Genomic DNA, 111,003 nt, shown 5'->3' on the forward strand with positions numbered 1-111,003 from the left:
CGATCCGGCGATCAGCGGCAGGATGATCGTGCCGCCCTGAATGCGGAAGCGGGCGGCGGCATAGGTGCAGAGGCAGGTCAGCGCCATTGTTGCGGCAAAAGCCGGCCAGTCGATCGGCGGGAAGAAAATCAGCGGTGGCGGCTCAGTGCCTTCCGCACTTGCCCAGAGTGTCGAGACCACCGAGGCGGCGACGGCAACGAAGACGACGCGCAGATATTGCATGAAGGCGACGAGGCGGGCATCGGCGCCATAGGCTTCCGACATGATGGTCATCGCCGAGGCGGCACCGGGCGACGAGCCCCAAACGGCGGTCGTGCCTGGCAGGACCTGCCATTTTGTCAGGACATAGCCGAGCAAGCCCGCGGCAGCGATGATCGAGAAGATCATCGACAGGAAGAGCAGGGCGTCGTCGGCCATTGTCTGGATGATGTCGATGGTGATGGCGCGGGCCATCAGGAAGCCCACGAGTGCCTGGCCGAAGAGCAGCGGCCAGCGCGGGACGCGGAGCTGCGATTTCGAGGCGGTCAACGCGAGAACGATCGCTGCGACCATCGGTCCGATCAGCAGCGATGCCGGCAGGCCGAGCATTTCCAGCCCGAGAACCAGAAGCGTCGAAAACGCCAGCAGGATCGCCCAGCGGGGCAGGCTCGCTCTCGAAGGCAGGACGCTGGCAAGGGCTTTGAACGGCATCGATGCGATCTTGTTGGCCGATCGGGTTTACCGCGCGGGGCGATTGAGGGCAGGGATCGGCATGACTTCTCAGACCGGCGGGGGATGCCGGGGCGCAGTGCCGGTATATTTGCCAGCGCGCGTCAGGGTCAACTGCAAAATCTGGCATTGCGCGCCACCATCACCGGTGGCACGCGATGCGTGTGAGACGAGTGGCCGGTTCATTCACTTATGAACGCATTTCTTGCTGATGTTGTTGTTTCTTTTCGCTTTGGTGAACTTTGCGATCATCCCGGCGGGGCAGGTCTTGTCGTCGAATAGCACCGGCTCACCCGGCGTCATCGTCGCCGCGGTCGGCTTTGTCGTCACCGTCTTGGTCTCGGCACTTGCCGGCGATGTCAGCATCGCAAGGACCGCTCCTGTCGATGACAGAACGGTCATTCCTCTCATTTTCGGGTTGGTCTTGGCTTGCATCTCGGTGTCCCTCCGTTGCCGGGAAGAACACAACTATGCTTTGCGGCCTCTGCCAATTCGCCTTTTAGAGCTAGCTGTGTGGAGGCTCATAGCTTGGCGTGGGTAGCCAGAAAATCGAGGAGGGCGCGAACGCGGGCGGGAAGCGGGCCGCCCTGGCCGATATAGACGGCATAGAAATCCTCGATATCGCCGGGATTGAAGGCTTCCATGACGACGGTAAGTCTCCCAGCGGCAATGTCCTGCCGTAGCGTGAAGGCTGCGAGCCGGGCCATGCCTGCGCCGGCGAGCGCCATATGGCGCATCGCTTCGCCATCGCTGACCTGCACGCCGGGCGTCACCGGCACGTTGACCGTCTGGCCATCGCTGATGAGTGGCCAGCCCTGAATGGCGCGCGAATAGGAAAAGCCGACGCGGCAGTGCTTTTCGAGATCGGCGATGGATTTCGGCTCGCCATGCCGGGCGAGATAGTCCGGCGAGGCGACAATGAAATTGCGCGTGCTGCCAAGCTTGCGGGCGACGAGGCTGGAGCTCTTCATCGGACCGGCGCGGATCGCGACGTCGGCGCGTTCTTCCATCAGATCGACGATGCGGTCGGTCTGGGTGATGTCGAGGGTGATGCCGGGATGCAGTGCCATGAACTGCGGCACCAGCGGTGCGAGGATATGATTGCCGAAGGAGCCGCTGGTATTGATGCGGATCGGACCGGTGGCCTGCTCGCCTGCCGAGGCATAGCGTTCGGCCTCGGCGATATCGGCGAGGATGGTGACGCTGCGCTGGTAGAAGGCGGTTCCCTCGGGCGTCAGTTGCAGCTTGCGGGTCGAGCGGTTGATTAGGCGTGTGCCGAGCCGCGCTTCGAGGCGGGTCATCAGTTTGCTGACGGCGGACGGCGTCATGCGGCAGGCCGCGGCCGCCGCCGAGAATCCGCCAAGTTCGACGGCCCGGACGAAGACTTCCATTTCGCCCGAGCGGTTGATGTCCTGTCTGCTCATGATGAATTCAAGTCATAGATGAGTTTCTTTGCGGCAATCTATATCGCGGTATTCGCAGTGTCTATCTCTGTTGCAACAACAGGAGAAAGACCATGGAATACAGAAATCTCGGCAGATCCGGCCTGCGCGTTCCGGTGCTCAGTTTCGGTGCCGGCACCTTCGGCGGATCCGGGCCGCTGTTTGGCGCCTGGGGAAATACCGATGCCACCGAGGCAAGGCGGCTGGTGGATATCTGCCTCGAGGCCGGCGTCAATCTGTTTGACACCGCCGATGTCTATTCGGCTGGCGCTTCGGAAGAGGTGTTGGGGCAGGCGATCCGCGGCAAGCGTGATCAGGTGCTGATCTCGACCAAGACCGGGCTGCCCACCGGCGACGGACCGGCAGACTGGGGGACTTCGCGGTCGCGTCTGATCCGCTCTGTCGACGCCGCGCTCCGCCGTCTTGGCACCGACTATATCGATCTGCTGCAATTGCACGCCTTCGATGCTTCGACGCCGGTCGAGGAAGTTCTGGCCACCCTCGACGGTCTCGTCGCGGCCGGAAAGCTGCGCTACACCGGTGTCTCCAATTTCGCCGGCTGGGAGCTGATGAAATCGCTCGCCGCCGCCGATGCCAACGGCCGTCCGCGCTATGTCGCGCACCAGGTCTATTACTCGCTGGCAGGCCGCGACTATGAATGGGAACTGATGCCGCTCGGTGCTGACCAGGGCGTCGGCGCGCTGGTCTGGAGCCCGCTTGCCTGGGGCCGTCTGACCGGCAAGATCCACCGCGGCCAGCCGCTGCCCGAAGGCAGCCGCCTGCATCAGACGGCGGAATTCGGCCCGCCGGTTGACGACGAGAAGCTCTATGACATTGTCGATGTGCTCGAAGCGATCGCAGCGGAAACCGGCCGCACGGTGCCGCAGATCGCCATCAACTGGCTGACCAGCCGTCCGACCGTCTCAAGCGTCATCATCGGCGCCCGCAACGAAGCCCAGCTTCGCCAGAACCTCGACGCCGTCGGCTGGTCATTGACCAAGGAGCAGATCGGCAGGCTGGATAGCGTCAGCGCGCAGACGGCGCCTTATCCCTACTTTCCTTACCGTAGACAAGAAGGCTTTGCCCGGCTCAATCCGCCGATCGTCTGACCGCTGATAGCAGGGGCGGCTTCATGCAAACGGCCGCCCCTTCATCATCCTGATTACGGTTAATCTTGACTGGACATGTCTTCCCAGTTGTCTCATACCAGCCTGCCTGTCGATGGTGGAATGTATTGGAGATCAACGGGATGGCTCTCAAGGACGCGAAATCCGGATTGCGCAACGAGGCGGGGATCGCCGCGGTTCTCGGCATCCTCAAACAGAGCTTCGGCGAGCGCCTCCAGACCGGCGAATCCTTTCGTGCCCAGCACGCCCACACGACCACCTATATTCCGGCGCAGCTACCTGATGGCGTTCTCTTTGCCGAGACCGCCGATGATGTGAAAGCCGCCGTCAGGGTTTGCGCGGAGCACAAAGTACCTCTGATCGGCTTCGGCACCGGCTCGTCGCTGGAGGGGCAGGTGAACGCGCCGAATGGCGGCATCTCGATCGATTTCAGCCGGATGAACCGTGTTCTCGAAGTCAATGCCGAGGATTTGGACTGCACCGTCGAGCCCGGTATCACCCGCGAAGAACTCAACGTCTATCTGCGCGATACCGGTCTCTTCTTCCCGATCGATCCCGGCGCCAATGCCTCGATCGGCGGCATGGCCTCGACGCGCGCCTCAGGCACCAACGCCGTGCGCTACGGAACGATGAAGGACAACGTGCTGTCGGTGACTGTAGTCACCGCGAGTGGCGAGGAAGTCCGCACCGCGCGGCGGGCGCGCAAGTCTTCGGCGGGATACGACATGACGCGGCTCTTTGTCGGTTCCGAGGGCACGCTCGGCATCCTGACCTCGGTGACGCTCCGGCTGCAGGGCATTCCGCAGAAGATCGGCGGCGGCGTCTGCGCCTTCCCGACGATCAAGGCGGCCTGTGACGCTGTCATCATGACCATCCAGATGGGCATTCCGGTCGCCCGCATCGAGCTTCTCGATGCGCTGCAGATCAAGTGCTGCAACGCCTATTCGAACCTCGACTATGAGGAAACGCCGACGCTGTTTCTCGAATTTCACGGTACCGACGAGACCGTCGCGCTGCAATCGCAGCAGTTTGCCGAAATCGCTACCGAATGCGGCGGCGGCGAATTCCTGTGGACCGTTAATGCCGAAGAGCGCGCCAGACTCTGGAAGGCCCGCCATAACGCCTACTGGGCGTCGCGGGCGCTGGCGCCCGAGCTTGCCGCACTTTCGACGGATGTTTGTGTTCCTATTTCACGGCTGGCGGATTGCATCACCGAGACGCAGGCAGATATCGAAGCGAATGGATTGCTGGCGATGATCGTCGGGCATGCCGGCGACGGGAATTTTCATGTGCTTGTGCTTTTCGACGACAAGACCAGCGAGGGCGTTTCGGCCGTCGAGAATTTCGTGGCGCGATTGAATGCCCGGGCGCTCGAAATGGATGGAACATGCACCGGCGAACACGGGATCGGGCAGGGGAAGATGTCATTTCTGGAACAAGAGCTCGGCGGCACCGTCGATCTGATGCGGCAGGTCAAGCGCTCGCTCGATCCGGACAATATCTTCAACCCCGGCAAGATTTTCCATCTTGGCTGAAAACGGAACAATCTCATGATCTTCGGTCTTGCTACCGGCATGAATAACAGTAGTGTCGGCAACAGAATTCCGAATGGAGAATCCTTGATTTGATAGGCCGGTTCCTCGTCTTTCTAGGGGGAGTGATCGTCGTAGTGCTCGTTGTGGCGCTATTCGCACCGCTATTCATCGACTGGACCGATTTCCGCAAGAATTTCGAGGATCAGGCAAGCCGCATCATCGGCAAGAAAGTCACCGTGCATGGCACCGTCGATGCGCGGCTTCTGCCGTTTCCGTCAGTGACGCTGCATGACGTGCGTGTCGGCCAGGAGCCCGATGGACAGCCGATCGTGCAGGTCGAGCAGTTTTCGATGGATGCTGAGCTGGCGCCTTTCCTGTCGGGCGAAGCGCTGATTTTCGACATGCGGGTGGTCAATCCGAAGGTGCGCCTGCGGTTGCAGAAGGATGGAACGCTGGACTGGACGCGCGGCAGCCAGTCTGAGATCCCGGCCAAGACAGTCGTACTCGAAAATGTGCATGTCAGTGGCGGCGATGTGCAGTTCATCGACGATCAGTCCGGCCGCTCGCGCCATATTACCGGCCTCAATGCCGAGATGTCAGCGAAATCGCTTGCCGGTCCCTGGCGGATCGACGGTGATGCGACGCTCGATGGTGAGCATGGCAGTTTCGTGATCGCGAGTGGTCAGCCGGACGAAAACGGTGCGCTGAAGGTCCGCACCCGGCTGGTTCCGGATCAGCACCCCGTCAGCGTCGATCTTGATGGTGAGCTGAAGCTCGTCGATCGCAAGCCGAATTATCAGGGCACGATGTCGGCGGCGATCGAGAACCGCGGGCAGGCGAAGAGCGACAAGACCGCGCCGCCCCCTCGCGTCAAAGGTCGCTTCGAACTGACCAACGAGCGCATCCGCGTGCCTGATTACCGGCTGGAAATCGGCTCGACCGACGATCCCTATGTGATAACAGGCGAAGCGACACTCGATACCGGCAGCGCGCCGGAATTCCTGCTGATCGCCAATGGCCAGCAGATCGACGTCAACAGGATCGGCAATCAGGGCGCCGGCGGCAAGACGGCGCGCGATCCTGGGCTCTCGGCGCGGCAGCGTCTCAACTCGCTGATCAATATCGTCGCCCAGGTGCCGATCCCGCAGGTGCCCGGAAAGGCGAGCGTCCGGCTGCCGGCGATTGTTGCCGGCGATACGACGATCCGCGACGTGCAGCTCGATCTGCAACCGGCCGGCGACGGCTGGACGATCGACGATGCCGTCGGAACGCTTCCCGGCCGCACGCAGGTGGAAGGAACGGGGCGCCTTGCGCTGCGTGGTCAGCCGTCCTTCAACGGGCACGTGACGGTGGCATCCAACCAGCCGAGCGGGCTTGCATCATGGCTCGCCGGTTCCGTCGATCCGTCGATCCGTCAGCTGCGGCAGGCCGGCTTCTCGGCGGATGTCAGCCTGACCCACCATAGGCAGGCTTTCGACAATCTGGAGATCGCCGTTGGTCCGGCAACGCTGAAGGGCAGGCTGGAGCGGCTGGCACCGAAGGACCAGACGCCATCGCTGAACGTGGCGCTCGGCGGCGACGCGCTCGATCTCGATGCGCTGCGGGCGCTGACCGGGCTGTTCACCGGCCAGGACGCCGGTGACAACGTGCTCGATCACAAGATCACCGCGCAGCTGAAGGCCGACAAGTTTACTGCTTTCGGCGTCGAGGCTGCCAATGTTGAGACCAATTTCACGATTGCCGATGGCGCACTGGCGATCGAAAAACTGGCGGTGAAGAATTTTGCCGGTGCGGAATTGACTGCCACCGGCCGCGCCGAAGGCTCACTGCTCGACTACAAGGGCTCCGGCGAGATCACCTTCAAATCGGCTGACCCCGGCCCGTTCTTCACCATGCTGAAGGAGCATCTGCCTGGTCATCCCGTGATGGACCGGCTGGTGCGCAATGCCGCCTGGTACACCAACACGGCGCTTCGCGGAGCGCTGACGCTCGGTGGCGATCAGGGCGACGGGCTGACGCTGACGCTCGCCGGCGTTTCGAATGGCAGCCGGGTCAATCTCGATTACCGGATGTCCGATCTTCTGGCGCTGACAGGCAAGGGAACGACCAGCCTGGAAGGGACGCTTGAAAATGCGACCACGGCCGTGCTCTTCGGCCAGGCCGGGCTCGACCCGCTGCCTGTCGAAGCCGATGCCAATGGCAGGCTGTCGCTGAAGGTTCAAGTTACCGACTCGGATCCCGCCGATGCATCGCTGGCCTTTGCGACCGACCGGACGTCGTTCACTGCCAGCGGCAAGGTCGATGTCCGCCCGGAAAACTTCATGAACGGCCAGATCGGCATATCGCTTGAGAGCGCCGATCTCGACCCATACCTGATCATGAACGGCATCGCGCTGCCGCAGCTCGGAACCGGCCTGCCGTTCGGGCTGCAGACGACGGCGACCATCGATGGCGGTAAGATCGTCTTTGCCGATCTCAAAGGGCATGCCGCCGACAACAAGTTTTCCGGCGGGCTGACCGTTGACCGCAAGGCTGACAAGACCACGGCGACGGGTGACCTGGCGCTCGACCGCGCGGATGCGATCTGGCTTGGCGAGACCGTCTACGGGCCGATGACCGATGCTGCGACCGGCAATCTGACGACGCAGGGGCTCGGACAGCCGGTGTTCAAGGACACCGACGTCAATCTGAAGTTCTCGGCGAAACAGTTCTGGCCGGGCTGGTCCGGCGCGATCAACGATTTTTCGAGCACCATTGCCTACAAGGGCGACGAGTTGCAGCTGAACGGCATGCAGGGCAACTGGGACGGCGGCAAGCTTTCCGGCAATATGCTCTTCACCAATGCCGACGGAACCGGGTTCTTCCAGACCAAGCTGGCGCTCGCCGATGCCGATCTCGGCGGTGTGATCTGGGCGCGTGACGGAACGCCGGTTGCCAGCGGCAAGTTCGGCCTATCGATGAGCTCGGAAGCCTCGGGCAAGACGATGACGGAGCTTGCGAGTTCGCTGACCGGCTCTGGCGAACTTCGGCTAGGCGACACCAGCGTGCGCGGTCTGAACCTTGCGATCCTTGCGCCGCTGCTGTCGGCCACCGATCCGATGAAGGACCAACTGAACGCCGGCAAGGTGCATCCGATCGTCGAAACGCTGCTGAACAACGGCGAGGCCAAGCTGCCGCCGCTGGGTATTCCCTTCAACATTACCGACGGCGTGCTGCGCGTGCAGAACGTCACCGTCGCCAACGACCTTGCCAAGGTCACCGGCAATGCGCAGATCGATCTGCCGCAGGAGCGGGTGAACGCCTCGCTCGATATCGGCCTCAACCCCGGCAACGAGGCGCTGTCCGGTGCCGACCCGGCATTGCGGCTTGATTTCTCCGGCCTTCTGGCATCGCCCGGCCGGACGATGGATGTCACCGACATCACCGGTTACCTGTCGCTGCGCGCCTTCGAGCGCGAACGCCGCCGCGTCGAGCGGCTGCAGGCCAACGTACTGGAAAAGCAGCGGCTGCGCCGCGAAGTGGCCCTCTACAAGTTCAATGACGCCGAGCGCGCCAGGGCAGCGGCGATCGAGGCTGAGCGCAAGGCCGAGGAAGACCGCCTGAGAGCGCTTGCAGAGGAGGCTGCCCGGCAGAAGGCGGAAGCCGATGCGAGAGCCAAGGCAGAAGCTGACGCCAAGGCAAAGGCCGAGGCGGATGCGAAAGCCGCTGCAGACGCCAAGGCGGCCGCTGCCGCGGAAGCGCAGCGCCGTGCCGAAGGGCAACTTGTCGATCCAGTACCGCCCGCCAGCGGCAACAAGCTGAATTTCGACACGCTGCCGGGCGTGCCGGTGCAGCAGTAATCAGAATGGATCGGGATTGCCGTTCCACGCGGATGCCTAAATTCGCTCTCACCGGTCTTCACAGGATGCTGATAGGTTGATACGCACCGGGAAACTCGCGCGATGACTTATGGAGCAGGAATGACAGGCGTCTTGGATGGCAGCAATGGCGTGAAGCAGGTCATCTGCATCAGCTGGGGCACGATGTTTGGCCCGGCCTATATCAACCGTCTCTATGCGATGGTTGCGCGCAACATCACGCCGCCCTTTACCTTCACCTGCTTCACGGATAGCCGCGAGGGACTGCATCCCGAGATCCTCTGCGAGGATCTGCCGCCACTCAACATCCCGAGCCTGCCGGTCAATACGCCCGGGATCTGGAACAAGTCGCGCCTCTGGGGACCGACGCTTGGGAACTTGAAAGGCAGCGTCCTCTTCCTGGATCTCGATCTGGTGATTGTCGGCTCGCTCGATGCCTTCTTCGAAGTCGGAGGCCCAGATGACGTGGTCATGACCCGAAATCAGACGACTCCGTTCGAGAGACTTGGCCAGACGTCGCTTTTCCGGTTTCCGGTCGGCAAGCTGGTTTCTCTGCAGGACAAGTTTTTTGCCAATCCGCAAAAGATCGCCGACGAATATCGTTTCGAGCAGCGGTTCGTTACCAAGAACGTGCCGGGAGGTCCGAAGTTCTTCCCGCGCAGCTGGGTGCTGCATTTCCGGCAGGACTGCCGGTGGCCGACACCGCTCAATTATTTCTTCGGCCCCCGGCTGCCATCTGGAGCCAAAGTGGTGATCTTCCCGCGCGGGCTGCGGCCTGAACACGCGATAGCCGGGCAGTACCGGGACGGCGCTGCCGACAATGCGCGCGAGCATCTTTCACGGATCGTCAACAGAACGTCTCGTGGAGGCGAGAGCGTGTTTTCCCACCTCCGGCACTTCATACGCCCTACGCCGTGGGTGAAGACGCATTGGCGGGAGTAGCTTCTCCTTTTCAGCGATGCTGCTGGCTGGAAGGATGTGCCCTTCGCACAAACGGCCAAGTTTTATGTGCCTGCAGATTGCATAAGATGAACCTGGATGGTTACCGCTAACCTAGCCATCAAGGGGTCGTTGCCGGGCGCCCACGGGTGCGGCAACGACCTCGCCAAATCTACCGCGCCTTCAGCCATGCCAGGACATATAGCCGCAATGCCGAGGAGAGGTTGCTCTCGGAATCACGGCCGTCGTCAATTTCGGAGATCAGGGTGGCAAGCGGTATCGAGCGGGCCGCGGCGATCATTCTCAATTCAGACCAGAATTCGTCTTCCAGCGAGAAGCTGGTGCGGTGGCCATGAAGCGTTGCGGAATGCTTGCGGATCATCGTCCGGTTTCGGTGCTTGAGAGATTGATTCAGGAGACCAGCATAAATGGCTGGCGTGAGGCGGCTTTTCAGCGCTCTTCGCCGCCGTCCTTTTCGATCCGGCCATCGCTGTGCGTCTTTTCGGCCTTGTCATTCAGCGCCTTAGTCAGCTGCTTCTCGGCCTTGGTTCGGCCGAAGCTGATACGGTTCTGCTCGGCCTGCCTGTCCTTTTCGGAACGGGCCTGCGTTTTCTTGAACTGGCGGAGATTGACGATTTCGGCGCTCACGGCGTGCCTCCATCTGTAAAGGAAATGGGCCGGAATGAAAAAAGGGAAGCGATTGCTTCCCTTCGGATTACTGCTTCTTGCGGAATGCGTCGAGCGAGACGACGGAACCGGGCTTCTTTTCCTCGCCGCCTTCGGCAGGGGCCGCCGCCGGGGTTTCCTCGCTCTTTTCGGCTGCAACCGGATAGGCGGTGATCTCGGCTTCGGGCAGCTCTTCACCATCGGCCAGCGGCACATCGAATTCCAGCTCGAAATTCACCGAGGGATCGTAGAAGCCGCGGATGGCATTGAACGGGATAACCAGCTTTTCCGGAACGTCGGAGAAAGACAGGCCGATCTCGAACAGCGATTCGGTGATCTTCAGGTCCCAGAACTGGTGCTGGATGACGATGGTCATCTGTTCAGGATATTTGCTCTTCAGGTGCTGCGAAATGCGCACGCCGGGAGCGCCGGTCAGGAAGGTGATGAAAAAGTGATGGTCGCCGGGGAGGCGGCCCGTCGTTCCGACTTCAGACAGAACCTTACGGATGACGCCACGAAGCGCGTCCTGTGCCAGAATGTCGTAGCGGATGTGGTCCTGCCCCATGCTTTTCCTGTCTTTCGTTGGTTCGGGAGTCTTTTCTCAGGGATATATGCCATGTCTGGCCGCCCTGCGAAAGTCTCGCTCCGAGTCATGCTTGATGAGAAGCATACATGATTTCAATAGCAGGGAGAAGGTGAAGGCTTCTGTTGCCAGGTGCCTTCGGACCCCGCCTCAAGGGGCTAACCTAGAGGACTTGGAGCGGAATTCCCGCACCGCCGTTAGGCAGCGAGAGCGTATTCCTTAGCGTTGTTGTCGTTTGCAACTACACTTGTGACCCGATAACGGCGGTATCATGCCGAGCAAAAAGACGATCTTTACACCCTTGTCGATCCTATTTCGCCCCCATCAAAAGCAGTCGCCAACCGGCTGTTTTTGGTGGAGGCGCCGGGTACCGCCCCCGGGTCCAATAGGTTTATTACACCGCTCATTTATCGCCATATCCGGTCCGAAGACCGGCAAGGATTGATATAGTGTTTTCCTGGCAGCATGGGAAGAGGCTTCGTCACAGAACCATCGCAGACGGTGCGGAAATGGCTGGATAATTCAGCGGCGCCGGTTGGTTTCACGCCCGGAAGAGCTTAAATATTGGCGGAAAAGGAGTCGCCGGCGGCCATGAAGCAATATCTCGATCTTTTGACCCATGTGATGGACAAGGGCACCGACAGGGGCGACCGGACCGGTACCGGCACGCGCTCCGTTTTCGGATATCAGATGCGCTTCGATCTCGACGACGGCTTTCCTGTCCTGACCACGAAGAAACTGCACCTGCGCTCGATCATCCACGAGCTTCTGTGGTTCCTGAAAGGCGAAACGAATATCCGATACCTCAAGGAAAACGGCGTCTCGATCTGGGACGAATGGGCCGATGAGAACGGTGACCTCGGGCCTGTCTACGGCGCCCAGTGGCGCTCCTGGCCGGCGCCCGACGGCGGTCATATCGACCAGATCGTCAATCTGGTGAACGGCATCATCAAGAACCCGAATTCGCGCCGGCATATCGTCTCGGCCTGGAACCCGGCCGAGGTGGACAACATGGCGCTGCCGCCGTGCCACTGCCTGTTCCAGTTCTATGTCGCCGACGGCAAGCTGTCCTGCCAGCTCTACCAGCGCTCGGCGGACGTCTTCCTCGGCGTGCCATTCAACATCGCCTCCTACGCGCTGCTGACGATGATGGTGGCGCAGGTGACCGGGCTGAAATACGGCGAGTTCGTCCACACGCTCGGCGACACACACATTTATCACAACCATTTCGAGCAAGCGAAGCTGCAGCTGACGCGGGATCCGAAGCCGCTGCCGCGGATGCTGATCAAGCGCGATGTGAAGGATATCTTCGACTTCAGGTTCGAGGACTTTGAACTCGTCGGCTATGACGCCGACGCCAACATCAAGGCGCCGATCGCCGTTTGAGGCTTCGCAACTTCAGGCAAGAACAGGCCGCATCCGCGACGGAAAACGTCACTTTGCTGCAATGTCTGAAAATCGGCGGCATTCCATCAGTAAGATCTTAATAGATCTCGGTTATTTTCGCCCGCTTAGGTGAAGCTCCCGGGGCTTTTATGGACGATACTGACCTCCTTCCTCCAGACGTTCTTTCGTCGATGCTGATGCGCATGTTCGAGTTTGCGCCGATTGCCATGGCAATCACCACCAGCGACACGAGGACCTCGAGCTACGCGAAGGTCAATGATGCCTATCTGAAGTTGACTGGACTGAAGTGGGAAGAGATCAGCGGCAAGAAGCTGACCTCAGATGGGGCTGCGATCGACAACCCGGCACGCGACCGGCGCCACCGCATGCTGGCCGAAGAGGGCGCCTATGTTCTCGAAGAGGTCGATATCCGCCATTCCGACGGCACGATCATCCCGACGTTGATTTCCGCGCAGAGAACGATCGTCGACGGTGTCTCCTTCGATGTCGAGGTGATCATGGATGTCTCGGCCCGCGTGCGCCATCAGCGCGAGATCGAACTGGCGCTCCGGGCCTCGGCGCGCACCGATGCGCTTTCAGGGCTCCCGAACCGGGCCTGTTTCGACGAGACGCTTGCCGAGCAGATCGCAGCAGCGCGTGCCGCCGACAAGGCGATGGCGCTCGCCTTCATCGATCTCAACGGTTTCAAGGCGGTCAACGACCGGCTCGGACACGGCACTGGAGACGAGGTAATCCGCACGCTTGCCAGCCGCTTCCGCGACAGTTTCAGGGCCAACGACTTCATCGCCCGCATCGGCGGCGACGAGTTCGTGGTTCTGATCGAGGTCGATCCGGTCCTCATTCATGATGTGCGCCATACGGTCAACGACGCCGCGGAGCGTATCTTCAAGCCGATCGCCATCGACGGCGCCATTACCGAAGTCGGCGCGGCCGTCGGCGTCGCGCTGCTCGGGCCGTCGGATACGCCGGCTTCCTTCGTCAAGCGGGCCGACAACTACATGTATCTTGCCAAGCAGACGGGCGATCGCGTCGCCGTCATCTGGCTCGGCAATCCGCATCCGCAGCAGGCGATAGCCGGGCGGGCGGTCGGCTAGCTTTCCTTTTGAGAAGCGGTTAGGTGTCGCGCTCGGCAATCAGTGCAGAGGGGCGGCTATGTCTGGCATCGTGAAGACAATCGTTGTTGCGGTTTCCGAAAACGGTATCATCGGCCGGGACGGCGATATGCCATGGCGGCTGTCAACCGATCTGAAACGCTTCAAGGCGCTGACCTCGGGAAAGCCGTTGGTCATGGGCCGCAAGACCTATGAGTCTATTGGCGGCAAGCCGCTGCCGGGTCGTCCGCATGTGGTGATTTCCAGGCAGGCCCAGATCGACCACCCTGATGTCACCATGGCACACTCACTTGCTGAGGCTGTCACTCTTGCCGAGGGATTGGCGCGCGTCAGCGGTGGCAGCGAGATCATCATCGCCGGCGGTGGCGAGATCTATGCGCAGTCGATGGCGATTGCCGATCGCCTGTGCATCACGCATGTCGAGACCGAGGTCGAGGGCGACACGTCCTTTCCTGCGATCGATGCGTCATTGTGGAAGCCGGTCGAGACACTCGACGTGCCCGCCGGCGAAAAGGACAACTATCCGACGCGTTACGTCGTCTACGAGCGCTGTAACGGCTGATAACGAATTATTTTCCAAGAAAGAACACCAAGTCCTGCATGTCGCGTTGAAAGCAGGGGCGGCGATACCTATAACGGTCACAATCGCTTACCGTCTGCCGCCCCCGCGGGCATTATGCGATCGGGAGTTCAACGAACAAAGAGGTTTTGATGCCCTGGAGCAATCAGAATGGCGGCGGCGGCCCATGGGGCGGCGGCGGTAACAACAATAATCAGGGACCATGGGGGCAGGGCCCGAACCGTCCAAAAGGCGGTGGTGGGGGCAAGGGCGGTCCGCCCGATCTCGAAGACATCATCCGCCGCGGGCAGGATCAGCTCGGCAAGATCGTACCTGGCGGCTTTAACGGCGGCGTGGCACTGATCGTTGTTGCGATCCTTGTGGCGTTCTGGATTTTCCAGTGCATCTACATCGTCCAGCCGGACGAGCGTGGCGTGGAACTGCGTTTCGGTCAGCCGAAGCAGGAAGTTTCGATGCCGGGCCTGCACTTCCATTTCTGGCCGCTTGAAACGGTCGAAACGGTCAAGGTTACCGTGCAGCAGCAGAATATCGGGGCCACGTCCTCTGCATCCTCGAGCGGCCTGATGCTCTCGGGTGACCGCAGCGTCATCAACGTGCAGTTCGCTGTGTTCTTCACGGTCAGCGATCCGAAGGCCTATCTCTTCAACGTCGAGAACCCGGCAGAGACGCTGCAGCAGGTTTCCGACAGTGCGATGCGCGAAATCGTCGGACGCCGTCCGGCGCAGGACGCATTCCGCAGCAACCGTCAGCCGATCGAGACCGATGTTCTCAATATCGTGCAGGGAACGATGGACCGCTACAAGGCGGGTATCACCGTCACCGGCGTGACCATCCAGAACGTTGCTCCGCCGCGTGAAGTCTCCGATGCCTTCGAAGAAGTGCAGCGTGCAGGCCGCGACCGCGACAGCACGATCGAAGAGGCAAACCGCTACACCAACCAGCGGCTCGGCCAGGCGCGAGGCGAGGCGGCTCAGATCCGCGAAGACGCCGCCGCCTACAAGGACCGCGTCGTGAAGGAAGCCGAAGGTGAAGCGCAGCGCTTTACTTCGATCAACGACGAGTATGCGAAGGCCCCTGACGTGACGCGCAAGCGTCTGTTCCTGGAAACGATGGAACAGGTGCTGAAGAATTCGAAGAAGGTCATCATCGACGAGAAGCAGGGGGTCGTACCCTACCTGCCGCTCAACGAGATCGGCAAACCGGCACAGCAGGGAGGTTGAGCCATGACATCCAATAAACTTCCCGCGGTGCTGATCGCGCTCGCGGTCATCCTCTTCATCGTCTATTCGTCGGTCTTCGTGGTCAATGCACGCGAGCAGGCGATCGTCGTCCGCTTCGGTCAGATCCAGTCGGTCAAGACCGAGCCGGGCCTCTATTTCAAGCTGCCGTTCGCCTTCATGGATGCGGACCGCGTCCAGTATGTCGAGAAGCAGGCCCTTCGCCTCGACCTCGATAACATCCGCGTACAGGTGCAGGACGGCCAGACCTTCGATGTCGACGCCTTCGTCATCTACAACATCGCCGATGTCCGCCGCTTCCGCGAAACGGTTTCGGGTGACCGCGAGGCTGCCGAAGCACGCCTTCGCGCCCAGCTCGATTCGTCGCTGCGCCGCGTCTACGGTCTGCGTGACTACAATGCCGCTCTTTCCGAAGAGCGCGTTGCGATGATGCTGGAGATCCGTGACGATCTCCGGATCGATGCCGAAAACCTCGGCCTCAACATCGACGACGTTCGCATCCGCCGTACCGATCTTTCGCCGGAGGTTGCGCCGAACACCTACAACGCCATGCGCTCCGAGCGTCTGGCCGAAGCCGAGCGTATCCGCGCTTCGGGTAACGAAGAAGGTCAGCGCCGCCGCGCCGTCGCCGACCGTCAGGTTGTCGAGATCACTGCGGAAGCGCAGCGTGATTCCGAGATCCTGCGCGGTCAGGGCGATGCGGAACGCAACCGGATCTTCGCCGAATCCTTCGGCAAGGATCCGTCGTTCTTCGAGTTCTACCGCTCGATGTCGGCCTATTCCTCGGCACTCTCGTCGCAGGATACGACGCTGGTTCTGTCGCCGAATTCGGAGTTCTTCCGCTACTTCGACAGCTCGACCGGCGTGCCGTCGGTACCGCCGGCTGCTCCGGCTCCGGCAGCACCTGCCGCACCGGCAAACTGACAATAGAAGAATGCAGGATTTCCTGACGGGACTTGCATTCTTTCTCATCATCGAGGGGCTGGTCTATGCACTGGCCCCTCGTTTTCTTGTGCGGATGTCGAAGCTTCTGCCGTCGGTTCCGGAGCGTCAGATTCGTGCCTTCGGGCTGGCCGCGATTGGCCTCGGCGTCGCCTTTGTCTGGCTTCTCAGGGGCTAAGTTGAGATTGCGCGGGATTTCGCGAAAAGGTGATTTCACGCTCCATCATTCCGCCCTATGTTGGTGGTCAGACTGCCGCTTTGACCCGACATGAGGAAGCTTGATGGCCCCCACGACACGCCCGACCTTCAGACGATCGCTCGCTCTCCTGGCCGGCGCTGCCCTTCTTGCCAATATCGGTCTTGCTGGCTCCGCTACAGCCCAGGGAACGCCGCCGGTGAATGGCCCGGCTTCCGTCGCCGATCTTGCTGAAGGCCTTCTCGACGCCGTCGTGAACATTTCGACATCGCAGAACGTGAAGGACGACGAAGGGGCGGGCCCGGCGCCGCGTGCGCCCGATGGCTCGCCGTTTCAGGAATTCTTCAACGACTTCTTCAACAAGCAGCAGGGCGGCAAGGGCGGCGGCAACCACAATGTCAGCTCGCTCGGCTCCGGCTTCGTCATCGATCCGGCCGGCTATATCGTCACCAACAATCACGTCATCGAAGGCGCCGACGACATCGAAATCAACTTCGCCAACGGCACGAAGCTGAAGGCCAAGCTGATCGGTACGGATACCAAGACCGATCTTTCCGTCTTGAAGGTCGAGCCGAAGGCGCCGCTCAAATTCGTCAAATTCGGCGATTCCAGCGGCATGCGCATCGGCGACTGGGTGATGGCGATCGGCAATCCGTTCGGCTTCGGCGGCTCCGTCACCGTCGGTATCATTTCCGGCCGCGGCCGCAACATCAATGCCGGTCCCTATGACAACTTCATCCAGACGGATGCAGCGATCAACAAGGGCAATTCCGGTGGTCCGCTGTTCAACATGAAGGGCGAAGTCATCGGCATCAACACGGCGATCATTTCGCCAAGCGGCGGCTCGATCGGCATCGGCTTCTCGGTGCCGTCGGAGCTCGCTTCGGGTGTCGTGGCGCAGCTGCGCGAATATGGCGAGACGCGGCGCGGCTGGCTCGGCGTTCGCATCCAGCCGGTGACCGATGATGTCGCCGACAGCCTCGGCCTCGATGCCGCCAAGGGCGCGCTTGTCGCAGGCGTCATCAAGGGTGGACCAGTCGATAACGGCTCGATCAAGGCCGGCGACGTGATCCTCAAATTCGACGGCAAGGCGGTCAACGAGATGCGCGATCTGCCGCGCGTCGTTGCCGAAAGCCCTGTCGGCAAGGAAGTCGATGTCCTCGTGCTCCGCGACGGCAAGGAGCAGACCGTCAAGGTGACGCTCGGGCGTCTCGAGGATAGCGATCAGGCTGCCGCGGCGAGCGGCGATAGCGGCGGCTCTTCGGATGGCGGCGTGATCAACCCCGATCCCGGCGAGAACGACGATATGGACGAGCCGGATAGCGGTCAGGCTCAACCGTCGCCCGACAACAAGGGCACGGAGAACAAGGCACCGGATGCCAAGGGCAATCAGGGCCAGACCGACCAGCAGGGTCAGGTGGCGCCGGATGCGGCATTGCCGAAGAACGTGCTCGGTCTGTCGCTGTCACTGCTCAACCCGGATATCCGCAAGACCTTCAACATCGCCGAGAGCGTCGATGGCGTCGTGGTGACCGAAGTGACGCCCGGATCGGCTGCTGCCGAAAAGGGCCTGAAGCCCGGCGACGTGATCGTCGAGGTCGCCCAGGAATTCATGAAATCGCCGGATGCCGTCGCCGCCAAGGTTCAGTCGCTGAAGCAGGAAGGCCGCCGCAACGCCCAGATGATGATCGCCGCCGCCAACGGCGACCTGCGCTTTATCGCCGTACCGATGGAGTAGGCTTAGCGGGGCTTCGTGTTAGCGGCGATATATTCGCGAAGCGCGTTGTTGATGCCGGTCTGGTAGCCCCGGCCGGCGGAATGATCCTTGAACCAGGCGACAACATCGGCGTCGAGACGTATCGTCACCGGCTGTTTGATCGGCCGATAGAGGTGTCCCTTTCGCGCCAAACGCCACTGCTCTTCGCTGATTTCGGCAATGTCGCTGGTGTCGATTTCTGCGTCTGGGAGCTGTGCGAGTTTTCTCAACTCCTCAGTTTCCTGATCAGTCAAAGCTCGATTGCTCATAGCGCTTCCTCTCGTGTTTGGTTGCGCGGCGTGCACTGATGATCCGTATTGTTTCTACGCCTCTGGCATCCACGCTGGTGTGAACCGCAATCAGTACTGTCATTATCGTGACTGAACCGATGGCTATCCAGCGCTGCTCACCTTCATAAATAGCATCAGGGATAAGCAGGTAGTTCTCGTCATTCCAAATTTGTGTTGCGATCTCGAAAGATACGCCGTGTTTTGACTTGTTGAGGCGATTTTTCTCATCATCCCATTCAAAGCGGATCACGGGTCGCCTCAGCTATAATTGTACGTACAATTTTGTAGAATTCAATAATCGAACGAATGCGCGTGTTGAGCAGCAAAAGACAAGCGATTACCGCTGAGATTTACTCAGGCGGCAACCGTCAATTTTGGCAGAAAATCGCTTAGCCGCGCTCGGGCGCGCTGATGGCGTAGAGGACATGGCGGATGAATTGTGGCGCCGTGTCCGGGACCTTCGGGTGATCGAAATCGCGCTCGGGCCTGTGGATCATGCCGATGCGTTGCATGACGGCGCGGGAGCGGCGGTTTTGCGGGACGGTGAAGGCGACGATCTCGGTGAGGCCGTGGTTTTCGAAGCCGTGCCGGAGCAGCGCCGTTGCGGCCTCGCTAACATAGCCCGCGCCCCAATGGCGCTTTGCCAGCCGCCAGCCGATTTCGACGGTACCGTCAGGGATCGCCGGCTCATGCGAGGTCCGCACGATGCCGCAGAAACCGAGCGTTTCGCCTGTGGCCGTCAGTTCCAGGGCGTAAAAGCCGAGGCCGGTTTCGGCGATCATTCTTTGAGCATATTCGAAAAATTCGTCCGATTCCGCGCGGTTGCGCCGCTTCGGAAAGAATTCCATGACGTCAGGATCGGAGTTGATCTCGTGGAAGAGTTCGCGATCCTCCTCACGCCAGTTGCGGATGATCAGGCGCTCTGTCGTGAGGATGGTCTCGGTCATGGCGTGACGAAATCCGTCTTGCGGTATCCCTGGATGTAGAGCAGGGCGGTGAGGTCACTGTGGTTGATGCGCATCTTCGCCTCGGCGGCGACGGCCGGCTTGGCGTGCAAGGCAACGCCCGACCCTGCGAGATGGATCATGCCGAGATCGTTGGCGCCGTCTCCGACCGCCATCGACTCTTCGGGCGAAATGCCGAGCTTTTCCGCGATGTCGTTCAGCGCATCCACCTTCGCCTGCTTGCCGAGGATCGGCTCGGCGACGAAGCCTGACAGGGTGCCGTTCTCTTCGAGCAGCAGGTTGGCGCGGTTCTCATCGAAGCGGAGGGTAGCGGCGATGCGGCTGGTGAAGACGGTAAAGCCGCCGGAGACCAGGGCGGTGTAGAAGCCCTTGGCCTTCATCGTAGCGATCAGTTCCGGGCCGCCCGGAGTCAACGTGATGCGCTTGGCGATGACATCATCGACGACGGAAATTGGCAGGCCCTTCAGCAACGCCACGCGCTCGCGCAGTGCCGGTTCGAAGGCGATCTCGCCGTTCATGGCGCGGGCGGTGATGGCCGCGACCTTGTCCTTGAGGCCGACTTCGGCGGCGAGTTCGTCGATGCATTCCTGACCGATCATCGTCGAATCCATATCGGCGATCAGCAGTTTCTTGCGGCGGGTCTCGGCTTCCTGCACCACCACATCCACAGGCTCACTGCCGATGACAGCGCGGATCGCGGCCTCCGCCTCTCCTGCATTCGAGCCGTCGCGAAGGGCGATGTCGCAGGCAATTCCGTCTGCCAGCCAGTAGAGACCGGCGCCGCTGATGCTGTCATGCGCCTTCTCGGCAAGCGCCGGCGACAGAACGGGGTTTGACGGATTGGCAACAAGCGTGGCAACGAGAGCCATATGGAAAACCTTCTGAGCACAACGAGTGCGATCCTGATAACCGGGCCGACCGCCAGCGGCAAGTCCGCGCTTGCCGTGAAGCTGGCAAAGCAGCATGGCGGCGTCGTGATCAATGCCGACAGCATGCAGGTCTATGACACGCTGCGGGTGCTGACCGCCCGTCCGTCCGGCGAGGATATGGAGGGCGTGCCGCATCATCTCTACGGGCATGTGCCGGCGGGCGCGGCATATTCGACCGGTGCCTGGCTGCGCGACGTCACGGCGCTGCTTCCCGAGCTACAGAGCAGGGGGCAATTGCCAGTCTTCGTAGGAGGCACGGGGCTGTATTTCAAGGCGCTGACCGGCGGTCTGTCCGACATGCCCGAAATTCCGGATGCGATCCGGGCGCGGCTCAGGCAGCAATTGACCGAGGAGGGGCCAGCAGCACTCTACGCGGCCTTGCAATCCAGGGATCCGCCGATGGCCGAGAGCCTCAATCCGGTCGATGGCCAGAGGATTGTCCGGGCGCTCGAAGTGCTTGAGGCGACTGGACGGTCGATCGCTGAGTTACAGGCGAAGGCCGGACCTGTCATCGTCGATCCTGATGCCGCAAAGAAGATTATCGTGCAGCCGGATCGAGCGGTGCTGCATCAGCGTATCAATGGCCGTTTCGAAAAGATGCTGGAGCAGGGTGCAGAGGACGAGGTGAGGGCGCTGCTGGCATTAGCGCTTACGGCCGACATGCCCATCATGAAGGCGATCGGCGTTTCACAGATCGCCGCGATGTTCGAAGGCCAGATGACTCGCGCCGAGATGATCGAAAAGGGCTCGGCTGCGACGCGCCAATATGCGAAGCGCCAGATGACCTGGTTCCGCAATCAGATGGACGACAGCTGGGTGCGGCTTTCGGGTGCCGCCTAAGCAATCAGTCCTTCTTGTAGAGGCTGCTCAGCGGCTTCTTGAGAATGCTCTCGCGCAATGGCGATGTTCCGGGCTCCCGGCGGATCGACGGGGCCGGTTCCTGGTTGCCGAACACGCGGGGCTGGCTGGCCTCTTCGCGGCGTATCTCGCGCCGCAGCGCTTCAAGACGGCTGTCGATCGATCCGGCGGCTGCGGGCTGCTGATCCTGAGATGCGTAGGCTCGGGGCAGCATATCCGGCCGGTAAGGATCGGACGGCGACATCGGGGGTGCTGTGACCGGCTGCGGATAGGGCTGCCCTTCCGGCGGCTCCTCGTCGTCGAATAACATGTCGCTCTGCATCGCGGCGCTGAAGCTATTCTGGAATGATGAGATGTCAGGCCCTGCAGCGCCGCTGACGGCGCGCATACGGCTGACGATCTTGCGCAGGTCGACGGTATCCGGATCATCGTCCGAATGTTTGGCCGTGGCGCCATTGGCTTTTGGCAGCAGGTGTTCCGGCACGCGCGAGAAGCGCATGCGCATCGGAACGCTGATCGCCTCGCCGAAGGCGATGGCCTCGCCATTGCCGATCGAGGAAATGAAGCTTGTCGTCGAGATCGACGAGTTGGGGATCGCCGAGCGGATGATTTCCTGGTCGCGGTCGTTGGCAAGACGCATGGCAAACAGCGTCGAGCACTGCGATAGGATCGTCTGGTCGAGTTCGCCGGGGCGCTGGGTGATGATCCCGAGCGAAACGCCGTATTTGCGGCCTTCCTTGGCGATACGGGCAATGGCCTGGCGAGTCGGCACGAAGCCGAGCGTCGGGTCTGCCGGTATGTAGCGGTGTGCTTCTTCGCAGACGACCAGCATGTGGATCGCGCCTTCGCTCCAGAGGCCGACTTCGAAGGCCATGCGGCAGAGCACCGAGGCGACCGAGTTCACGACTTCGGAGGGAATGCCGGAAAGCTGGAAGGTGCAGATCGGGCGGCCTTCGCCCGGAATGCGGAAGATCTGTGCCACGGTCTCGGTGATCGTGTCGGAGATCGTGTTGTTGGAGAACATGAAGTGATAGCGCGGATCGTTGATCGCCGCGATGATGCGCATCTTCAAGGATCGCAGGAACGGCTTTTCGGCGCGGCCTTCCAGGCGGCCGATGCGTTCGTCGATCAGCGCCAGCAGATCGGCCATGCGGTAGGGAACCGGCGTATCGGCGGTAATCGAGCTCTTTTCCGTCGTGCGGCGCACCAGCGAGCTGTCGCTGCCGCGGAAGGCGCGCTTGGCGTCCGGCATGATGTCGCGCAGCATGTCCAGCTCTTCGGGTACCGGCGGACGGCCGCGGAAGACCACTTCGGCGAATTCCTCCAGCCGCATCAGCCAGAAGGGCAGGTCGAGCGTGTCGGTGTCGATGACCACGGAATGTTTGGGGAAGGCGGCTGCGAACTCGTTATGCGGGTCGAGGATCAGCACGCGCAGCTTCGGATCGGCTTCGATCGCCTTGTTGAGCAGCAGCGAAACGGCGGTCGACTTGCCGACGCCTGTCGAGCCGACGACGGCGAAATGCTTCGACAGCATCGAGGGCACGTGGATCGCCGCGTCGATGCTTTCGTCCTGGGTCAGATTGCCGATGACAGCAGTGGTACCTACGCCTGCATCGTAGATCCGCATCAGGTCGGCCGAGCGGATGCGGTGTGCTACGGCGCCAAGATACGGGTAGCGCGAGATGCCGGTGGAAAACTCCTCGCGTCCGTCTTCTTCGACGCGCACTTCGCCCAGCAGTTCGGCCTCGATGCTGAAGCCGTTATCCTCGCCTTCACCCCACATGTGGGAGCCGGTATTCATCTGATAGACGAGGGCGACGACGCGATTGCGTCCGACGCTGATCGAAATCAACCGTCCGACAGACCAGAGTTCGGTGAGATCAGTGCCGCCGGCTTCGGCAATGGCGGCAATTGTTGTGCGGGAACCGCTGCACGCGACGACACGGCCGAGAAAGCGGTTTCCCCGTTTTCCCATATCGCGGCGGTCATGCTCGCCGGCTTTACCTGACGTCTGCAAGTCGTTGTTGCGCAACGGCCTACTCCCTGCGTTAGCGGACAAAGATATGATTTATCTTTTAACAAATGGTTCCGGCCCTTAATTCTGGAGGGTGAGAACCTGTAGGAAAGGCTTTCCAGCAGGACGGTTTTTTATTTCGGCTGGCGTTGACGCTACGAAATTTTCTGTCTATCAATTGCGCCCATGAAAATAGCAGCAATTCTTATTGTGGTGGGAAAGCGCATGGGCAGGATGGTGTAACCATCCGGCGGTAGCCACCCATGCGCTAGATGACAGGCTCCCTAAGGGGCCTTTTTTTATGCCTGAAATTCAGGCTTGCCGACCACAAACTTCAATCCCAGCAGTCAAAACGGAACAGAAAAATGACGGGCACGGACAACCAGACGGCAGACAGCAATCGGATGACGGGAGCGGAGATCGTACTCCGGGCGCTGAAGGACAACGGCGTCGAGCATATCTTCGGATATCCGGGTGGCGCCGTGCTTCCGATCTATGACGAGATATTCCAGCAGGACGAGATCAAGCACATCCTGGTGCGCCACGAGCAGGGCGCCGGCCATGCGGCCGAAGGCTATGCGCGGTCCACCGGTAAGGTCGGCGTCATGCTGGTCACCTCGGGTCCGGGTGCGACGAACGCCGTTACGCCGCTGCAGGACGCGCTGATGGATTCGGTTCCGCTCGTTTGCCTCAGCGGCCAGGTTCCGACCTCGCTGATCGGCTCGGACGCCTTCCAGGAAGCTGATACCGTCGGCATCACCCGGCCTTGCACCAAGCACAACTGGCTGGTCAAGGACGTCAACCAGCTGGCGGCGATCATCCACGAGGCGTTCCGCATCGCGCAGTCGGGCCGTCCAGGTCCGGTTCTGGTCGATATTCCGAAGGACATCCAGTTTGCGACCGGCACCTACACGCCGCCGTCCGCGCATATCATTCAGAAGAGCTATCAGCCGAAGCTCGAAGGCGATCTGAACCAGATCCACGCCGCTATCGAGCTGATGGCGACGGCGCGCCGTCCGATCATCTATAGCGGCGGCGGCGTCATCAATTCCGGTCCGGAAGCCTCCAAGCTGCTGCGCGAATTGGTCGAGCTCACCGATTTCCCGATCACCTCGACGCTGATGGGTCTCGGCGCCTATCCGGCATCCGGCAAGAACTGGCTGAAGATGCTCGGCATGCATGGCTCCTACGAAGCCAACATGGCGATGCATGATTGCGACGTCATGGTCTGCATCGGCGCGCGTTTCGACGACCGCATCACCGGCCGCCTCAACGCCTTCTCGCCGAACTCTAAGAAGATCCATATCGACATCGATCCGTCGTCGATCAACAAGAACGTCCGCGCCGATGTCCCTGTTCGTGGCGACGTCGGCAGCATCCTCGAGGATATGGTTCGCCTGTGGCGGGCTCTGCCGAACAAGCCGGAAAAGAGCCAGACCGCCGATTGGTGGGCCGACATCAACCGCTGGCGCGCCCGCAACTCGTTTGCCTACACCAAGAGCAACGACGTGATCATGCCGCAATATGCGCTGGAGCGGCTCTATGAGCTGACCAAGGATCGCGACACCTACATCACCACCGAAGTCGGTCAGCACCAGATGTGGGCAGCGCAGTTCTACGGTTTCGAGAAGCCGAACCGCTGGATGACCTCGGGTGGCCTGGGCACGATGGGCTACGGCCTGCCGGCAGCGCTCGGCGTCCAGATCGCCCATCCGGAGAGCCTGGTCATCGACATCGCCGGCGATGCCTCGATCCAGATGTGCATCCAGGAAATGTCGGCGGCGATCCAGTATGAGGCGCCGATCAAGATCTTCATCATGAACAACCAGTATATGGGCATGGTCCGCCAGTGGCAGCAGTTGCTGCATGGCAACCGCCTGTCCAACTCCTATACCGAAGCGATGCCTGATTTCGTCAAGCTAGCGGAAGCCTACGGCGCCGTTGGCTTGCGTTGCGAAAAGCCTAGCGAGCTCGATGCGACGATCCAGGAAATGATCGACGTCAAGAAGCCTGTCATCTTCGATTGCCGCGTTGCCAATCTCGCCAACTGCTTCCCGATGATCCCATCGGGCAAGGCACATAACGAGATGCTGCTGCCGGACGAAGCGACAGACGAAGCCGTCGCCAATGCCATCGATGCCAAGGGCCGTGCGCTCGTTTGATCTGAAGTAGAGGAAGAAGACAATGAACGCACACCTACAGCCGACCGGTTCCGCCTACTTCATTTCGCCAGAAACCGCCGCAGCCGAGAGCCACACGCTCTCGGTCCTCGTCGACAACGAGCCCGGCGTTCTAGCCCGGGTCATCGGCCTCTTTTCCGGCCGTGGCTACAACATCGAAAGCCTGACGGTCTCCGAAACCGAGCATCAGGCGCATCTGTCGCGCATCACCGTCGTCACCCGTGGCACGCCGCAGGTTCTGGAACAGATCAAGGCTCAGCTGGAACGCATCGTTCCTGTTCACCGCGTCGTCGATCTGACGGTGCGGGCCCGCGAACTCGGCCAGGACCGGCCGATCGAGCGTGAAGTGGCGCTGATCAAGGTCGTCGGCTCCGGCGATGCACGCGCCGAGACGCTGCGCCTTGCCGATGCTTTCCATGCCAAGGTGGTCGATGCCACGGTCGATCACTTCATTCTCGAGATCACCGGCAAGTCCTCGAAGATCGACCAGTTCGTCTCGGTGATGAAGCCGCTCGGCCTCATCGAAGTCTGCCGTACCGGCATTGCGGCGATGAACCGTGGGGCGCAGGGCATGTAAGCCTGACGCTGATCGGCGGAAGTCTAGAGCGCCCGGATCTTTGGCCCGGGCGTTTTCATTTTTCCACGATCGGTCAGAGCATCTCCAGCGACGACTTGCGTCCGGGTGGCGGGAAGACCTTGTCGAGCGCTGCCCAGTCCTCATCGCTGAGATCGAGCGTGACGCTGTCGCGGTTCTCGGCAGCGCGCTCGGCGCTCGATGTCTTGGGGATGGCGATGACGCCGTCGCGTTCGAGCACGAAGGCGAGGGCGATCTGCGCCGGTGTCGCCTGATTGGCCTTGGCGATACGGATCAGCTCCGGATTGTGCAGGATGCGCCCCTGCTCGATCGGCGAATAGGCCATGACGGGGACGCCGTGCTTCTGGCACCAGGGCAGGAGGTCGTATTCAATGCCGCGGCGCGCCAGATTGAAGAGCACCTGATTGGCGGCGCATCTGCGGCCGCCCGGCACCGAGAAAAGCTCCTCCATATCGTCCGTGTCGAAGTTCGAAACGCCCCAGGCACCGATCTTTCCGGCGTCCATCAACTCTTCGAAGGCTTCCACGGTCTCCGTGAGTGCATATTCGCCGCGCCAGTGCAGCAGATAGAGGTCGATGCGGTCGATGCCGAGGCGCGAGAGGCTGCGGTTGCAGGCCTCGATCGTGCCGGTGCGGCTGGCATTGTGCGGATAGACCTTGCTCGTTACGAAGACCCTGTCGCTCTGGCCCTTGATGGCGCGGCCGACGATGCGCTCGGCGCCGCCCTCGCCATACATTTCGGCGGTGTCGATCAGTGCCATGCCGAGCTCGATGCCGGCCTTCAGACTTGCTATCTCGCGGTCGGCCTCGGAAGCGCGCTCGCCCATGTTCCAGGTGCCTTGGCCAAGGGCCGGGACTTCGGTGCCATCCGGGAACGCGATGGCCGGGATGATGTCTTCCTGCATGGCTCTGCCTTTCCTGATGTAGTTGAGGAGATTGCGCTGATAGTCCATCTTTCAAGCAATCCTGTCACGGTGACAATGATCTGGTGGAACAGGAAAATTAGGACAGTTATGCTGACCTAAATAAGGGGCCGCAAAAAGCCGGTCCTTCCGGGAGGACGTCGATGCCATTGGATACGTTCGCAGCGCTGGTGCTGTTTGCCTTCACGACGTCGATCACGCCGGGGCCGAACAACATGATGCTGTTCACCTCGGGGGTGAATTTCGGCTTCCGCCGGACGATCCCGCATATGCTGGGCATCGGCGCCGGCTTCCTGTCGCTGTTGCTCGCCGTCGGACTGGGGTTGGGTGCGGTCCTCCATACGGTTCCGGCGCTCTACACGGTGCTGAAGTTTGCCGGTGTCGCCTATCTGCTGTGGATTGCCTGGAAGATTGGTTCGTCGCGCTCGCTGAGCGAGGGCAAGACAAGTACTGCGCCGATGTCCTTTCTGTCGGCCGCGGCTTTCCAGTGGATCAATCCGAAGGCTTGGGTGATGGCCGTGACCGCGATGGCGACCTATACGAACCCGGATCTCTATGTCGTCAGCGTCCTGATCGTCGGCCTGGCTTTCGCGCTGGTCAATGTGCCCAGCGTTTCCACCTGGGCCGGCTTCGGCTCGGCGCTGCGCGACTGGCTGTCTGATCCGGCGAGGCTCAAATGGTTCAACATCACCATGGCCGTGCTTCTGGTGCTCAGCCTCTGGCCGATGCTGAAGTGAGTTTTGCCTGATGTGGCTTGGCGGCTGGATCGCAAAGGCCTAAACAGGGTTCGACATCGCGGAGGGCATCGTCTTGCACGATCATGATCACGACCATCACCATGACCACGATCATGGGCACGACCACCATCACGACAACCGCTATACCGACATGCAGGCGCGGGTCCGGGCGCTGGAAACGGTGCTGACCGAGAAAGGGTTGATCGATCCGGCAGCGATCGACGCCATCGTCGAGACCTACGAGACGAAGATCGGTCCCCGCAACGGGGCGCGGGTCGTGGCCAAGGCTTGGAGCGATCCAGAATTTTCCGAATGGCTGAAGCGCGATGCGACGGCGGCGATCGCCAGTCTCGGCTATACCGGCCGCCAGGGCGAGCATATGCGCGCCGTCTTCAATACGCCCGAGACGCATAACCTCGTCGTCTGCACGCTTTGCTCCTGCTATCCGTGGTCGGTGCTCGGCCTGCCGCCCGTCTGGTACAAGGCGCCGGCCTACCGTTCCCGCGCCGTCATCGATCCGCGCGGCGTGCTCGCCGAATTCGGCGTGTCACTGCCCGAAGACAAGAAGATCCGCGTCTGGGATTCGACAGCGGAACTCCGCTACCTCGTCATTCCCGAACGCCCCGATGGCACGGATGGTTTCGGCGAGGAGGCGCTGGCCGACCTCGTCAGCCGCGACGCGATGATCGGCACCGGTATTGCGGCCGCGCCGGGAGCCGGCGCATGAACGGCCCGCACGATCTCGGCGGACAGATGGGCTTCGGGCCGGTGGCGCCGGAGCCGAACGAGCCGTATTTTCATGCGGAATGGGAAAAGCGGGCACTTGGCGTCGTGCTTTCGTGTGGTGCCTTCGGCGCCTGGACGATCGATGAAAGCCGCCATGCACGCGAGCGCATCCCGCCTGCCGATTACCTGTCGGTCAGCTATTACGAGATCTGGACCCGGGCGCTCGAAGTGCTGCTGGAGCGCCACGGCTTCGTGGCACAGGACGAGATCGCCAAAGGCCACAAGCGTGACGACGGCGCGGTGCCGAAACGGGTGCTGAAAGCCGACATGGTCGCAGGTGTGCTGGCCAAGGGCGCACCCTGCGACCGGCCGGTCGATGCTCCCGCGAAATTCGCCGCCGGGCAACGGGTGCGGACGCGGAACTTCAATCCCGAGACCCATACGCGGCTGCCGCGCTATGCCCGGGCAAAGACCGGCATCGTCGAGGCGGTGCAGGGCTTTTTCGTCTTTCCTGATGATCATGCGCATGGAAGAGGCGAGAACCCGCAATGGATCTACACCGTTGTCTTCGATGGCGGCGAGATTTGGGGCGAGGGCGCAGACCCGTCGCTGACAGTCTCGATCGACGCCTGGGAGAGCTATCTTGAGCCAGTGTGATCACGTGTCACCGCTGCGGGACTCGCCGCAGCTGCCGAAATCGGACGAGGGCGATCCGGTCTTTCCGGAACCCTGGGCAGCCGAAGCCTTCGCGATGACGGTGCATCTGCACCAGCGCGGACTGTTCACCTGGAGCGAATGGGCGCAGACGCTCTCTGCCGAGCTGCACCAGCCCGGCCGCGCCATCGATGGCAGCGACTATTTCGACTGCTGGGTGGCGGCACTCTCGCAGATCCTCGCTAGCAAGGGCGTCGCCGACGGCGAGACGATCCTGTCGCTGCAGCGGAGCTGGCAGCGTGCCGCCGAGGCGACGCCGCACGGCAGGCCGATCGAGCTTGCCAACGATCCGCTGCGCTAGGACGGGAATTGCCGGTAGCATTCCTCGGCCACCTGGCGCAGCTGGTCGCGGGAAATCTCGCCGGTCACGGCATAGCCGAGCTCGCCATCGATCCAGTAAAAGGTCTCGAGATTATCCGCAGAGGCGAAGCGGAAGCTGGTGGTGTGGTTGCCGGCATTGCGGCCGACCAGAACCGTCAGACGTTCGCCGCCCTGATCTTCATACATGAACATCGCGCCCGGCTTGCCGTCGACAGGCAGCAGGCGGCCGCCGACCAAGTGGAACCCCAGCGTCTGCAGGTCGGGCACCTTCAGATTCTGGATTGCCAGCCGCTTGCCGAGCCAGGTGGCGAGATGCGCCTCCTCGTTGGCGAAGACTTCGACGGGATGGCGGACTTCGCTGGCATAGACGAGAAAGGCGTTCTGAGCCTGCTGCGGCAAGGTCTCGGAGGCGGTCAGCTGCAGTTGCGGCTTTTCGAACAGTGCGGGGCCATAGTGGCCGCTCACCGCGCCAGCGGCGAATACGGCGGCAATAGAGGCGGCGATCGCGGCGCGGCGCGGCCATGACGGGCGAGCGTTGCGCGGTGTGACGAGCAGGGCGTCATCGGGCTTCGCAACGGCATAAGGGCCGAACATTTTCTGGATGGCGGCGCTCTGTGATTTCCATTCGGCGACGGCTGCCGCTTCCTCGGGATTGTCCTTCAGCCATGCCTCGATACGGGCGTGCTCGGCTTCGGGCAGCTGGCCGTCGGCATAGGCATGCAGATCCGCTTCGGTCACGGTCGGGTTGGGTTCGGTCATTTCGGTCTCCGAAGCGTAATCACATTATCGGCTTTCATTCTCTCGGCGACCCGCTGGCGCGCGCGCGACAGGCGCGACATCACGGTGCCGATGGGGATATCGAGGGCAGTGGCGACCTCGCTGTAGGTGTAGCCTTCGACGACCACAAGCATCAGCACGGCGCGGTTTTCTTCCGAAAGCCCGTTCAGCGCATCCTCCAGCCTGGCGCGCTCCAGCGGATCGGAGGGCACAGCGGGCGACGGAAGGCTCTCGGCCGCGTCGAGCTCCACGGTCATATTGCGCGGGCCGTTGCGCCGGGCGTTGCGGTAGAGATTGGTCATGATCGTCAGCGCCCAGCCGCGCAGGTTCAGGCCGCGCCATTGCGAACGGCGCGCCAGGACCTTTTCGACGCAGTCCTGGAGCAGATCCTCGCCTTCGCTATCGGAGCGGGTCAGACTTCGTGAATAGCGCCTGAGCGAGGGCAGGAGGGCCAGGATCTGGCCCTCGAAGGTTTCGGGTGCGGGTGTTTTCACGCGCGGATACTCAGGGCTTGGCAAGGTCCCAGTTGCCGCCGACGCCATCGCCGGTGACATCGCCCTTTTTCTTGTCCTTGACCCAGAAATAGAGCGGCATGCCGTCCTTGGCCCACTGCTTCGTCCCGTCCTTGCGATCGATGACCGAGTATGCCCCATCTGCCTTTGCGTCGCCAGCGGCGGCGAGCGGCGGCCAGTTCTTGGCGCAATCGCCGTTGCAATTGGAGGTGCCCATGGCGTCCTTCTTGAAGGTATAGAGCGTCATGCCGTTTTCGCCGGCAAGAACCTTGCCCTTGGCGGATTCGACGGTCTGGACCGGGGCGGCTGCAAAGGCGGCGGTCGCAGCCATGGCGGCAACGGCAAATGCGGTTGCGAATGATACGATTTTCATGCGGTCTCTCCTCACGTTCGGCAGGCTTTGTTGCTTTGCCGGATATGAGACACGCGAGCCCGCCGTTTTATTCCATGCCGTTTTCAAGGGCGTTCCAGAGCGAGGTCCGGGCGAAGGTCCAATCGCGGACAAGGGGTGCGGTTCCGGGCTTGAAAGCCGAAAGCACTGCGATCAGCTCCTCGGCATCGCGGCGCTTCTGATTGACCGCGTTGTCGCCCACCCATTGCATCAGATCGCTGCAGCGCGCGGCGGGAAGTGCTGCGCCGTCGAGGATCGATCGCCAGGTTCGTTTCTTGAAGAAGATGGCGCGGGATGCGGCCAGGAGCGCCTGCTGCTCGGCCTCATCGATGACGCCGCGCGCCAGCATGTCGCCGAGCGTCGACATGATGTTGACCAGCGGTTCGCTGAGCGCCTTGTAGCCGAGTTCGCCCGGCGCATGCAGCTGGGCGACGGCATCGTCATCCTCTAGCGCGCCGCTCGCGTACATCGCATAGATCCTGCCGATGCCGGTCATGCCGAAGGCGGCGCATTCGGCAGCGCGCAGCGCGCCCATGCTGGCGGCGCCGAAGACCGGTATTCCTTTGGAGAGCGCAAAGAGGATTTCCTTGTGCCAGACGGGCGCGGCATATTCGAAATAGCCGTCGATCAGACCGATCGCCGTTGCGCCCTGTCTGACCGCTGTCAGGATATCGCCCTGGGCAGCCGGTGGCCGGATATCGAGGTGGCCGCCGGTCAGCGCTGCGGCATCGGGCAGGGTGGGGCCAACGAAGACGGTCTTCATAGGAACTCCATCGACCGCGAGAGCGCGCGCGGGCCGAAACGGTGCTTGCGGTCTCCCTCGGGATTTTCCAGCGTGGGGACGAAGACCTTGGAGACGGCGATCGCGAGGCCGGGTTCTTGCAGCTCGACGGCGATGGGGGGGCCGAGGCCGGTATGGCTGAGCTTGCCCACCACGCATGCCAGCAGCGCAGCAGCGCCATCCGGCAGATCGGGCCTCTCGACCCCCACGTCCCGAACGGGTGCGGCGAAGAGTGCGCGTGTTCCCGGCGGAAGCGGGCGCTCGAAAACCTCCGGCAGGATATCGTCGCGGGCGCCGCTGATGAAGGTCAGGCGGGACTGCGCGGCTTCGGTGATGGCGCGGATCGCGGCGCGGATGGGATTGGGATGGGCGCCGCATCCGTAGGTGACGTCGACATAGCGGGTATGTCTCGCAGCGGTGACATTGCCGGGGCCGAGCAGGGCGGCGATGCAGGGAATGCCGATGTCGCTGGTCACCTCGAAGAGCCGAAGGGCGAGACCGGCAGCGGCAATCTTCGCACAAAGCGCGCCGATGGCCGGATCGGCGAAGCTTTCCGGGGCGATCGCCTCGATACGCTCAGGCGGCGTCATCTGCCAGAGCGCGAAGGCGTCGCGCTCGATCCGTTCGAGCAGGGCGTGAAGGCGCGCTTCGTCGATGGTGTTTCCGGAGGCGAGGCCGTCGGAGGATTGCCAGAAGCGGCAATGGCCGATGGTCCGGTTGAGCAGGATTGCGTCCTTCGGGACGAAGATGGTCTTGCCGTCCTCGAGGCTTGTTCCGGCGACCCAGCTTATCGTCTCGTCCGGCTCGATATCGGTGGCGCCGGCGGCGATCAGTTCGTTGAGGGGATGCCAGGCGTGGCCGTCTGCGGTGAGCGCGCGGCCGCTGCAATGGCGCGTGGTCAATGCCGGATCGCTTGCAATCGCCCGCTCCAGCGCTTCCATGGCGGCGGAGACCTTGGCGTCGATATCGGTCAGGCCCTTGCCCTGATTGACGACGATCGACCGGGCATTGGGAACGATGGCGTTCCAGACCGGAATGCCGATGCAATCGAGGCCGGTGACGCGGGCGAGCCGGGTGATGCCGAAGCGGGGAAGCAGCGGGGCAATGCGGGCGAGCGTTTCCTCCGGCGCGCAGGCGCGGTCGGAATAGGTGCTTCGGGTCAGGAGCGTTGCGTCAGGTATCGTCACATCAGCTCCTTGCTTTCGAGGGTTAGGGGCCGTTCACCAGCTTCAGGATCAGGCCCTGAATATGGCCGCCGTCGCCCATCTCGACCTTGTCGAAATCGCGGCCCTGCTGGCGCTGGTAACCCGAAAGTTCGCCCAGCCGCTGCTGCAGGGTGACCCTGATCTTCCTGCATTGCGGATCGTCGGCAGCGCTGAGGCCGAGGCTGTAGCCCTCGATCTGCTTGACCATTTCCTTGATCGTGCCGCCATGCCAGCGCTCGTGGGTCTCGACGCCGGAGATGAAGCTTTCCCAGCTTGCCTGCACGGCGGGCGAAAGCGCCGAGGATGGCTTCGGTAGCGTGTAGATGATGATCAGCTTCGGGCGCGCGACGGTGATCTTGCAGGATTTGTCCGGCTGGACCTCGTATTTGCGCGTCCATGTCAGCTTGAATGTCGTATGGGCGATGACCTGACCGTTGCCTGCCGCCGGGCCGCGTTCGCCGATCGACTGGTAAAGCCCGGCGCCTGTTGTGCCGGAGATTGCATAGGTCTTGATCTGTTCGACGGGTTGCCAGTCGGCATGGGCGGCAACCGGCATCGATGCTGATACCGTCAGGAGAAACAACGTGGCCGTTTTCTTCACTCGAATCCCTTTCGCCGGACTGCTGCGAGACTAGAGGCGCGCGCTCCGGCTTTCAATCTGGTGATCGCGCAACTGAGAGGCGTTTTCGCCTTGCGTCCGGCGCACGAATCCTGCCAAGTCGCGCATCATGCAATTTGCTCCGCAACAGGATGAAGCCCTGAAAGCCGTTTCGAAATGGCTGAAGGAGGGACGGTCGCCGCTCTTCCGTCTTTTCGGCTATGCCGGAACCGGCAAGACGACGCTTGCGCGCCATTTCGCCGAGAATGTCGATGGCGACGTGCTGTTTGCGGCCTTTACCGGCAAGGCGGCACAGGTGCTGCGCTCGCGCGGCGCATCGAATGCCAAGACCATCCACTCGCTGATCTACCGCCCGCGCGGCGAAGAGGCGGTCGAGGACGAGGAAACCGGCAAGACCTCGATCGCGCCGATGTTCACCATCAACCGCCAGAGCCCGGTCGCCAAGGCGGCGCTGATCATCGTCGACGAATGCTCGATGGTGGACGAGGCGCTCGGCAGGGACCTGATGAGCTTCGGCACGCCGATCCTGGTGCTCGGCGATCCCGGTCAGCTGCCGCCGGTTTCGGGCGGAGGCTATTTCACCAATCAGGATCCGGATTACCTGCTGACGGATATTCACCGCCAGGCGCGTGACAATCCGATCATCAAGCTCGCGATGCAGGTACGCGAAGGCAACGAGATCATGTATGGCGATTATGGCGCCGCGCAGGTGATCTCGAAGAACGAGGTCAATCAGGACCTCGTCATGAAGGCCGATCAGGTGCTCGTCGGCACCAACCGGACGCGGCGGCGCTATAACCAGCGGCTGCGCGAGTTGAAGGGCTTCAATGCCGAATATCCCCAGACCGGTGATAAGCTGGTCTGCCTGCGCAACGATCCGGCCAAGGGACTGCTCAACGGCTCGCTGTGGCAGGTGATGACGTCTTCCAAGGAAACGACGAAGCCCGGTATCAACCTGTTGATCCGTCCGGAAGACGACGACATGGATCGTGGTGCTGCGAAGATCAAATTGCTGAAGCAGGCCTTCGAGGATGTCGAGGGTGAAATCCCCTGGAACACCCGCAAGCGCTACGACGAATTCGACTACGGCTATGCGCTGACGGTTCACAAGGCGCAGGGCTCGCAGTGGAACAATGTCGTGCTGTTCGATGAAAGCTGGGCCTTCCGCGATACGCGCGAGCGCTGGCTTTACACGGCAATCACCCGTGCAGCCGAGACTTTGACCATCGTTCGATAGGCCGGGACGATCGTGCGATCAGGCGTGGCGGACGCCGTTCCGGTGCGGTGGACAGTCTTCAGACCTGGACGATGCCGAGCAGAACAGCCTTGGCGATCGCCTGGAAGCGGTTATTGGCCCGGAACTTCAGGATGATTGCCGATTCCAGTGCCTTTGCCTCGTCATGGGAAAGGCTGAGCGCCCTGGCGATCCGCTGTGTCGAATAGCCCTCGGCCATCAGCGACAGGCAGCGCCGTTCCTTCTCCGAGAGCCCGTCGGGATCCTCGTTGTCGTTGAGCGGCGGCATTTCGCCGTGGGCGTCGAGATCGAGCAGGTCACCGACCTGCTGCAGCTGACGGTGCAGCGTCGACATCTCGGCCGTCAGTTCGCGCTTGCGCACCCCCAGCGCCTCGCGAAACATGATCTCTGCTTCCTCCTGCGATCGCGCGTGGCGAAGCTCATCCATCAGATCCTGGATGACGGCGATCGGCATGCCGGTCTCGCGGCAGACGTTGATGACGGCCATGCGCATCACGTCGTCCTGACCGTAGACTCGCATCAGGCCGATGCGATTGGCCGAAAGCAGGCCCTTCTCCTCGTAGAAATGCAAGGTCCTGTGTGTGACACCGAACGCATTCGCCATGTCGGCGATTGGCACCGGTCCATCAGGGAGATCCGGCGGCAGCGCGGCAGAAGGCAGGAACCGGTATTTCGACCGGGCCTCCGAAGCGTTGCCGGCGGCAGCAAACATGCGTTTGGAACCGTCTGGCATGAACCCTCCTAGGGCATACTGTTGCACCTCATGCGGTTGCCAGTTGCTTTCGACGGCGCTGCGGAGTGGGGTTTTCCTCGAGGCGTTCTTGTCGTTGGGGAAGGAAGCAGTACGCGGCGTACTAAACTCGATACATATTCTTCACGTTATGCGTGAACGGTCTTTTTTGTAAGTGCTAAAAATAATCGTTTTTAAATAGGATAGCAATGCGGGCGGAAAAGCTTGAAACGCCGCGAAAAGATAGCCGGATGCCGTTTGCGCGAGCGTCAGCGTTTCTTCCAGCGGAACGGGAAATACTCCTTGCGGTACGGATCGCGTCACGCAGCGTGAAGCATCACGAATTTGCATGCTGCCATCTGCGAATCTCGTTGGCCTTGGCGGCGCCATTGGCATAAAAGCGGAGCACGCATCTGCCATCGAATGGATCATCGTCATGCCGACCACGCTTTCCGTGAACCTCAACGCCGTCGCCATGCTGCGCAATCGCCGCGATCTGCCGTGGCCGAGCGTCGAAAGCCTTGGCCGCATCGCGCTGAAATCGGGGGCGAGCGGGCTGACGGTGCATCCGCGGCCGGACCAGCGGCATATCCGCTTCTCCGACCTGCCGGTGATCCGCAACCTGATCGACGACGAATTCCCCGAAGCCGAGTTCAACATCGAGGGATATCCGACCGAAGAATTTCTCGATCTCTGCCGCAGCGCTGCGCCTGAACAGGTGACGCTGGTGCCTGACGATCCGACCCAGGCGACATCGGATCACGGCTGGAATTTCCGCAAGGACGAGCGTTTCCTGACCGATGTGATCGCCAAGCTGAAGGCGATGGGAACCCGGGTGTCGCTGTTTGCCGATGGTGACGGCGATGCGGAAGCGGTGAAAATCGCCAAGGCTGTCGGCGCCGACCGTATCGAGCTTTATACCGGCCCCTATGGCGGCTGTTACGACGCGCCGGAGCGGGTCGGCCCCATTCTCGAAGCGCTTGGAAAGACGGCGGATGCGGCGCTGGCGATCGGCCTCGGCGTCAATGCCGGTCACGATCTGACGGTTGCCAATCTGCCGCCGTTGGTGAAGCGTATTCCGGCTCTCGCGGAAGTCTCGATCGGCCATGGGCTGACGGCGGATGCGCTGGAATACGGGATGGCCGAAACCGTGCGCCGCTTCTGCCGCGCCTGCGGCCAGAAGATCTGATCTGAAAAGCCCGCCGCGGTGGTGCACGGCGGGCTCTCAGGCTTCGCTCAGGCGGTGAGCGCTGCCTTGTTCTCCTCGATGAAGCTGCGAAGCGTCTGCGGCTCCCTGCCTGTCAGCGCCGTGAAGTCGCCGCTCAGGCTGTCGAAATTGCCGGCGCGGATATTGGCATCGGCAGACACCAGCATCTCGACCACGAAAGAGGGTAGGCCGGCACCTGTCATGCCGGCGGAGAGCTGTTCGTCGCTGACCTCGACGACATCGAGCGGGCGGCCGGTGATGGCGCTGACGGCGGAGGCGACATCGGCGATCGAATAGGAGGTCGAACCGGTCAGCGTGTAGGTCTTGTTTTCGGCCTTGCCGGAGGCGAGAGCGGCGGCAATCGCCAGCGCGCAGTCTTCGCGCGAGATATAAGGCACCTTGCCGCCCTTGGTGGCGGTGTACCACTTGCCGCCCTGGAGATTGTGCGGCAGCGAATGCATGAAATTGTCGAAATACCAGGCGTCGCGCAGGATCGTGTAGGAAATGCCGCTGGCCTTGATGGCGTTCTCGGTGCCGAGATGGTCGGGCGCGAAGGTGACGAGCGATTTGTCGGGCGAGGGCATCGAGGTGTAGGCGAGTTGCTTGACGCCGGCTTTTTTGGCGGCATCGACGGCAGCCGTATGCTGCTTCAGGCGCTGACCTGGGACGGCAAGCGCGTCGGTACTGATGATCAGGACCGTGCCTGCGCCGGCAAAGGCCGAGACGAGGCCCGCGGCATCGTCGAAATCCGCCTTGCGGGTGGCAACGCCCTTGGCGGCGAGACCGGCAAGCTTCGACGGATCGCGCGTTGCGGCGATGATCCGTGAAGCGGGTACCTTGTAGGTCTCAAGCAGGTGATGGAGAACGCGCTGGCCAAGCTGACCGGCGGCGCCGGTGACGAGAATTGTATCGCTCATGGATCTATCCTTTTTATGGTCTCTAAAAGAGACTAGCACTAAAATAGGAATTGACGTCCTTCTGTAAAGGAGGCAGTTTTTTAGCTCTACGTTACCAAAAGGGAACCACTCGCGATGAGCGGCACTGTCGTCAGCCTGAAGAGCAAGCCGGCCTCCGGCGTTCGCCGCGAGATCGATTTCGAGCAGCTCGATTTCGGCAATTGCCCGGTCAGGGACATGATGCAGCAGATCGGCGGAAAATGGTCGACGCTGATGCTAGAAGCGCTTGCAGCGCGGCCGTACCGCTTTGGCGAACTGAGACGCAAGATCCCCGATATTTCACAGCGCATGCTGACGCAGACGCTGCGGGACCTGCAGCGCGAAGGCTATATCGAGCGCGAGGTATTTGCGACGAAGCCGCCGAGCGTCGAGTACCGGATCACCGAGCTTGGCGTCTCGCTCTACGCGACGCTGGCGCTTTTGCTGAATTGGGCGGAAGCGAACCATGAAGCCGTTCGCGCCGCCCGAATTCGTTTCGATGCCTAGAGCGTTTCCTGGTTATATTGAAGCATTCTGCCGGAGCAGGTTTTCGACAGGGCAAAGGCGATTGGCGAAGGGCATACCTCGGTACGGTCGAGCCGATCGCCTTTGATCCTGGCGGAAAGATGCCCGGCCCCTGCGGGGTTGGCTGAAACGGGCCGCCTGATCGAGCGGCTGGCTTGGTCGTAGATCTGGGCTACGACGCGCGCCAGCCGGTCGATCATCCGACTCCGTTTGAGCCAACAGAATGCTTCAATATAACCAGGAAACGTTCTAGGAAGGCTGAGACGCGGCTTACTTGCCGCGTCCCTCGGTGAGGAAGAGCAGGAAGGCGAAGGCCGGGAAGCAGAAGCCGATCCAGGCCGTCATCGTCCATCCGCCCGTGGCGTAGGCCCAGCCGCCGATTGCCGAGCCCGCAGCACCACCCATGAAGAATGTTGCCATGAACAGGCCGTTGAGGCGGCTGCGATGTTCGGCGCTGATCGAGAAGATCGTGCGCTGGCTGCAGACGAGGTTGGTGGTGACGCCGAAGTCGAGCATGATGGCGGAAGCCGTCAGCAGGCCGATTGCCAGCGTCGATCCGTCGGTGGCGAAATGGCTGACGAGGAACGATATCATCGCAAGCACCATGGCAAGCGTCGATGCGACCTTCGTCAGGCCGCGGTCGGCGAGGCGTCCTGCGATCGGCGAAGCGATGGCGCCGGCAGCGCCTGCAAGGGCGAAGAGCGCAATGCCGTTCTGGCTGAAGCCGAAAGCTGGGCTCGAGAGCAGCAAGGGCGTCGTCGTCCAGAACAGGCTGAAGGCGCCGAACATGCCGGCCTGGTAGAGCGCACGGCGCTGCAGGACCCGGGAGGTCATGGCGAGATGGCCCATGGAGGCGAGGAGCGCACCATAGCTCAGCTTCGTATGCGGCGTGCGGACCGGCAGCGTGGCGCGCAGCAACAGGACCAGCAGCACCATGAAGACGGCGGTGACGTAATAGACCATGTGCCATGAGGAGGCTTCGGCGACGAAGCTGGCGAAGGGACGTGCCAGCATGATGCCGCAGAGCAGGCCGCTCATGACATTGCCGACGACACGGCCGCGGCTTGCATCCGGCGCCATATGGGCGGCGAAGGGCACGACCACCTGAACGGCGACGGAGGACAGGCCGATACAGAGCGAGGCCAGCAGGAAGAGCGCCGGGGTCGAGGCGAAGGATGCACCAATGAGGGCGATGGCGGAGACGCCGATCAGGAGCAGGATCAGCCGGCGGTTTTCGAGAAGATCGCCGAGCGGCACAATCAGCAGCAGGCCAAGGCCGTAGCCGATCTGGGTCAAGGTGACGATGAGGCCGGTGGCGGCAGGCGTGAAGCCGAGATCGGCGCTGATGAGGCCTGCCAGCGGCTGGCCATAATAGAGATTGGCGGCGACGAGGCCGCAGGTGGCTGCAAATAGAAATGTCATCAGGGATGAGATGGCCGGGGAGGCGGCCGTCTCATCCGTTGCTGAGGAAATGCTCATGGGAACTCCAGTATGCGGATCTGGGGGAGGATCGGTATAAAAGTCGGTTCAGGCCACCTGCTTTGGCGGGCGGGCGTCAGGTCAGTAATTTCATGGCGGTGTCGGCGACGGCATTCATTTCGGCCGCGGTGCTGCCGGTCTTGCCGACGACGCGCATGCCGTTCATCACACAGAGCAGGCTGATAGCCGCCGATGCAGCATCGATCGACGGCGCAACGGACCCGTCGGCCTGTCCGATCAGGATGAGGTCGAGAATGAATTCCTCGTTCGAGGTGAAGGCATCCTCGATGCGCTTGGCGGCTTCCGGATCGAAGGTGGCGATCTCATTGGCGCTGCCGACGACGAGGCAGCCGCGGCGGCCGGATTCGCCGTGCGACGAGACGGCGTAGAGGCCGAGCAGGGCGCGCAGTTTCTGCCGTCCGGTCTCGGCACCCGCCATGCTCTCGGTGATCTTGCCGCGCCGGATCTTGCGATAGCGGTCGAAGGCGGCGAGGAAGACGCCGCGCTTGTCCTTGAACGCCTTGTAGACGCTGCCCGAGGTCAGTCCCATCGCCTCGGTCAGTTCGCTGATCGATGTGGCGTGGTAGCCGCGTTCGGAAAAGACGGCGAGCGCCTTGTCGAGGGCGGCGTCCATGTCGAATTCGCGCGGGCGGCCGCGGCTGCGGCTTATATCTTCGGGGGCAAGCGTGCTCATGGCTCACTCAATTAGGAAATGATCGTTTCCAAATCAAGCGAAATATTCGTGACGGCTGATTTTAGAGATCGAGCACCCAGATCTGGCCGTTCTCTTCGGTGCCGAACATGCTGTGTCTCTCTTCGGAGACAAGCTGGAATCCCGCCTTGACGTAGATTGCCCGCGCCGAATGCAGGATGTCGTTGGTCCAGAGCGAGATCTGCCGGTAATTCTTTGTGCGGGCGAAGCGAATGCATTCGTTGACCAGCGTTCTGCCAAGGCCGAGGCCGCGCGCCGCCTTGTCGATATAGAGCAGCCGGAGCTTGGCGATGCCGTCGCCGCCATTGGTGATCAGTACCGAGCCGATGTTGACGCCGTTACGCTCGGCGATCCAGCAATATTCCATGGCGGGATCGAAATTCGCCAGGAACTTGCCGGCGACCTCGGCGACGAGGCCTTCGAAGCGCATGTTCCAGCCATATTCCTCGACATAGGCCTTGCCCTGGCTCTGGACGATCCAGCCCATGTCGCCGGGGCGGTGGGCACGGATGACGGGGGCGGTCAGTTTTGTCTTGGGATCGAGAAGCGAGCGGATCGTCTGCATTGCGGACACGACGCTCTGCGGCTCGCCATCTGCCAGACGGTCGAAACGCTCGGCCAGTTGGGCATTGGAGCGGCGGCCGAAATCCTCGAACTGCGCCTGTCCCTTGCTGGTGACGCGGATGGTCTGGCTGCGCCGGTCACTTTGATCGGCCTCAGTCTCGACCAGGCCTTCGGCTTTGAAGCGCTTGAGGATGCGGCTGAGATAGGCAGGGTCGAGATGAAGATCGGCGGCAAGTGCGGCGGCGCCGATGCCGTCATGCGAGCCGATTTCGAACAGCACCCGTGCATCTGTCAGCGTGAAGGGCGTATCGAGATAGGCCTTGTTCAGCACGCCGAGCAGGTTCGTGTAGAAGCGGTTGAAATCGCGGGCGGCTTCGATGAGCGCTGAATCGATCATGGACAAAATCTCCTGTTGGAGATCTTGTCCATTATTTAGTTGACCGAGTCAAATATTTATCAGGCGGCTTCCCGCTTGCGATCGGCACCCAGTGAAAATTCAATCGCAGCCTTCGCATGGATCGTCGTGGTGTCGAAGCCCGGCAGCGGTAGATTGTTCGGATCGAGGATCAGGCAGATTTCTGTGCAGCCGAGAATGATGCTGTCGGCACCCTTGGCCATCTCGCGTTCGATGATCCGCATCAGCTTTTCGCGCGAGGAATCCAGTACTTTACCGGCGCAGAGTTCGCTGAAGATGATGTCATGAACGATGGTGCGGTCTTCGGCTTCCGGCACGGCGATCTCGACGCCGAGGCTCTTCATGCGGTCGGCATAGAAGCCGTGTTCCATCGTGTAGCGGGTGGCGAGCAGCAGGGGGCGCTTGCGCCCGGCAGCCTTCAGCGCCGAAGCCGTTTCGTCGATGATATGGATCAGCGGCACCGAGATGCGCGCGGCGACCTGTTCGGCGATCAGGTGCATGGTGTTGGTGCAGATCAGCACGCAGTCGGCGCCGCCGACCTGGAGCTTCAGCGCAACGTCGCCGAGGCGGCGCGCCGCGCCATCCCAATCGCCGGCCTTCTGCATCGAGACGATCTCTTCGAAATTCACGGAATGCATCAGCACTTCGGCCGAGGCGAGGCCGCCGAGGCGCTCGCGCACCATCTCGTTGACCAGGCGATAGTAGACTGCCGAGCTTTCGAAGCTCATGCCGCCGATCAGGCCGATTGTCCGCATTTCCGTGTTCCCGTTTGTTTGATTTCGATAGGCAAATCATGCCGCAGGTGCGGCGCCGAATGTTTGCATTGTTCGGGCGATATTGCAGCAAGCGGCTTTGAGTTTGCGCCATTCTCCGGTAATGTGCAAAAAATCGGCGTCAATTTAAGGTTTGGCAATGCTGGATGATCGCGACCGGAAGATTCTCGACCTGCTACAGGCGGACGCAGGCATATCCGTCAGCGATCTTGCCGAGCGTGTTTCGCTGTCGGTCTCGGCCTGCTCGCGGCGCATCCAGCGGCTGGAGGAAAGCGGCTATATCGCCCGGCGGATCGTTGTCCTCGACCGCGAAAAGATGGGCGTGCCGACCACCGTCTTTGCACTGATCAAGACGGCGCATCATTCGGATGAATGGATCGAGAGCTTCCGCAGGGCGATCAGCAGCGTTCCTGAGATCGTCGAGGCGCACAGGCTGACCGGCAATCACGACTATATCCTGAAGATCGTTCTGCCGCGCGTCGAGCATTACGACGTGATCTACAAGCAGATCGTCCGCAAGATAGAGCTCTTCGACGTCTCGGCATCGATCTCGATGGAGATATTGAAGAGCGGCACCACCATTCCCGTCGGTTATGCCGGCTAAGCGCAAGGGAGCTATTCGCAAACACCCATTGAAAGCCCCGCGGAATTGACGACATTGGCGTTGGCTGAATGGCGCACAAGGGGGTTGTCATGAGCGAACATCGCGTCGTCGTTGTCGGCGGCGGTTTCGGCGGGCTGCAGCTCGTCAACGATCTGAAGGGCGCAGGCGCGGCAATTACGCTCGTCGACCGGCGCAACCATCATCTTTTCCAGCCGCTGCTCTATCAGGTCGCAACGACCATCCTTTCCACCTCCGAGATCGCCTGGCCGATCCGCCATCTCTATGGCAACCGTCCTGACGTAACGACACTGCTCGGCGAGGTCGCCGGTGTCGATACCGCGGCAAAGACCGTCACCTTGCGTAACGGGATGTCGTTACCTTACGACACGCTGGTGCTCGCGACCGGTGCGACGCATGCCTATTTCGGCCGCGACGAGTGGGAGCCGGTGGCGCCCGGGCTGAAAACGCTGGAGGACGCGACGACCATCCGCCGCCGCCTGCTGATCGCCTTCGAACGTGCCGAGGTCGAAACCGATCCCGTTGCCCGCGAGGCGCTCCTGACCTTCACCATCGTTGGTGCCGGTCCGACAGGCGTGGAACTGGCCGGCATCATCGCCGAGCTGGCGCACAAGACCTTGCCCGGCGAGTTTCGCAACATCGATACCCACAAGACGCGGGTGGTGCTGGTCGAGGCCGGGCCGCGCGTGCTGCCGGCCTTTGCCGAGGAGCTGTCGGCCTACGCGCAGCGCGAGCTCGAAAAGCTCGGCGTCGAGGTGCATCTTCGCGAACCCGTCACCAATTGCAGTGCCGAGGGTGTATCGATCGGCGAGAAATTCATTCCGAGCCGAACGATCGTCTGGGCTGCCGGCGTCCAGGCGTCGGCGGCGGCGAAATGGCTGGGTGTGGAGGCCGACCGGGCAGGGCGTGCCGTGGTCGAGAAGAACCTGACGGCGCCGGGCCTACCCGATGTCTTCGTCATCGGCGACACGGCGTCGGTGATCCAGGAGGGCGGCAAGCCAGTGCCGGGCATTGCGCCGGCCGCCAAGCAGCAGGGCGCCTATGCCGCGAAGGTCATTCGCGCCCGGATCGCGGGCAGGCAGCCGCCCGGCGATTTCCGCTATCGGCATCAGGGCAGCCTCGCTACGATCGGCCAGAGCGCGGCGATCATGGATTTCGGCAGGATCAAGCTGAAAGGGTGGCTCGCCTGGTGGGTCTGGGGCCTTGCCCACATCTACTTCCTGATCGGCACCCGCTCGCGCTTCGCCGTCGCCTGGAGCTGGCTGTGGATCTATCTCAGTGGCCAGCACAGCGCACGGCTGATTACCCAGAAGGAGACGATGCGGGAGGAGAATTAGGGGGGCCGGGCTTCCGCTTTTTGCAAGGCGGCGGTCCTCCTAGCGCCCCTCGTCTCTGTGACGAGCAAAGGAATGAGAGTGGTGCGTTTGGCACCACCCTCACAAAAATCAAGCTGCCAGCGAGGCGATGTCGATGACGAAGCGGTAGCGGACGTCACTCTTCAGGACGCGTTCGTAGGCTTCGTTGACCTGCTGGATGTTGATCTTCTCGATCTCCGAAACGATGTTGTGCTCGCCACAGAAATCCAGCATTTCCTGGGTTTCCTTGATCGAACCGATCATCGAGCCGGAGATGCTCTTGCGGCCCGGGATCAGCGAGAAGGCGTGAACCGGGATCGGGTTTTCGGGGGCGCCGACCACGACCATCGAGCCGTTGACCTTGAGCAGGCCGAGATAGGCATTCCAGTCGATTTCGGCGCTGACCGTGCAGATGATCAGGTCGAAGGTGCCGGCGAGCTTCGTGAAGGTCTCGGCATCGTTGGTGGCGTAATATTCCTTGGCGCCGAGCTTCAGGCCGTCTTCCTTCTTCGACAGCGACTGCGAGAGCACGGTGATGTCAGCGCCCATGGCGGCGCCGATCTTCACGCCCATATGGCCGAGACCGCCCATGCCGACGATTGCTACCTTCTTGCCGGGGCCGGCATTCCAGTGCTTCAGCGGCGAATAGAGGGTAATACCGGCGCAGAGCAACGGCGCGGAAGCGTCGAGCGGCAGGTTTTCCGGAATGGACAGGACGTAGCCTTCCTTGACGACGATCGAGTCGGAGTAACCGCCCTGGGTCGCCGTCTTGCCGTCGGCTTCGACGCTGTTGTAGGTGCCGACGAGGCCGGGCATGTACTGCTCGTTGTCGACATCGCGGCTGGCGCAGCCAACGCAGCTGTCGACGAAGCAGCCGACGCCGACGTGGTCGCCGACCTTGAATTTGGTGACGGCGGATCCGACGGCGGTGACGACGCCGGCGATTTCGTGGCCCGGAACGATCGGATAAACGGCGTTCTTCCACTCGTTGCGGACAGTGTGAATGTCCGAATGGCAAATGCCGGCAAACTTGATGTCGATGACGACGTCATCGGCATTGGGTTCGCGGCGTTCGAAGGTGAACGGCGTCAGCGGCTTGGATGCATCGGTAGCGGCGTAGCCTTTTGCGATGGGCATGGGTAGTTTCCTTCATTTCAGGGAGGGTGGAAGGGATGGCGGACTATGCCCCGGGTCGCATCAAAAGCGGTATAGCGATCCTGCAAGCTTTTTGTACGATCCTGCAAATCTCCTTGCGCAAGAGCACGATCCATCCCATCATTTGGGCAAGCGCCGCAGGCGTAATATCAAGAAAATAAACGGTAATGTTATGACGTTACATATTGGCCCCTTCGATGAGATGACATCGATCATTGCCCGTTATGCCAAGAAGGACGGGAATTCCGAAACGGCGATCGAGAACCTGCATGTGTTCAAGGGCAGCTGTCCGACACGGCTGCAGCACGTAGCCTACAAGCCGAGTTTCTCGCTGGTTCTCCAGGGCAGCAAGCGGCTGATGGTCGGCTCCGACGTGCATGTCTACGGCGCCGGTCAATATGTGCTGACGTCGCTCGATCTGCCTGTCGCCTCGCATGTGACGCAGGCGACGGCCGATGTTCCCTATCTCTGCTTCACGCTGTTCATCGACAGCGAGAAGCTGAGCGACCTGTTGCCGCGCACCAAGGTTTCGCGCGCCACGCCGTCGCCGGAGGATTCGCGCGGCCTGGTCGTGAAGACGGCGCCGCCGGAGCTGATCGATGCATCTGCCCGGCTGCTGCGGCTTCTCGACAATCCCGATGACATCGCCGCCATGGCGCCGCTGATCGAGCAGGAGATCTCCTACCGGCTACTGACGGGACCCGACGGTTCGCGGCTGCTCGATATGACGCTGGCGGAAAGCCAGAGCCACAAGGTTGCCCGCGCCGTCGCCTGGCTGCGGACGAATTTTGCCGAGGCGCTACGGATCGAGGCGCTGGCCGATCACGTCAGCATGAGCGTCTCGTCGCTGCATCACCATTTCAAGGCGGTGACGGCGATGACGCCGATGCAATATCAGAAGCAGCTGCGGCTGCACGAGGCGCGGCGCCTGCTTCTGACCGAGCGTGTGGACGTCGCTACCGCCGGCTACCGCGTCGGCTACCAGAGCCCGTCGCAATTCAGCCGCGAATATGGCCGCCTCTACGGTCTGCCGCCGCTGAAAGACATCGACGCCATGCGCGGGCAGATGGCCGCGGAATAGCCGCTGTTTTTTGATGCGTTGCAGCAACGAATTTCGCTTGACGGCGATTAGAGGCTCCGGCATAAGACGTCGCGAACCGTACGGTACGGTACGTATTTGGGAGCGCATATCGTGTCTGTCGAAACCTTGGAGCCCAGCGAATTTTCGCCGCGTCAGAACGCTGTTCTGGAGCAGGCGTTGCAGCTTCTCGTCGATGGCGGAGAAAAAGCGCTGACGACCTCGGGTGTGGCGCGCGCCGCCAACTGCTCGAAGGAAAGCCTCTACAAGTGGTTCGGCGACCGCGACGGCCTGCTGTCGGCGATGATCGCCTATCAGGCGAGCAAGGTACGCACTTTCGAGCGCAACGGTGAGCGCCTGACATCGGCCAGCCTGCATGATCACGTCGTCATCTTTGCGCGCGATCTGCTGGAGGTTCTGGCAGGCGACGTGTCGCTGGCGCTGAACCGGCTGGCGATCGGCCAGTCTCATCGCGACGGCTCCAAGCTCGGAAAGCTTTTGCTCGAACGCGGCCGCCGCCAGATCGATCGCCGCGCCATGGCGCTGATCGATGCCGGCAAGCGGGCAGGGCTCCTGCGCTTCCATGATGCCGATGAGGCATATCACACGCTTTACGGCCTGGTTGTCTCCGATCTGCATGTGCGCATGCTGCTCGGCGAGCCGGGCCTCAAGGATACCGCCCGTCAGGCGGAGAGGGCGGTTACCGCCTTCCTGCGTCTGTACGGAACGGAGAAGGTTCTCGCGGAAATGCCGGCACTCGCCTGATTTTCCGCTTCTATCAAACGATGCGACAAGCAAAAGGGAAGGAACTTTACAATGCGCGTCTATTACGATCGTGATGCCGATCTCAACCTGATCAAGTCCAAGAAGGTCGCCATCATCGGCTACGGTTCGCAGGGCCGCGCCCATGCGCTGAACCTGAAGGATTCAGGCGCACAGAACGTCGTCATCGGCCTGAAGGCCGGTTCGCCGACGATCAAGAAGGCCGAAGCTGACGGCTTCAAGGTCATGACCGTTGCCGAAGCTGCCGGCTGGGCCGATCTGATGATGATGGCGACCCCGGACGAGCTCCAGGCCGACATCTACAAGGCCGACATCGCTGCCAACATCCGTGACGGCGCTGCGATCGCTTTCGCCCACGGCCTCAACATCCATTTCGGCCTCATCGAGCCGAAGGCATCCGTCGACATCGTCATGATCGCGCCGAAGGGCCCGGGTCACACGGTTCGCGGCGAATACCAGAAGGGCGGCGGCGTTCCCTGCCTCGTTGCCGTTCACCAGAACGCTTCGGGCAACGCGCTTGAACTCGCTCTCTCCTACGCCTGCGGCGTCGGCGGCGGCCGTTCGGGCATCATCGAAACCAACTTCCGCGAAGAGTGCGAAACCGACCTCTTCGGCGAACAGGTCGTTCTCTGCGGCGGTCTCGTCGAGCTGATCCGCGCCGGTTTCGAAACCCTGACGGAAGCAGGCTATGCTCCTGAAATGGCTTATTTCGAATGCCTGCACGAAGTGAAGCTGATCGTCGACCTGATCTATGAAGGCGGTATCGCCAACATGAACTACTCGATCTCGAACACGGCAGAATGGGGCGAATACGTTACCGGCCCGCGCATCATCACGGCTGAAACCAAGGCTGAAATGAAGCGCGTTCTGCACGACATCCAGACCGGCAAGTTCACCTCGGATTGGATGCAGGAATACCGCGCAGGCGGCTCGCGCTTCAAGGGCATCCGCCGCATGAACGACAGCCACCAGATCGAAGAAGTCGGCGCCAAGCTGCGCGGCATGATGCCGTGGATCGGCAAGAACAAGCTGGTCGACAAGTCGGTCAACTAATCGCTTCCGCGACTGATTTTGCGAGAGGCCGGGCGCAAGCTCCGGCCTTTTTCATTTGCGAGCGGTTACAAAAAGCCAGCGGGTCGGCTTTCCGTCATAGCCGCCGCCATCGGCTTCCGAGAGCGCGATGTCGCGCCAGCTGCCTGAAGACAGGCATTCGGTCAGCCAATCGGCCGAAGGATAGTTGTAATAGCGGCCGAGGCTGTCATGGCCCTCGGATTCACCGCTCTTGAAGCTTGCATGCAGCGATGCGCCGGGCTTCAGCGCGCGGTGGATGCGGGTGAAGACATCGGGGAGTTCGGCGCGGGGAACATGCAGCAGGCTGGCTTCGGCCCAGACGCCATCGAACGTGCCCACCATCTCCAGGTCCTGAAAGCGCATCACCGTTACAGGCCTGCCGATCAGCTTTTCCGCCTGTTTGGCGAGTTCGGAGGAGCCATCGGTCGGCGTGACGTCGAAGCCTTTCTCCAGCATGTAGGCGCTGTCCTGCCCGCCGCCGCAGCCGAGCTCGAGGATTCTCGCGCCGGGTAGCAAGGCTGCGAGGAAAGCATCGAGCCGTGTCGCCGGAAGGCGGCGCTCGCGGGAGGCGTAGACCGCGGCGTTGCCGTCGTAGAAGGCTGAGGTTTCGTCCTTGGGCATTCTGTTCCTCTCCCTAAAGCAAGAAACCGGGCGTGAGGCCCGGTTTCCGTAGTGCGTGTCGTGTTTCGGCCAAATGCAGATCAGGCCGGAATGAGGCGGGTCCAGCCGCGCTCGTCATTGGTGGTGCCCTTCTGCAGGCCGACGAGCTGTTGGCGCAGGTCGGTGGTCAGCTTGCCGGTCTGGCCGTCGCCGACCAGGAATTCGCCGCCGGCATGGCGGACGAGGCCGATACCGGCGAGAACGGCGGCCGTTCCGCAGGCGAAGGCTTCGACGAGCTTGCCGCTCTTGGCATCGGCCTGCCATTCGGCGAAGGAATAGGGGCGCTGTTCAACGCGCAGGCCCTTTTCTTCGGCAAGCACGATGACGGAAGCGCGGGTGATGCCGGGCAGGATGGTGCCGCCGAGGGGCGGGGTGACGACGGATCCGTCATTCATGACGAAGAAGACGTTCATGCCGCCGAGCTCTTCCACCCAGCGGTGCTCGGCTGCGTCGAGGAAGACGACCTGGTCGCATTCCTTCTTTGAGGCTTCTGCCTGTGCCACGAGGCTGGCTGCATAGTTGCCGCCGCATTTTGCTGCACCGGTGCCGCCCGCGGCTGCGCGGGTATATTCGGTCTCGACCCAGAGGGAGACGGCCTTGGCGCCGCCCTTGAAATAGGCGCCGACCGGCGAGGCGATGACGCAGAAGATATATTCCTGCGCAGGGCGAACGCCGAGGAATGCCTCATTGGCGAACATGAAAGGGCGAAGGTAGAGGCTGGCATCACCCGTGGGGATCCAGTTCTTGTCGACACGGACGAGCTCCTCGACGGCCTTCAGGAACAGTTCTTCCGGCACTGCGGGCATTGCCATGCGGGCGGCAGACTGGGCAAAACGGCGGGCATTTTCTTCCGGCCGGAAAAGCAGTACGCGGCCATCATCGGCCTTATAGGCCTTCATGCCCTCGAAGATTTCCTGGGCGTAGTGCAGCACGGCGCTCGCCGGGTCGAGTTCCAGCGGGCGGCGGGCGGTAACCTTTGCGTCGTGCCAGCCCTTGTCGGCCGTCCATTTCGCCAGAACCATGTGATCGGTAAAGACTTTGCCGAAGCCGGGCGTTTCGATCGCCTTGGTGCGGTCTGCGTCGGAGACAGGAGATTTGTGGAATTCGATTGTGATTTCAGGAGAGGGCGACGTCGCGGTCATTGCTGGCACCTTGGTAGTCCATTGAATAATGGGCGGCACACTACTGCTGCCGCCCCCGTTTTGGAAAGGTCTGTTTCGCCGAGTTTCCGCATTTCGTGAGCGGAATCATGGCGGGATGCGGCGAATGTCCGGGGAATTCCGCCCGATTTCCGTATGAGCAGGCCTTCTGGATGCCAATCCGTACGAACTTGTCACCGCGACAAGAAAATAGGTCAGCATTGTTGACATAAATTCCGGACCGTGATGATCTGCTGATATTATAAAAAGAGTGCGAGGAAACCCCATGTTGAACTGGGATGAAATGTTTGCGACGCGTTCGTCGCGGATGCGTGCGTCTGAGATTCGCGAGCTGCTGAAACTGCTCGACCAGCCCGATATCATCTCCTTTGCCGGCGGCATTCCGGATCCGGCGCTGTTTCCGGACAAGGAATTCAAGGCTGCCTATGCCGCTATCTTCGACGGGGCAGCGGTCAATTCGGCGCTGCAATATTCCGTCAGCGAAGGCTACAAGCCGCTGCGCGAATGGCTGGTGACGCAGATGGCCGGGCTCGGCATTGCCTGCGAGACCGAAAATGTCTTCATCGTCTCGGGTTCGCAGCAGGGTCTCGATTATCTCGGCAAGCTGTTCCTGTCGCCCAAGGATACCGCGCTGGTCACCTGGCCGACCTATCTCGGTGCGCTGCAGGCGTTCAACGCCTATGAGCCGTCCTATGACCAGCTGACGCCGAATGGCAACCGGACGCCGGACAGCTATCGCGCGGCGGCCGAAAAGAATGACGGCAAGGTAAAGTTCGCCTATCTCTCCGCCGATTTCTCCAATCCGACCGGCGAGAGTGTCGATCGCGAGGGGCGCGAAAAGGTGCTGGCGCTGGCCGAAGAGCTGGATGTCGCGGTTATCGAAGACGCCGCCTATCAGAACCTGCGCTATGACGGCGAGGCGATCCCGCCGATCCTGGCGCTCGAGATCGCCAGGAAGGGTCATATCAACCTTACCCGCACGATCTATTGCGGCAGTTTCTCGAAGACGCTGGCGCCCGGTCTGCGCGTCGGCTTCATCGTTGCCAATTCGCAGGTCATCCGCAAGCTGGTGCTAATGAAACAGGCGGCTGACCTGCATTCCTCGACCATCAACCAGATGGCGATTGCCGAGGTTGCCGAACGTGGTTTCGATGCGCAGGTGGCGAAGATCAAGGCGGCCTACAGCCATCGCCGCGATGCGATGCTTGATGCCCTTGCGCGGCACATGCCTGCCGGCGTCAGCTGGACGAAGCCCGAGGGCGGGATGTTCATCTGGATCACCCTGCCTGAGGGCATGGATGGCGCGGCGCTGCTTACCAAATCGATCGAGACCACAAGGGTGGCCTTCGTGCCCGGCAAGGCCTTCTTCGCCGACGGCTCGGGCGCCAACACCATCCGCCTCAGTTTCTCCTGCGCCAACGATGCGATGATCGAGGAGGGCATCGGCCGCCTCGGCAGGCTGGTGGCCGGTGAGATTGGTGCGCTTTAGGGGGCATGGCGAGAGATCGCGCTCCCCTGCCGCTCACGCTGTTCGTTGCCTTAGTTTCCGCACGGATGCTTGGTTGCATCGACTCGCCTCGCGCTGCATCTTCCCGCCAATTTCGAAGTTTGAGGGAAGACGATGAGCGGGATCAAGATCAGGAGTGCTACTCCGCCGGATGTCGAGGAATTGGCAAAACTGATGGCCGAGCTGGGCTATCCGACAACGTCGGACAAAATGGCCGCCCGAATCGAGCGGCTGACCGACCGTGAGGACTACGCGATCTTCGTCGCCGCTGACGATGGTGCAGTGGCGGGAATGATCGCCTTGTCCATCATTCCTACTCTCTATCGAGACGATCTCGATGGCGCCATCACAGCGCTGGTCGTTTCCTCGAACTTCAGAGGCAAAGGTATCGCAGGACTGTTGGTCGCTCATGGCGAGCGCTGGCTTTATGACCGTGGCGCCCGTCTTGCGACAGTGAAACCCAGCTCCCGCCGCGAAGACGCGCACCGCCTCTACGAACGTTGCGGGTATCAACATACCGGGTTGAGATTTACGAAGACGCTTGAAGGGCTCGGCGAATAACTGTTCGCTGATCGCAAAGGAAATCGGCGCCCGAGGGCGCCGATCATGCTGTGATATTTACTGGTTGAGATGCGGGGCGAGCAGTTCGAGATCGGCCTCGCTCAACCTGTCGCTCGCCGTGTTGCGCTGGTGCCAGTAGGGATAGAGGAGCGGCGGGACGCTGACGTCGTCGAGGCGCTTGCGCTCTTCGGCGGTCAACGTCAGTTCGGCCGCGGCGAGATTATCCTTGAACTGCGCTTCGGTGCGTCCGCCGATGACGACTGAAGTCACCGCCCGGCGGCCGATCAGCCAGGCGAGGGCTACCTGGGCGGCCGAGACACCGCGGCTTTCGGCAACCGAGACCAGCACGTCGACGATATTCCAAAGGCGGTTCTCGTCGCGGATCGGCGGCTCCGGCCAGCCTGCGAACTGGCGCGTGCCCTCGGGCGTTGCCTGATTGCGGCGATGCTTGCCGGAGAGCAGGCCGGCGGCCAGCGGGCTCCAGACGAGAACGCCGAGGCCCTGGTCGATCGACACGGGCAGCAGCTCGTATTCGGCGTCGCGGGCTTCCAGCGTGTAGTGGATCTGCTGGCTGACGAAGCGCTGGTAATTGTGCTCGCGGGAAACGCCGAGCGCCTTCATGATGTGCCAGCCGGAAAAGTTCGAGCAGCCGATATAGCGGACCTTGCCTTGGCGCACGAGCGTATCGAGCGCTTCCATGGTTTCCTCGACCGGCGTCTGGCCGTCCCATTCATGCAGCTGATAGAGATCGATGACATCGGTCTTCATGCGGCGCAGGCTTGCCTCGCAGGCTTCAATAAGGTGCTGGCGCGAGGAGCCGACGTCGTTCGGTCCGTCGCCCATGCGGAAGCGGGCCTTGGTGGCGAGCATGACGCCGCTTTTGCGCTTGCCGCCGAGCACTTCACCGATGATTTCCTCCGAGGCGCCGGACGAATAGACGTCGGCGGTATCGATCAGGTTGACGCCGGCATCCAGGCACATGTCGACGAGGCGGCTTGCCTCAGCCACGTCCTGGCTGCCGGTTGCCTTGGCCCAGCCGACGCCGCCGAAGGTCATGGTGCCCATGGTGACTGTCGAGATTTTCAGGCCGGAACGGCCAAGCAGACGGTATTCCATAATTCTCTCTCCCAAAATTTGAACGGAAACACGCAATCCGCCGCAAGAAAATAGCGCCGGCGCGCTGCGGTCAAGCGCAGAGCCGATGTCACGCCTCCGGCATCTTTGGCCGGATGTCACAATCATGTTATTCGGCCTGTCTATGGAACGGCTAACATTCACGCTCAGGGATATCGCCATGAACAAGAAGCTCTCCGCACTGGCCGCGCTGATCGCGGCAGGTCTTGCCTCCGTTTCGGCCCATGCCGGCAATCTGGTTCTCTATACCAGCCAGCCGAACGAGGACGCGCAGGCGACCGTCGATGGCTTCATGGCCGCCAATCCCGACATCAAGGTCGATTGGGTCCGCGACGGCACGCCGAAGATCATGGCGAAGCTGCAGGCCGAGATCGAAGCCGGTAATCCGGTTGCCGACGTGCTGCTGATCGCCGACACCGTCACGCTCGAGCGCCTGAAGGAAGCGGGCAAGCTGCTCGCGTACAAGTCGCCTGAAGCCGTCAATTTCGACGCGGCGCTCTACGATGCCGACGGCTACTACTATTCGACCAAGCTGATCACGACAGGCATCATGTACAACACCTCGGCCGGCATGAAGCCGACGAGCTGGAAGGATTTGGCAAAGCCCGAGGCCAAGGGTCTCGTGACCATGCCGAGCCCGCTGACCTCCGGTGCGGCGCTGATCCATGCACAGACGCTGGCGGCCGTTCCGGGCCTCGGCTGGGATTACTACAAGGCGCTCGCCGGCAATGGTGCTACGGCTGCTGGTGGCAACGGCGCGATCCTGAAGTCGGTGGCTTCGGGCGAAAAAGCTTACGGCGTCGTCGTCGATTACATGCCGATCCGCGAAAAGGCCAAGGGCGCGCCCGTCGAATTCGTCTTTCCGGAAGAGGGCGTCTCGGCCGTGACCGAACCGGTCGGCATTCTCGCCGGTGCCAAGAATGCCGACGCGGCGAAGAAGTTCGTCGATTACGTTCTGTCGGAAAAAGGCCAGGAAGGCTTCCTGAAACTCGGCTATATTCCGGCCCGCAACGGCATGAAGGTTCCGGAAGGCTTTCCGGCACGCGACAGCATCAAGGTGCTGCCGATCAATGCCGCTGAAGCACTGAAGAACACGGATCAGGATCTGAAGACCTTCTCGGGCATCTACGGATCGAATTGATCGAACCGGATCGCCGATGCAAGGTTATGTTCGTCCGGGAAACAGCCAGCCAGTCTGGCTGTTTCCTTTTATCGTTCTGGTGGTGCTTATTCTCAGCGTTCTGCCGCTGGCGCGGCTTGCCGCCGCCGGGATTGAGGCATTCGCAGAGGGCGGCGCAGCAGCGGTACTCTCCGATCCGGCACTCTGGTCGGCGACCTATTACACGCTGGTGACCGCCATTCTCGGCACCGTCATTTCTCTGGTCATCGGCTGCATCTTCGCCTTCGTGCTGACGCTGACGGATATCCGCGGCAGGGGGCTCGTGTGCTTCCTTTTCGTGCTGCCGATGATGATCCCGCCGCAGGTGACGGCACTTGCCTGGGTGCAGATGTCCGGACCCTCCAGTCCGCTTCTGAAGGCGCTGCACATCGCGCCGCCGCTCGGTACACCTCAGCCGCTTTATTCGCTTGGCGGCATCGCGCTGCTCTACGGTGTGCAGCATGCGCCACTGGTTTACCTGGCGCTGCGGGCCAGTCTGATGAGCCTGCCGCGCGATGGCGTCGAGGCGGCGCGGCTATCGGGTGCGTCGAGCCTTCGCGTGTTCCGCGATATCATTCTGCCACTGTCACTGCCCGGCGTCATCGCGGGTGCGGCGATATCCTTCGTTTCATGCACCGGCAATTTCGGCATCCCCGCCATTCTCGGCATTCCGGCATCGATCTATACGCTGCCGACGCTGATCTTCTCGAAATTCTCGGCCTTCACCAGCCGGACGTTCGGCGATGTTGCGCTGCTCTCCGCCATCATCGCGCTGATCTCGGTCACCGGTCTGGCGATCCAGGACCGGGCGCTGCGCGGCCGCGATTACAGGGTGCTGGGCTTGTCGGGGGCAACCGCTGCCTTCGAGATCGGATCGTGGAAATTTTTCTTCACACCGCTTCTCTGGCTCATCCTGTTCTTGATGCTGGCTGCGCCGTTCTTTGCGCTCGTCGCCGGTGCGCTTGTGCCCGCCTATGGCGTGCCGCTGACATTCAAGACCATGACCTTCCATGCCTTCGACGAGATCCTGTTCCGGCAGGCGGTGACGCGGACGGCCTTCGTCAATTCGCTGTCGCTGGCCGCAGGTGCCGCGGTATGTCTCCTTCTGGTGACAGTCCTGACCGCTTACGCGCTGAGCCGCCGCCGCGATCTCCTGGCGCGTGCCGTCTCGAGCGTGATCGAAATTCCTTATTCGCTGCCGGGCATCGTCGTCGCCGTCTCGTTCATCCTCGTCTTTGCCGCGCCGCTGCCGGTGCTCAACATCACGCTCTACGGCACGGTCTGGATCATTCTGCTCGCCTATCTGTCGAGCTTCTTCGCCGTCAGCCTGAAGCCCGTCGTCAGCGCCTTCCATCAGCTGGATCCGGCGCTGGAAGAGGCGGCGCGTCTTGCGGGCGCCGGCTTTTTCCGTAGGTTGGCCGATATCATCGTGCCGCTGATTGCGCCGGCGGCCGGTGCCTCGGTCATTCTCGTCTTTCTGATCGCCTGCAATGAGCTCACGATTTCGGCGCTGCTCTGGTCGGCGGGGACGCAGACGCTCGGCGTGGCGATCTACAATCTCGACGACAGCGGCAGCTCGGACCTCGCTTCGGCGCTGTCGGTGCTTGTCGTTCTGATGGTCGTTTTCATGATGCTGCTTCTGGAATTGCTGGCAAAGCGGCTGCCCAAGGGAGTGGTGCCGTGGCGAAACTGACGCTCAATCATGTCAGCAAGGATTTCGGCACCGGGCGAGCGGCGGTCGACGGTCTGTCGCTCGGTGTGCGCGAGGGCGGGTTCCTGGCGCTGCTCGGTCCTTCCGGTTGCGGCAAGACGACGGTTCTGAGGATGATCGCCGGTTTCGAGACGCCGACGGACGGTTCGATCCATCTCGGCGAGCGGCTCCTTGCCGATGCATCGCAATCGCTGCCGCCCGAGAAGCGCAACATGGCGATGGTCTTCCAGTCCTACGCGCTGTGGCCGCATATGAGCGTCGCCGACAATGCCGGCTATCCGCTCAAGGTCAGGGGCATCTCCGGCGATGCCTATCGCCGCAAGGTGCAGGAGGCGCTGGCGACCGTTCGGCTTGGCGACTATGCAGATCGGCGTCCTGCCGACCTTTCGGGCGGCCAGCGGCAGCGCGTGGCGCTGGCACGCTGCCTGGTGACGTCGCCAGATGTCGTGCTGCTCGACGAGCCGCTCGCCAATCTCGACCGCCACCTGAAGCAGGAGATGGAAGAGACATTTCGCGAGTTTCACCAGCGTTCGGGCGCGACGATGATCTATGTGACGCATGACCAGAGCGAGGCGATGGCCCTGGCGACCGATGTCGCCGTGATGTCCGAAGGACGGCTGCTGCAGGTCGCGCCACCCGCCGAAATCTATGCCCGTCCGGAGGGGCGCATGGTCGGCGGATTGATCGGCCGCGGCGCGATCCTTCACCTGAAGTCTCCTGCCGGTGACGTCAGGCTTCTCGATTGGGAGGCGATGCGTGAGGCGCTCGGCGGCGCTGCTGCCGATGGCCCCGGCTGCGATATCCTCGTTCGCCCTGAAAATGTGACCGTTGGCGGCGAGGGTATCCCTGCGCTGGTCGAATCCGTGCTGTTCGAGGGCGAGCGCTACGCGCTGAAGCTGTCGCTGGCCGATGGGCAGATCCTGCGCGCTTTCAGCCGCGAGCCGGTTTCGGCGGGCGACCGGCTGGCTGTTACCGTGCGGTCGGCCTGGCGGCTCTGATCGCTTTGCGGCCTTCACGAAAGCGATTTTCGACTCTACTAATGGCTGCGATGCCAACCGGGAATGCCTGATGTCGCTTCGCCTTGCCACGTTCAATGTCGAAAACCTGATGACGCGTTTCGACTTCACCGGCTTTCGCAACCAGCTGCGCCAGGACCGGGTCATCCAGCTCTTCGAAGTGCGCAACGAGGGTGTCTACCAGCAGCTGGAGCAGGCGCGTGTGATTGCCTCCACCGATGACACGCGGCAGATGACGGCGCTCGCGATTGCCGATGCCGACGCCGATATCCTCTGCCTGCAGGAGATCGACAACATGGCGGCGCTGCAGGCCTTTGAATACGGCTATCTGTTCCGCATGGTCGGCAATGGCTACCGGCAGAAATATCTGGTCGAGGGCAATGACAGCCGCGGCATCGACGTCGCCGTGCTGATGCGCGAGGAGACGCGCGACGGCCAGAAGATCGAACTACGTGAGATCAAGAGCCATGCGATGGTGACCTATCGCGAGCTCGGCCTGTTCGACGACACGCTGGCGGCGCATGGACATATCGACGACAAGGTGTTCAAGCGCGATTGCCTGGAGCTCGACCTTCTGATCGGCGGCGTGCCTTTCACGCTCTATGTCGTGCATTTCAAATCGATGGGCAGCCCGCGCGATGGTCTCGACGGGCGGCAATCGACGATGCCGGTGCGGCGGGCCGAGGCGCGGGCGGTGCGGCGGATCATCGAGGATCGATTCGGCGCAGGCGCGACAGCCTCGAAGAATTTCGCCATCTGCGGCGACATGAATGATTATCAGGAGCGCGTCGACGTGATCGGAAGCCGGCGGACCGGCTACCGTTTCGAGCATCGCGACGAGACGGAAAGCGCGCTCGATGTTTTCAGCCATGACGGTTTTGCCGAAAATGTGATGCGCCGCCGCGACCCGATCGATCGCTGGACGCTCTACCACGCCCGCGGCCCGCAGGAGCAGTGGCTTTGCCAGCTCGACTATATCTGGCTCTCGCCGGCGCTTTCCGCCGCCAATAGCGGGCGCAAGCCCGAGATCATCCGCAACGGCCAGCCCTTCCGCACCGTGTTTCCGCCGGGCCAGGAGGTGGAGCGCTATCCGCGCACCGGCTGGGACCGGCCGAAAGCATCCGACCATTGCCCCGTAGTCATGACATTGGATTTAAAATGAATTCCATATTTTCTGAGGATTTTGCCGGCTGGCCGCCGGAGCAGACCGTATTTCCCGTCGCCGCGCTGAACCTTCGGGTGCTCGATGGCGAGCATCCCTACCGCGAATCGAGACGAGACGAGATCGCCGCGAACTGGAAGGCTGAAGTCGAGGCCAATCCGGCGCTGTTCGACGGGCGCATGGTGTTTCAGCACCAGTTGGCATTCGGGGAGGAGGGGCTGCAGGGGCAGGGATATATCATACCCTTCTCGACCTTCATGTACTGGCGCCGCCAGCAGGATCGCATGGGCGGCATGCATCTCTTCGCCTATCCTGTCATCGAAAGCTCCGACGGTGCGCTGGTGGCGATCCGTATGGGCGCGCATACCGCCAATCCCGGCCAGGTCTATTTCGCCGCCGGTTCGCTGGAGCCCGAGGATATCGTATCCGGTGTCTGCGACGTTGAATTCAACATGCGCCGCGAGGTGCTGGAGGAAACCGGCCTCGACCTTGCCGATTCGACGCCCGGCGAGCGCTACTATGCCAGCCGCTTCCGGCGTACGGTGACGGTCTTCCGGATGTTCCGTTTCGATCTGACCGCCGACGAGATCGTCGAGAGGATCGCGGCCCATATGCTTGTTGCCGAGGACAAGGAAATCGCCGGTGCGGTTGCTATCCGTTCGGCCGATCACGCAGCCTTTCCCTATAACGTCGCGATGTTCCCCGTCATCGATTGGTATTTCGGCAATCCAATCGAAACCTAATATCTTGCACTCGTTTCGCCGGTCGGGCAGGTTGAGCCTTCGATGACCGATTCAAGGAGGCCGATGTGGCGCGCAGCTACAGCGTCTATGACGTGTTCACCGACCGCAAGCTCGCCGGCAATCCGCTGGCCGTCATCTTCGACGGCGAGGACTTGAGCGATGAGGCGATGCAATCGATCGCCGGTGAGACCAATCTTTCCGAAACCGTCTTCGTCCAGAAGGCAACGAACCCGGCTTACAGCGCCAGGATCCGCATCTTCACGCCGGGGCGTGAGCTGCCGTTTGCCGGTCACCCGACCGTCGGCACGGCGATCGCGCTGGCCGAGCGGACACATGGCAAGGATGGAGCGCTCGATCTCGTCTGCGTGCTGGAGGAGAATGTTGGCCCGGTGCGCTGTGCCGTGAAGCTGCGCGAGGGCGAGGCGAGCTTCGCCGAGTTCGACCTGCCGCGCAAATCGCAACAGATCAGCATGCCGCTCGAAAAGCTCGGGATCGCCAACGCGCTGTCGCTGAAGGTGACCGAGATCGGCTTCGAGAATCATGTGCCCTGTATCTGGAGCGCCGGCGTGCCGTTCCTGCTGGTGCCGATCCACGATATCGGCGCGGCCAAGCGCATGGAGTTCGATCCGCAGCTTTGGGAAAAGACCGTGCCCTTCGTCGACGGGGCCTTGGCGTCCGCCTATATCTATTGCCGCGGCGGACCGAACCATTCGGCGAGGTTCCATGCCCGGATGTTTGCGAGCGGAATGGGGATCACCGAAGACCCGGCGACGGGCTCCGCGGTCGCCGCATTGTCGGGCGCGATCCATCATTTCGACCGGCTGCCCGATGGCCATCACCCGATCACCGTCGAGCAGGGTGTGGAAATGGGGCGGCCCTCGATGATCCATCTTCACATGGATGTGGAGGGCGGGGCGATCTCGAATGCCCGGATCGGCGGCCAGGCAGTGCGTCTGGCAACGGGTTCGCTCGACCTTTGATTTCATTGCATTTCAGCCATGCAGAAAAATCTCCGAATTAATCGAAGAATTTTTCCAGGGGCGCTAGACAAGGTCGAATATCCTGTTTATACGCCCCCTCACACCGCGCAGAGATGCACGGGACATCGGCGGAAACGCTAGGGAATGGGTGATTAGCTCAGTTGGTAGAGCAGCTGACTCTTAATCAGCGGGTCGTAGGTTCGAGCCCTACATCACCCACCATCTTCTCTTTGAAAAGATTAGATATATCGCTGATGACGCAGGCGGCCGAAAGGCCGCTTTTTCGTTTCTTCGGCCATGCGTCTGCGGCTGTCAGTGCGGGAATTTGTTGTAGAAAGATTCCGGATCGTAGACGCAGGCATAGTCGAGCACGCATTGCTTGCCCGTGGCGTCTCTGAGGCTCGTGGTTGCCCACTTGTCGCCCAGACGGCACTGCGACGGCGGGTGACGGAAACTGCGGCCACCGATGCCGATCCGGACGAAGACCGCCGGGTTCTGGCGGATGATCTTTGCCAGTTCCTCGCAGGAATGGTCGCGCGCCTTGACCTCGATCGCGTCGAGCGCAAGGGCTGCCGATGGCAACAGGGCGGCTGCGGCAAGCGCGGCAATCAGGATCTTCATTCTAGCCTCCAGTTCGGGCCACTGATCGCTCTCTTGCGGCCTCATCCCAATCAGATGGTTATGTTTTCGTCCCCGGCAAGGCCGCTGCCGTGCGGCCGCGCAGATAGCCGGCACACAGAGCCAGCAGGATGATTGCGAAGACACAGAAGACCATCCCGCCTGCCAGCTTGTAGCCAAGCACGCCAGCGACGCCGCCCAGCAGGAAGGAAAGGATCGTGGTGCCGTGCAGGCTCAGGCGGCGGACGGTCTGCGCCCGGTCGGATGCGGTGCTGTTGCCGATCAGAAGCGCAAGGCCGACACCGATATCGGTTGCGATGCCGGAGACATGGGTGGTGCGCACCCGGCTGCCTGATATGCGGGTCGAGGCGGCGTTCTGGATGCCCATGGTGAAGGCAAGGAGGCCGGCAATGGTGATTCCGCCGAAGGCCGATGAAGCGGTGTAGACGCCGACGCCCATCAGGAGGGCGGATTCGGCCAGCAGAGTCAGCGCATAGATATTCGAAAGCCGCCGTTGCCTGCCAATCTCGATAAACAGCGAGGCGCAGAAGGCGCCGAGGATGAACATCACGACGATGGTCGCAAAGGCGATGGCGGCACTAAGCTCCCGGATCGACAGATGATCGGAGATCATCGAGACGTTGCCGGTCATGTTCGCCGAGAAATAGTCGAAGGCCAGATATCCGGCACTGTTGACGCCGCCCGCGACGAAGGCGAGGGCGGTTGCAAGAAGCAGATCGATCTTCGATGTCCGGCTTTCGCCTTCATGGACCAGCATGTGCAGACGGCTCGCTGAAATGGCTTTGCGATTGCCACAGTCAGCCGTGAGTCTCGCTGTAGCGCAAGCTGCTAGAAATGGCCGGTAACGGCCTCAGGCGGAGAGGCGGTGGAGGGCTGCGGTTTCGCCGTCCTGGCGGTACTCCCAGCCATCAGCGGTGATCCGGCGCCATGTCGGCTGGCCGTCGCGCGTGAAGGCGCCGTCGATGGTGCTGCGCGGCGGGTAGGGTGGCGTGCATTCGTGCCAGATATAGCTGTTCGGCGGTGGCGGATTCAGGAACTTGGCCAATCTCTTGAACATGTCGGATCCCGAAGGTGGAGAGGCCCGCCGCTTTTGGGGTGAGGCGGGCCTACGAACAGGAGGCATAACGCAAAACAGACGCCTCGTTATTCTTGTAACATCCGCCGCTGAGGATTTCGCGTGACATGGCCGTGACACAGGCCTTTTCGCGGCCGCGTTGAATAAAGCGGCGCGTGCCTGCCGCGGCTATTGATTTCGGCGAGCTTGGTAACATCTTCATCCCATTGCCAGTTTTGACACAGGGGATATCGATGCCGAAATTTTCTCTCGCTTTCGTCTGCCTTTCCGCTCTCTTGCTTGCATCCTGCGGAAATACCGCCTGGGGCCTGAAGCGTGACGGCCAGGACGCGAGCCACGCGATGGACAATGCCACGCATCGCGTGCTGTCTGCAGGCGCGAAGAAATAGCGCCGTCCGCTGGCGAACGGCGCCTGATGCTGGTGCCGGATGCGGCTAGCGCAGCGGCTGCGGCGTCGGTGTGGCGACGCTGTCTTTCGGCGAAAAGATGACGAAAGCAAACAGCAGCACGCCGGCGAAGACGATCAGAGAGGAGACCGCCACCAGCGGCTCCATCGCCATGTTGCCTTCGAGCATCATGTAGAGCGCCGGGACCATCATCGCGACGCCCAGCGTATAGACATAATATTGAATCATCGCGATCCGCCGCTCTGCCTTCTTCGGATTGAGCGCATAGTAGCCGCCGAATAGCGCCATGCTGACCCAACCCAAGAGATTACAGTGCGCATGGGCGCCGATGACGGTGTGATCTTCCGATATCGCCATCTTCAGGCCAATCGATATACCGATGATGAAGAAGATAACGGCACTCTTGAAGTACAGTTCTGCTAAGCGCGGCATGACATTTTCCCTCTGTTAACCCACAGCAAGAATACCACCTGTTCCGGCATGGGAAAATCCATGCTTTGTTAGTGGTCTCGCCCTATTTTTTCTTCGAGGGAAAAGAAACCCCGCCGAAGCGGGGGAGCTGGGGAAGTGAGAGTAAAAGCGATCTCCATCGCAAGGAATGAGGTAGGGCACGGCCAGCGACAGGCCAGCCCTGGGGAGTGGAAATTTCTCGCCGGGTTATGGTTAATTTTTTAACTATATGGGCGTTAGGGTGGAACGGAAGCGAGCTGCTTGCCGTTAAGGCAGCGAACTGGAGGAAACGATGATCTTTAAAATTTTTGCCGCAAAATCGGAAGTCCAGAGCGACGATACCGGTACCTATGCGGATGGCCTTTTCGACAGCCAGCGCATCGATGTCAGCACCCGCCGCGACGGGCGCTACCGCTCTTCGCATGAGCGCGACTACGGTCCGGGCCGCAAGGTTGCAGAAATGCCGCTCGGGCTTGCCTGAGCGCTTTCTCCGGCGTCAGGCAGTCTTTTCCGTTAATGCCCGGAAGGGGAATTTCCGGGCGCATTCGCAGCGAATGATATAGGTCTCCTGGAAGTTGGAGGCCTTTTCCTCGAAGAACCCGCGCGGCATTTCATCGACCAGGAAAGCCGGGTGCTTGCGGGTCGGGTGATCGTCTTCCGAGACTTCCGCGATACCGCTGTTGCCGCATTGCGGGCAAGTGAGCTTCTTCGAAAAACGGTCGCGTGCGGCCATCTGCTATCCTCTTCAACTGAGCCGGTCATACAGACGAAATCGGCGCCGGGAAAGCCGTTCACGGCGCCGGGGCCTCGATATGCTGTGGTTTCGGCGTCGAGCCTGTGGTTGCCGGATCCGGCCACGGCGTAATTGCCACCGTTCCGGCGATGATGACCGCGACGATGGCGCCGGCGATTCCGAAGGTCCAGATCAGCCAGCTGCGGCGCTCCGCCGCGTAGATCCGCTGTTCTTCCTCTGCCGGGGAAAGCGAGGGTTGCCGGCCCTCGTCTGGTTTTGTGTCAGCCATGAAGCCTCCGTTGTTTTATGGGGAACAGGCCGCTGCCGGGATTGTTCCCCTTACGGAGCCTCAAATCGGATCAGTCGGTTGCCGCCGTGGTGACGGCGGGCGCCTGATTGTCGGTCGATACCACGGCAGTTGGCAGCGGAGTGCCGCGCTTGCGTTCGCGGATCAGCGTCAGCAGTCCGGAGCAGATAATCAGCGCGATGCCGCCTGCCATCGGCAGGTCTATGGCGTCGTCGAAGATCAGGTAGCCGAAGGCGATCGCCCAGATCATCTGGCTGTATTGCGGCGGGGCGACGAGGCTCGCCGGCGCCAGGCGAGCGGCGCTCATCAGCAGCACGTTGCCGATCGCCCCGAGTATGCCGTAGCTGGCAATGAAGAACCATTCCTGCGCGGTCGGCACAGCAATGTTGGAGATCATCAGCAGGCCGCTGACCGTCAATGTTCCGAGAAGACCGGCGCCATAGAGGGACAGCCGCTTTTCGGCCGGTCCCATGGCGCGCAGGATAACGATCGAGATCGCCGCGCTGAGGCCGCCGATCGCGGCCGCCAGATGGCCGACCGACAATTCGCGGAAGCCTGGGCGAAGGACGATCAGCACGCCGATGAAGCCGACGACGACAGCGGTCCAGCGCTGCCAGCGGACGTCTTCCTTGAGGAAGATGACCGACAGGATGGTGACGAAGGACGGAAGCAGGAAGAGCAGGCAGAAGGCCTCGGCCATCGGCAGTTTGGTAAAGGTGATGATCGAGGCGATGGCGCCGACGGCACCGCAGACGAAACGCAGCATCCAGAGCGTGCGGTTTGACGTCTTGACCATGTCGAACCAGCTGTCGTCCCTGGACTTGATGAACGGCATGACGACGAGACCGAAAGCGCAGCCGAGGAAGGCGATCTGATAGGCGGGGATGGCGCCGTGCAAGATCTTGATGGAAGCGTCGCTGAAGGCAAAAACGGCGTAAGCCGCGAACGCGACGAGAACGCCGCGGAGCGGCGAGGCAGAAGAGGGCATGATATAGAATCGCGTTTGAGAGGGATCGCACCCTCACATACGCAAGAAAAGCAGGCGCGGGCAGGGGTGACCGCGAATAGCTGCCATGCGGTACCCGGTCAGCTTGCCTCGCTGCGCAGCTGCGCTCCGTATTCGCGATAGATGCTCAGGCAATCCGTATAGCTGAGCGTGCCCTTGCCGCCATAGATGATGTGGACGCTGGGTGCATCGGTGGCCGCCTGCTCGACGACGAAGAGAATGGCGTCGCCAAGTGATTTGCCGGTGATCGGATTGTCTGTGCCGTCATCCTGGGTCATTCCTTCAACGACTGCTTCAATCTTACGGTTGCTGAAAACGGTGCGTCTGTCTTCCGGCGTCATGAAAATGTCCTCAATCGAAAAAAGTGGCGAATTGCCCTTACGATTGAAGAACGTGCGGCGAGGCGTTTTGTGCCAAGCGAACCGTCAGATGATGCAAGATTTGGCCTTTCCGGTATCCGATAACCGGCGTATGCACTGTCATCGCCCTGCCGGCTGGCCTTTTCGGCTGCTTCATGCCGGTGCTACGGAATTGCAATCGCATTGGCCACTCGATGACCCCGGCGGACATGACAGACACTAACGAAGCCGCCAGCGCACGCCAGGCGAAGATCGTGGCGCTCGTCGTCGCCGTATCCTTCTTCATGCAGATCCTCGACGGCACCATCGTCGCGACTTCGCTGCCGCAGATGGCGGCGAGTTTTGGCGTGCAGCCGGTCTCGATGAGCATCGGAATCACCGTCTACATGCTGACCATGTCGGCCTTCATTCCGCTGTCCGGCTGGCTCGGCGACCGCTTTGGCGCCCGGCGGGTGTTCCTGATCTCGATCGCCGTGTTCACTGCGGCGTCGCTGTTTTGCGGTCTTTCGAGCACCTTGGGCGAATTCATCGTTGCCCGGGCGATCCAGGGCGCAGGCAGTGCCTTGATGACGCCTGTCGGACGGATCATCGTCCTGAAGAACGCCCGGAAATCGGAGCTCGTCCAGGCGATCGCGTTGATCACCTGGCCGGCGCTGACGGCACCGGTCGTCGGCCCGGTGCTTGGCGGCTTCATCACCACCTATGCCAGCTGGCACTGGAATTTTCTCATCAATATTCCGATCGGCCTGATCGGTCTCGCGCTGGTGCTGCGCTTCGTTCCCGAACAGCGGGAAGAGGAGGCCGGGCGGCTCGATGTCCTGGGCTTCGTGCTGAGTGCTGCAGGGCTGACTTTGCTGCTGGCGGCACTTGAGTTGTCGGTGAAATGGAGCGGCGGGCTGCTGCCCGTCGCGGCGATGTTTGGCGGTGGCGTGCTGTTTTCCTATCTTGCGACGCGACATTTCCTGAAAGTGCCCAATCCGCTGCTCGACCTGTCGGCCTTCAAAGTGCAGACGTTTGCCCTCTCGACACTGTCGGCGGGTACGGCCTGCCGGGTCGCCATCAATGCGACGCCGTTCCTGCTGCCGCTGCTGTTTCAATTGGGCTTCGGCATGAGCTCGATTGCGGCTGGCGCCTATCTGCTCGTCTATTTCCTTGGCAATCTCGGCATGAAGACGGTGACGACGCCGTTGCTGGCGATCTTCGGGTTCCGTAACGTCCTTGTCGTCAACGGTCTCATCGCCTCGGGCTCGATCATCGCCTGCGGATTTTTCGGCGAGAATACATCGACGCTGCTGATCTACGCGGTTCTCTTCATTGCCGGGCTTTCGCGGTCGATGGAGTTTACGGCGCTCAACACGCTATCTTTCGCCGATATCCATGCAGCGCAGCGCAGTTCTGCGTCGACCCTGTCGAGCATGCTGCAGCAGGTGTCGATGCTGCTCGGCGTGGCGGTCGCTGCTGCCGCCCTCAACATCTCGGCTGCGAGCCGCGGCGCGTTGCGTCCGGAGCTTGCGGATTTCCGCTGGGCGTTTCTGACCATCGGCATCATCGGTGTGATCGCCTGTCTGCGTTTCATCAAGCTTCCCGATAATGCAGGGGCCGAGGTTTCGCGCCACCGGCGTTATGTGAAAAAACTGGAAAAGTGATGGAACCATTTCCGCGCGCAGGCGTTTTCAGCGCGGGTGAGTGTGTCTTCCTGAGTTTTGCCTTTCACATATTGCGCCTCTGCCGGGCTTTTCCGGGAGGCTGAGGTCTTATTGCCGGATGAGTTCGTTTGAAATCGGACAGTCGATTCAGTTGCCGGGAAGTGGAGGATTTGCCGCTGTTTACGCGCGATGATCGATGCAATACCACAATCGGGAGCAGACGATTCGGCCGACAGGCTGCCACGTTTCTGCGCGGCAGAGTCCGGAGGCGGAATGGGTGAGGTCAAAGGCGATACGGAGAAGACGATCCGTATCCTCTACATCGACGACGATGAAGCGCTGGCGATGCTCATGCGCCGGAATCTGTCGCGGCGCGGCTTCACCGTCGAATGGGCCGAAGATGGCGCGACCGGCCTGAAGCGGGTTGCCGAAGGTGCAATCGATGCCGTCATTCTGGACCATTTCCTGAAGGCCGAGACCGGGCTCGACATTTTGCCGAAGCTGATGGAGCTGCCGGATCATCCGCCGGTCATTTATGCAACGGCTTCAGGAGATACCAGCGTTGCCGTCGCGGCCCTGAAGGCCGGCGCCGACGACTATGTGCTGAAGGGAATCTCACACGACTATTTCGACCTTCTGGCGGCGGCCCTCGAGCAGGGGCTGGAGCGGGCGCGGTTCCGCCGCGACACGGCGCATGCGCAGGAGGTTATCCGCCAGCAGCGCGACCACGCGGAAATGCTGCTCGCCGAGGTGAACCACCGCATCGCTAACAGCCTTGGGCTCGTCGGCGCGCTGATCCGCATGCAGTCTTCGGTGACGACGGATCAGGTGGCGATCGACGCGCTGCAGGAAACGCAGATGCGCATCAACGCAATCGCCAGCGTACACCGCCGCCTCTATACCAACCGGCAGGTCGGCACTGTCCAGATCGATGAGTATCTCGGCAGCCTGCTCAGCGAACTCGAAGCGTCGATGCGTGACGACAAGCGGCCGCATCGCGTGGTGCTGACCGCCCAGGCGGTCAATCTCGCCACCGACAAGGTGATCACGCTCGGCTTGATCGTTAGCGAGCTGGTGACCAACGCCTTCAAGTATGCCTATGGCGACGGCGTCGAGGGCGAGGTTCGTGTCATCATCGACCATACGGATGGCCAGCTTTCCGTGATCGTCGAGGACGACGGGGCAGGGTTCGACGATGCAAGCCCGGCCAAGGGAACCGGTCTCGGCACGAAGATCCTGACGGCAATGGCCGCAAGTCTGAAATCCGAGCTCGGTTACGACCGCCAGCACCGCGGTACCCGGGCTACGCTCGTCTTTTCGATCAACTGAGCTGGAGGCCGTATTGGCAGCGATCTGTACGCCCGATGAGGTTTTGCGTTTCTGGCTGGAGGAATGCGGACGCGATCAATGGTTCCGCTCGTCCCCGGAGCTGGACTCGGAAATCACGGCGCGGTTTCGCGACACGCATCTGGCTCTGGCCGGAGGTGCGGTGGAAACATGGCGTGCGAGCCCGGAGCAGCGGCTGGCGGCAATCATCGTGCTCGACCAGTTTCCGCGGAATATCTATAGAGCGACGCCGCTCGCTTTTGCCACTGATCCTCTGGCACTGCGCGAAGCGAAGCTTGCCGTCGATGCGGGCGCCGACATGGCGATCGACGCGGCGCATCGCTGTTTCGTCTACATGCCGTTCGAGCATTCCGAGGTGCTGGCCGAGCAGGATCGTTCGGTGGCGCTGTTTGCGGCTCTCGGCGATGAGGAATATGCAGATTATGCCCGGCGTCACCGGGAGGTGATTGCTGCTTACGGACGCTTCCCGCATCGGAACGCCATTGTCGGGCGCGATTCCAGCGCGGCAGAACTTGCGTATCTGGCAAAGCCCGGCGCAGGCTTCTAACGGCGGATTTCGACTTCCGCCTTTCTGTCGCCTTTCTTTGCTATAAGAAGCGGCCTCATCGATAAAAGCGAATCCTGCGGGGATTATTTTGCGGCTCAATCATTTCCTGCTTCGACCCTTCGTACTCGTGGCGCTGACGCTGGCGACGCTCGTGCAGTCCGTGGGTGTGCCGCTGGCGCAGGTCACACAGCCCGCTGCTCCCGCCGTTTCCCAACCGCAGCCGGCACCCGCGCCTGCACCCGCCGCAACTCCGGCCCCGGCCGCAGATGCGCCGCTTGCCAATAGCGGCCTCGATCAGGCGCTGAAGGATATCGAGGCGGCGAAGAAGAAGCTTGCGGCCTATCAGGAGAGCGCCAAGGTCAATTCTGACAATGACGACGGGCTGGTGACGCTCTCCGGTCAGGTCGACGAGCTCGGCCGTGCCGTGATCGCTACATCCGTCGGCCTGCGTCCGCGCTTCGATCAGATCAAGAACCGCCTTGCCGAAATCGGCGAGCCACCGAAGGACGGGCAACCGCCCGAAGCCGAGATCGTCACCAACGAGCGCAACGCGCTGACCGCCGAACGGTCGCAGATCAACGCGGTGACTGGTGACGCCGAGAACCTCTCTATGGCCGTCAACAAGCTGATCAACGAGGTTGCCGAAACCCGCCGCCGTCTGTTTGCCGCAACGCTGCTGCGCCGCACCGATGTGTCTATGTCGGTCCTCGACGATGCCGGCAGCGCCTTCCTCACCGAGATCGGCAAGTTCAACGACGCCATGACCGGCTGGATGGTGTTCGTCTGGAAGTTCAAGCGGTTGCCGCTGTTCACCGCGCTCTTGCTATCGCTGGCGACCGCGCTGATCCTGTTATCAGGAGGCTACCGGATCTTCGGCGGCTACCTGAAGCGCGATGATGGCATCGAGCATCCGAGCTATATCAGCCGCCTGTCGATTGCCTTCTGGGCAACGGTGATCCGCACCTCGTCGCTGGCCGCGCTGCTCGTCACGTCCTATTTCTTCCTCGACAGTTTCAATGTGCTCCGGCCGGATATTGCCCCTGTGATTGCCGCGCTGTTCGGTGCGGTCGGGCTCATCTATTTCGTCCGGCGTTTCACCAATGCCGTGTTTGCACCGCGCGAACCGCATTGGCGGCTGGTCAGGCTTTCCAATCGCGGCGCGCAGTCGATCGGCGCCTGCCTGCTGGCCATGGCTGTCGTCAACGCGCTGGATTATCTGTTCGGCAGCGTCAGCGAGGCGATGGGATCGCCGCTGGTTCTGACGGTGGTGCGCAGCCTGATCGCCGCGATGATCATCGGCCTGATCCTGATTGCCGCTTCTTTCGGACGGCCGATGCTCGCCCGGGGCGGCGATCCGGATGCGCCGGGCCGCCATTGGCCGCGCGGCATGGCGATCATCCTGAGGGTGCTTGGCGTCGGCCTGATCGTCACCGCGCTGACGGGCTATGTTGGCCTGGCACGCTTCGTCGCAACCCAGCTGATCATCACGGGCGCGATCGTCGTCACCACTTATATCGGCCTGCTGTCGGGCAAGGCGATCTCGAAGACCGAGACGTTCGGCGATACGTTCATCGGCCGCTTCCTGAGCCAGCGTTTCAAGCTGGGGGCGGTTGCCATCGATCAGGCGGGTCTTGTGGCAGGTCTTGCGATCTATGCCGTGGCGTTGATGACCGGCATACCGCTCGTGCTCCTTCTCTGGGGCTTCCATATCCAGGATCTCCAGCAGATCGCCTACAGGCTTTTCACCGAGGTTCGCCTCGGCGGCATCAGCATTTCGCTTGTGGGGATCTTCACAGGCATCCTGCTGTTTGCCGGCGGCTATCTTGTGACGCGCTGGGTACAGCGCTGGCTTGACGGCAATGTCATGGCGCGCAGCCATGTCGACATCGGCGTGCGCAACTCGGTCAAGACCGGCATCGGCTATCTCGGTGTCGGCGTTGCGGCGATCGTCGGCGTCTCGGCTGCTGGCATCGACCTTTCGAGCCTGGCGCTCGTCGCCTCTGCCCTGTCAGTCGGTATCGGTTTTGGCCTGCAGAACATCGTCTCGAATTTCGTTTCCGGCCTGATCCTGCTGGTCGAGCGGCCGTTCAAGGTCGGCGACCACGTCGTCTCAGGCACGGCCGAGGGTATCGTCACGCGCATCTCGGTGCGCGCCACCGAGATCGAGACCTTCCGCAAGCAGTCGATCATCGTGCCGAATTCGGAGCTGATCAATGCCGCGGTTGGCAACTGGACGCATCGCAACAAGGTCGGCCGTTCGGAAATTCCGGTGTCCGTCAGCTACAAGGCGGATCCGCAGAAGGTGATGGATATCCTCTTGGAGCTGGTGAACGCCGTACCGCAGGTGCTGCGCAATCCGGAACCGCATGTGGAGTTCCTGCGCTTCGGCACCTATTCGCTGGATTTCGAACTGCGGTTCATGCTCGCCGATATGGGCGACGGCCTGAAGGTGCGCAACGGCTTGCGCATCGCCATCCTCAAGCGGTTCAGGGAAGAGGGCATCGAGATCCCGCTGCCGCAGAGCGACATCACCTATCATCGCGAGAATGCTTTGCCTCCGGCGCCTGCGGCAAAGCCGTTGGTGGAGGAAAATCTTCAGGATAAAACGTCGAAGGATGATGGTGGCTCCGTCCGCCAGTTGCGCGGCAAGGCCGCCGATGGCAGTCTCAAGGGGTAAGGGGTCTTATTCAGCGGCCATTCACGCGCCGCTGGCTATAAGATCCTGGCGATCGGGTTTTCGCTGCTGGGGGCAGCAGCGCCGATAAGCCCTTGGGGAGGGCGCCTATAGGCGCCGTTGTGAATGGCAAGACTTGCCGTTGGACTGCTTCTTTCCCTCTTTGCCGCCGCAAACGCGTGGGCGGCAACCGTCACCAATACCGATCCCGCCGCCGTCGTGGTTGTCATCACCGAGGGCGGGAACAAGGTCGAGATCGTCGTCGATAGCGGCGCTTCCGAGACGCTGTGTGCGTCCGGGTGCTTCATGACCGCACCTGATGGCGACCGGATCGGGCTTGATGGCGGAGAGACGATCGACATCGTCAAGGGCTCGGCCGTCATCAAGTAGCCGGTGACTCACATCTTGGCCGCGCAGAGCTGCGGTTTTTCGCAGCCTGACCGGTATGCTTGCGCACGATCTCTTAATCATAAGAATAAGAAAGCATTTGGCGCGATCTGCAAGAACTTCCGGGCGGGTTTTCCGGGTGCCTCGATTAATCATTATTCAAATGAATTGATATATCTGTCTCATCCAGGGACACATTTTCATTCAAAGGTTTTGCTATGTCGTTTTTAGGTATTTCGGGAATGCAATATTCCGGCGAAATGTTTGCGGGTGCGCGTATTATTCTCGCGGAAGATTCCAATGTCTTCACATCGATGATCAGCGCCCGGCTGAAGGAGCTTTTCGATATCAATGTTGAGGTCTGCCGCAATTTCGAAGACCTCCAGCTGGCCTATGACAAGTCCTCTGACCCGATCACGCTGGCAATCTCGAACATCAATCTTCCCGGCGCCGAAAAGGGTGAAGCGCTCGAATATCTGGTGGATCTCAGCATCCCGACGATCGTCTTTACCGGCACTTTCCACGAGGGCCTGCGCGACGAACTGATGGCCAAGGATATCGTCGACTACATCCTCAAGGACAATGTTTTCGCCGTCGATCTGCTGGCCGAATCCATTTGCCGCTTCCTCACCAACAAGCGCCATCACGTGCTGATCGTCGATGACAGCGCCACTGCGCGCGCGCTGCTCTCCAGCCGCCTGAAGCGCTATAATTTCCGCGTCAGCGTTGCAGAAAGCGGCGCCAAGGCGCTTGAGATCCTCAAGGCCAACCGCGATATCGGCCTGATGGTCACCGATTACAACATGCCTGACATCGACGGCTTTGAACTGACGCGCCGCATTCGCGCCAGCATCGGCTCCCACGAACTGCGCATCATCGGCGTCTCGTCGTCGTCGAACCGGTTGTTGTCGGCGCGCTTCCTGAAGGCCGGCGGGAACGATTTCATGCTGCGTCCGTTCATCGACGAGGAGTTCTATTGCCGCGTCAATCAGAACCTCGACACATTGCTGCAAATCAAGACGATGAAACGGGAACGGGCGGTTGCCTAAGACGAGTGATCCTGAGCCGCGGAGTACGAAAGGTCCCCGATCGACGCGGGGACCTGTCGCCGTTGTTAAGAGACTTCGAATTTCTGCAATTTCAGGTTATTTTGAGCCTGTTCTGCCTCTTCACCCAATTGGGTGTGTCCGCTATCGTCCAAGCTGTTATGGGGACAGCCGATTCGGCTGCTCCAGGCGCCGCGGGGAGTAAGGGACTGGATGGCTTTTCAGGCGGATTTCAATCGGGATAGTTCTGTGCCGCGTTTTGGCGGTCATAAAATACTTCTGGTTGAAGATTCCCGGATGTTTTCTGCCGTTTTGTGCCACCGCTTTCAGACCGAGCTCGGTCTCAACGTCAAGACGTGCCCTTCGCTCAAGGCGCTTCAAGAAGCGCTGGCCCAGGATCCGCATGGCTATACGATGGCCGTCGTCGATCTGAACCTGCCGGATTCGCCCTATGGCGAGGCGCTGGATTGCGCCATCGAGCACAAGATCCCGGCCATCGTCTTCACCGCCACCTTCGACATTGCGACGCGCAACCGGATCATGGAGCGCAACGTCATCGACTATGTGCTCAAGGACAACGAGTTTGCGCTCGACAACCTGGTTGGCACCGTGCGCAGGGCAATCCTGAACCGCAAGACCCGGGTTCTCGTCGTCGATGACGTCCAATCCGCCCGCCAGGTCCTGGTCGATCTGCTGACGGCGCAGCAATATATGGTGGTCGAGGCGAATTCCGGACTTGAGGCGCTGGCGGCGCTGGAGGCATACAGCGATATCGAGCTTGTGGTTACCGATCATCATATGCCCGATATGAGCGGCTATGAGCTGACGCGGCGCATCCGGCACCGGTTCGGCTCCGACAAGATCCGGGTGATCGGCGTGTCGTCATCGAATGACAGGATGCTGTCGGCGAGCTTCCTGAAAGCCGGCGCCAGCGACTTCGTCTACCGTCCCTTCGTTGCCGAAGAGCTGCAGTGCCGGATCGCCAATAATGTCGAGACGCTGACGCAGCTGAAGCAGTTGAGAGCTGCGGCGGCCTGCGATTATCTCACCGGCCTCTACAATCGCCGCTATTTCTACGATTCCGGCCCCAAGGTCGTGAACCAGTGTCTGCGCCAGAAGGCGGTAAGCTCGGTTGCCATCCTCGACATCGACCATTTCAAGCGGCTGAACGACACTTATGGCCATGAGATCGGCGACAAGGTTCTGATCGCGGTCGCGGCGCGCCTGGCAACGATCTTCGAAGGCAGCGACAATCTTCTCTCGCGGCTCGGCGGCGAGGAATTCGCGATCCTGTTTCCGATGATGGATTCGCATGCCGCCACGAAGCTGTGCGACGAAGTCCGATCCGATCTGTCGCGGCTGAAGGTATCGGCTGATGACGAGGAGCTGTCGGTCACCGTTTCGATCGGCGTTGCCGAGATTGCCGGCTACGAAAGCTTCGAGAACTATCTGAATGCTGCCGACCAGTTTCTCTACATGGCCAAGCACAAGGGCCGGAACATGGTCTATTCGGATGCCCGCATGACGCAAGAAGCGGCGCAATAGACGCCGCTTCGCATTTTCGATCTCAATCGTTGGGTTTTCAGGCTGCCAGCGCCTGACGCGCGGTCGCCATCGTCATCTTGCGCTCGGCGCGCTCCTGCTGGGGCGAGCGGTTGTAGAGTTCGCGATAACACTTGGAGAAGTGCGAGGCGGAGACGAAACCACAGGCGACGGCCACTTCGACGACCGGCATCGACGACTGCACCAGAAGATGGCGGGCGCGATCGAGGCGGATCTCGAGATAGTAGCGGGCAGGGGAGCGGCCCATTTCCTGACGGAACAGGCGCTCGATCTGGCGGCGCGAAAGACCGGCGCCATCGGCGATTTCCAGGAGCGACAGCGGCTCGGCAAGATTGCCTTCCATCAGTTCGATAATCGAGAGAACCTTGGCGTTCTGGACGCCGAGGCGAGCGCGCAGCGGCAGGCGCTGGCGGTCGTGCGGGCTGCGGACGCGGTCCGTCAGGTGCTGCTCACAGATGCGGTTGACGAGGCTCTCGCCGAAATCCTGGCCGACGAGGTTCAGCATCATGTCCAGCGAGGCGGTGCCGCCGGCACAGGTATAGAGATTGCTGTCCACTTCATAGAGGTCGGCATAGACCTCCGCCTGCGGGAAGGCTTCGGAGAAGCCCGGCAGGTTTTCCCAGTGGATCGCGCAGCGCTTGCCATTCAGGAGCCCGGCCTGAGCAAGCACATGCGCGCCCGTACAGAGACTGCCGACGGCGACGCCGCGGTTATAGCTTTCGCGAAGCCAGGCATTGACCGACTTGTTGTTGAAATCCTCGACATCGATGCCGGAACAGACCAGCACCATGCTCGGGCGGTTCTCGCCGCCGAGATGACGGCGCTCTTCGGCGAGCGATGAATTCGCCTCGACGCCGATGCCACAGGACGAATAGACCTTGTTGCCGTCAACCGAGGTGAGGCGCCACGTATAGGCCTGATAGCCGAGCATGCGGTTGGCAATACGCAGCGTGTCGATCGCCGCCGAAAAGGGCAGCATGGTGAACTGGGGAACCATAAAGAAGACGAGAGAGCGCTTCTTGGTCAGCATCTTGTTCATGAGCAAAATCCATGCTGGAGGGCGATGCGCTATTGGTGCGTGGAATGCGTCGCTTAGATGTTCTGAAAGCGACATTCGCATGGAAATCTGCGGCTGATAAGCGCTATTTTGCGACATGCCACGCTAAGCGGCCTGCCAAATGCGCGACGGCTTCGTCAAAAGTCGCAAGCTGAAACTGATTTCAAATATATGCGTCTGAAATTCAAGATTAAATTTCACCAGTCCGGAAACGATGAGGGCGGCGCTGCCATTGGCAGGGCGCCGCCCTCACGCTGGGAGGTATGTCGCATTCATTACATATCCTTGCGGTCATCCGCTGCTTCTGCCGACGGATAGCCCACGTCCTTGCGGATGTCGAACGGCATGGATTCGATTTCGCGTGCTGCCTGCCACTGGTGCCATGCGTGCGACGCCTTATGCAGAAGGGTGCCGACGTCGAAATGCAGGCCGGATGAGCTCTTGCTATCCCGATAGGTGATGGTGGTCATTTTCCTTGTCCTTTGATCGTTGAGCGTCTTGCGCCCGTTACCTGATATGGGCTTTTGGTATCCATCAATCAAACGAATAGATTTTATGGATACCATCAGTTTTGTTGAAGGTCTTTCGCATCATTTCGCGTTCGGCAGATGCGGAAGCGTATGTAGGGATCGACATCGGCGATCAGGTGGTGCGGCAAGGCCGTCATCTGACGCATGGTGTTGTCCCATGCGGCCCGCTGGATCTGCCGCGAACGGAACGCGAAGAAGGCGTCGATTGCAGAATGGACGGTGTCAGTCATCATGGCCTCCTCTTTGTCTATCAGCCATGAGTGAAATATAAGGTTCGATTGACTTTCAGCCAAACGAAATGATATGGTGCTTAAGATCAGAAAAATTGAAAGATGCGCCGATGACGATGCCCTTTCGCAGGCCAATCCCGCTTCTCGATAACGATGTTCTGCGCACCTTCGTGGCGATCGCGGAAACCGGCAATTTTTCGACGGCCGCCGAAGCGGTGTTCAGAACACCCTCTGCCGTCTCCATGCAGATCAAGAAGCTCGAAGAGCAGCTCGGCGCGACATTGTTCCTGCGCGACGCCCGCTCGGTGACGCTGACGCAGCATGGCGAGCTGTTGCTGACCTATGCGCGCAATATCCTGGCGCTCTCTAACGAAGCGGTTTCGCGCTTCATCATGCCTGAGCTCAGCGGCGTGGTGCGCCTCGGCGCGCCCGAAGATATCGGCGAACGGCTGCTGCCGAGCATTCTCAAGAGTTTCGCCGACAGCTATCCCGGCATCATGGTCGATGTGACCATCGACATGAGCATCGGGCTGAAGAAGCGGATGGAAGAGCAGCGCCTCGATCTGGCGCTCATCAATTTTGCGACCAGGCCGTTCCCGACCGGCGGCGAGATCGTCTATCGCGAGAGGCTGGTCTGGGCCGGCGCCAAATGCGGCACGGCGCACCGCAAGGAGCCGCTGCCGATCTCGATCTGGGAAGAGGGCTGCATCTGGCGCCACGAAGCGCTGTCGCAGCTTGAGCGCAACAAGCGGCCCTATCGCGTTGCCTATCTCAGCGGCCATACGATGGCGCAGAGGGCGGCTGTGGTTTCCGATCTGGCGATTGCGCCGCTACCGCGCTCCTATGTCAGCGACGATATGGTGATCCTCGGCGCGCAGGAGGGCCTGCCGGAGCTCGCCTCCTTCGAGATTCGCCTTCTGACGGCGTCGCAGCTCTCTGGTCCGATGCAGGCGGTTGCCGACAGCATCCGCTTTGCCTTTGCTGAAAAAGCGAAGGCTGCGGCTGCCTAAACCATTCTGGCGTGAACCTTTTTGGCTTTGATGCGTTTATCGGCCGGAGCGGCGTTCGCCGCTTCGGAGAGGTCATATTTTCAAAGGAATTCCAAGATGACGACCACAGCCAAAATCGGCGCTGCCCTCATGCTCCTGCTTGCTCTTTCGTCCTGCGGCAACACGATCCGCGGCGTCGGCCGCGATACGGCCAACGCCGTCAATGCGACACAGGATGCCGGCCGCTCTGTCGACCGGGCCGCACGCCGCTAATCAGATCTTGGCTGCCGGATAGGCCCTTTCAAGGCCGCCGGAGCGCACCAGTCCCGTGCGGAAGGCCTCATAGGCCGGATGCTGGCTGGACTTGGCGGCTTCCATCAGGCGGACTTGAAGGCGGTCCGGAGCGGCCGAGCCGATCCATTTCCCCGTCGTCTCAAGCTTCAGCGAATTGAGAAACCGGCTCTCGGCCGATTGATCGAGGTAGCGGTGCAGGCCATCGACCAGATTGTCGTCCTGTGCCGCATTCTCCATCAGGAGCTGGAGGTATGACTTGTCGGCATCGCTGCTACCGGCAAATTTCTGGGCAACGGTGTCGCGATCGGGAAAGGAAGCGGCGGGGGTCATTTCAAGCACCTGCAATATCAATGGGCGCAGCCTGGCTGCGTTTTCGTTGTCGAAGGCATATCATGACGGCGCTGGCCTTCGCGAAGCTTGCTAAAGCGCTCGTTTCACCCGGGCCGCCACTTCTTCGGGCACCCAGAGGGTCCAGAGCTCCGGGTAATTCTGCAAAAAATAGATGGCGGCGTTGCGGCTGCTTTCACCGTTTTCATCCTGCCATGCCAGCACGTCGTTGATCGTGCCGTTGTCCCATCTGCGCTTGCGAAGATAATCCATCGCCGGACCGGCGCGGTCTGCGAATAACCTTGTGGTGACGGTGAAGGCCTGGGATGTCGGATAAGCGTTGCGCTCGGGCTTGGCGCATCCGGGGACGGAGGTGCAGTTGTCCCACTCTGCCTGGTCGAAGGGGACACCCATCTCCAGCCGCACCATCTCGTATTTTCCGGCGACCGCAGTCGGCGCCCAGTAGTAACCGAGCCAGCCGCGCTTGTCGGCAAAGGCATCTGCAATCGATGCATCGAGCGCCCGCGGCGTTTCAGCTCCTATGAGGTCAAAGCCTTTCTCTTCTGCATGGAAGGCATTGTAGATGTTCTGCGTCGAGATCTTGCAGGCCCAGCCGGTTGGGCAATTGAATATCGCAGCCTTGTCCGTCGATCCGTCGCCCGGAAAGAGATCTGGACGGGCGAGGGCGTTTTCCAACGTCCTGATGGATGGGTTGGCGTCGGCGACGAATTTCGGGATCCACAGACCTTCGACCGCGCCTTCCGAGAGGATTTCGGCGCCTTCGACAAGGCGGCCGGCGGTGATGGCATCGTCCAGTTCGGTCTGGACGCCCTTTACCCAGAGTTCTGGCGCGACGTCCGGCGTCGATTTTCCGTTCATCGAGGCGAAGGTTGGCATGGTGTCGCCGGGGACGATCTTGACGTCACAGCCATAGCCGGCTTCGAGAATGATCCTGTCAAAATTCGCGGCGATGGCGGCCGAGCCCCACTTCATCTCGGCAATCGAGACGCTTCCACAACCGGATGCCGCGGCCGAGGTCGCGAACGCGCAGACAAGGGCGGCGAATAACAGCATTTTTCCTGCGGTCTTCATCTGCACATCCTTATTTCCACTCAGGATTTTTAAATTTACAGATGCTAGCGCAGAAAAGGTTGCGGTCAACTTTCCGCGGTTGAACTTTTTTGGCCTAAAACATTGATTTACAATAGCTAATATTAGCCAGCCCTGTTGCCTGTGATCGGCCGTTTCAATGATGCGGCGCACACGCCGCTGCCAACAAAAGTTCAAAAAAGGTCAAAATTCATGTTTGCTTAAGGCCTCAATAACTCTCCGGTAAGGATGTCGCGTTATCAGTGTAGCCACGGCGGGGGACAAACCGCCGGTTCTCCGGATCAGGTTTTGCGTCCCGGAGAAGACGAGTTTCGCCGTGTATGGGCGAATACGCCAGAGTTTACGGCAAACCGCGCGGCTTACTGCCTGCGCGGTTTTCGTGTTTTTGGCCCTGCCGTTGACTGCGCGAGGCAACGCGTTGTAGGCCTCGTTCCATGACCAGAGCCATCATGCTGCAGGGAACAGGATCGGATGTCGGCAAGACGGTGCTCGTCGCCGTGCTCTGCCGGCTGGCGGCCAATCGCGGACTGACGGTGCGGCCCTTCAAGCCGCAGAACATGTCCAACAACGCAGCCGTTGCCGACGATGGCGGCGAGATCGGCCGGGCGCAGTGGCTGCAGTCGCTGGCTGCGCGCACGCCGTCATCTGTTCATATGAACCCGGTGCTTTTGAAGCCGCAATCGGAGAACGGCAGCCAGATCATCGTCCAGGGCAAGGTCTGGGGGCAGGCGAAGGGGCGTGACTATCAGCGTCTGAAGCCGCAACTGCTGGAATTCGTGCTGTCGAGCTTCGCCACGGTTTCCGAGGGCGCCGATCTGGTGATCGTCGAAGGCGCGGGATCGCCGGCGGAGATCAACCTGCGCCCGGGCGATATCGCCAATATGGGCTTTGCGACAAGGGCCGGCGTGCCGGTCGTACTGGTCGGCGATATCGATCGCGGCGGCGTCATCGCCTCGCTTGTCGGGACACATGCGATCCTCGACGACACCGATCGGGCGATGATCTCCGGCTATATCATCAACAAGTTCCGCGGCGACGTCTCGCTTTTCGACGAGGGGATTGCCGCGATCGGCCGTTATACCGGCTGGCCGTGCTTCGGCGTCGTGCCCTGGCTGAAGGCGGCAGGCGGGCTGCCTGCGGAAGATTCAGTCGTTCTTGAAAAGCTGGCGCGGGGAAGCGGGGCCGCATTGAAGATCGCCGTCCCCGTTCTGCCGCGGATTGCCAATTTCGACGATCTCGACCCGCTGAGAGCCGAAGACGACGTCGAGCTGATGTTCGTGCGTGCCGGGGAGCGTCTGCCCGAAGACGCGGCGCTCGTCGTCTTGCCGGGCTCCAAATCGACAATCAGCGACCTTGCCGATTTTCGCGCCGAGGGATGGGATCGCGATCTGACCGCCCATGTCCGGCGCGGCGGCCGGGTGATCGGCATTTGCGGCGGTTACCAAATGCTCGGCCGCAAGGTGCACGACCCGCTCGGCATCGAGGGCGGAACGGCGGAGGTTGACGGGCTCGGCCTGCTCGACGTCGAAACCGTAATGGCGCCGGAGAAGACCGTTCGCAACAGCCATGCTGTTTCTGCCGAATACGGTACGCCGCTGTCAGGCTATCAGATCCATCTCGGCGTGACCGAGGGCCTGGATTGCAGCCGGCCGTCGGCCGTGGTGGACGGTGCCGCGGATGGTGCCGTATCTGCGGATGGACGTATCGTCGGGACCTATCTGCACGGCCTGTTTTCCGGCGATGCCTATCGCAGCCGGTTGCTGCAGAGTTTCGGCCTTCAGGGCGAAAGGCGCAACTACGCAGAGAGCGTCGACCGGGCGCTGGATGCCGTTGCGGCGGAGCTTGAGGCGCATCTCGACGGCGACTGGCTGAACCGGCTGCTTGGCTAGATTTCTCCGGAGATTTCGCGGCGCCGCCGGTCGAGCTCTTCGCTGTAGCGGCGCAGCGTGTGGCTTTCGCTGAGCTGTCCGACGACCTTGCGCTCGATCAGATTGTTCAGCACGGCGAGCGCTTCGCTCTCGCTCTTGTCGAAGATGGCAGCTGCCTGCTTGGCATTCATCTGCGGCTGCAGGAAATCGTTCTTGTAGCGAACGAAACTCTCCAGCCCCTTGCCCTCGTCGTCAGTGGCGATCGGATTCGCATGAATTTCCGGCACCAGCACCAGACCGGCATATTTGCCTGTGTCATCGACGAGGATGACGCGTTGCGTGGCGCCGGCGGGAAAGGCCTTCTTGAATTCCTCGACAGTGGTTGCGGCATTGGCGGTCTTGACGTCGGCGCGCATCAGCTTGTCGACCGTCAGATTGCGGATCCAGCCGACATCATGGGCGCTGCGGATGCTTTCGCCGCGCAGGTGAAAACGCCAGGTGGCAAAGGAGTAGCCGAAGGTGGTGCGCACGACGAGCGAGGACGTGATGACCGCGGCGAGCACCAATACGGTGATCGGGAAGTCGCCGGTGATTTCGAGCGCCAGAAAGGTCATCGTCAGCGGTCCGCCGATGATGGCGACGGCGAGTGAACTCATGCCGACGACGGCGTAGACTTCGGGTGTCAGCGAGGCATGCGCAAAGAACGGGGCGGAATAGGCAAAGAGCTTGCCGAGCAGCGCGCCCATGAACAGCGATGCAAAGAACAGGCCTCCCCTGAAGCCGGAGCCGATCGATACCGCGGATGCAAGGGACTTCAACAGCAGGATGCCGACAAGCGTCGGGATCGCCACCTGATGCGCCAGGTTGAGATGCAAGGCGCCATGCCCAGCCGACAGCACCTGTGGAGAGATTGTGGCCAGCAGGCCGACAACGATGCCGCCGAGCGCCGGGCGTACCGGCGTGGGTACGGAACTCTTGCGGGCCAGTTCCTCGACAAAGGAAACGCCCTGCATGATCAGGATGCCAGCACCGGCGCAGCAGGCGCCAAGCAGAATGGCCGGCACATAATCGGCCGGCACCACAGTGCCGAATCTGCCTACGTCGATGGTGAAATCGTTGCCTGCGAGCAGCCGTGCCACCAGCGTCGAGAGCAGGGCGGAGACGACGACAGGTGTCAGCGAGACGATGGTATAGGTGCCGATAATCAGCTCGAACGCGTAGAAGGCGCCGGTTAGCGGGGCATTGAAGGCGGCGGCGATGGCGCCTGCCGCACCGCAGCCGAGGAGGACGCGCAGATCGGCGCGGCGCAGCTGCAGCTTCAGGCCGAGCTTCGAGGCCAGGCCTGCCGCCAGCTGCGTATAGCCGGCCTCGAGCCCCACCGATGCGCCGAAGCCGTTGGAGATCAGGTTCTGGATGGCGACGATGATGCTGTCGGTTAGCGACAGGCGGCCGCCATGCAGCGCATTGGCCTCGATCGGGTCGACCATTGGCTTCTTGCGTGTCCTGCTGAGAATGAAGAGCAGCAGGCCGAGCAGCATGCCGCCGCAGACCGGTGCCAAAAGCAGCAGCAGCTTGTTGCTGATATCGGAGGAGCTGAGACGATCGACATCGCTGATGCCGAAGATGAGGCTGTGCATCTCGCGGGAGATCAGGCTCATGCCGGTGACCGCGCAGCCAGAGATGACGCCGACCGCGCCACCGGCGAAAACCATGCCCATTTCGTTCTGGCGCGCCAGCGCGCGCAGCCGCGCCAAATCGAATTTGAGATGGCGCCGCGTCAGGCGGCCGATATCCGTTTTCGTGAGCATGATGACAGAACTAGGCGACGGGAGGAAGGATCAAGGAAGCAGGCTTTTCGCGCCGCATGATTTCGCGAGCAATTGCAGCAAAAGCGAGGCGGCGGCAAGCGAAATATGCCCGTAAGTCAATGAATTTAATAGACTATCTGTTTGGTAGACTCAGTCGTGTTAAGATGCGGCATTTTCCATTGTGTCAGGCTCGATTGACTTCGCACTGCCGCACGCCTAACGATGAAATCAATAACGGATGGTTCCGGAGCGGTGATTGCCGCCCTGGATGAAAAGGGAATGTGACGGGGCGGACCCAAACCGGGCGTCTTCATCACAGCCGACCCCGCGACTGTAGAGCGGTCAGGGTCTTCCATCCGGTGCACCGGCACCATTGCCTGATCGCCGCATTCCGCGGCAGGGCGGTGGCTCAAGGACACCGGAAAAGCCACTGGAATGCATCGTGATCAGCAGGGGCTGGACGCCTCCATTTCTACGAATCGTCCGCCTTTTCACGAGAATGCAGCCGGGAAGGCGAGGAAGATCCGCTGGCACGATCAGGGATGGCCTTGCGCCATCCCTGTCGGGGCCTCGAACCGCGAGCCAGGAGACCTGCCAACCGTGCCGGGCGAAGAGCCCACCCAAGGGCAATCCTGTCCGCTGCCAGCACGGAGGTTGTCATGGCTGAAACACGAATTTGCATGCCGTTACGTGCGGCCCTGAGGATTTCCCTCATTCCTGTGCTTGTCACAGGAATCCAGCGTGCCCAAGTCCTTGGGCACAGAAGACTTATTTCCTTGCTGCTAGGTTTCATTCACGGCGCAGACGCGCCGTGGCTGGATTCCTGTGACAGGCACAGGAATGAGGGAGGTGGGTGTGGCGGACGCCAATACGCTGATGCCGGAGCCATCCTCACATGAACAGCACCACCTTCGTGCTCGGCGGCGCCCGTTCGGGAAAATCCCGTTTCGCAGAGCAGCTGATCGCCGATAGCGGCCTCGAGCGCCACTATATCGCCACTGGGCGTGCCTGGGATGACGAGATGCGGGCGCGGATTGCCGCCCACAGGAACGATCGCGGGCCATCCTGGACGACGCATGAGGAGCCGCTGCAGCTTGTCGAGTGCCTGTCGGCCATCGACGGCGAAGGGCGGGCGATCCTTGTCGATTGCCTGACGCTCTGGGTCACCAATCTGATGATGGGCGAGCGGGACATGGCGGCGGAATCTGCTGCCCTTGCCGCCTGGCTGCCGAAGGCCAAGGCTCGGATCGTGCTTGTTTCCAATGAAGTCGGCCTCGGGATCGTGCCCGAGAACCGGATGGCGCGGGATTTCCGTGATCATGCCGGGCGGCTGCACCAGATGATCGCGGCCGCTGCCGCGGACGTGTATTTTATCGCGGCAGGGCTGCCGCTGAAAATGAAGGGTTGAAGTTTATGAACCAGAAGATCCCCGCAACCGTGATCACCGGCTTTCTCGGTGCCGGCAAGACGACGATGATCCGCAACCTGCTTTCCAACACCGGCGGAAAGAAGATCGCGCTGATCATCAACGAATTCGGCGATCTCGGCGTCGATGGCGACGTGCTGAAGGGCTGCGGTGCTGAGAATTGCACCGAGGACGATATCATCGAACTGACGAATGGCTGCATCTGCTGCACCGTTGCCGACGATTTCATTCCGACGATGACCAAGCTGCTTGAGCGCGAACAGCGCCCCGATCATATCGTCATCGAGACCTCGGGCCTAGCGCTGCCGCAGCCGCTGGTCGCCGCCTTCAACTGGCCCGATATCCGCAGCGAAGTGACCGTCGATGGCGTGATCACCGTCGTCGATAGCGCCGCCGTTGCCGCCGGACGTTTCGCCGACGACCACGATGCCGTCGATGCGCGCCGCGCCGAAGACGAGTCGCTCGATCACGAGAGCCCGATCGAGGAGCTGTTCGAGGATCAGCTGACCTGCGCCGATCTGATCGTGCTCAACAAGACGGATCTGCTCGATGCCGCAGGCATTATCCGCGTCCGTGACGAAGTGGCGTCGCGCATTTCGCGCAAGCCTGCGCTGATCGAGGCGAAGAACGGCGAAGTTCCGGCCAGTGTCTTGCTCGGCCTCGGCGTCGGCACCGAGGAAGATATCGCCAATCGCAAGTCCCATCACGAGCTCGAGCATGAGGATGGCACGCCGCATGACCACGACGAGTTCGACAGCTTTGTTGTCGAGCTTGGCGCGATTGCCGATACGGCCGGTTTCATCGAGAAGCTGAAGGGCGTGATTGCAGAGCATGACGTGCTGCGCCTGAAGGGCTTTGCCGCTGTCGAGGGCAAGCCGATGCGTCTGCAGATCCAGGCTGTCGGCAGCCGTATCGACCAGTATTTCGACCGCGCCTGGGCGTCGGACGAGACCCGCGGCACGCGTCTCGTCGTTATCGGCCTTCATGACATGGATGAAGCGGCGGTGCGCACGGCCATCGAGGCGCTCGTCTGATCCATGCATCTGCTTCTCGCCCAGAAAGGAACGATCAGCGACGGTGACGAGGCCATCGATCTTGGCCAGTCGCCCGGCGATATCCTGTTTCTGTCTGCGGCGGATACGGAGCTTGCGGCCATCGCCGCCGCCCACGGACAGGGCGGCGGTTCACCGCTGACGCTTCGGCTTGCCAGCCTGATGAGCCTCAAGCATCCGATGTCGGTCGATGCCTATGTCGAGCGGACCGCGCTGCACGCCAAGCTCATCATTGTCCGCGCGCTGGGCGGCGCCAGCTATTTCCACTACGCGCTGGAGGCTCTTCATGCCTGCGCGGCGAGGCATGGCGCGCGGATTGCGGTTCTGCCCGGCGATTCCAAGCCGGATGCCGGGCTGACGCCTTTTTCCAATGTGGCGCTCGATGATCTCAATGCGCTGTGGTCGTATCTGATAGAGGGCGGCGACGAGAATTCGCGGCGGCTGCTGGATTATGCGGCGGCGATGCTGTCGGGTGGTGAAAAGCCCGGTGCGGCTGCGCCGTTGATGAAGGCCGGGATATGGTGGCCGGGGCGGGGAGTCGTTGGTGTCGGGGAGTGGCGGGTGCTGTCTGCGGCGATGCTGCGGAACGTGGCACCCCCCTCTACATCTAACGACGCCCCCATCGCCGCCATCAGCTTCTACCGAGCCCTCGTCCAGAGCGGCGAGACCGCACCGGTCGAGGCGATGATCGAGGCCCTGGCGGCGGAAGGTCTCCGGCCATTGCCGGTCTTTGCCTACAGCCTCAAAGACCCGGTCTCCAAGGGCATCATCGCCAGCATTTTCGATCAGGCCCCTCCCGATGTCGTGGTCAACACGACGGGCTTTGCCGTGTCCGCGCCGGGTGCGCAGCGTGAACCGACCGTGCTGGAAAAAAGCGGTTCCGTGGTGCTGCAGGCAATCCTGTCTGCATCATCATATGAGGCGTGGGCCGTGTCATCGCAGGGGCTGTCGGCGCGCGATCTCGGGATGAACGTGGCGCTGCCTGAAGTCGATGGACGGGTTTTGGCGCGGGCCGTCTCGTTCAAGTCGGCGGCGCGTTATGACGCGGCTGTCGAAGCGAATATCGTTACCAGCCAGCCTGATGAAGGGCGGATGCGCTACACGGCCAAGCTCGGAGCCGGCTGGGCGCGGCTGCGGCGCAAGCCGGCTGCGGCGCGGCGCGTGGCGCTGGTGCTCGCCAACTATCCGAACCGTGACGGGCGCCTCGGCAACGGCGTCGGCCTCGATACGCCTGCGGGTACCGTCGAGGTGCTGAAGGCGATGCGCGGGGCTGGCTATGGTGTCGCCGATTTCCCTGATGATGGCGATGCGCTGATCCGCCATCTCTCGGAGGGGCCGACGAATTCCGGACACGACGGAAAGGTGATCCGCGAAACGCTTTCCATGAGTCGATACAAGGCGTTCTTCGCGTCTCTTCCGAAAAAGATTCAAGACGAGATGACGGCGCGCTGGGGCGTGCCGGAGGGCGATCCCTACGTCGTGGATGATGTTTTTGCCCTGCCGTTTACGCGGTTCGGCAATGTACTGGCGGGTATCCAGCCGGCCCGCGGCTACAATATCGATCCGAAGGAAAGCTACCATTCGCCCGATCTCGTGCCGCCGCACGGGTATCTCGCCTTCTATGCTTTCCTGCGCCAGGAATTCGGCGCCGATGCGGTTGTTCACATGGGCAAGCATGGCAATCTCGAATGGCTGCCGGGCAAGGCGCTGGCGCTTTCGGAGGAGTGCTATCCGGAGGCGATCCTCGGGCCGCTGCCGCATCTCCATCCCTTCATCGTCAACGATCCCGGCGAGGGCACGCAGGCCAAACGCCGGACGGCCGCCGTCATCATCGATCACCTGACGCCGCCGCTGACGCGGGCTGAAAGCTATGGTCCGCTGAAGGATCTGGAAGCGCTGGTCGACGAATATTACGAGGCATCCGGCAGCGATCCGCGCCGTATCCGGCTTTTGTCGAAGCAGATCCTTGAGCTCGTCGCCGATATCGGCCTGGATAGTGATGCCGGGATTGCCAAGGGCGAGACCGAGGATGAGGCGCTGAAGAAGCTCGATGCCTATCTCTGCGATCTCAAGGAGATGCAGATCCGTGACGGGCTGCATGTGTTTGGTGTGTCGCCGCAGGGACGGCTGCTGACGGATCTGACAGTGGCGCTGGCGCGGGTGCCGCGCGGGCTTGGCGAGGGCGGGGATCAGAGTTTGCAGCGGGCGATTGCGCTTGATGCAGCGTTGGCGGGTGCGGTACCCCCCTCTGTCCTGCCGGACATCTCCCCCTCAAGGGGGGAGATCGACTCGTGGCGAGTGTCTCACCAGCCAAATGAAGTCGAAGCGAGCGGGTCCGCCCAGCCAATCTCCCCCCTTGAGGGGGAGATGCCTGGCAAGGCAGAGGGGGGTACCCCGCATACAAGCGCCAAATTCGATCCCCTTGACTGCGACATGGCCGCCAACTGGACAGGCCCACGTCCCGTTATACTGGCTGAAATCACTGACGCCCCCTGGCGCACCAATGGCGACACCGTCGAGCGCATCGAACTGCTCGCCGCAAAGTTCGTCTCCGGCGAAACCGAATGCCCGGCTGACTGGTCCCAAACCAGATCCGTCCTCACAGAGATCGAATCCCGCCTGAAGCCCTCGATCCTCGCCTGCGGCGCCGCCGAGATTTCGGCACTCCTCGCCGGCCTCGACGGCCGTTTCGTCGCTCCCGGTCCCTCCGGCGCTCCGACGCGCGGGCGGCCCGATGTGCTGCCGACAGGGCGGAACTTCTACTCCGTTGATAGCCGCGCGGTGCCGACGCCTGCCGCCTATGAACTCGGCAAGAAATCGGCGGAACTGCTGGTCCGCCGCTATGTGCAGGATCACGGCGAGTGGCCGGTGTCCTTCGGGCTGACGGCCTGGGGTACGTCCAACATGCGCACCGGTGGGGACGATATCGCCCAGGCGCTGGCGCTGATCGGTGTCAAGCCGGTATGGGACATGACCTCGCGCCGGGTCACCGGCTACGAAATCATCCCGCCTGCGATGCTGAGGCGTCCGCGGGTCGATGTGACGCTCCGGATATCAGGCTTCTTTCGCGATGCCTTTCCGGAGCAGATCGCGCTGTTCGACAAGGCGATCCGCGCCGTCGGCGCTCTCGATGAGGATGCTGCGGATAATCCGATTGCCGAGCGGATGCGCGGCGAGGCGGCGCGGCTTGCGGCGTCCGGCCTGGATGAAGCGTCGGCGGCCAAACGCGCCGGATATCGCATCTTCGGCTCAAAGCCGGGCGCTTACGGCGCGGGGCTGCAGGCGCTCATCGACGAGAAAGGATGGGAGCGGCGCGCCGATCTGGCCGAAGCCTATCTCGCCTGGGGTAGCTATGCCTATGGTGCGGCCGAAGAGGGCCGGGCCGAGCGCGGCATCTTCGAGGAGCGGCTGCGCTCCATCCAGGCGGTGGTGCAGAACCAGGATAACCGCGAACACGACCTGCTCGACAGCGACGATTACTATCAGTTCGAGGGTGGAATGGCCGCGGCTGCCGAGCATGTCGGCGGTGCGCGTCCTTCCATCTATCACAACGACCATTCGCGGCCGGAAAAGCCGGTGATCCGTTCGCTGGAGGAAGAGATCGGCCGTGTGGTGCGCGCGCGTGTCGTCAATCCGAAATGGATCGATGGCGTCATGCGCCATGGCTACAAGGGTGCCTTCGAGATCGCCGCCACGGTCGATTATCTCTTTGCCTTTGCGGCAACGACGGGAGCCGTCGGCAACCATCATTTCGAGGCCGTCTATCAGGCTTTTGTCGCCGATCCCAAGGTGCGTGATTTCATGGCGGAGAAGAACCCAGCCGCTCTCGAAGAGATGAAGGAACGGTTGATGGAGGCGATCGACCGGCATCTCTGGACGCCACGCAGCAATTCGGCGCGCTTCGATCTCGCGCCATCACACCATAAACAGACAGCATGACATTTCATCGGGAAAGACAATGAGCGAAGAACCAGTAGACACCGCCGAAAAGGACGATAGCCGCCACAACGAGAAAATGGCGAAGAAGAAGGCGGCGCGTGACAAGATCATGGCCACCAAGACGGATCAGAAGGGCCTGATCATCGTCCACACAGGCAAAGGCAAGGGCAAGTCGTCCTCCGCCTTTGGGATGATCTTCCGCCATATTGCCCATGGCAAGCCGTCGGCCGTGGTGCAGTTCATCAAGGGCGCCATGTGGACCGGCGAGCGCGATCTGATCGAGAAGCATTTTTCCGATCTCTGCCAGTTCCACACAATGGGCGAGGGCTTCACCTGGGAGACGCAGGACCGCGCCCGCGATGTTGCGGCAGCCGGTGCCGCCTGGGAGAAGGCGAAGGAGTTGATCCGTAATGAGCGCAATTCGATGGTGCTGCTCGACGAGATCAACATCGCGCTGCGCTACGATTATCTCGACATCAACGACGTTGTCGCATTCCTGAAGGCCGAAAAACCTTATATGACTCACGTGGTGCTGACCGGACGCAATGCCAAGGACGAGCTAATCGAAATCGCCGATCTCGTGACCGAGATGGAGCTGATCAAGCATCCATTCCGCTCCGGCATCAAAGGGCAGCCGGGCGTGGAGTTCTGATGGCGCAAAGCTGGATATTCTGGGCGTTTCTGTCGGCGGCCTTTGCGGCGCTGACGGCGATCTTTGCGAAGATCGGGGTGGCGGGCGTGAATTCGGATCTGGCGACGCTGATCCGCACTGTCGTCATCATCGCCATTCTGGCCGGTATCGTCACCGCCACCGGCCAGTGGCAGCCGCTTTCCAGCATATCCGGCAAGACGTGGCTGTTTCTGGCGCTCTCGGGCGCTGCGACGGGAGCGTCCTGGCTCGCCTATTTCCGGGCGTTGAAACTCGGCGATGCGGCGCGCGTGGCACCGATCGACAAGCTGTCGATCGTGCTCGTCGCCGTCTTTGGCGTCGTCTTCCTCGGCGAAAAGCTCGGGCTGGTGAACTGGCTCGGCGTGGCGATGATTGCGGGCGGGGCGCTACTGCTGGCGCTGTTCTAGCCGTTCGCCAACTTTCGCAGGATTGCGGCCGTTTCCTCGTCGGCGGGGAAAAAGGATTCGATTGCCAACTCGGAGAGCGTGACATCGACAGGCGTGCCGAACACGGTGGTGGTCGAGATCAGCGATAGCGTGCCTGCAGAAGTGCGCAGCCGTAGCGGTACGGCGATCCCTGCATAATCGTGCTTTGTCTCATCCGCCGGGGTGCCGCCAGGAGACAGCTCCTGCAATTCCCTGAGAAGTGCGCCGAGGATCGGGTCGCCCGAGGTGTCGATCTGCTGGCGAAGCCGCTCGAGAAGGTGTGCGCGCCATTCGGCGAGATTGGCGATATGAGGTGCCAATCCTCCTGGATGCAGGCTGAGACGCAGGACGTTTACCTCGCCTTCGAGCAGGCTTTTCTCACTGACACCCGTGAGCAGCGGTGCGATCGCCGCATTGGCGGCAACCAGCGTCCAGTGCCTGTCGATCGCGATTGCCGGAAAGGGCTCCTGCGCTTTCAGGACCATGTCGACAGCCAGCCTTGCCGGTTTCAGGGCCGGGTCGTCCAATGAGCGCTCGGCAAAGAGCGGGGCGTAGCCGGCTGCGAGCAGCATCGGATTGCGTTCGCGAAGGGGAACGCCGAGCCGTTCTGCCAGATGCAGCAGCATGTCGCGGCTCGGCGTCGAGCGCCCGCTCTCGATGAAGCTCAAGTGCCTCTGCGAAATCTCCGCTTCGAGGGCGAGATCGAGCTGGCTCATGCGGCGAAGCTTGCGCCAGTCGCGGAGGTGGTCACCGAGGGAGCGGGCTGAGGTCATCATCGTCAGGCTTCCGGAACGAGGTCGAGGAAACCGTGTACGGCCTTCAAGCGTCCGCCTTCAAGCAGGGCGAAGTCCGTTCCCTTGATAATCGCCTCGCTGCCGTCCGGGCCGAGACCCCAGGAGAAGCGCAGATTGTCGCCGTGGCCATCGGCGGAACCGATCAGATTGAAGCGGAAACCAGGGAAGCGGGTCTGTACGGCTTCCACCAGCGCGTTGATCTGCTCGTGACCTTCGCCGCGCATCAGGGGGTCGATATAGGTGGCGTTTTCGGCCCAGCTTTCGGCGATCAGCGCGCGGCGGCGGTCTGCATCCTCCTCGTTCCAGATGGCGATGTAGCGTTCGGCGGCGTTGCTCGCGTCGGTCATGTCATGTCTCCTTTGATCGCCCGGTTCGTCCAGGCATTGCGATCATCGGCAAACGCCGTTCGCTCATCAATTACGCGAGAGGTAATCAAGCTCGCGGCTTGGTGATTTGACAGTGCCGTCATCCGCCGGAAGGCTTGGCAATCGATTTCGAAGATGGAGGACGGCCTGATGACATCGCTTTCGGCATATGCGGCACGGGTGGCGCAACTGGCGCTTCTGGCATCCGCGCTCGGCTGGTCTTCCGCGCATGCGGCAACCGTTGTCGACGAGTGGAAGAAGATCAAGGCTCCGCCGGCGCCGAAGCTCGGCGAGGTGACCGTCGATCCCTCGACCACGGCGCTACTGCTGCTCGATTTCAATGGGGCGCAGAACCCGGACAAGGGGCCGTGCAACACCAAGGTCAAGCCGCGCTGTATTGCGGAGCTGCCCCATGTGGCGAAGCTGATGAAGGAGGCGCGCGACAGCGGGACGCCGGTCGTCTACAGCATCACCTCGAATGCGGCGCCTGAGGATATTGCAACGGTGCTGGCGCCCAAGGATGGCGATCCGGTCGTGAAGTCAGGCGCCAACAAGTTCATCAATACCGATCTCGAAAAGATCCTTACCGACCGGCATATCAAGACGGTCATCGTCACCGGCACGGCTTCGGAGGGAGCGGTGCTGAATACGGCGGCCTATGCAGCGCTGAAGGGCATGGATGTGGTGCTGCCCGTCGATGGCATGTCATCCACCGATCCCTATGCGGAGCAATATGTCACCTGGCATTTCGCCAATGCCCCCGGTGTTTCGGCGAAGACCAAGCTGACGAAGATAGATGCGATCAAGTTCGGCAAGGCGCCGGGCTAGACGCCCAGCCAGACGCGCAGTGGATTAGCGGGGTCGGCGATCAGCTTGATTGCGAAGGCGATGCAGACGACGACCAGCAGCGGCTTGATGAGCTTGGCGCCAGTGCGCATGGCCAGCCGTGAGCCGACCTGCGCGCCGAGGAACTGGCAGACACCCATCATCAGCCCGATCGTCCAGAGCGTCGCGCCGAAGGAGGCGAAAACGATGAGAGCGCCGATATTCGAGCCGAGGTTCAGAAGCTTGGTATGCGCCGTCGCCTTCAGCATGCCGAAACCGGCAAGGGTGACGAAGGAGAGCATGAAGAAGGAGCCGGTGCCGGGGCCGAAGACGCCGTCGTAAAAGCCGATCAGCGGCACGAAACTCATGCCGAAGGCGAAGGGCGTGATGCGTCGGTGGCTGTCGAGGTCGTTGAGATTGGGCTTGAAGGCGAAATAGAGGGCGATCGCGACCAGCAGAACCGGCATCAGGGCGCGCAGCACGTCGCCGGGCACGATCGTGGCGAGTGCAGCGCCAAGCGCGCCGCCCATCACGGCCATCATCGCCATCGGCAGCTGTTCGCGAAGGTTGACATGGCCCTTGCGGGAATAGGCGAGCGTGGCCGAGGCGGCGCCGAACATCGACTGCACCTTGTTGGTGCCCAGCGTCTGCAGCGGCGGAATGCCTGATATCAGCATGGCGGGCACAGTGATCAGCCCGCCGCCACCGGCGATCGAATCGACGAAGCCTGCGCAGAAGGCGGCGAGGCAGAACAGGGCGAGGAGATGAGGGGCAATATCGGACACGGCGGGACTCTGTGGGCAGGCGGGAGAAAGCGGCGCCATGTTGCATTTCCCGCACTCGCCTGCAATGGCTGCGGAGACACAGTCTGCCCTTTCAGGTTCATGCAATGCCGTCCTTCGCCACCGACAGATCGAAATCATACGTGCTTGGCCTTGGCTGCGAGCGGGGAACGCCTGTGGACGAGGTGCGGACACTGGCGAAGCGAGCCATGGAGCTTGCCGGGATCGGACCGGGCGAGCTTGTGGCCATTGCCTCGATCGACAGCCGTTCTGGGGAGCCTGCAATCCTGACGCTGTCGCAGGAATTTCAAATCACGCCGGTCTTCTTTGCTGCCGCGCGCCTGGAGCAGGAGACGCCGCGTCTCAAGAACCCTTCGGCCGCCGTCTTTAGGCTTGTCGGCTGCCATGGTGTTGCCGAGTCGGCGGCGCTGGCTGCTGCGGGAGCGGCGGCAGAGTTGCTGGTGCCGAAAATCAAATCTGCCCATGCGACGGCCGCCATCGCGCGCATCCTGTTGCAGAAAGAATAGCCGGCGCTATGGTGTCGGCCACCTCGCGGAGATCCCCGGATTTCTGCGACGAGAATGAGAAGGATATTTCATGCACAAGGTCATTTATGACACGGACCCGGGCGTCGATGATGCCATGGCGCTCCTCTTCCTGCACCGCCACCCCGACATCGATCTGATCGGCATCACCACGATCTTCGGCAATGCCTCGATCGAGACGACGACGCGCAACGCATTGTTCCTGAAGCGCGAATGGAACATCGCGGCACCCGTCGCCAAGGGCGCAAACGTCACATTCGATCCATCGCGCAAGGAAATCGGCTGGCCAACCTTCGTGCATGGCGATGATGGTCTCGGCAATATCGGCGTCCCCGAGGTGATCGACCTCCCCACCGATCCGCGTCCGGCGCATCGCTTCATTATCGAAACCGTTCGCGCCAATCCGGGCGAGGTGACGCTGGTTGCGGTCGGCCGCATGACCAACCTGGCGCTGGCACTGAAGGAAGACCCTGAGATCGCCAAGCTGGTGAAGCAGGTGGTCATCATGGGCGGCAATTTTTATGTGCCGGGCAATGTCTCGCCGGTCGCCGAAGCCAATATCCATGGCGATCCGGAAGCCGCGGACGTTGTGATGACGGCGCCGTGGAAGGTCGCGGTCATCGGGCTCGACGTCACGGCGATCACGACGATGAGCCGCAGCTATCTGAAGGCTGCCGCCGACAAGGGCGATGCGGCGGTGAAGCTGCTGAACGACCTGTCGCAGTTCTATATCGATTTCTACAAGCATGCGGTCGAAGACGGCATGATGGTGCATGACAGCTGCGCCGCGGTTTATGTCGTGGCGCCCGAGCTGTTCACGACGGTGACGGGCGCGGTGCGCGTCGTCTGCGGCGGCATCGCCGACGGCCAGACGATTGTCAAGCCGGATGGGCGCCGCTTCCCGCCGGGCGACTGGGACAATCTGCCGAGCCAGATCGTCTGCACCGGCATCCAGTCGGAAAAGGTCGTCGATCTGATCCGGGATACGCTTCTGCGAGCCTGATGCAGCCTGGGACCAGGCGGTTTCCGCCCGGTTCGACTTTGCTGAGTCCTATCAATTCGATCCGGCCATTTTCTCAGATTTTGAGTCCGGTTGTTCGTAAATTGAATCGGCGGCGAAACGGCAATCGGCAATTGCCGGCGTTTCGCCGCCGTTGACCTCGCCAAGCGGCGGGCATAGACCACCCTTATGATCGAGAATGCATTCGCCCATTTGCCGGTATTGGAGCCGGGAACCGTCTGGCTCGTCGGCGCCGGTCCCGGTGATCCCGGGCTGTTGACGCTGCTAGCGGCGAAGGGGCTTTCGGAGGCCGACGTCGTCGTTCATGACGCGCTGGTCAACGAGGAATGTCTGAAGCTGGCGCGGCCGGATGCCGCTCTCGAATATGCCGGAAAGCGCGGCGGCAAGCCGTCGGCCAAGCAGCGTGATATCTCGCTGCGTCTCGTCGAGCTGGCTCGCTCCGGCAAACGGGTGCTGCGGCTGAAAGGCGGCGATCCCTTCGTCTTCGGACGCGGCGGCGAAGAGGCGCTGACGCTGGTCGAGCATAACGTCCCGTTCCGCATCGTGCCCGGCATTACGGCCGGGATTGGCGGGCTTGCCTATGCCGGCATCCCGGTCACCCATCGGGATATCAATCACGCGGTCACATTCCTGACGGGGCATGATTCTTCAGGTATCGTTCCGGACGCAATCAACTGGGATGCGATCGGCCGCGGCTCGCCTGTCATCGTCATGTATATGGCGATGAAGCATATCGCACAGATCAGCGCGTCTTTACTGGCCGCGGGGCGCAAGCCAGACGAGCCGGTGGCCTTCGTATGCAACGCGGCCACCAGCGGCCAGCAAGTTCTGGAGACGACGCTGAGCGAGGCCGCAACCGCCGTCGAAACGTCGGGGCTCGAGCCGCCGGCGATCGTGGTGGTCGGCGAGGTGGTGCGGCTGCGTGCGTCGCTCGATTGGCTCGGTGCGCTCGCCGGACGCCGCCTGCAGCCCGATCCGTTCAGGCAGGGCGGAAAGGAGACGGCATGAGCGGCTTGCTGATCGCTGCACCTTCCTCAGGCTCCGGAAAGACGACGGTGACGCTCGGGCTCCTGCGCGCCTTGAGAAACCGCGGCGTGGCGGTGGCGCCCGGCAAGGCGGGTCCCGATTACATCGATCCGGCATTCCATGCCGCCGCCAGCGGTTCCCCCTGTCTCAATTTCGATCCCTGGGCAATGCGGCGCGAGCTGATTTCCGCCAATGCGGCGATCCACCGGCAAGGCGACCGCATCCTGATCATCGAAGCGATGATGGGGCTGTTCGATGGCGCGGCCGACGGCAAGGGAACAGCTGCCGATCTCGCGGCCATGCTCGGCCTCTCCGTCATTCTTGTTGTCGACGCATCCCGCATGTCGCAGTCGGTCGCACCTCTCGTCAGCGGCTTCGCAAGTTTCCGGGCGGATGTCCGCATTGCGGGTGTGATCCTCAACAAGGTCGGCAGCGAGCGGCACGAGATGATGCTGCGTCAGGCGCTGGATGCCATTCGCATGCCTGTCGTCGCGGTGATCCGCAACGACAAGACGCTGGCGCTTCCCGAGCGCCATCTGGGGCTGGTGCAGGCTGGGGAACATGTTGGTCTCGAAGGTTTCATCGACCATGCAGCGGCGGCTGTTTCGGACGAGTGCAATTTCGAATTTCTGCTGCGGATTGCCCGCCAGGGACTGAACGTCGCCTCGGCGGCCAATATCCGGCGTCTGCCGCCGCTCGGACGCAAGATCGCCGTCGCCCGCGATATCGCCTTTGCCTTCTGCTACGAACACATGCTGCTCGGCTGGCGCCGCCGCGGCGCCGAGATTTCGTTCTTTTCGCCACTGGCGGACGAGGCACCATCCGCCGATGCGGATGCAGTCTACCTGCCGGGTGGCTATCCCGAGCTTCATGCCGGTGCCATCGCGGCGGCCTCGAATTTCAGGCGTGGCATGGCCGATGCGGCTACGCGCGGCACCCGGATCTACGGCGAGTGCGGCGGCTACATGACGCTCGGTGAGGGGCTGATCGCTGCCGGCGGCATCCGCCACGAGATGCTCGGATTGCTGCCCTTGGTGACAAGCTACGAGCAGCGCAGCCGCCACCTCGGCTACCGGCGTGTCCGTCCCGTCGACAAAGCTTTCTTCGAGCAGCCGATGACGGGTCATGAGTTTCACTATTCCAATGTGGTTTCGGAGGGCGAGGGCGAGCGGCTTTTCGATGTCACAGATGCGCTTGGCGCCGATCTCGGCCAGGCCGGGCTTCGCCGTGGCCAGGTCGCAGGCTCCTATATGCACATGATCGATCTTGCCGGGGAGCCGGCATGAGCGGTCCGATCGTGCATGGTGGCGGCATCACCGCCGCGGCCGCCGAATTCGGCGGGCGGCCGGAGGACTGGCTGGATCTGTCGACCGGTATCAACCCTCGTCCGGTTCCGCTTCCGGTGATCCCGCCTGCCGTCTGGCACCGGCTGCCCGACAGGCATCTGGTGCAATCGACCGTGGAAGCGGCGCGGGATTATTATCGAAGCCGGGGGCTGTCGCCGCTGCCGGTTCCAGGCACCCAATCCGTCATCCAGCTCCTGCCGCGGCTGCTCGAGCGCGAGAGCCGCGTGGCGATCGTTTCGCCGACCTACGGCGAATACGAGAAAGCCTTCGCTAATGCCGGGTGCCGGGTCGACCAGATCGCCGGGCTTGCAGAGATCGGCGAGGAGCATCGGCTGGTCGTCGCCGTCAATCCGAACAATCCGGACGCCAGGCTGCATGATCGTGACCGGCTGATTGCCGTTCATGATGTACTGAAGGCGAGGGGCGGGTATCTCGTGGTTGATGAGGCCTTCGGCGATGCTGATCCTGAAGCGAGCCTGGTGCCGTTGGCGGACGGGCTTTCGAACCTCATCATCTTCCGTTCCTTCGGAAAATTCTTCGGGCTGGCGGGCCTGCGCCTCGGCTTCGTGATCGCGCGCGACGATATTCGGGCCTGCTTCGAGGATTGGCTTGGTCCCTGGGCGGTTTCCGGCCCGGCGCTCTCGTTGGCCGCATCGCTGCTGCGCGCCGATCCGGCGCCTATCGCTGCCGGGATCGCCGAGCGCAGTGCGGCGCTGAACGCCGTTCTTCAGGGTGCCGGTCTGACGATTGCCGGTAACGCAGCCTTGTTCATGCTGGTCGAAGACAAACGTGCGGCAGCCCTCTATACGCATTTCTGCCGGCATCACATTCTGGTCCGCAGGTTCGACTACGCGCCCAGTTGGCTGCGCTTCGGACTGGGGCCAGACCGTCTGGCTGACCAAAGACTTGCAGCCGCGCTTGAGAGTTTTGACGCATGACGATTGACGAACATCTTCTGGTTCTTCTGCTGGCCCTGCTTCTCGACCGGATCGCCGGCGACCCCGACTGGCTCTGGTCGCGCGTTCCGCATCCCGTCGTCTTGTTCGGCAAGGCGATCTCCTATTTCGACCGCACCTATAACAGCGAGACGCTGACACGCCCCGAGCGGCGACTGAACGGAACGGCGTCTATTGCCGCTATGCTGTTCGGTAGCGCCGTTGCCGGGCTGCTCCTGCACTGGTTCTTCGAGCTGTTCGGGATGATCGGCATCGTCCTCGAAGTCGTCTGCGTTGCCATCTTCATGGCGCAGAAGAGCCTGGCGGATCACGTTTCCGATGTCGCGGACGCGCTTCGGGCGGAAGGAATTGCCGGTGGGCGCAGGGCGGTCTCGCGCATCGTCGGCCGTGATCCTGAAACCCTCGATGAGCCCGGAATTTGCCGCGCGGCGATCGAGAGCCTGGCTGAAAACTTTTCCGATGGCGTGGTCGCACCGGCACTCTGGTATGCGGTGCTTGGTCTCCCGGGCCTCCTCATCTACAAGATGCTCAATACAGCCGACTCGATGATCGGCCACAAGTCGGATCGTTATATCGACTTCGGCTGGGCGTCGGCCCGTCTTGACGATATCGCCAACTGGCCGGCGGCAAGGCTGTCGATCCTGCTCATCGCTGCGGGCGCCTGGCTGCGCCGTGGCGCGCGCGCATGCCGCGAGGCGGTTCAGGTGGCGATCCGTGACGGCGGGCTGCACCGCTCGCCGAATTCCGGCCGACCGGAGGCAGCAATGGCGGGCGCGCTCGACGTTCAGCTTGCCGGTCCGCGCGTCTATTCAGGTATCGTCGTCAGCGAGCCGATGATCAACGGCGCCGGACGCGACACAGCGACAGTCAAGGATGTCGAAGACGGCGTTCTCGTCTTCAACGGCGCCTGCATGATTCTCTCGATCTCCGTCTTTGTGGCGTTCCTTTTGCTGCTTTGACGGCGTTACTGGCGATCGGCAAAGTAAAGATCTTGCCGCCTTCCGTTATCTTTCTGATTACCAAGCGCTTTAAAGCAAAATAATCAGTCTATTCGTAGACTGCTCTTCGTGATGCCGGACAAACGTTCCGGTGAAGAGGGATAGTCATGAAGACGTTTCTGGCGGCGGCTGCCGCTTGTCTGTTGCTGCAGCTTTCTCCGGTTGCCGCCAGCGCGGCCAATCTCGTCGCCCGGGTCAGTCTCGACGCGCAGACGATGACGGTGACGGTGACGGAGAACGGTTTCGTCAAATACCGCTGGAAGGTATCGACTGCACGGCGCGGCTATGTGACGCCGACGGGCTCGTGGAGCGCCAAGTGGCTGTCGCTCAATCACCGCTCGCGCAAATATGACAATGCGCCGATGCCTTACGCCGTATTCTTCAACGGCGGATATGCGGTTCACGCCACATATGACCTCAAGCGGCTCGGAATGCCTGCATCGCACGGCTGCGTGCGCCTTCATCCCAACAATGCCGCGCAATTCTTCTCGATGGCAAAGCAGGTGGGGCTTGCCAATACCCGGGTCGTCATCACCCGCTGACCGGCTTTCCAATCGCATATACGGCCCGGAGATCATGTTTCCGGGCCTTTTGCGCATTGCTGTTTCGGCAACAGTTCCCACCCAATTTTGAGGGCAGCGCGCTCGAAAGCATTGGCTTTTGAAATGGATTTGCCTATGAGGGGGATAAATCCGTTATTCAAAGAGGTAAGCGCGTGACCGCTACATTCGATAAAGTTGCCGACATCATTGCTGAAACCAGCGAAATCGATCGCGAAACGATCACGCCGGAAAGCCATACGATCGACGACCTCGGTATCGACAGCCTCGACTTCCTCGATATCGTCTTCGCGATCGACAAGGAATTCGGCATCAAGATCCCGCTCGAGAAGTGGACGCAGGAGGTCAACGAAGGCAAGGTGACGACCGAAGAATACTTCGTGCTCAAGAACCTCTGTGCCAAGATCGACGAGCTGCGCGCCGCCAAGGCCTGAGCGACACCGCCATCTTTTTTATCCGCCCTGCCTCTGCAAACCGTAGCGGCCGGGCGGTTTTGTTCCTAACTAGGCGTAACCGGCGCTTCTGATCTGCCGGGCCGGAGGATCCGATGCTACTGGAATATTTCCAGATGATCGACCGCATCGAGACGGTCGATCTTGAAAAGGGCGTGCTCAAGGCGCGTTCCGTAGTGCCCGCCAAGAGCCCTGTCTTCGAGGGGCATTTTCCAGGCATGCCGCTCGTTCCGGGCGTGCTTCTGATCGAAACCATGGCGCAGGCCTCCGGCATGCTGGTGCTCGCCGCGACCGATTTCGCTGCCATGCCGTTCCTGATGTCGGTCGATGGCGCCAAGATGCGCACCTTCGTCGAGCCCGAAGCCGTGCTCGACATCGAAGCCTTTCTCGAACATGACGGTTCGGGCTTCGCGGTTACCAAAGCCAAGATCACCAGTGGCGGCAAGAAGGTCTGCGACGCGCAGCTGAAGCTGCGCACCATGCCGTTCAGCGAAATTCCGCTCGGCGATATCGTCAAGAAGCGCGCAAGCGAAGTCGGCCTGATGGACGCGATCGCGGCGCAGGGAGTGAAGTGATGGGCAAGTCTCCGAATGACGTCGTTATCTCCGGCATCGGCATCGTCACCTGTCAGGGCGTCGGCAAGGACGCGCATCTGGCACTGCTGACGGCAGGCGAGGCGCCGAAGGCGATCGTCGAGACCGACAAGTTCAAGCCATATCCGGTGCATCCGCTACCCGAGATCGACTGGTCGCAGCAGATCGCCAAGCGTGGCGACCAGCGCCAGATGGAGAACTGGCAGCGCATCGGCGTCTTTGCCGCCGGTCTGGCGCTCGACGATGCAGGCCTCAAGGATGATGCCGAAGCCTGCGGTACGATGGACATGATCGTTGCGGCCGGTGGCGGTGAGCGCGACATCAATGTCGATACGCTGATCGTCGACGAGGGCCTGAAGCGCAACGACCGGGAATTGCTGCTGAACGAGAAGCTGACCACCGAGCTTCGCCCGACGCTGTTTCTAGCGCAGCTGTCCAATCTGCTGGCCGGCAATATCTCCATCGTTCACAAGGTCACCGGTTCCTCGCGTACCTTCATGGGCGAAGAGGCGGCCGGTATCTCGGCCGTCGAGACTGCCTTCTACCGCATCAAGTCGGGTGAATCCTCGCATGCACTCGTCGGCGGCGCCTTCGCTGCCGAACGCCAGGACATGATCCTGCTCACTGAAGCAATCGGCGCGCATACGCGCGGCGACTGGGCTCCGCTCTGGTCGCGCAAGGACAAGGACGGCGGCGGGATGATTACCGGTTCGGCCGGTGCGTTTCTCGTTCTGGAATCGCGCCAGCATGCGGAAGCTCGCGGCGCGCATATCTATGCTACGATCACCTCCATCGAAGGCGACCGCGGCAACCGCAATGCCGGGAATTTCGAAAAGCGCCTTGAGCGCCTGCTGGAGCCCGCTGCGAAGCTGGCGCCCGAGAGCACGGCGATGTTTTCCGGTTCGACCGGCATGCATGATCTCGCCGAGCGGGAAAAAGCCGTGCTGGAGCACACGCTACCGGGCGCTGCCATCCGCGGTTTCGGCGGTATTTCGGGTCATGCGCTCGAAGCGCAGTTCACGCTGGGTCTCGCCTTCGCAGCCCTTGCCGTCGATGCGAAAGCCAAGGTTCCGGCCTTCGATCCGGCTCATGAAAAAGCAATGATTGCTGCGGCCGATGCCGCCGTCGTCACCACAGTCGGCCACCAGCGCGGCGAGGGCGTCGCCGTTCTTTCCGCGGAAGCGTGAGGAGTGATCAAATGACAGACAAGGCTTACAAGGATCATCTCGGCCGCCCGATTGTCGCCGTGACCGGCATGGGCATCATCACCTCGCTCGGCCAGGGCCTTAAGGATAACTGGGCGGCGCTGACATCGGGGACCTCGGGTATCCACGACATCACCCGCTTTCCGACCGATGGCCTGTCGACGCGGATCGCCGGGACCGTCGATTTCATCGACATTCCCGTACCGAACGCCGTCGAGCGCTCCTATGCGTTTGCCCGCGAGACGACGATCGAAGCGCTTGCCGATGCCGATATCTCAGGCGATTTCAATGGTCCGCTGTTTCTGGCAGCGCCACCGATCGAGCCGGAATGGAGTGCCCGTTTCGAACTCGCCGACCGTTCGCCGCCTTCCGATCATCCGGGAGACGCCTATGACCGGTTTCTGACGGCGATGCGTCAGCGCCCGGATGCGGCCTTCCATGAGGCAGCACTTTTCGGTGCGATCTCGGAGCGCCTCTCCGACCGCTTCGGCACCCGCGGCCTGCCGGTGACGCTGTCGACGGCCTGTGCTTCGGGCGCCACCGCCATTCAGCTCGGCATCGAGGCGATCCGCCAGGGCCGTACGGACCGGGCGCTTGCGGTTGCCACCGACGGTTCGCTGAGCGCCGAAGCGCTGATCCGCTTTTCGCTTCTGTCGGCTCTTTCAACCCAGAACGATCCGCCGACCAAGGCCTCCAAGCCGTTCAGCAAGGATCGCGACGGCTTCGTCATCGCCGAAGGTGCCGCAACGCTGGTGCTGGAATCGCTGGAATCGGCGATCGCCCGCGGCGCGAAGATCCTCGGCATCATGAAGGGTGCCGGCGAGAAGGCCGACAGCTTCCACCGCACGCGCTCCTCGCCCGATGGCGGCCCGGCGATTGCGACGATCCGTGCGGCGCTCGCTGACGCTGGCCTGGATGAAAGTGGCATCGGCTATATCAATGCCCACGGCACCTCGACGCCCGAGAATGACAAGATGGAATATGGCTCGATGCTTGCTGTCTTCGGCGAACGCATGGCCTCCATCCCGCTATCCTCGAACAAGTCGATGATCGGTCATACCCTGACGGCGGCCGGCGCCGTCGAAGCGGTGTTCTCGTTCCAGACGATGCTGACGGGCACGCTGCCGCCGACAATCAACTACAACAATCCTGATCCGGCCATCGTGCTCGATGTCGTGCCGAACAAGAAGCGCGATCAGCAGGTTTCGGCCGTGCTGTCGAACTCGTTCGGCTTCGGCGGACAGAACGCCAGCCTTGTCATGGCGCTCGAACCGGCTTAAGCGGTTGCCGACAAAATTCAGAGATAAGAACGCCTGAAAGGCGAGAGGTTTTGCTATGCGCGCTTTGCAACTGGTCGACGACCGCAAGCTTGAGATCACCGACCTGCCGGAGCCGGAAGCCCCTTCTGCCGGGGAAGTGACGCTGCGCGTCAAGGCGGTGGCGCTCAATCATATCGACGTCTGGGGCTGGCGCGGGATGGCGTTTGCCAAGCGCAAGATGCCGCTGGTTATCGGGGCGGAGGCCTCCGGCGTTGTCGAGGCGATAGGCCCGGGCGTTGCCAATGTGCTGCCTGGCCAGCTCGTGTCGATCTATGGCGCGCGCACCTGCGGCCTCTGCCGTCCGTGCCGCGAAGGCCGCGACAATCTCTGCGAACATGTCTCCGGCGTCCATGGCTTCCATCTCGATGGCTTTGCGCAGGAGAAGGTCAATCTTCCGGCCCGCCTTCTCGTTCCGGCGCCTCCAGGCGTCGATGCCATCGGCGCGGCGCTGGCACCGGTGACCTTCGGGACCGTCGAGCATATGCTGTTCGACAATGCCAAGCTCGAGCCCGGCGAAACGATCCTCATCCATGCCGGCGGCTCCGGCATCGGCACGGCGGCGATCCAGCTTGCCAAGAAGATCGGCTGTACCGTCATCACGACCGTCGGTTCCGACGACAAGATCGAGAAGGCCAAGGCGCTGGGTGCCGATCATGTGATCAACTACCGCACCGACCGTTTCGAAGGCGTGGTGCGTAAGCTGACCAAGAAAAAGGGCGTCGATGTCGTCTTCGAACATGTCGGCAAGGACACTTTTGCCGCCTCGATGTTCTGCCTGAAGCGCGGCGGCCGTCTCGTCACCTGCGGCTCGACCTCGGGCGTTTCGACCGAGATGAACCTGATGATGCTCTTCCAGCAGCAGCTGAAGCTGCTCGGCTCCTTCGGCTGCCGCATGGAAAACATGGCGGACGCCATGCAGAAGATGGGCCGCGGCCTGGTGCATCCGGTCATCGACACCGAAGTCGGCTTCGACGATATCGACCGGGCGCTGGAGCGTATGGAATCGCGTCAGATCTTCGGCAAGATCATCCTGAAGATGGATTGAGCGTGTGAAGCTTTTCATCACCCGGATCGTTCTGAAGCTCGAGCATTTCCGCCAGTGGCTGATCGCCCAGCTGATGTTCGGTTTTCTGAACTTCCTGAAGATATTTCCGGCTGATGGTGCTATCCGCTTCGCCGACTGGCTGACCCGCAAGATCGGCCCGCGGACGCGGCGCCACAAGCTGATGCTCGTCAATCTGCGCAACGCCTTTCCCGAAAAGAGCGAAGACGAGATCCAGGCGATCGCGCTTGGCAGCTGGGGCAATATGGGCCGGCTTGCCGCCGAGTATGTCTTCCTTGACAGGCTTTTCGACTTCGATCCGGAACGATCTGAGCCCGGCCGGATCGAGGTGACAGGCATCCCGCTGTTTCTCGATCTTCGCGACAATCCGCGGCCGTTCATCGTCTTCACCGCGCATAGCGGCAATTTCGAGCTGCTGCCGGTGGCTGGTGCCGCCTTTGGCCTCAATGTGACGGTTCTCTTCCGTCCGCCGAACAATCCCTATGTGGCGCAGAAGGTCTTCGATTTCCGAAGTGCGCGCATGGGGAAGCTCGTACCATCGCATGCCGGTTCGTCCTTCACGCTGGCGCGCCAGCTAGAGGCGGGGCAGGGCGTCGGTGTTCTCGTCGATCAGAAGTTCAAGAAGGGGCTGAAGACACGCTTCTTCGGCATCGATACGACGACCAATCCTCTCGTTCCCAAGCTCGTGCGCCAGTTCGGATGCGAGGTCTACCCGGCGCGCTGCATTCGCCTGCCGGGAAATCGCTATCGGCTGGAGATCGAGCCGCGGCTGGAAATCCCCCGCGACTCAGCCGGAAATCTCGATCTGACGGCAATGGCGCAGATGCTGAACGACAAGGTCGAAAGCTGGGTCCGGGAATATCCGGAGCAGTGGCTCTGGTACCACGACCGGTGGAAAATCAAGGAAAGCGTGCTCAACTAGAGCTTATACCCCTAAATTTCGTATGTGAAAATATGACCGCCGTTCACATTGAATGTGAACGGCGTTCATGTTAGTGCTTGCCACCAAGGCGAGTAGCCGGTTGGGGAAGATCGGGAATCGACGAAACCTGCCGTGAAAACTGACATATGCTGGTTTCCCCTATGTGTCAGGGGATTGGGGGGCATATTGCTGGAACTTCTGCAGGCATTTTCTTCACGTTGCTCACAAATCGATGCGGCGATCCGCGCGGGCGACGATCATCAGGTTTCAACTCTTGATAGCGAGTTCGAGGCGCTGATCGGCGCTATTGTTACGTATCAGGCGTCGAATATCGTCGAAATTCACATGCAGCTGCAATTCGTCGTCTGTTTGCTGGAGCAGAATGCCGATGATTGCGCGAGCGTGATGGGCTATGCGGCGACGCTTTCAAATCTGCTGGACCGCTATTTCGGCAATTCCGGCAAGCCGCGCCAGATTCCGGCACCGGCGGAACGGTTGCCGAAGCCGGATGGCTATGTCCCGAACATGGACAACGGCAATTTCCTGAACTCGGCTATTCTCGAGACGCTGCCGGATCGCGTTGCCGTGCTGACGCGCGACTACCGCTACCTCTATTCCAACCCGACGAACTGCGCCTATCTCGGCCGCAAGCCGATCGACATGATCGGCCGGCACGTGGCCGAGTTCATCGGCGCCGAGCGCTTCGAGAAAACCAAGGCGCATTTCGACGCCTGCTTCGCGGGGGAGCGGGTGGAATACAATTACGAACGCACCAGCGGCGAGGGCGCGAAACTGATGCGCTGCCGCATGTCGCCCTTGCGCGACAACGGCGGGCGGGTCATCGGGGCGCTGATCATGATGGAGAATGTCAAGGCGCCTGAGACGGTAAGGGTCTAGGCCGGCACATTGCCTGTGTGGCGACACGCCGGGAATGGCTAATCGTTCGGCCCCTTGCCCTCGAATATCTGCGGGATAGCCTTGTCGATCCTGGACTCGCGGGTCTTCGATTGCTTCGGCTGTGCGAAATGCAGCAGATAGGCGCGCTGGCGGCCTGGGGTGAGGGCGGTGAACGCGGCTTTGAGGGCAGCGTCGCCATCAAGCCTTGTCTGAAACTCTTCCGGCACCGTGAACTCGGTGGTCTTCTTGTAGTCGACCTTCAGCCCTGCTTTCTCGACCTCGATCGCCTGCTGCACGTAGGACTTCAGCAGGTTTTCCATGCCGGAAATCTGTTCGGCGCTGGTAAAGCGGATCTGGCGGGCAGCCTGGACGTTGTCCGTCTGCTGGATGAGAATGCCGGCCTCGTCCTTCATCAAGGCGCCCTTGAAGAAGAGCAATGCGCAGTAGTCCTTGAAGCCGTGGATCAGGACGATGTTGGCCTTGCCAACCGTGTAGCACGGCTCGCCCCATTTCAGCTCTTCGGTCAGGCCGCAATCGAGGACGATCGTTCTCAGTCTGGCGCTTTCCTCGCGCCAGCTATCCTTGCGGGCGAAATAGGCATCGACCTTCGGGTTGGTTGTTTGCGCCGCCATGCTCAATCCTTGCTCCAGACCGCGAGCTCGTAGCCGTCGGGATCGGTGAAATGAAAGCGCCGCCCGCCCGGGAAGGCGGTGATCGGCTTGACGATCGAGCCGCCGGCTTTGCCGGTTGCGTCCAAAGCGGCTTCCAGATCGCTGGCATAGAGAATGACCAGCGGGCCGCCCGGCCGGGGCTTGTCCAGCGTCGTGAAACCGCCCGTCAGCCTGCCGTCGCTGAATTCGCAATAGGCAGGGCCATAATCTTTGAAGCTCCAGCCGAAGGCCGCCCCATAGAAAGCTTTCGATGCCTCGATATCGGCGACATTGAATTCGATATAATCGATGCGAAGCACCGTCTGATCACTGGCCATCTATTTCTCCATCAGCGCCTTCAGCGCATGCAGATCCTTCTCGACATGAGCGCCGTCGGCAGCGAACTGCTCGTCCGTCATGCCGGGCTGCTTCAGCAGGGTGAACATCACTTCGCAGCCATCGCCATTGGGAACGATGCGCAGCGCATTGTAGACGCGCATGCCGCTCTCGATCGTCACGGTATGGTCGATGATGCCGAACTTGTTGGCCGTTACGAAGCTGACCCTGACGGTGCCGAGCACGCCCTTCGCGATCCAGTCGTCGCCATCTCTTTCGAGGCCGGAGGCGAGGCCTGATGCCCAGAGCGGCATATTCTCCGGCTCGCCGGCAAACGCGTAGACGTCCTGCCAATCGCGATCGATCGAGCAGTGGACGATCCTTGCGGTCATCGTTGTCATCAAGTCCTCCCGGCGCGCGGCTGCGCCTGATCTGTCCCATGCGAGATGGCGCGCGATTGCCATCGATCAATATCGCGCCTTGCCGATCGGGTCCACCGGAGGGGCCGATTTTGGCGTCTTCGATACTTGCCGTTTCCGGCTTAGAGTGCCACAACACCGGTCGAATTTGACTCATCGGAGGATTGTCGTGGAAAAGGCAGAAATCGGACTGATCGGCCTTGCCGTCATGGGTTCCAACCTGGCGCTGAACATTGCCGAAAAGGGCAACAAGATTGCGGTTTTCAACCGCACACCCGAGAAAACCGACGAGTTCTACGAGAGCGCCGGTGATCTGAAAAAGCAGATCGTTCCGTGCAAGACGATCGAGGAATTCGTCGAGGCGATCCGCCCGCCGCGCCCGATCATCATCATGATCAAGGCCGGCGAGCCGGTTGACCAGCAGATGGAGCTGTTGCGCCCCTACCTTTCCAAGGGCGACATCATGATCGATGCCGGCAACGCCAACTTCCGCGACACGATCGCCCGCTTCGACCGCCTCAAGGACACCGACCTGACCTTCATCGGCATGGGTGTCTCCGGTGGTGAGGAAGGTGCGCGTCACGGTCCGTCGATCATGGTCGGCGGCACGGAAGATAGCTGGAAGCGCGTCGAGAAGGTGCTGACCTCGATCGCCGCCAAGTACAAGGGTGATCCCTGCGTTGCCTGGCTCGGCAATGATGGCGCCGGCCACTTCGTCAAGACGATCCATAACGGCATCGAATATGCCGACATGCAGATGATCGCCGAAATCTACGGCATCTTCCGCGACGGTCTCGGCAAGAGCTCGGCCGATATCAGCAAGATCTTCGGCCAGTGGAACAAGGGCCGCCTGAATTCCTACCTGATCGAGATTTCCGAAAAGGTGCTTGCTGCCACCGACCCGATTTCCAAGGGCTCGATGGTCGACATGATCCTCGACAAGGCCGGCCAGAAGGGCACCGGCAAGTGGTCTGCGATCGAAGCGCAGAACATGGGTATTCCCGCGACTGCGATCGAAGCGGCCGTTGCTGCGCGTTCGATCTCGTCGATGAAGGGCGAGCGCGAGGCGGCTGAAAAGATCTTCGGCAAGCCGGAATACAAGTTCCCGATCGCCTATGGTCCCGAACTCGACAAGGATCTGGAACTGGCGCTCTTCGCTGCCAAGATCGGCGCTTACGCACAGGGCTTCGCCGTGATGGCGGAAGCATCGCGCGAGTTCAAGTGGTCGCTGCCGATGCCGACGATTGCCAAGATCTGGCGCGACGGCTGCATCATCCGCTCGCAGTTCCTCGACGAGATCACCTCGGCCTTCACCAAGGCGCCGGATGCGGCAAACCTGATCGTCACGCCGGCCTTCTCGGAGATGGTCAAGGAATCGATCCCGGCGCTTCGCCGCGTCGTCACCGCCGCTCTTCAGGCCGGCCTGCCGGTTCCGGCGTTGACCTCGGCACTGACCTATTTCGACGCCTACCGCCAGGGCCGTGGCACGGCCAACCTGATCCAGGCCCAGCGCGACTTCTTCGGCGCCCACGGCTTCGACCGCCTGGACGGCAAGGACTTTCACCACGGCCCATGGGGCAGCGGTGCTGCGACCTTCTGAGGACGTCCATCTCGAATGAGAAAAGCCCGGTTTCGACCGGGCTTTTTTATTGTCCGGTACGCCCTCTTTCTTGGCAACTCAGTTGAGAGGTTGCATTCGGGGATACAACTCTGCGTCTTTCTTGCAACGTTACCTTTAAATGATGAAATTTACGACTTAACGGCGAAAATCTATCGGATTTTGCTCGCGAAATGTGTTTAATTTTTCCTAACGACTAATCGATTCGTATAAAATTTCGGCATTGACGGCACTTATTTTATTTTAGGCGATTGCGGCATGCGTTCCCTCAAGGGGATCCAGATGCCCTGTGGGGAAAAATGCGTTCACGTGCAGAGTGCGCCGAGGGCGCCAAAGAAGCAAATTTCGATATGCTTCAAATCACTCGCGTACATACTTCATCACCGCCTGAGGATCACAGGGTTTCCTGGTCTGCGCCGATCGCTTTACAGGCCATTCTTGGCTTTCTTACTGCGCTTCTTAAATTTTTTTCGCGCTCTGCTGGCGTAGCCCTTCGGCTTTTCAGCTCAGCGGGCTTGCCGTTGGCGGGTGCCGTAAAGACACCGCCGCTCGCCCAGACCCGGTTTTTGCTCATCCCAGCGCTTTTGCTGGCGTTCCTGTCTGTTGCGCCAACGCAGGCGCTTGCTGAATCGCCTGCATGTCAGGCGATCAATGCCAGCTGGAATAGTTTCAATATTCCCTCCACGACAGATGATGGCCTTCGGGACGTGGTGTATCCGGCGTCTGACTTCCTGGTGACAGATCAATTATCATTCTCGATCTCAGATAGCGCACCCAGCTTCACCAATTATTTTACCGCAGCAAATCCAGATTTCTCGAATTCGTACGTTAACTATCAAAACGGGCAGTACAGTTCAGGGAATAGCTCAACCACGGTCTCCGGTACAGACTTGACGCGCGACGGCCTGCATCTGGTCTACTCCAACGGCGAGGTTTCTGGCGGTCTCACGGTTTCCGTGCAATGCGCCTCTGCAGCCGTATCCCCTACAGTTACTGGTGTCGGTGTTCCGGCAAATGCCAGCTATGCGATTGGCGCCATTCTGGAGTTTACGGTTGAATTCAGCAGCGCCGTCAGCGTCACCGGAACGCCGCAACTGGGTTTGACGATCGGATCAGCGACACGGCAGGCAAGCTACTCCTCGGGCAGCGGCACAACGGATTTGAAATTCCGCTATCTCGTCGCCGCAGGAGACCTGGCGCCGAGCGGCATCGCGATCAGCGCGCTTTCATTCAACAGCGGCACCATCACGAATGGTGGCATGACCGCCGATCTGACATTGAACAGCGTGGCGTCCACCAGCGGTATTCTCGTCGATGGCGTGCCCCCGGCGGTGTCCTCGATAACATTGAACGGAAACCCGGCGCCGAATGCAGGGACGCTCACGTTTGCCGTGGCGTTCTCGGAACCGGTAACAGGCGTCGACACGTCTGCATTTCAGCTGACGACAACAGGCTCGGTGGTCTCTTCGATCAGCGGCGTTACAACCTCCGGACAAGACGCTACCGTTACCGTCGGGGTCACGTCTGGCTCTGGGACTGTTCGTCTCGATCTGGTGTCCGGCGCGGCGCTCAAAGATGGCGCCGGCAACGCTCCCGGTGCCGGCTACACCTCCGGTGTCGTGCATACGGTTCAACAGGTGCCCGGCGCGCCGACGGTTGGAACCGCCACGGCGGGCAATCAACAAGCTTCGGTTGCCTTCACGGCCCCCGCGTCGAATGGTGGCGCAACGATCACTGGCTATACCGTCACATCGAACCCTGGCAACATCACCGCAACCGGCTCCGCCAGTCCGATCAGCGTCTCGGGTCTGGCCAATGGAACGTCCTATAACTTCTCTGTCACGGCGACCAACAGCGTTGGAGCGGGCGTGGCGTCCGCAGCGTCCAACTCGGTGACGCCGAAGGGCACTCAGACGATCACTTTCAGCAATCCAGGCACGCGGAACTTCGACACTTCGCCGACGCTCACGGCGAGTTCGTCCTCGACACTGGCAGTGACGTTCACGTCTTCGACGGCCGGTATCTGCACGATCTCCAGCGGCGGGGTGCTGACCTTCATCTCGACCGGGACCTGCACGATCGATGCCGACCAGACGGGCGACGGCGTCTATCTTGCTGCGCCTACTGTTTCCCAGAGCTTCTCAGTCAGCGCCGTTGTTCCCACCGCTCCGGTGATCGGTTCGGCGACTGCGGGCGACGAGCAGGCGACGATTTCGTTCACTGCGCCGGCGAGCAACGGCGGGACGCCGATCACCGGCTATACGGTAACGTCGAGCCCTGGCAATGTGACGGCGACGGGGGCAGCGAGCCCTATCACTGTCACC

118 protein-coding genes, 1 tRNA gene, 1 other RNA gene and 1 riboswitch (2 of these 121 running past the window's edge) are annotated in these 111,003 nt (G+C 61.5%); of the genes, 69 read left to right on the forward strand and 51 right to left on the reverse strand.

Annotation, left to right across the window (positions count from 1 at the left end):
- The 3 genes from AC1DV9_RS05055 to AC1DV9_RS05065 all read right to left on the reverse strand — a co-directional run.
- Positions 1-690, reverse strand: the 5' portion of a protein-coding gene (locus AC1DV9_RS05055; protein ID WP_477946493.1) for an AbrB family transcriptional regulator. Its footprint begins 408 nt before the window's first position; the window shows 690 of its 1,098 coding nt (coding positions 1-690); the start codon lies at positions 688-690; the stop codon falls past the left edge of the window.
- Between the two features lie 204 nt (positions 691-894).
- The gene (locus tag AC1DV9_RS05060; RefSeq protein WP_310294668.1) at positions 895-1,143 is read right to left on the reverse strand and encodes a DUF6719 family protein; all 249 of its coding nucleotides are present in this window, start codon (positions 1,141-1,143) and stop codon (positions 895-897) included.
- Positions 1,144-1,229: 86 nt separating this feature from the next.
- Positions 1,230-2,132: a LysR family transcriptional regulator gene (locus AC1DV9_RS05065; protein WP_112537726.1), complete on the reverse strand. Its 903-nt coding sequence runs from the start codon at positions 2,130-2,132 to the stop codon at positions 1,230-1,232.
- A 92-nt stretch (positions 2,133-2,224) separates the two neighbouring features.
- Here AC1DV9_RS05065 and AC1DV9_RS05070 point away from each other — a divergent pair, with 92 nt between their 5' ends.
- From AC1DV9_RS05070 to AC1DV9_RS05085, 4 genes are all read left to right on the forward strand, one after another.
- A complete protein-coding gene (locus AC1DV9_RS05070; RefSeq protein ID WP_477946495.1) occupies positions 2,225-3,259 on the forward strand; it encodes an aldo/keto reductase in 1,035 nt (344 codons plus the stop codon).
- 140 nt (positions 3,260-3,399) lie between these two features.
- Entirely contained in the window at positions 3,400-4,812 is a 1,413-nt protein-coding gene (locus AC1DV9_RS05075) for an FAD-binding oxidoreductase (RefSeq protein WP_477946497.1), read from the forward strand.
- A gap of 89 nt (positions 4,813-4,901) precedes the next feature.
- Positions 4,902-8,651, forward strand: a complete 3,750-nt coding sequence (locus tag AC1DV9_RS05080; RefSeq protein WP_477946499.1) for an AsmA family protein — start codon at positions 4,902-4,904, stop codon at positions 8,649-8,651.
- A gap of 120 nt (positions 8,652-8,771) precedes the next feature.
- Entirely contained in the window at positions 8,772-9,611 is an 840-nt protein-coding gene (locus tag AC1DV9_RS05085) for a glycosyl transferase (protein WP_477946500.1), read from the forward strand.
- A gap of 169 nt (positions 9,612-9,780) precedes the next feature.
- Here AC1DV9_RS05085 and AC1DV9_RS05090 read toward each other — a convergent pair whose 3' ends face one another.
- From AC1DV9_RS05090 to ssrA, 4 genes are all read right to left on the reverse strand, one after another.
- On the reverse strand, positions 9,781-9,990 hold the full coding sequence (locus AC1DV9_RS05090) for a ribbon-helix-helix domain-containing protein (protein ID WP_477946502.1): 210 nt from the start codon (positions 9,988-9,990) through the stop codon (positions 9,781-9,783).
- A gap of 68 nt (positions 9,991-10,058) precedes the next feature.
- Positions 10,059-10,256 carry a DUF4169 family protein gene (locus tag AC1DV9_RS05095; RefSeq protein ID WP_112387027.1) on the reverse strand — a complete coding sequence of 66 codons (198 nt, stop codon included), beginning with the start codon at positions 10,254-10,256 and terminating at the stop codon, positions 10,059-10,061.
- Between the two features lie 67 nt (positions 10,257-10,323).
- The gene (locus AC1DV9_RS05100; protein ID WP_112387028.1) at positions 10,324-10,839 is read right to left on the reverse strand and encodes an SspB family protein; all 516 of its coding nucleotides are present in this window, start codon (positions 10,837-10,839) and stop codon (positions 10,324-10,326) included.
- A gap of 129 nt (positions 10,840-10,968) precedes the next feature.
- Positions 10,969-11,333: a transfer-messenger RNA gene (ssrA, locus tag AC1DV9_RS05105) on the reverse strand.
- A gap of 115 nt (positions 11,334-11,448) precedes the next feature.
- Between ssrA and AC1DV9_RS05110 the strand changes: the two genes are divergently transcribed.
- The 7 genes from AC1DV9_RS05110 to AC1DV9_RS05140 all read left to right on the forward strand — a co-directional run bounded on the left by AC1DV9_RS05110 (position 11,449) and on the right by AC1DV9_RS05140 (position 18,070).
- Complete coding sequence (locus AC1DV9_RS05110) at positions 11,449-12,243, forward strand: thymidylate synthase (RefSeq protein WP_112387455.1); 795 nt, start codon at positions 11,449-11,451, stop codon at positions 12,241-12,243.
- Between the two features lie 149 nt (positions 12,244-12,392).
- On the forward strand, positions 12,393-13,358 hold the full coding sequence (locus AC1DV9_RS05115; protein WP_477946505.1) for a sensor domain-containing diguanylate cyclase: 966 nt from the start codon (positions 12,393-12,395) through the stop codon (positions 13,356-13,358).
- A gap of 58 nt (positions 13,359-13,416) precedes the next feature.
- Positions 13,417-13,938 (forward strand): dihydrofolate reductase, encoded by a 522-nt coding sequence (locus tag AC1DV9_RS05120; protein ID WP_477946507.1) that lies wholly within the window; start codon positions 13,417-13,419, stop codon positions 13,936-13,938.
- 149 nt (positions 13,939-14,087) lie between these two features.
- A complete protein-coding gene (gene hflK, locus AC1DV9_RS05125; protein ID WP_477946509.1) occupies positions 14,088-15,176 on the forward strand; it encodes an FtsH protease activity modulator HflK in 1,089 nt (362 codons plus the stop codon).
- A gap of 3 nt (positions 15,177-15,179) precedes the next feature.
- A complete protein-coding gene (hflC, locus tag AC1DV9_RS05130; protein ID WP_112515929.1) occupies positions 15,180-16,118 on the forward strand; it encodes a protease modulator HflC in 939 nt (312 codons plus the stop codon).
- A gap of 10 nt (positions 16,119-16,128) precedes the next feature.
- A complete protein-coding gene (locus AC1DV9_RS05135; RefSeq protein ID WP_477946511.1) occupies positions 16,129-16,314 on the forward strand; it encodes a DUF2065 domain-containing protein in 186 nt (61 codons plus the stop codon).
- A 103-nt stretch (positions 16,315-16,417) separates the two neighbouring features.
- Positions 16,418-18,070 carry a DegQ family serine endoprotease gene (locus AC1DV9_RS05140; RefSeq protein ID WP_477946513.1) on the forward strand — a complete coding sequence of 551 codons (1,653 nt, stop codon included), beginning with the start codon at positions 16,418-16,420 and terminating at the stop codon, positions 18,068-18,070.
- A 2-nt stretch (positions 18,071-18,072) separates the two neighbouring features.
- Here the strand turns inward: AC1DV9_RS05140 and AC1DV9_RS05145 are convergent, their stop codons facing one another.
- The 4 genes from AC1DV9_RS05145 to serB all read right to left on the reverse strand — a co-directional run bounded on the left by AC1DV9_RS05145 (position 18,073) and on the right by serB (position 20,212).
- Complete coding sequence (locus AC1DV9_RS05145; RefSeq protein ID WP_477946515.1) at positions 18,073-18,318, reverse strand: BrnA antitoxin family protein; 246 nt, start codon at positions 18,316-18,318, stop codon at positions 18,073-18,075.
- 16 nt (positions 18,319-18,334) lie between these two features.
- Positions 18,335-18,628, reverse strand: coding sequence for a BrnT family toxin (locus AC1DV9_RS05150; protein WP_112515933.1), 294 nt, complete (start codon positions 18,626-18,628; stop codon positions 18,335-18,337).
- A gap of 139 nt (positions 18,629-18,767) precedes the next feature.
- Positions 18,768-19,325, reverse strand: a complete 558-nt coding sequence (locus AC1DV9_RS05155; protein WP_477946517.1) for a GNAT family N-acetyltransferase — start codon at positions 19,323-19,325, stop codon at positions 18,768-18,770.
- Entirely contained in the window at positions 19,322-20,212 is an 891-nt protein-coding gene (gene serB, locus AC1DV9_RS05160; protein WP_477946519.1) for a phosphoserine phosphatase SerB, read from the reverse strand. Before serB ends, AC1DV9_RS05155 begins: the two co-directional genes overlap by 4 nt.
- Here serB and miaA point away from each other — a divergent pair, their 5' ends adjacent.
- A complete protein-coding gene (gene miaA / locus AC1DV9_RS05165) occupies positions 20,213-21,112 on the forward strand; it encodes a tRNA (adenosine(37)-N6)-dimethylallyltransferase MiaA (RefSeq protein ID WP_477946521.1) in 900 nt (299 codons plus the stop codon).
- A gap of 4 nt (positions 21,113-21,116) precedes the next feature.
- Here the strand turns inward: miaA and AC1DV9_RS05170 are convergent, their stop codons facing one another.
- Entirely contained in the window at positions 21,117-23,162 is a 2,046-nt protein-coding gene (locus AC1DV9_RS05170) for an ATP-binding protein (protein ID WP_477946523.1), read from the reverse strand.
- Between the two features lie 347 nt (positions 23,163-23,509).
- On the opposite strand from AC1DV9_RS05170, the gene AC1DV9_RS05175 reads away from it, so the two are divergent.
- Both AC1DV9_RS05175 and ilvN read left to right on the forward strand, forming a co-directional pair.
- On the forward strand, positions 23,510-25,306 hold the full coding sequence (locus AC1DV9_RS05175; RefSeq protein ID WP_477946524.1) for an acetolactate synthase 3 large subunit: 1,797 nt from the start codon (positions 23,510-23,512) through the stop codon (positions 25,304-25,306).
- A gap of 22 nt (positions 25,307-25,328) precedes the next feature.
- The gene (gene ilvN, locus AC1DV9_RS05180; RefSeq protein ID WP_112387039.1) at positions 25,329-25,901 is read left to right on the forward strand and encodes an acetolactate synthase small subunit; all 573 of its coding nucleotides are present in this window, start codon (positions 25,329-25,331) and stop codon (positions 25,899-25,901) included.
- A gap of 73 nt (positions 25,902-25,974) precedes the next feature.
- Here the strand turns inward: ilvN and AC1DV9_RS05185 are convergent, their stop codons facing one another.
- A complete protein-coding gene (locus AC1DV9_RS05185) occupies positions 25,975-26,823 on the reverse strand; it encodes an aldo/keto reductase (protein ID WP_477946943.1) in 849 nt (282 codons plus the stop codon).
- A gap of 161 nt (positions 26,824-26,984) precedes the next feature.
- On the opposite strand from AC1DV9_RS05185, the gene AC1DV9_RS05190 reads away from it, so the two are divergent.
- The 4 genes from AC1DV9_RS05190 to AC1DV9_RS05205 all read left to right on the forward strand — a co-directional run bounded on the left by AC1DV9_RS05190 (position 26,985) and on the right by AC1DV9_RS05205 (position 29,319).
- Positions 26,985-27,578, forward strand: coding sequence for a LysE family translocator (locus AC1DV9_RS05190; protein WP_477946526.1), 594 nt, complete (start codon positions 26,985-26,987; stop codon positions 27,576-27,578).
- A gap of 73 nt (positions 27,579-27,651) precedes the next feature.
- Positions 27,652-28,305 carry a nitrile hydratase subunit alpha gene (nthA, locus tag AC1DV9_RS05195; protein ID WP_477946528.1) on the forward strand — a complete coding sequence of 218 codons (654 nt, stop codon included), beginning with the start codon at positions 27,652-27,654 and terminating at the stop codon, positions 28,303-28,305.
- Positions 28,302-28,961, forward strand: a complete 660-nt coding sequence (nthB, locus tag AC1DV9_RS05200) for a nitrile hydratase subunit beta (protein WP_477946530.1) — start codon at positions 28,302-28,304, stop codon at positions 28,959-28,961. Before nthA ends, nthB begins: the two co-directional genes overlap by 4 nt.
- A complete protein-coding gene (locus AC1DV9_RS05205) occupies positions 28,948-29,319 on the forward strand; it encodes a nitrile hydratase accessory protein (RefSeq protein ID WP_477946532.1) in 372 nt (123 codons plus the stop codon). The genes nthB and AC1DV9_RS05205 overlap by 14 nt, the downstream gene beginning before the upstream one ends.
- Here AC1DV9_RS05205 and AC1DV9_RS05210 read toward each other — a convergent pair.
- From AC1DV9_RS05210 to AC1DV9_RS05235, 6 genes are all read right to left on the reverse strand, one after another.
- Positions 29,316-30,098: an anti-sigma factor family protein gene (locus tag AC1DV9_RS05210; RefSeq protein WP_477946533.1), complete on the reverse strand. Its 783-nt coding sequence runs from the start codon at positions 30,096-30,098 to the stop codon at positions 29,316-29,318. The genes AC1DV9_RS05205 and AC1DV9_RS05210 overlap by 4 nt on opposite strands.
- Positions 30,095-30,610, reverse strand: coding sequence for an RNA polymerase sigma factor (locus AC1DV9_RS05215; protein ID WP_310294706.1), 516 nt, complete (start codon positions 30,608-30,610; stop codon positions 30,095-30,097). Before AC1DV9_RS05215 ends, AC1DV9_RS05210 begins: the two co-directional genes overlap by 4 nt.
- 10 nt (positions 30,611-30,620) lie before the next feature.
- The gene (locus AC1DV9_RS05220; protein WP_112387046.1) at positions 30,621-31,001 is read right to left on the reverse strand and encodes a COG4315 family predicted lipoprotein; all 381 of its coding nucleotides are present in this window, start codon (positions 30,999-31,001) and stop codon (positions 30,621-30,623) included.
- Between the two features lie 67 nt (positions 31,002-31,068).
- Entirely contained in the window at positions 31,069-31,782 is a 714-nt protein-coding gene (locus AC1DV9_RS05225; RefSeq protein WP_477946535.1) for a TfuA-like protein, read from the reverse strand.
- Positions 31,779-32,987: a YcaO-like family protein gene (locus AC1DV9_RS05230; protein WP_477946537.1), complete on the reverse strand. Its 1,209-nt coding sequence runs from the start codon at positions 32,985-32,987 to the stop codon at positions 31,779-31,781. The genes AC1DV9_RS05225 and AC1DV9_RS05230 overlap by 4 nt, the downstream gene beginning before the upstream one ends.
- A gap of 22 nt (positions 32,988-33,009) precedes the next feature.
- Positions 33,010-33,561 carry a DUF922 domain-containing Zn-dependent protease gene (locus AC1DV9_RS05235; protein WP_477946944.1) on the reverse strand — a complete coding sequence of 184 codons (552 nt, stop codon included), beginning with the start codon at positions 33,559-33,561 and terminating at the stop codon, positions 33,010-33,012.
- A 172-nt stretch (positions 33,562-33,733) separates the two neighbouring features.
- On the opposite strand from AC1DV9_RS05235, the gene AC1DV9_RS05240 reads away from it, so the two are divergent.
- A complete protein-coding gene (locus AC1DV9_RS05240) occupies positions 33,734-34,861 on the forward strand; it encodes an ATP-dependent DNA helicase (RefSeq protein ID WP_112387048.1) in 1,128 nt (375 codons plus the stop codon).
- 58 nt (positions 34,862-34,919) lie between these two features.
- Here the strand turns inward: AC1DV9_RS05240 and AC1DV9_RS05245 are convergent, their stop codons facing one another.
- Positions 34,920-35,612: a MerR family transcriptional regulator gene (locus AC1DV9_RS05245; RefSeq protein WP_112537708.1), complete on the reverse strand. Its 693-nt coding sequence runs from the start codon at positions 35,610-35,612 to the stop codon at positions 34,920-34,922.
- A 141-nt stretch (positions 35,613-35,753) separates the two neighbouring features.
- On the reverse strand, positions 35,754-36,047 hold the full coding sequence (locus AC1DV9_RS05250) for a hypothetical protein (protein ID WP_162698673.1): 294 nt from the start codon (positions 36,045-36,047) through the stop codon (positions 35,754-35,756).
- Here AC1DV9_RS05250 and AC1DV9_RS05255 point away from each other — a divergent pair.
- Complete coding sequence (locus tag AC1DV9_RS05255; RefSeq protein ID WP_477946540.1) at positions 36,046-36,798, forward strand: pyridoxine 5'-phosphate synthase; 753 nt, start codon at positions 36,046-36,048, stop codon at positions 36,796-36,798. The two genes, AC1DV9_RS05250 and AC1DV9_RS05255, sit on opposite strands and share 2 nt — an antisense overlap.
- 47 nt (positions 36,799-36,845) lie before the next feature.
- On the opposite strand, the gene AC1DV9_RS05260 is transcribed toward AC1DV9_RS05255, so the two are convergent.
- The gene (locus tag AC1DV9_RS05260) at positions 36,846-37,733 is read right to left on the reverse strand and encodes an SDR family oxidoreductase (RefSeq protein ID WP_477946542.1); all 888 of its coding nucleotides are present in this window, start codon (positions 37,731-37,733) and stop codon (positions 36,846-36,848) included.
- Positions 37,734-37,847: 114 nt separating this feature from the next.
- Here AC1DV9_RS05260 and AC1DV9_RS05265 point away from each other — a divergent pair, with 114 nt between their 5' ends.
- The gene (locus AC1DV9_RS05265; protein ID WP_112537706.1) at positions 37,848-38,258 is read left to right on the forward strand and encodes a winged helix-turn-helix transcriptional regulator; all 411 of its coding nucleotides are present in this window, start codon (positions 37,848-37,850) and stop codon (positions 38,256-38,258) included.
- Here AC1DV9_RS05265 and AC1DV9_RS05270 read toward each other — a convergent pair.
- The 5 genes from AC1DV9_RS05270 to AC1DV9_RS05290 all read right to left on the reverse strand — a co-directional run bounded on the left by AC1DV9_RS05270 (position 38,255) and on the right by AC1DV9_RS05290 (position 42,201).
- Positions 38,255-38,476 (reverse strand): hypothetical protein, encoded by a 222-nt coding sequence (locus AC1DV9_RS05270; RefSeq protein ID WP_477946544.1) that lies wholly within the window; start codon positions 38,474-38,476, stop codon positions 38,255-38,257. The two genes, AC1DV9_RS05265 and AC1DV9_RS05270, sit on opposite strands and share 4 nt — an antisense overlap.
- A 70-nt stretch (positions 38,477-38,546) precedes the next feature.
- Positions 38,547-39,755: an MFS transporter gene (locus AC1DV9_RS05275; RefSeq protein ID WP_477946545.1), complete on the reverse strand. Its 1,209-nt coding sequence runs from the start codon at positions 39,753-39,755 to the stop codon at positions 38,547-38,549.
- Positions 39,756-39,831: 76 nt separating this feature from the next.
- Positions 39,832-40,449 (reverse strand): TetR/AcrR family transcriptional regulator, encoded by a 618-nt coding sequence (locus AC1DV9_RS05280; RefSeq protein ID WP_112515950.1) that lies wholly within the window; start codon positions 40,447-40,449, stop codon positions 39,832-39,834.
- A gap of 61 nt (positions 40,450-40,510) precedes the next feature.
- Positions 40,511-41,428 (reverse strand): bifunctional helix-turn-helix transcriptional regulator/GNAT family N-acetyltransferase, encoded by a 918-nt coding sequence (locus tag AC1DV9_RS05285; RefSeq protein ID WP_477946547.1) that lies wholly within the window; start codon positions 41,426-41,428, stop codon positions 40,511-40,513.
- Between the two features lie 59 nt (positions 41,429-41,487).
- Positions 41,488-42,201, reverse strand: coding sequence for an aspartate/glutamate racemase family protein (locus tag AC1DV9_RS05290; protein WP_477946549.1), 714 nt, complete (start codon positions 42,199-42,201; stop codon positions 41,488-41,490).
- Positions 42,202-42,358: 157 nt separating this feature from the next.
- Between AC1DV9_RS05290 and AC1DV9_RS05295 the strand changes: the two genes are divergently transcribed.
- Positions 42,359-42,823 carry an Lrp/AsnC family transcriptional regulator gene (locus tag AC1DV9_RS05295; protein ID WP_477946551.1) on the forward strand — a complete coding sequence of 155 codons (465 nt, stop codon included), beginning with the start codon at positions 42,359-42,361 and terminating at the stop codon, positions 42,821-42,823.
- Positions 42,824-42,912: 89 nt separating this feature from the next.
- Complete coding sequence (locus AC1DV9_RS05300; protein ID WP_477946553.1) at positions 42,913-44,178, forward strand: NAD(P)/FAD-dependent oxidoreductase; 1,266 nt, start codon at positions 42,913-42,915, stop codon at positions 44,176-44,178.
- Between the two features lie 108 nt (positions 44,179-44,286).
- Here AC1DV9_RS05300 and AC1DV9_RS05305 read toward each other — a convergent pair whose 3' ends face one another.
- Entirely contained in the window at positions 44,287-45,333 is a 1,047-nt protein-coding gene (locus tag AC1DV9_RS05305; RefSeq protein ID WP_112387057.1) for an NAD(P)-dependent alcohol dehydrogenase, read from the reverse strand.
- 190 nt (positions 45,334-45,523) lie between these two features.
- Here AC1DV9_RS05305 and AC1DV9_RS05310 point away from each other — a divergent pair, with 190 nt between their 5' ends.
- The 3 genes from AC1DV9_RS05310 (at position 45,524) to ilvC (ending at position 48,265) form a co-directional block, all read left to right on the forward strand.
- Complete coding sequence (locus AC1DV9_RS05310) at positions 45,524-46,432, forward strand: AraC family transcriptional regulator (protein WP_310294736.1); 909 nt, start codon at positions 45,524-45,526, stop codon at positions 46,430-46,432.
- A gap of 96 nt (positions 46,433-46,528) precedes the next feature.
- On the forward strand, positions 46,529-47,194 hold the full coding sequence (locus tag AC1DV9_RS05315) for a TetR/AcrR family transcriptional regulator (protein WP_310294738.1): 666 nt from the start codon (positions 46,529-46,531) through the stop codon (positions 47,192-47,194).
- A gap of 51 nt (positions 47,195-47,245) precedes the next feature.
- Positions 47,246-48,265, forward strand: coding sequence for a ketol-acid reductoisomerase (gene ilvC, locus AC1DV9_RS05320; protein ID WP_112387060.1), 1,020 nt, complete (start codon positions 47,246-47,248; stop codon positions 48,263-48,265).
- Positions 48,266-48,316: 51 nt separating this feature from the next.
- On the opposite strand, the gene AC1DV9_RS05325 is transcribed toward ilvC, so the two are convergent.
- Together AC1DV9_RS05325 and AC1DV9_RS05330 are read right to left on the reverse strand one after the other, a co-directional pair.
- Entirely contained in the window at positions 48,317-48,904 is a 588-nt protein-coding gene (locus tag AC1DV9_RS05325) for a class I SAM-dependent methyltransferase (protein WP_477946554.1), read from the reverse strand.
- Positions 48,905-48,984: 80 nt separating this feature from the next.
- Positions 48,985-50,085: a branched-chain amino acid aminotransferase gene (locus AC1DV9_RS05330; protein ID WP_112515956.1), complete on the reverse strand. Its 1,101-nt coding sequence runs from the start codon at positions 50,083-50,085 to the stop codon at positions 48,985-48,987.
- Between the two features lie 283 nt (positions 50,086-50,368).
- Here AC1DV9_RS05330 and AC1DV9_RS05335 point away from each other — a divergent pair, with 283 nt between their 5' ends.
- Together AC1DV9_RS05335 and AC1DV9_RS05340 are read left to right on the forward strand one after the other, a co-directional pair.
- Complete coding sequence (locus tag AC1DV9_RS05335) at positions 50,369-51,592, forward strand: aminotransferase-like domain-containing protein (protein ID WP_477946555.1); 1,224 nt, start codon at positions 50,369-50,371, stop codon at positions 51,590-51,592.
- A 132-nt stretch (positions 51,593-51,724) separates the two neighbouring features.
- Positions 51,725-52,171, forward strand: coding sequence for a GNAT family N-acetyltransferase (locus AC1DV9_RS05340; RefSeq protein WP_477946557.1), 447 nt, complete (start codon positions 51,725-51,727; stop codon positions 52,169-52,171).
- A gap of 57 nt (positions 52,172-52,228) precedes the next feature.
- Here the strand turns inward: AC1DV9_RS05340 and AC1DV9_RS05345 are convergent, their stop codons facing one another.
- A complete protein-coding gene (locus AC1DV9_RS05345; protein ID WP_477946559.1) occupies positions 52,229-53,287 on the reverse strand; it encodes an aldo/keto reductase in 1,059 nt (352 codons plus the stop codon).
- A 178-nt stretch (positions 53,288-53,465) separates the two neighbouring features.
- Here AC1DV9_RS05345 and AC1DV9_RS05350 point away from each other — a divergent pair, with 178 nt between their 5' ends.
- From AC1DV9_RS05350 to AC1DV9_RS05380, 7 genes are all read left to right on the forward strand, one after another.
- Positions 53,466-54,446: an ABC transporter substrate-binding protein gene (locus AC1DV9_RS05350; RefSeq protein ID WP_477946561.1), complete on the forward strand. Its 981-nt coding sequence runs from the start codon at positions 53,466-53,468 to the stop codon at positions 54,444-54,446.
- 16 nt (positions 54,447-54,462) lie between these two features.
- On the forward strand, positions 54,463-56,157 hold the full coding sequence (locus AC1DV9_RS05355; RefSeq protein WP_477946563.1) for an ABC transporter permease: 1,695 nt from the start codon (positions 54,463-54,465) through the stop codon (positions 56,155-56,157).
- Positions 56,145-57,173, forward strand: a complete 1,029-nt coding sequence (locus AC1DV9_RS05360) for an ABC transporter ATP-binding protein (RefSeq protein ID WP_477946565.1) — start codon at positions 56,145-56,147, stop codon at positions 57,171-57,173. Before AC1DV9_RS05355 ends, AC1DV9_RS05360 begins: the two co-directional genes overlap by 13 nt.
- Before the next feature lie 70 nt (positions 57,174-57,243).
- Entirely contained in the window at positions 57,244-58,353 is a 1,110-nt protein-coding gene (locus tag AC1DV9_RS05365; protein ID WP_477946567.1) for an endonuclease/exonuclease/phosphatase family protein, read from the forward strand.
- Entirely contained in the window at positions 58,350-59,096 is a 747-nt protein-coding gene (locus tag AC1DV9_RS05370) for an NUDIX hydrolase (RefSeq protein ID WP_477946568.1), read from the forward strand. The genes AC1DV9_RS05365 and AC1DV9_RS05370 overlap by 4 nt, the downstream gene beginning before the upstream one ends.
- Positions 59,097-59,161: 65 nt before the next feature.
- Entirely contained in the window at positions 59,162-60,076 is a 915-nt protein-coding gene (locus AC1DV9_RS05375) for a PhzF family phenazine biosynthesis protein (RefSeq protein WP_477946569.1), read from the forward strand.
- 146 nt (positions 60,077-60,222) lie between these two features.
- A tRNA-Lys gene (locus tag AC1DV9_RS05380) sits at positions 60,223-60,298 on the forward strand.
- A 90-nt stretch (positions 60,299-60,388) separates the two neighbouring features.
- Here the strand turns inward: AC1DV9_RS05380 and AC1DV9_RS05385 are convergent.
- From AC1DV9_RS05385 to AC1DV9_RS05395, 3 genes are all read right to left on the reverse strand, one after another.
- Positions 60,389-60,697, reverse strand: coding sequence for a hypothetical protein (locus AC1DV9_RS05385; protein WP_112387071.1), 309 nt, complete (start codon positions 60,695-60,697; stop codon positions 60,389-60,391).
- Between the two features lie 58 nt (positions 60,698-60,755).
- Complete coding sequence (locus AC1DV9_RS05390; RefSeq protein ID WP_477946571.1) at positions 60,756-61,472, reverse strand: YoaK family protein; 717 nt, start codon at positions 61,470-61,472, stop codon at positions 60,756-60,758.
- A 93-nt stretch (positions 61,473-61,565) separates the two neighbouring features.
- Positions 61,566-61,772, reverse strand: coding sequence for a hypothetical protein (locus AC1DV9_RS05395; protein ID WP_477946572.1), 207 nt, complete (start codon positions 61,770-61,772; stop codon positions 61,566-61,568).
- Between the two features lie 251 nt (positions 61,773-62,023).
- On the opposite strand from AC1DV9_RS05395, the gene AC1DV9_RS05400 reads away from it, so the two are divergent.
- Positions 62,024-62,179 (forward strand): entericidin, encoded by a 156-nt coding sequence (locus tag AC1DV9_RS05400; RefSeq protein ID WP_112387074.1) that lies wholly within the window; start codon positions 62,024-62,026, stop codon positions 62,177-62,179.
- Positions 62,180-62,224: 45 nt separating this feature from the next.
- Here AC1DV9_RS05400 and AC1DV9_RS05405 read toward each other — a convergent pair whose 3' ends face one another.
- The gene (locus AC1DV9_RS05405) at positions 62,225-62,629 is read right to left on the reverse strand and encodes a hypothetical protein (protein WP_477946574.1); all 405 of its coding nucleotides are present in this window, start codon (positions 62,627-62,629) and stop codon (positions 62,225-62,227) included.
- A 310-nt stretch (positions 62,630-62,939) separates the two neighbouring features.
- Here AC1DV9_RS05405 and AC1DV9_RS05410 point away from each other — a divergent pair, with 310 nt between their 5' ends.
- Positions 62,940-63,128, forward strand: coding sequence for a hypothetical protein (locus AC1DV9_RS05410; RefSeq protein WP_112387076.1), 189 nt, complete (start codon positions 62,940-62,942; stop codon positions 63,126-63,128).
- Between the two features lie 15 nt (positions 63,129-63,143).
- Here the strand turns inward: AC1DV9_RS05410 and AC1DV9_RS05415 are convergent, their stop codons facing one another.
- The 4 genes from AC1DV9_RS05415 to AC1DV9_RS05430 form a co-directional block, all read right to left on the reverse strand.
- Positions 63,144-63,380 (reverse strand): hypothetical protein, encoded by a 237-nt coding sequence (locus tag AC1DV9_RS05415; protein WP_112515970.1) that lies wholly within the window; start codon positions 63,378-63,380, stop codon positions 63,144-63,146.
- 58 nt (positions 63,381-63,438) lie between these two features.
- Positions 63,439-63,669, reverse strand: a complete 231-nt coding sequence (locus AC1DV9_RS05420; protein WP_477946575.1) for a hypothetical protein — start codon at positions 63,667-63,669, stop codon at positions 63,439-63,441.
- Positions 63,670-63,739: 70 nt separating this feature from the next.
- Positions 63,740-64,675: a DMT family transporter gene (locus AC1DV9_RS05425; protein WP_112387079.1), complete on the reverse strand. Its 936-nt coding sequence runs from the start codon at positions 64,673-64,675 to the stop codon at positions 63,740-63,742.
- A gap of 98 nt (positions 64,676-64,773) precedes the next feature.
- A complete protein-coding gene (locus AC1DV9_RS05430) occupies positions 64,774-65,034 on the reverse strand; it encodes a hypothetical protein (RefSeq protein ID WP_477946577.1) in 261 nt (86 codons plus the stop codon).
- Positions 65,035-65,261: 227 nt separating this feature from the next.
- On the opposite strand from AC1DV9_RS05430, the gene AC1DV9_RS05435 reads away from it, so the two are divergent.
- The 7 genes from AC1DV9_RS05435 to AC1DV9_RS05465 all read left to right on the forward strand — a co-directional run bounded on the left by AC1DV9_RS05435 (position 65,262) and on the right by AC1DV9_RS05465 (position 74,244).
- Positions 65,262-66,698: an MFS transporter gene (locus AC1DV9_RS05435; RefSeq protein ID WP_477946579.1), complete on the forward strand. Its 1,437-nt coding sequence runs from the start codon at positions 65,262-65,264 to the stop codon at positions 66,696-66,698.
- A gap of 273 nt (positions 66,699-66,971) precedes the next feature.
- A complete protein-coding gene (locus AC1DV9_RS05440; protein ID WP_112515973.1) occupies positions 66,972-68,027 on the forward strand; it encodes a sensor histidine kinase in 1,056 nt (351 codons plus the stop codon).
- A 13-nt stretch (positions 68,028-68,040) separates the two neighbouring features.
- Entirely contained in the window at positions 68,041-68,592 is a 552-nt protein-coding gene (locus AC1DV9_RS05445) for a DUF924 family protein (protein ID WP_477946581.1), read from the forward strand.
- An 88-nt stretch (positions 68,593-68,680) separates the two neighbouring features.
- The gene (locus AC1DV9_RS05450; RefSeq protein ID WP_477946583.1) at positions 68,681-71,269 is read left to right on the forward strand and encodes a mechanosensitive ion channel family protein; all 2,589 of its coding nucleotides are present in this window, start codon (positions 68,681-68,683) and stop codon (positions 71,267-71,269) included.
- Positions 71,270-71,392: 123 nt separating this feature from the next.
- A complete protein-coding gene (locus AC1DV9_RS05455) occupies positions 71,393-71,656 on the forward strand; it encodes a hypothetical protein (protein WP_112537680.1) in 264 nt (87 codons plus the stop codon).
- 215 nt (positions 71,657-71,871) lie between these two features.
- The gene (locus tag AC1DV9_RS05460; protein ID WP_112387086.1) at positions 71,872-72,702 is read left to right on the forward strand and encodes a response regulator; all 831 of its coding nucleotides are present in this window, start codon (positions 71,872-71,874) and stop codon (positions 72,700-72,702) included.
- Between the two features lie 210 nt (positions 72,703-72,912).
- Positions 72,913-74,244 carry a diguanylate cyclase gene (locus AC1DV9_RS05465; protein ID WP_112387087.1) on the forward strand — a complete coding sequence of 444 codons (1,332 nt, stop codon included), beginning with the start codon at positions 72,913-72,915 and terminating at the stop codon, positions 74,242-74,244.
- Positions 74,245-74,281: 37 nt separating this feature from the next.
- Here AC1DV9_RS05465 and AC1DV9_RS05470 read toward each other — a convergent pair whose 3' ends face one another.
- The 3 genes from AC1DV9_RS05470 to AC1DV9_RS05480 all read right to left on the reverse strand — a co-directional run bounded on the left by AC1DV9_RS05470 (position 74,282) and on the right by AC1DV9_RS05480 (position 76,082).
- Positions 74,282-75,301 (reverse strand): GlxA family transcriptional regulator, encoded by a 1,020-nt coding sequence (locus AC1DV9_RS05470; protein WP_112387088.1) that lies wholly within the window; start codon positions 75,299-75,301, stop codon positions 74,282-74,284.
- Positions 75,302-75,594: 293 nt separating this feature from the next.
- A complete protein-coding gene (locus tag AC1DV9_RS05475; protein WP_112537679.1) occupies positions 75,595-75,789 on the reverse strand; it encodes a hypothetical protein in 195 nt (64 codons plus the stop codon).
- A 95-nt stretch (positions 75,790-75,884) separates the two neighbouring features.
- Positions 75,885-76,082: a hypothetical protein gene (locus AC1DV9_RS05480; protein ID WP_477946584.1), complete on the reverse strand. Its 198-nt coding sequence runs from the start codon at positions 76,080-76,082 to the stop codon at positions 75,885-75,887.
- A 65-nt stretch (positions 76,083-76,147) separates the two neighbouring features.
- Here AC1DV9_RS05480 and AC1DV9_RS05485 point away from each other — a divergent pair, with 65 nt between their 5' ends.
- Together AC1DV9_RS05485 and AC1DV9_RS05490 are read left to right on the forward strand one after the other, a co-directional pair.
- Positions 76,148-77,089 carry a LysR family transcriptional regulator gene (locus tag AC1DV9_RS05485; protein ID WP_477946586.1) on the forward strand — a complete coding sequence of 314 codons (942 nt, stop codon included), beginning with the start codon at positions 76,148-76,150 and terminating at the stop codon, positions 77,087-77,089.
- 96 nt (positions 77,090-77,185) lie between these two features.
- Positions 77,186-77,341 carry an entericidin domain-containing protein gene (locus AC1DV9_RS05490; RefSeq protein WP_112387092.1) on the forward strand — a complete coding sequence of 52 codons (156 nt, stop codon included), beginning with the start codon at positions 77,186-77,188 and terminating at the stop codon, positions 77,339-77,341.
- Here AC1DV9_RS05490 and AC1DV9_RS05495 read toward each other — a convergent pair whose 3' ends face one another.
- Both AC1DV9_RS05495 and AC1DV9_RS05500 read right to left on the reverse strand, forming a co-directional pair.
- Positions 77,342-77,692: a hypothetical protein gene (locus AC1DV9_RS05495; RefSeq protein ID WP_112387093.1), complete on the reverse strand. Its 351-nt coding sequence runs from the start codon at positions 77,690-77,692 to the stop codon at positions 77,342-77,344.
- A 90-nt stretch (positions 77,693-77,782) separates the two neighbouring features.
- Positions 77,783-78,781 carry a glycine betaine ABC transporter substrate-binding protein gene (locus tag AC1DV9_RS05500; RefSeq protein WP_477946945.1) on the reverse strand — a complete coding sequence of 333 codons (999 nt, stop codon included), beginning with the start codon at positions 78,779-78,781 and terminating at the stop codon, positions 77,783-77,785.
- A gap of 452 nt (positions 78,782-79,233) precedes the next feature.
- On the opposite strand from AC1DV9_RS05500, the gene AC1DV9_RS05505 reads away from it, so the two are divergent.
- Complete coding sequence (locus AC1DV9_RS05505) at positions 79,234-80,688, forward strand: cobyric acid synthase (protein WP_477946588.1); 1,455 nt, start codon at positions 79,234-79,236, stop codon at positions 80,686-80,688.
- On the opposite strand, the gene AC1DV9_RS05510 is transcribed toward AC1DV9_RS05505, so the two are convergent.
- Positions 80,685-82,475, reverse strand: a complete 1,791-nt coding sequence (locus AC1DV9_RS05510; RefSeq protein ID WP_112515983.1) for a chloride channel protein — start codon at positions 82,473-82,475, stop codon at positions 80,685-80,687. The genes AC1DV9_RS05505 and AC1DV9_RS05510 overlap by 4 nt on opposite strands.
- Before the next feature lie 222 nt (positions 82,476-82,697).
- Positions 82,698-83,088: riboswitch (cobalamin riboswitch) on the forward strand.
- A gap of 282 nt (positions 83,089-83,370) precedes the next feature.
- Here AC1DV9_RS05510 and cobU point away from each other — a divergent pair.
- From cobU to AC1DV9_RS05535, 5 genes are read left to right on the forward strand one after another with little or no spacing between them, the layout of a single operon-like run.
- Positions 83,371-83,883: a bifunctional adenosylcobinamide kinase/adenosylcobinamide-phosphate guanylyltransferase gene (cobU, locus tag AC1DV9_RS05515; protein WP_477946589.1), complete on the forward strand. Its 513-nt coding sequence runs from the start codon at positions 83,371-83,373 to the stop codon at positions 83,881-83,883.
- Between the two features lie 5 nt (positions 83,884-83,888).
- Positions 83,889-84,935: a cobalamin biosynthesis protein CobW gene (cobW, locus tag AC1DV9_RS05520; RefSeq protein ID WP_477946591.1), complete on the forward strand. Its 1,047-nt coding sequence runs from the start codon at positions 83,889-83,891 to the stop codon at positions 84,933-84,935.
- 3 nt (positions 84,936-84,938) lie between these two features.
- Positions 84,939-88,892: a cobaltochelatase subunit CobN gene (gene cobN, locus AC1DV9_RS05525; RefSeq protein ID WP_477946593.1), complete on the forward strand. Its 3,954-nt coding sequence runs from the start codon at positions 84,939-84,941 to the stop codon at positions 88,890-88,892.
- 19 nt (positions 88,893-88,911) lie between these two features.
- Positions 88,912-89,544, forward strand: coding sequence for a cob(I)yrinic acid a,c-diamide adenosyltransferase (cobO, locus tag AC1DV9_RS05530; protein ID WP_477940040.1), 633 nt, complete (start codon positions 88,912-88,914; stop codon positions 89,542-89,544).
- Positions 89,544-89,969, forward strand: coding sequence for an EamA family transporter (locus tag AC1DV9_RS05535; protein ID WP_477946595.1), 426 nt, complete (start codon positions 89,544-89,546; stop codon positions 89,967-89,969). Before cobO ends, AC1DV9_RS05535 begins: the two co-directional genes overlap by 1 nt.
- On the opposite strand, the gene AC1DV9_RS05540 is transcribed toward AC1DV9_RS05535, so the two are convergent.
- Complete coding sequence (locus AC1DV9_RS05540; protein WP_477946596.1) at positions 89,966-90,763, reverse strand: helix-turn-helix domain-containing protein; 798 nt, start codon at positions 90,761-90,763, stop codon at positions 89,966-89,968. The genes AC1DV9_RS05535 and AC1DV9_RS05540 overlap by 4 nt on opposite strands.
- A 2-nt stretch (positions 90,764-90,765) precedes the next feature.
- A complete protein-coding gene (locus AC1DV9_RS05545; protein ID WP_477946598.1) occupies positions 90,766-91,128 on the reverse strand; it encodes a nuclear transport factor 2 family protein in 363 nt (120 codons plus the stop codon).
- 168 nt (positions 91,129-91,296) lie between these two features.
- Between AC1DV9_RS05545 and AC1DV9_RS05550 the strand changes: the two genes are divergently transcribed.
- The gene (locus AC1DV9_RS05550; RefSeq protein WP_477946600.1) at positions 91,297-91,974 is read left to right on the forward strand and encodes a cysteine hydrolase family protein; all 678 of its coding nucleotides are present in this window, start codon (positions 91,297-91,299) and stop codon (positions 91,972-91,974) included.
- Here AC1DV9_RS05550 and AC1DV9_RS05555 read toward each other — a convergent pair.
- Entirely contained in the window at positions 91,971-92,756 is a 786-nt protein-coding gene (locus tag AC1DV9_RS05555; protein WP_477946946.1) for a TSUP family transporter, read from the reverse strand. The genes AC1DV9_RS05550 and AC1DV9_RS05555 overlap by 4 nt on opposite strands.
- Before the next feature lie 104 nt (positions 92,757-92,860).
- Between AC1DV9_RS05555 and AC1DV9_RS05560 the strand changes: the two genes are divergently transcribed.
- The 14 genes from AC1DV9_RS05560 (at position 92,861) to AC1DV9_RS05625 (ending at position 105,656) form a co-directional block, all read left to right on the forward strand.
- Positions 92,861-93,280: a cobalamin biosynthesis protein gene (locus AC1DV9_RS05560; protein WP_477946601.1), complete on the forward strand. Its 420-nt coding sequence runs from the start codon at positions 92,861-92,863 to the stop codon at positions 93,278-93,280.
- Between the two features lie 70 nt (positions 93,281-93,350).
- Entirely contained in the window at positions 93,351-94,301 is a 951-nt protein-coding gene (locus tag AC1DV9_RS05565) for a nucleoside hydrolase (RefSeq protein ID WP_477946603.1), read from the forward strand.
- Between the two features lie 186 nt (positions 94,302-94,487).
- The gene (gene cobA, locus AC1DV9_RS05570; RefSeq protein WP_477946605.1) at positions 94,488-95,327 is read left to right on the forward strand and encodes a uroporphyrinogen-III C-methyltransferase; all 840 of its coding nucleotides are present in this window, start codon (positions 94,488-94,490) and stop codon (positions 95,325-95,327) included.
- On the forward strand, positions 95,324-96,631 hold the full coding sequence (locus tag AC1DV9_RS05575) for a cobyrinate a,c-diamide synthase (protein WP_477946607.1): 1,308 nt from the start codon (positions 95,324-95,326) through the stop codon (positions 96,629-96,631). The genes cobA and AC1DV9_RS05575 overlap by 4 nt, the downstream gene beginning before the upstream one ends.
- On the forward strand, positions 96,628-97,629 hold the full coding sequence (gene cobD, locus AC1DV9_RS05580) for a threonine-phosphate decarboxylase CobD (RefSeq protein ID WP_477946609.1): 1,002 nt from the start codon (positions 96,628-96,630) through the stop codon (positions 97,627-97,629). Before AC1DV9_RS05575 ends, cobD begins: the two co-directional genes overlap by 4 nt.
- Entirely contained in the window at positions 97,626-98,606 is a 981-nt protein-coding gene (cbiB, locus tag AC1DV9_RS05585; RefSeq protein ID WP_477946610.1) for an adenosylcobinamide-phosphate synthase CbiB, read from the forward strand. Before cobD ends, cbiB begins: the two co-directional genes overlap by 4 nt.
- Before the next feature lie 146 nt (positions 98,607-98,752).
- The gene (locus tag AC1DV9_RS05590; RefSeq protein ID WP_477946612.1) at positions 98,753-99,187 is read left to right on the forward strand and encodes a L,D-transpeptidase; all 435 of its coding nucleotides are present in this window, start codon (positions 98,753-98,755) and stop codon (positions 99,185-99,187) included.
- 173 nt (positions 99,188-99,360) lie between these two features.
- Positions 99,361-99,639, forward strand: coding sequence for an acyl carrier protein (locus AC1DV9_RS05595; RefSeq protein ID WP_112387112.1), 279 nt, complete (start codon positions 99,361-99,363; stop codon positions 99,637-99,639).
- A 113-nt stretch (positions 99,640-99,752) separates the two neighbouring features.
- The gene (locus tag AC1DV9_RS05600; RefSeq protein ID WP_477946613.1) at positions 99,753-100,232 is read left to right on the forward strand and encodes a 3-hydroxyacyl-ACP dehydratase FabZ family protein; all 480 of its coding nucleotides are present in this window, start codon (positions 99,753-99,755) and stop codon (positions 100,230-100,232) included.
- Positions 100,232-101,437, forward strand: coding sequence for a beta-ketoacyl-ACP synthase (locus AC1DV9_RS05605; RefSeq protein ID WP_477946615.1), 1,206 nt, complete (start codon positions 100,232-100,234; stop codon positions 101,435-101,437). Before AC1DV9_RS05600 ends, AC1DV9_RS05605 begins: the two co-directional genes overlap by 1 nt.
- A gap of 11 nt (positions 101,438-101,448) precedes the next feature.
- On the forward strand, positions 101,449-102,735 hold the full coding sequence (locus AC1DV9_RS05610; protein WP_477946616.1) for a beta-ketoacyl-ACP synthase: 1,287 nt from the start codon (positions 101,449-101,451) through the stop codon (positions 102,733-102,735).
- Positions 102,736-102,790: 55 nt separating this feature from the next.
- Positions 102,791-103,819 (forward strand): zinc-binding dehydrogenase, encoded by a 1,029-nt coding sequence (locus tag AC1DV9_RS05615; RefSeq protein ID WP_112516000.1) that lies wholly within the window; start codon positions 102,791-102,793, stop codon positions 103,817-103,819.
- A 4-nt stretch (positions 103,820-103,823) separates the two neighbouring features.
- Positions 103,824-104,759: a lipid A biosynthesis lauroyl acyltransferase gene (locus AC1DV9_RS05620; protein WP_477946617.1), complete on the forward strand. Its 936-nt coding sequence runs from the start codon at positions 103,824-103,826 to the stop codon at positions 104,757-104,759.
- A 186-nt stretch (positions 104,760-104,945) separates the two neighbouring features.
- On the forward strand, positions 104,946-105,656 hold the full coding sequence (locus tag AC1DV9_RS05625; RefSeq protein ID WP_477946618.1) for a PAS domain-containing protein: 711 nt from the start codon (positions 104,946-104,948) through the stop codon (positions 105,654-105,656).
- Between the two features lie 38 nt (positions 105,657-105,694).
- On the opposite strand, the gene AC1DV9_RS05630 is transcribed toward AC1DV9_RS05625, so the two are convergent.
- The 3 genes from AC1DV9_RS05630 to AC1DV9_RS05640 are packed head-to-tail and all read right to left on the reverse strand — an operon-like array spanning position 105,695 to position 107,043.
- A complete protein-coding gene (locus AC1DV9_RS05630) occupies positions 105,695-106,288 on the reverse strand; it encodes a YdeI/OmpD-associated family protein (protein ID WP_477946620.1) in 594 nt (197 codons plus the stop codon).
- 2 nt (positions 106,289-106,290) lie between these two features.
- Entirely contained in the window at positions 106,291-106,644 is a 354-nt protein-coding gene (locus tag AC1DV9_RS05635) for a VOC family protein (RefSeq protein ID WP_477946622.1), read from the reverse strand.
- Positions 106,645-107,043: an SRPBCC family protein gene (locus tag AC1DV9_RS05640; protein ID WP_477946624.1), complete on the reverse strand. Its 399-nt coding sequence runs from the start codon at positions 107,041-107,043 to the stop codon at positions 106,645-106,647.
- 187 nt (positions 107,044-107,230) lie between these two features.
- Between AC1DV9_RS05640 and gndA the strand changes: the two genes are divergently transcribed.
- Positions 107,231-108,661: an NADP-dependent phosphogluconate dehydrogenase gene (gndA, locus tag AC1DV9_RS05645; RefSeq protein ID WP_477946626.1), complete on the forward strand. Its 1,431-nt coding sequence runs from the start codon at positions 107,231-107,233 to the stop codon at positions 108,659-108,661.
- Between the two features lie 908 nt (positions 108,662-109,569).
- A protein-coding gene (locus tag AC1DV9_RS05650; protein ID WP_477946627.1) for a beta strand repeat-containing protein crosses the window boundary here: on the forward strand, positions 109,570-111,003 show its 5' portion. Its footprint extends 996 nt past the window's final position; only the first 1,434 of its 2,430 coding nucleotides appear in the window; it begins with the start codon at positions 109,570-109,572; the stop codon falls past the right edge of the window.

It is taken from the genome of Rhizobium sp. 01L410, from assembly GCF_056400165.1.

Bases quoted from the DNA above. Each gene is read 5' to 3' on its own strand.
- AC1DV9_RS05255 (WP_477946540.1), top strand. From the start codon at position 36,046: ATGCCGACCACGCTTTCCGTGAACCTCAACGCCGTCGCCATGCTGCGC.
- AC1DV9_RS05500 (WP_477946945.1), bottom strand. From the start codon at position 78,781: ATGAAGACCGCAGGAAAAATGCTGTTATTCGCCGCCCTTGTCTGCGCG.
- AC1DV9_RS05090 (WP_477946502.1), bottom strand. From the start codon at position 9,990: ATGATCCGCAAGCATTCCGCAACGCTTCATGGCCACCGCACCAGCTTC.
- AC1DV9_RS05260 (WP_477946542.1), bottom strand. From the start codon at position 37,733: ATGAGCGATACAATTCTCGTCACCGGCGCCGCCGGTCAGCTTGGCCAG.
- AC1DV9_RS05235 (WP_477946944.1), bottom strand. From the start codon at position 33,561: ATGCCGGTTGCCGCCCATGCCGACTGGCAACCCGTCGAACAGATCAAG.
- AC1DV9_RS05330 (WP_112515956.1), bottom strand. From the start codon at position 50,085: ATGACCGCGACGTCGCCCTCTCCTGAAATCACAATCGAATTCCACAAA.
- hflC (WP_112515929.1), top strand. From the start codon at position 15,180: ATGACATCCAATAAACTTCCCGCGGTGCTGATCGCGCTCGCGGTCATC.
- AC1DV9_RS05295 (WP_477946551.1), top strand. From the start codon at position 42,359: ATGCTGGATGATCGCGACCGGAAGATTCTCGACCTGCTACAGGCGGAC.
- AC1DV9_RS05390 (WP_477946571.1), bottom strand. From the start codon at position 61,472: ATGCTGGTCCATGAAGGCGAAAGCCGGACATCGAAGATCGATCTGCTT.
- AC1DV9_RS05300 (WP_477946553.1), top strand. From the start codon at position 42,913: ATGAGCGAACATCGCGTCGTCGTTGTCGGCGGCGGTTTCGGCGGGCTG.
- AC1DV9_RS05600 (WP_477946613.1), top strand. From the start codon at position 99,753: ATGCTACTGGAATATTTCCAGATGATCGACCGCATCGAGACGGTCGAT.
- serB (WP_477946519.1), bottom strand. From the start codon at position 20,212: ATGGCTCTCGTTGCCACGCTTGTTGCCAATCCGTCAAACCCCGTTCTG.
- AC1DV9_RS05385 (WP_112387071.1), bottom strand. From the start codon at position 60,697: ATGAAGATCCTGATTGCCGCGCTTGCCGCAGCCGCCCTGTTGCCATCG.
- AC1DV9_RS05495 (WP_112387093.1), bottom strand. From the start codon at position 77,692: ATGACCCCCGCCGCTTCCTTTCCCGATCGCGACACCGTTGCCCAGAAA.
- AC1DV9_RS05420 (WP_477946575.1), bottom strand. From the start codon at position 63,669: ATGGCTGACACAAAACCAGACGAGGGCCGGCAACCCTCGCTTTCCCCG.
- AC1DV9_RS05280 (WP_112515950.1), bottom strand. From the start codon at position 40,449: ATGAGCACGCTTGCCCCCGAAGATATAAGCCGCAGCCGCGGCCGCCCG.
- AC1DV9_RS05545 (WP_477946598.1), bottom strand. From the start codon at position 91,128: ATGACCGACGCGAGCAACGCCGCCGAACGCTACATCGCCATCTGGAAC.
- AC1DV9_RS05240 (WP_112387048.1), top strand. From the start codon at position 33,734: ATGCAATTTGCTCCGCAACAGGATGAAGCCCTGAAAGCCGTTTCGAAA.
- AC1DV9_RS05120 (WP_477946507.1), top strand. From the start codon at position 13,417: ATGTCTGGCATCGTGAAGACAATCGTTGTTGCGGTTTCCGAAAACGGT.
- AC1DV9_RS05245 (WP_112537708.1), bottom strand. From the start codon at position 35,612: ATGCCAGACGGTTCCAAACGCATGTTTGCTGCCGCCGGCAACGCTTCG.
- AC1DV9_RS05565 (WP_477946603.1), top strand. From the start codon at position 93,351: ATGCACAAGGTCATTTATGACACGGACCCGGGCGTCGATGATGCCATG.
- AC1DV9_RS05535 (WP_477946595.1), top strand. From the start codon at position 89,544: ATGGCGCAAAGCTGGATATTCTGGGCGTTTCTGTCGGCGGCCTTTGCG.
- AC1DV9_RS05510 (WP_112515983.1), bottom strand. From the start codon at position 82,475: ATGCTCACGAAAACGGATATCGGCCGCCTGACGCGGCGCCATCTCAAA.
- AC1DV9_RS05135 (WP_477946511.1), top strand. From the start codon at position 16,129: ATGCAGGATTTCCTGACGGGACTTGCATTCTTTCTCATCATCGAGGGG.
- AC1DV9_RS05270 (WP_477946544.1), bottom strand. From the start codon at position 38,476: ATGATCGACCGGCTGGCGCGCGTCGTAGCCCAGATCTACGACCAAGCC.
- AC1DV9_RS05065 (WP_112537726.1), bottom strand. From the start codon at position 2,132: ATGAGCAGACAGGACATCAACCGCTCGGGCGAAATGGAAGTCTTCGTC.
- AC1DV9_RS05285 (WP_477946547.1), bottom strand. From the start codon at position 41,428: ATGATCGATTCAGCGCTCATCGAAGCCGCCCGCGATTTCAACCGCTTC.
- AC1DV9_RS05290 (WP_477946549.1), bottom strand. From the start codon at position 42,201: ATGCGGACAATCGGCCTGATCGGCGGCATGAGCTTCGAAAGCTCGGCA.
- AC1DV9_RS05185 (WP_477946943.1), bottom strand. From the start codon at position 26,823: ATGCAGGAAGACATCATCCCGGCCATCGCGTTCCCGGATGGCACCGAA.
- AC1DV9_RS05140 (WP_477946513.1), top strand. From the start codon at position 16,418: ATGGCCCCCACGACACGCCCGACCTTCAGACGATCGCTCGCTCTCCTG.
- AC1DV9_RS05630 (WP_477946620.1), bottom strand. From the start codon at position 106,288: ATGGCGGCGCAAACAACCAACCCGAAGGTCGATGCCTATTTCGCCCGC.
- cobN (WP_477946593.1), top strand. From the start codon at position 84,939: ATGCATCTGCTTCTCGCCCAGAAAGGAACGATCAGCGACGGTGACGAG.
- AC1DV9_RS05310 (WP_310294736.1), top strand. From the start codon at position 45,524: ATGACGTTACATATTGGCCCCTTCGATGAGATGACATCGATCATTGCC.
- AC1DV9_RS05460 (WP_112387086.1), top strand. From the start codon at position 71,872: ATGTCGTTTTTAGGTATTTCGGGAATGCAATATTCCGGCGAAATGTTT.
- AC1DV9_RS05325 (WP_477946554.1), bottom strand. From the start codon at position 48,904: ATGCCCAAGGACGAAACCTCAGCCTTCTACGACGGCAACGCCGCGGTC.
- AC1DV9_RS05340 (WP_477946557.1), top strand. From the start codon at position 51,725: ATGAGCGGGATCAAGATCAGGAGTGCTACTCCGCCGGATGTCGAGGAA.
- AC1DV9_RS05410 (WP_112387076.1), top strand. From the start codon at position 62,940: ATGATCTTTAAAATTTTTGCCGCAAAATCGGAAGTCCAGAGCGACGAT.
- AC1DV9_RS05405 (WP_477946574.1), bottom strand. From the start codon at position 62,629: ATGCCGCGCTTAGCAGAACTGTACTTCAAGAGTGCCGTTATCTTCTTC.
- AC1DV9_RS05115 (WP_477946505.1), top strand. From the start codon at position 12,393: ATGGACGATACTGACCTCCTTCCTCCAGACGTTCTTTCGTCGATGCTG.
- AC1DV9_RS05470 (WP_112387088.1), bottom strand. From the start codon at position 75,301: ATGAACAAGATGCTGACCAAGAAGCGCTCTCTCGTCTTCTTTATGGTT.
- AC1DV9_RS05425 (WP_112387079.1), bottom strand. From the start codon at position 64,675: ATGCCCTCTTCTGCCTCGCCGCTCCGCGGCGTTCTCGTCGCGTTCGCG.
- ilvC (WP_112387060.1), top strand. From the start codon at position 47,246: ATGCGCGTCTATTACGATCGTGATGCCGATCTCAACCTGATCAAGTCC.
- AC1DV9_RS05440 (WP_112515973.1), top strand. From the start codon at position 66,972: ATGGGTGAGGTCAAAGGCGATACGGAGAAGACGATCCGTATCCTCTAC.
- AC1DV9_RS05190 (WP_477946526.1), top strand. From the start codon at position 26,985: ATGCCATTGGATACGTTCGCAGCGCTGGTGCTGTTTGCCTTCACGACG.
- AC1DV9_RS05635 (WP_477946622.1), bottom strand. From the start codon at position 106,644: ATGGCCAGTGATCAGACGGTGCTTCGCATCGATTATATCGAATTCAAT.
- AC1DV9_RS05355 (WP_477946563.1), top strand. From the start codon at position 54,463: ATGCAAGGTTATGTTCGTCCGGGAAACAGCCAGCCAGTCTGGCTGTTT.
- AC1DV9_RS05220 (WP_112387046.1), bottom strand. From the start codon at position 31,001: ATGAAAATCGTATCATTCGCAACCGCATTTGCCGTTGCCGCCATGGCT.
- AC1DV9_RS05155 (WP_477946517.1), bottom strand. From the start codon at position 19,325: ATGACCGAGACCATCCTCACGACAGAGCGCCTGATCATCCGCAACTGG.
- AC1DV9_RS05560 (WP_477946601.1), top strand. From the start codon at position 92,861: ATGCCGTCCTTCGCCACCGACAGATCGAAATCATACGTGCTTGGCCTT.
- ilvN (WP_112387039.1), top strand. From the start codon at position 25,329: ATGAACGCACACCTACAGCCGACCGGTTCCGCCTACTTCATTTCGCCA.
- AC1DV9_RS05395 (WP_477946572.1), bottom strand. From the start codon at position 61,772: ATGTTCAAGAGATTGGCCAAGTTCCTGAATCCGCCACCGCCGAACAGC.
- AC1DV9_RS05480 (WP_477946584.1), bottom strand. From the start codon at position 76,082: ATGATGACTGACACCGTCCATTCTGCAATCGACGCCTTCTTCGCGTTC.
- AC1DV9_RS05370 (WP_477946568.1), top strand. From the start codon at position 58,350: ATGAATTCCATATTTTCTGAGGATTTTGCCGGCTGGCCGCCGGAGCAG.
- AC1DV9_RS05265 (WP_112537706.1), top strand. From the start codon at position 37,848: ATGAGCGGCACTGTCGTCAGCCTGAAGAGCAAGCCGGCCTCCGGCGTT.
- AC1DV9_RS05485 (WP_477946586.1), top strand. From the start codon at position 76,148: ATGATATGGTGCTTAAGATCAGAAAAATTGAAAGATGCGCCGATGACG.
- AC1DV9_RS05415 (WP_112515970.1), bottom strand. From the start codon at position 63,380: ATGGCCGCACGCGACCGTTTTTCGAAGAAGCTCACTTGCCCGCAATGC.
- nthB (WP_477946530.1), top strand. From the start codon at position 28,302: ATGAACGGCCCGCACGATCTCGGCGGACAGATGGGCTTCGGGCCGGTG.
- AC1DV9_RS05605 (WP_477946615.1), top strand. From the start codon at position 100,232: ATGGGCAAGTCTCCGAATGACGTCGTTATCTCCGGCATCGGCATCGTC.
- AC1DV9_RS05465 (WP_112387087.1), top strand. From the start codon at position 72,913: ATGGCTTTTCAGGCGGATTTCAATCGGGATAGTTCTGTGCCGCGTTTT.
- cobA (WP_477946605.1), top strand. From the start codon at position 94,488: ATGATCGAGAATGCATTCGCCCATTTGCCGGTATTGGAGCCGGGAACC.
- cobD (WP_477946609.1), top strand. From the start codon at position 96,628: ATGAGCGGTCCGATCGTGCATGGTGGCGGCATCACCGCCGCGGCCGCC.
- AC1DV9_RS05175 (WP_477946524.1), top strand. From the start codon at position 23,510: ATGACGGGCACGGACAACCAGACGGCAGACAGCAATCGGATGACGGGA.
- cobU (WP_477946589.1), top strand. From the start codon at position 83,371: ATGAACAGCACCACCTTCGTGCTCGGCGGCGCCCGTTCGGGAAAATCC.
- AC1DV9_RS05610 (WP_477946616.1), top strand. From the start codon at position 101,449: ATGACAGACAAGGCTTACAAGGATCATCTCGGCCGCCCGATTGTCGCC.
- AC1DV9_RS05455 (WP_112537680.1), top strand. From the start codon at position 71,393: ATGGCAAGACTTGCCGTTGGACTGCTTCTTTCCCTCTTTGCCGCCGCA.
- AC1DV9_RS05575 (WP_477946607.1), top strand. From the start codon at position 95,324: ATGAGCGGCTTGCTGATCGCTGCACCTTCCTCAGGCTCCGGAAAGACG.
- AC1DV9_RS05365 (WP_477946567.1), top strand. From the start codon at position 57,244: ATGTCGCTTCGCCTTGCCACGTTCAATGTCGAAAACCTGATGACGCGT.
- AC1DV9_RS05615 (WP_112516000.1), top strand. From the start codon at position 102,791: ATGCGCGCTTTGCAACTGGTCGACGACCGCAAGCTTGAGATCACCGAC.
- AC1DV9_RS05540 (WP_477946596.1), bottom strand. From the start codon at position 90,763: ATGATGACCTCAGCCCGCTCCCTCGGTGACCACCTCCGCGACTGGCGC.
- AC1DV9_RS05250 (WP_162698673.1), bottom strand. From the start codon at position 36,047: ATGACGATGATCCATTCGATGGCAGATGCGTGCTCCGCTTTTATGCCA.
- AC1DV9_RS05070 (WP_477946495.1), top strand. From the start codon at position 2,225: ATGGAATACAGAAATCTCGGCAGATCCGGCCTGCGCGTTCCGGTGCTC.
- AC1DV9_RS05085 (WP_477946500.1), top strand. From the start codon at position 8,772: ATGACAGGCGTCTTGGATGGCAGCAATGGCGTGAAGCAGGTCATCTGC.
- AC1DV9_RS05490 (WP_112387092.1), top strand. From the start codon at position 77,186: ATGACGACCACAGCCAAAATCGGCGCTGCCCTCATGCTCCTGCTTGCT.
- AC1DV9_RS05225 (WP_477946535.1), bottom strand. From the start codon at position 31,782: ATGAAGACCGTCTTCGTTGGCCCCACCCTGCCCGATGCCGCAGCGCTG.
- AC1DV9_RS05345 (WP_477946559.1), bottom strand. From the start codon at position 53,287: ATGGAATACCGTCTGCTTGGCCGTTCCGGCCTGAAAATCTCGACAGTC.
- AC1DV9_RS05110 (WP_112387455.1), top strand. From the start codon at position 11,449: ATGAAGCAATATCTCGATCTTTTGACCCATGTGATGGACAAGGGCACC.
- cbiB (WP_477946610.1), top strand. From the start codon at position 97,626: ATGACGATTGACGAACATCTTCTGGTTCTTCTGCTGGCCCTGCTTCTC.
- cobO (WP_477940040.1), top strand. From the start codon at position 88,912: ATGAGCGAAGAACCAGTAGACACCGCCGAAAAGGACGATAGCCGCCAC.
- AC1DV9_RS05275 (WP_477946545.1), bottom strand. From the start codon at position 39,755: ATGAGCATTTCCTCAGCAACGGATGAGACGGCCGCCTCCCCGGCCATC.
- AC1DV9_RS05335 (WP_477946555.1), top strand. From the start codon at position 50,369: ATGTTGAACTGGGATGAAATGTTTGCGACGCGTTCGTCGCGGATGCGT.
- AC1DV9_RS05075 (WP_477946497.1), top strand. From the start codon at position 3,400: ATGGCTCTCAAGGACGCGAAATCCGGATTGCGCAACGAGGCGGGGATC.
- AC1DV9_RS05590 (WP_477946612.1), top strand. From the start codon at position 98,753: ATGAAGACGTTTCTGGCGGCGGCTGCCGCTTGTCTGTTGCTGCAGCTT.
- miaA (WP_477946521.1), top strand. From the start codon at position 20,213: ATGGAAAACCTTCTGAGCACAACGAGTGCGATCCTGATAACCGGGCCG.
- AC1DV9_RS05505 (WP_477946588.1), top strand. From the start codon at position 79,234: ATGACCAGAGCCATCATGCTGCAGGGAACAGGATCGGATGTCGGCAAG.
- AC1DV9_RS05435 (WP_477946579.1), top strand. From the start codon at position 65,262: ATGACAGACACTAACGAAGCCGCCAGCGCACGCCAGGCGAAGATCGTG.
- AC1DV9_RS05210 (WP_477946533.1), bottom strand. From the start codon at position 30,098: ATGACCGAACCCAACCCGACCGTGACCGAAGCGGATCTGCATGCCTAT.
- AC1DV9_RS05305 (WP_112387057.1), bottom strand. From the start codon at position 45,333: ATGCCCATCGCAAAAGGCTACGCCGCTACCGATGCATCCAAGCCGCTG.
- AC1DV9_RS05640 (WP_477946624.1), bottom strand. From the start codon at position 107,043: ATGACAACGATGACCGCAAGGATCGTCCACTGCTCGATCGATCGCGAT.
- AC1DV9_RS05430 (WP_477946577.1), bottom strand. From the start codon at position 65,034: ATGACGCCGGAAGACAGACGCACCGTTTTCAGCAACCGTAAGATTGAA.
- hflK (WP_477946509.1), top strand. From the start codon at position 14,088: ATGCCCTGGAGCAATCAGAATGGCGGCGGCGGCCCATGGGGCGGCGGC.
- AC1DV9_RS05350 (WP_477946561.1), top strand. From the start codon at position 53,466: ATGAACAAGAAGCTCTCCGCACTGGCCGCGCTGATCGCGGCAGGTCTT.
- AC1DV9_RS05475 (WP_112537679.1), bottom strand. From the start codon at position 75,789: ATGACCACCATCACCTATCGGGATAGCAAGAGCTCATCCGGCCTGCAT.
- cobW (WP_477946591.1), top strand. From the start codon at position 83,889: ATGAACCAGAAGATCCCCGCAACCGTGATCACCGGCTTTCTCGGTGCC.
- AC1DV9_RS05550 (WP_477946600.1), top strand. From the start codon at position 91,297: ATGACATCGCTTTCGGCATATGCGGCACGGGTGGCGCAACTGGCGCTT.
- AC1DV9_RS05400 (WP_112387074.1), top strand. From the start codon at position 62,024: ATGCCGAAATTTTCTCTCGCTTTCGTCTGCCTTTCCGCTCTCTTGCTT.
- AC1DV9_RS05100 (WP_112387028.1), bottom strand. From the start codon at position 10,839: ATGGGGCAGGACCACATCCGCTACGACATTCTGGCACAGGACGCGCTT.
- AC1DV9_RS05060 (WP_310294668.1), bottom strand. From the start codon at position 1,143: ATGCAAGCCAAGACCAACCCGAAAATGAGAGGAATGACCGTTCTGTCA.